This window comes from Acinetobacter sp. 2JN-4 (genome assembly GCF_003687745.1).
In the GTDB taxonomy this organism is placed as follows: domain Bacteria; phylum Pseudomonadota; class Gammaproteobacteria; order Pseudomonadales; family Moraxellaceae; genus Acinetobacter; species Acinetobacter halotolerans.
Window position 1 is genome coordinate 288358 of record NZ_RDNY01000002.1, and the last position, 115343, is coordinate 403700.

Here is a 115343-nt window from a genome sequence, read left to right on the forward strand (position 1 = left end):
CGTCTAACATCCAAAGCTTAGCGATTGAGCAATACTTTGCTAATATGTAGCCAATTTAAACTCTATGATGACGCAAGGAGCGAAAGCATGCTAATCATCCCTGCAATTGACCTGAAAGATGGTAAATGTGTTCGTTTAAAACAAGGCCGTATGGAAGACGATACTGTTTTCTCTGATGATCCTGTCGCAACTGCACAACACTGGGTTGATGAAGGCGCACGCCGTTTACATTTAGTTGATTTAAATGGTGCTTTCGCTGGTACGCCAATTCATAAACCAGTGGTTGAAGCAATTGCCCGTGCTCAACCTGAACTACCAATTCAAATCGGCGGCGGGATTCGCTCACTTGAAACGATCGAACACTATTTAGAAGCGGGTGTCTCGTTTGTGATTATTGGAACTAAAGCGGTTCAAGATCCTGCGTTCGTGGACGAAGCATGTAAACGTTTTGCAGGTCATATCATCGTTGGTATTGATGCCATCAATGGTATGGTTGCAACAGACGGCTGGGCCAACGTCACTGATGTTAAAGCCACTGATCTTGCGAAGCGTTTTGCCGATGCAGGCGTTTCAAGCATTGTCTACACAGACATCGCTCGTGATGGCATGATGCAAGGCGTTAACGTTGAACAAACCGTCAATTTGGCGCAATATTCAGGCTTGCCTGTGATTGCATCAGGCGGCGTGACCAATCTTGACGATGTGCGCAACTTAAAAGGCCAAACGGGCATTTTAGGCGCGATCACAGGTCGTGCAATTTATGAAGGCACGTTAAGCCTTCGTGATGCGCAGTTATTGTTGGATGAAGATCGTTTGTAATTGATCAAGAGCTCTAGTGATTTAAATAATGGCTAGAGTTTTTTAAGCTTAAATGTTATGCTAGCGACACTTTCGTACACACCCCTCTTTTTTATAATGACACTTACGCCACCTTAGTTTTTTACCTCTTATTTGTAATGAACTCATCACTGTCTAGTGATGTGGTGTAGTCGTGTGTTTTTATATATCACATCACTAGCCTTTTTATATTCTTAAAGAAATAGGCTATTTCTATGTTTTCCAATGTAAGAGAACAATGGTTCTCCAATATCCGCGGCGATGTGCTGGCGGGTCTTGTTGTTGCTTTAGCACTCGTTCCCGAAGCAATTGCATTTTCGATTATTGCAGGTGTAGATCCTAAAATTGGGCTATATGCGTCGTTCTGTATCGCGGTTGTGATTTCTTTTGTCGGCGGTCGCCCAGGTATGATTTCCGCTGCAACAGGTGCCATGGCACTGCTCATGGTCGTGCTGGTGAAAGAGCATGGACTGCAATACCTACTTGCTGCGACGATCCTGACAGGGGTCCTGCAAATTGTGGCTGGGTATTTAAAGCTAGCGCAATTTATGCGCTTTGTGTCTAAATCTGTCGTTATCGGCTTTGTGAATGCCTTAGCAATTTTGATTTTTATGGCACAGTTACCTGAACTCACCAATGTCACATGGCATGTCTATGCTATGACTGCGGCAGGTTTAGCGATTATTTATTTATTCCCATACATCCCTAAAATTGGAACATTAATTCCATCGCCTTTGGTGACCATTGTGGTTTTAACCATTGTCGCAACTCTGATAGGACTGGACATTCGTACTGTCGGTGATATGGGTCAACTGCCTGATACACTGCCTGTGTTCTTGCTACCAGACATTCCACTGAACTTAGAAACACTTCGTATTATTTTCCCTTATGCAGCAGCGATGGCCGCAGTGGGCTTACTTGAGTCGATGATGACAGCCACGATTGTCGATGATTTAACTGATACTTCGAGTGACAAAAACCGCGAATGTAAAGGCCAAGGGGTAGCCAATATCGCCTCAGGTTTTATGGGCGGTATGGCAGGTTGCGCTATGATTGGTCAATCCATTATTAATGTTAAATCTGGCGGTCGTACTCGTTTATCTACATTCTGCGCAGGTATATTCTTGTTGATTATGGTGGTGTTCATTAGTGATTGGTTGAAAATCATTCCTATGGCTGCACTGGTCGCTGTGATGATCATGGTATCGATTGGTACATTTAACTGGGATTCACTCAGAAATATTCGCCAATACCCACTCTCAAGTAATATCGTCATGATCGCGACAGTTGCGATTGTTGTCGCAACCCATAACTTAGCTTATGGTGTACTGATCGGTGTGCTGTTATCTGCGCTATTTTTTGCCAATAAAATCGAACGTTATATGGCAGTTCAATCTGTTTTCGATGAAGCTAAAAGTACCCGTACCTATGTGGTTACAGGTCAGATTTTCTTTAGTTCTGCCGATAAATTTACGGCATCCTTTGATTTTAAAGAAGCTATTTCAAAAGTTGTGATCGATCTTAGTCAAGCTCATTTTTGGGATGTTTCAGCCGTAGCAGCCGTTGATAAAGTTGTGATTAAATTTAAACGTGAAGGAACGGATGTTGAACTGATCGGGATGAATGAAGCAAGTCAAACGATGGTTGATAAATTTGGTGTACATGACAAACCAAATGCGCTAGATCGTTTGGACAATCACTAGACCGCTTTCATCATTCTGTATTCCCTCTTTGTATTTCTCCCACAGGGAGAATGAGGAACGATTGAAGTTCCGCAAGAGGGATTGATGAAAGAAGTCCATTAAAAGGAAATTATAACAATGTCAAAAATTATTGCGTGTATTGATGGTTCAATCGGCACAAATACGGTATGTGATTATGCTGCTTGGTTTAGCCAAAAACTGAATGCGCCACTTGAACTTTTACATGTGATCGATACGCCGAGAGCGCAACTACCACAGGATTTAAGCGGTGCGATTGGCTTGGGAAGTCGAGAAAGCTTATTAAATGAGTTAGTAGAGCTAGATGAACGTCGAGGAAAAATTGAGATTGAACATGGCAAAATTTTGCTTCGTGAGGCAAAAAAATATGTGCTAGACAACTTCAGTCTCGATGTACATAGCTTCCAACGTCGTGGCCGTTTGTTAGAAACCATTGTCGCTTTGGAAGAAGATATTCGAGTGCTGATCATGGGAAAATATGGTACTCAAACTGCATATCATTCCGATAAAATAGGCACACAAATCGAGAATGTAGTACGTGCCATTCACCAACCTGTTTTAATTGCCTCATCACCTTTCACTCAGCCTCAATCTTTCTTAGTGGCGTTTGATGGCAGTGCAACGGCGAAGAAGTGTGTAGAGAAGATTGCGAATAGCCCTTTACTTAAAGGACTCGCTGCACATCTGGTCTATGTAGGTCAACCCAATCAAGAAATACACACTCAACTTGCTTGGGCAAAAGAACAATTAGAGTCACAAGGCTTTAATATGACATTAAGCACTTTGGAAGGTGATGTTGATGAAAGTATTCTGAATTACGCCGACCAAAAGAATATTGATTTAATGGTGATCGGTGCTTATGGGCACTCCAAAATCCGTCAATTCTTTATTGGTAGCACCACCACGAAACTATTAGTTCGCTCCACAAAACCTGTGCTATTGCTAAGATAAGCTCGGGGAAAACATTTCATTTAGCAAGGTATTTAGCTCTGCTAAGTGAAATGTAGCTTTAGGAACTGTTGTGACAAAATTTAACGCCTATACGCCTCAACTCGCCCTGATTTTTATTACTATGATTTGGGGTGGTACTTTTTTAGCGGTGCAATATGCCCTGAATTTTAGTAGCCCGATGTTTTTTGTCGGTTGTCGTTTTGCGGTGGCGGCATTGGTGATCTTGCTTATTTCAATGAAATCCATGGCTGGTTTGACGCTCAAGGAAACCCTTGCAGGTACAGCAATTGGTCTCATGATTGCCATTGGTTATGGTACACAAACCATTGGCCTGCAAACGATCCTGAGTAGTGAGTCGGCCTTTCTCACTGCGCTTTATGTTCCACTCGTTCCCATATTGATGTGGGTCATTTTCCAGAAACGGCCGTCTTTGATGACATGGATTGGCTCAGCCTTGGCGTTTACGGGGTTAGTCTTTTTAACTGGGAACGATTTTTCGAGTATCAATTTAAATTATGGGCAAATGCTCACCTTGATCTGTGCTTTTGTGATCGCTTTAGAAATTATTTTGATTGGATATTTTGCAGGGAAAGTGAATCTGAGACGTGTCACGGTGGTTCAGTTGGTGGTTGCTTCTGGATTGTCATTTGCCAGTATGCCCCTTGTTGGCGAACATAGTATTCCAACTTTTTCTTGGCCCTTAGTGATGATCGCAGTGGGCTTAGGGCTTGCCAGTGCATTGATTCAATTTGTGATGAATTGGGCACAACGTATGGTTGATCCAAGCCGTGCTGCCATCATTTATGCTGGCGAACCTGTTTGGGCAGGATTATTTGGGCGTATCGCAGGTGAACGGTTGCCGCTACTGGCGTTATTTGGTGGTTTACTGGTGGTCTTTGGGGTTTTGGTGAGTGAGTTGAAGTTTAAAATACTCAATCATCCCAAAGAAAAATAAAACTTCCGTATTAATCTTTGTTTGGTGGTTGCTTCTTCTTCAACAACATATGCGGTTGATAGTACTCTACCGTTGGTATTGGATCGTAAAATGGATGTAGTAATGCCTTCCATTCTTGATATGCCGTAGATTTCCTAAACCCTTCGGTATGATGTTCAATACTGTCCCAAAAGATCATTAGAATATAACGCTGATCATCTTGAAAATGCTTGATCAATTGCACGGCATTCAGCCCAGCCATTGGATAAATAATCGCTTTGGCTTGTTGAAATGCTGCTTCAAAAGCCTGACTTTGATTTGGCTTAATATTTAAATGCACATGCTCTATGATCATAATTAAACCTGTTTAAATTCTTCAAACACAATTTGAAGGTAATTTTTATAAAATCAAATATATGGTTATTGATATCTAAGGATACAAAGTGATATTCAAATTTTATTGAAAAAAGCGGATAAGATTATTATCCGCTTTCTGTTCAACTTACTGATACATTGGTTTATTGTCATTCAATGCAATCAAACCACGAATCGCGCGATAAACGATCCATATCCATGCAACAAAAATAACTGATACACAGAAAACTGTGCCAGACAGCGCAACACCAGCAAATGCATTTGGATTATCGCCTGTCAAAAACAGGAAGAAAAATGGGATAAAGGCAATAATATTCCACGCTAAATACCACCAAAAGGTGCGAATTTGCCAAGTAAAGTGGCTTTCAAAAATTGAACCTTGTACATCGCTACGTTTCACATAGTTAATAATCAAGGCAATGATCGCCAATAAACCACCGCTAAAAATCGCAATAATATAAAGCACATAAAGAATCAAGGTCAAAGTACGATTCGGGTCTTGATCAACAGAGTAATTCATTTTTATTTAGCTCCAAAACCTCCCTCAATGAAAAATATTGAGTGGAGAAATTAACCAACATATCAATAATATATGAAAAGCTATGGTACAGAAATAAATCTTACGAAACGGTTGTTTTTGTGTTTTATGTCTCAGTTTTTGCTGAGCAAGCCAACCAGCGCACCACCCACCCAAAGAATCAACGATATGCAGAGTCTGTTCGGGTATCCGACGATTGCCCAATTGTGCTGCTTCTTTGTCTTGTGAATACAACCAATAACTCAGTGCATTCATCAAACTCACAAAGAGCAAGGTAAACGGTGGTAATAGCTTGCTAAAACTCGCAATCACCATAAAGACAATATAAACCCCAATCCCGACTTTCATCGGCGACCATCCAGTCGTTGTGGTCGGTCGAACAGGCGCGGCTTTATGCTCAATCACTTGTGATGCTTTTAAATAAACGACCTGTTGCGCTCGATAGCGACCACGCTCATCTAAAATCACCAAATAATCTAAAGCACAGCCCACAATCGGTCTTGGGCCAGTGCGAGCAAAGTCTTTAATATGTAGAAAAACTCGCTCTTTCTTCGCATCATTGGGTTGAATAAAGCCATAGCCTTTGTCATCAAACCATTCCACTAAACGTCCTTGATCTCGCATGACTTTTTCCTAAGCTGTGATTCGTTGTAATCGGTCTAGTAACATCATTCGCATTTCAACTGGATCTTTCTGAGAAATATCTTCACCTGTACGACCATGCGCTGCATTTTTCTGCGCCACTTGCAAACGCATACTCCAGAAACGGCAGGCCGCCATCGCTAAATAAATATCTAAACACGCCAGCTCATCGTCGCTAAGCGGGCGAATCGCCTGATAAGCCGCCAAAAATGCATCTGCTTTACGCTGATCAAGATACGCTTGTGGATAGGCAGTACAGAAATCATTGATACTAATCGCAATATCAAATAGCCACTCATCTTGATTGAGTTCATAAAAATCAAGAATACCGTTTAACTGATCGCCTTCAAATAGTGTGTTGTCTCTAAATAAGTCTGAATGAATAAAGCCTACTGGACGATCAGGATGTTGTTGTGTGATGTCGGCAAACTGCTGAAAGACCAGCGCCAATAAACTTTGATCATCAATATTCATCTGTGGCTTGAGTTGTTCAGCGACATCTGACCAATACTGATGATTACGGTTAAAATCACGTTCTAGAGGAAAGCCTTGTAAAGCCAAATGCAATTTTGCTTGTGCTTGAGCAATCGCTTCAATCTGCTCAATGGTCGTATCTTCTGGATGTTCGCCCATGATCCGTGGCGCAATTTGTGCAGGTTTATCGGCAATACTATGAATCGCCTGACCGTGGTGTTTCAAGGGTACTGCCACAGGCACGCCTGCTTGTCCCAAACAATCCAGTACAGGCACCAGTTCACCTGCTCCGATCGCATCTAATTCTTCAAAAACCGTTAAAACATACTGCTTCTGATTTTGATCCACCAAAAAATAATTGGTGTTTTGAATACCGCCTTGGATTGGAATCAGGTCAATCACTGCTAAACCATAAGGCTCAGCAAAGGCTTGAACTTGTTCTAAACTCAACGGGGTATAAACCGACATGGAAAACCTGCAAAAAATAGCTGTGAAGTTTGCTAGAATACCTGTTCCCTTCATGAAGGTGTAGCACCTAAATCGGTCTCCTTTCTTTATTGGCGATTTTTTGGAAAATTTTATGCTCGCAAAACGTATTATCCCTTGCTTAGATGTTGATAATGGTCGAGTCGTCAAAGGCGTTCAATTCCTTGATATTCGTGATGCAGGTGATCCTGTCGAGGTTGCTCGTCGTTATAACGAACAAGGCGCCGATGAAATTACCTTTTTAGATATCACTGCTACCCATCATGGACGTGACACCACTTACCGCACTGTAGAACGGATGGCTGAAAGTGTATTTGTGCCATTAACCGTCGGTGGCGGTGTGCGCAAAGTAGAAGATATTCGTTTACTGCTCAATGCAGGCGCGGATAAGGTCAGCATCAACTCAGCAGCTGTATTTAATCCTGAATTTGTACAAGAAGCTTCACAACGTTTCGGTGCGCAATGTATCGTAGTTGCGATTGATGCGAAAAAAACGGGCGAAAATAAGTGGGAAATTTTTACTCACGGCGGACGTAAACCAACAGGTATCGATGCGATTGAATGGGCGGTGAAAATGGCTGATTTTGGCGCAGGCGAATTATTGATTACCAGTATGGATGCCGATGGCACCAAAGCAGGTTATGACATTGCACTGATGCGTGCGATCAATGACCGCGTCAGTGTTCCGACCATTGCGTCAGGTGGTGTAGGCAACTTACAACATTTAGCCGACGGTATTTTAAAAGGTGGCGCGGATGCGGTCCTTGCAGCTTCAATTTTCCACTTTGGTCAACATAGCATTCCTGAAGCGAAACAATATCTTGCTGAGCAAGGCATTGAAATGCGCCTCTAAACCATTTCCCTATTAACGCCAAACCTCTCAACTTTCATATTTGAGAGGTTTTTTATGTGGTCATATTTAAGGCAAAAAAATACCTTGCTGAGCAAGGTATAGAAACTGCGTATAAACAACGCCAGAGGGTAAGAGAACATACAGCCATTTTGAGTAAATTCTAAGCATTTAAAGTGCCTGAGCCAAAATAGCGATAAAAGCAGCAGAAATATTGACATTAAAACCCTATTTTATTGACAATTCACGACAGCACCCCATTTGATTTGCTCACGACCGATCAAAATACCGACCTCATCGAGGGATTCAATTCTGCACGTTGCATCCTCTAAACAATCAATTTAAGCCACAGATTGCTTTTCCGCTTCTTCAACAACAGCAGATGCAAGCAATTTTGGCTTTTGTTCCACCCACTTGGCAGGAAAAACAGATTCTATCGCTTGGGTAAGCAGCTTAGAGAATGTTGCGGGTAAAGGTATGCCCAATGGATTCGCTTCTTTTAAGTCCGCAGAAGAGACCACACGGGTTCCCATCACATAATCAAACCAAGGACGCGTCACACACCAGTTGGCATCTTGGTTTGAGTTCATATGATGATCATAATGCCAAGGGATGCTAGCTTTCGCCCAATCAGGTTCTAAATGCGCACGGCGATGCACATAATAATAATTCCCAGCACTGTAGAGTGCCGCCAAAGACATGCCTTTTGAGAATGGATAGAACGCCACGCTTGCCACCCCCGCCACCACCGCCAGTGACATCACTTCATTACGTGTGCGCCAATGTTCGAATCCTTGCACATAACATTCATCGGCAAATTCCTGCTTACGCACTTCACGATGATGGGCCCAATGTGATTCCATACTTCTCGGTACAGGACTATATCGTGGCTGCCCTGAGCGATGCACGCCATGCAAAATATATTTATGTGCAAACCATTCAAATGCATTGGCAACTGCCAAACCTGCAATAAAACCTTTTAGCATTATTTTTTCCCAATCTGTCCTTACTTATATTCAGCATATAAATTTTGGTAGGCGAAGTATTGACGATACGCTATAGTTGTATTGACAAAACACGACAAACGAAGGAGTCGACAGGATGTCTCAACTCAAGAACTATACTGGCTCTGTTTTTGGTGGTTTGGGGCATTTACTCAAAGCCTATTGCGAGGCAGAAAATATCGTTGTTCCTGAGCAATTACAACAAATTCAAAACTTAGAACGCTTCGATTATGTGATTTGGCGTGACTTGCTTGAAGATCTCAATCGCTTAGACCCCAAAACTGGACTTGGGTTAGAAATTGCAGCCTATGTGCAACCTAAACATCTCGGTATAATCGCTTACCTCGCGCTTTCATGTGAAAATTTGGGCGAAGCTTTAGCACGCTATCATGACTTTCATCGCTTAATTTATGATGGCAGCCCTTTGGTGGTCGAGTTTAATGACCCTTATGTTTCCATTCGTTGGGAAGCACCTGAACCGCATCCAACCCAACTCACCGATGAAATTGCGATTGCATTGATGGTGCAATTCCTCAAGTTGTTTATGTCAGGTGAAAGTATCCATTTACACGAAGTGCATTTCGTCAATCCGCCTCCAAAAAATATCAGCATTTATGAGCAATATTTTCGCTGCAAGGTTCGTTTTGAACAGCCTAAAACGCAACTGCTATTGCCAGTAGCTGAAGCGTTTAAACCATTAAAAAGCAGTGACCACACCCTACAACAACTGCTGTTACAGCAGGCGCAAGCTTTATTAGACAAGTTACCGAATTCAACTCAACTGGATCAACGTCTACAACATGCCATTTTGACGGGTTTGCAAAAGAACCAATATCAGATCGATTTTATTGCTGAAAAATTAGGGCTTTCTGTTCGACAGTTACAACGACATTTGCAACAACAAGGCACCACTTTTCAGGAGCGTGTACAACAAATTCGTTTTATGTTGGCGACTGAATATTTAAAAGACCCTCATCTCAGTTTACAAGAAATCGCCTTGCTGCTTTGTTATTCAGAGCAAAGTGCTTTCCAACGTGCTTTTAAACTTTGGACAGGACAGACACCGCAACAGTGGCGGAACAACAACACAATTTACAATTCGTAATAAAAATATTGATGAACTCACTGTTTCACAACTGATCCTTTTTGTTACACCCTTTATACAAGAACCTATATACCCATGTGAATTAGTTCACATTTTTTTCACAGGGGTTAAACATATCCATAATAAAGTTTTGGATGCTTGGTTTTTCTTTTTTAAAAAATATGTGGTGATAACAATGAACAAATATTTAGCAGAATTTCTTGGAACCTTTTGGCTCGTTTTTGGTGGTTGTGGTAGTGCTGTATTAGCAGCAGCCTATCCAGAACTTGGTATCGGCTTTATGGGCGTGGCATTGGCATTCGGTCTCACCGTTTTAACGGGTGCTTACGCGTTTGGTCATATTTCAGGTGGTCACTTTAACCCTGCCGTCAGTGTGGGTTTATGGGTAGGTGGACGCTTTGAAGCAAAAGAACTTGCTCCTTATATTATTTCTCAAGTAATTGGCGCAACGATCGCGGCATTGGTCCTTTACATTATCGTACAAGGTCAAGCAGGCTTTGCTGGTACAGGTGGTTTTGCCAGCAATGGTTTTGGTGATCTGTCTCCAAATAAATTTTCTCTAGGTTCTGCGTTCATCATTGAAGTAGTACTGACTGCATTCTTCATCATTATTATTATGGGAGCAACGGATCGTCGTGCGCCTGCTGGATTCGCACCGATTGCGATTGGTTTGGCTTTAACATTAATTCACTTAATCAGTATTCCAGTGACCAATACTTCAGTTAACCCTGCACGTAGTACTGGTGTGGCATTCTTTGCTGAAACAGCAGCACTCAGCCAATTATGGTTGTTCTGGGTCGCTCCAATTATTGGTGCCGTGATTGGTGCGGTGATTTATAAAATTGTAGGACGTGAGAAAGACTAATAATAAATTCTCATAAAAAAACAGCCTTCACGTAGGCTGTTTTTTTATGCTTCAATTTGCATTTAAAGAAACGGATTTTCAATTTCTTGTTCGGCTTGACGCTCGATTTGCGCAGGTAAGTTTTCTTTCTCGAGTGCCGCCACCACATCATTGATAAAGTTTTGCAGCGCTTTCGCAGTTTTTAGACCCGCTTGATCTTTAGTAATTTGCAAATTGCCATATAAGCTCACGCAATCGACCTGATTTTCTAAAGTCAGATCATAAATCGCTGAAGACTCATCACCATGTTCAAAAGGTTTAAACATCTCATTCTCACGTTGTTATTATATCGATATAGCCTGCGCCAAGCTCAATTGCTTTGCAAGATGCTCTACATTATCTCAACAATTGTAAAAAATACTGAACCAGCATATCCACCAATTGTCTGATCACTGCCTGCTTAGCTTCTTCATCAATGTGTGGCAACGAGCTTTCAGCGGCTTGGGTTCGGCCTGAACTGAATTGATTTTGCTGTGCTTGAATGCTTTCTGTAGTTGCTTCTTCTGCACACTGGCTGTGACCATCCCAATGTGAATAATGAATTTCTTTATTGGCCTTGACCTGCTGCGCGGATACAGGCAACTGATAAATATTACGCTTCTGCTGCTCGGTTAATTGTGGAAATAAATTAATTCCAAGCTTTTCTTCCAGATAGCAAACACTGACTACTTTGACCTGTAGTGACGCATTATTTGGCGCGTAATAGGCACCAATAATACCCTGCTTGGGTAAATAAACAGCTTTATACACCGCCGTAGGTACAATGACCCCATTGCCAATGGTTTTTAGTCGTTGACCTTCAAAAATCGGTCCCGTTAATACATAGGCATCTTTATGCTGCTTGGTGACAATAGAACGAACCGCTTCTTCGACCTTACGCCAGACTTCCTGATTATTCTTCGGTGCTTGAGGCACCATATTAGCCAATGAAAAACTGTCATATTGCGCCGCTTTATTATTCATATCGCCATTCGGCGCCATATGCCCACGGTCATAGCCTGAACCACGATAGTCGGATAACAAGGCGCGATGTCGCTCTGCTACACGGGTTTCTTCATGAAAATTATCTTCACGCTTAATTTTGATACTTAAACGCTGCGGGGTTAAATATTCAGCTGTCCAAAGTGGTGTTTTTGAGATGCCAGAATACATCACATTAAAATCATTAAAGCACAGGGCGTAACTGTCTTTTTGCAGACTTTCTTTATTTAATAAGGGTGGAACATCCCGATAAAATTGATTTAAACAGCCGCTATTGGTGCTCTGTAATGGAATCAATTTAGAAATTTTTTCATTGCCAAACGCAATCGCAAAGCTGCTCGTTGCGAGCAAAGCTAATAGAATCTTTCCAACATTTTGGCTCAAGAAGGTAAATTTCGTTTTACTCTTCCTCGCTGTTCTTCTGGCCATAACCGCTTCAAAATCAATATTAACGCGCAGCTTAACAAGTCAAACATGAACTGTATATTCACAAGTGGGAAAGAACGACACTTTATGTCGCCAAACTGCTCACTTGATCATCAAACAATAAAAATGGCACACGATGGTGCCATTTTTATATGCATTTTTTCTAAATTTCGATCTGACTGCCTAGCTCAACCACACGATTGGTTGGGATCTGATAGAAGTCACTCACCGGACTGGTATTCCGCTGCATCGAGATAAAGAGTTTTTCACGCCACGGGCGCATGCCTTGCTGCCCTACAGTTGAAATAATACGGTCTCTTGAAATGAAGAAACTAATCTGCATGAGATCATATTCGATTTCCAATTGCTCATAGGCTTGGCGAAGTGCCTTCGGAACATTTGGCTCGTCTTTAAAACCATAATAGATTTTTATACGATAGAAATGATCCGCTAAGGTTTCAACTGCAATCCGCTCATCCTGCGACACATAAGGTATATCTTGCACCACGACTGTGACCAAAATATTCCGCTCATGGAGCACTTTATTGTGCTTGATGTTATGTAACATCGCATGTGGCACTACATTTGGTGTTCCTGTGAGGAATACCGCGTCGCCTGAAACCCAGTGCACTTCATTGCCGATACTTTTAACGAATAAATCTAAAGGCAAAGTATCATGTTCTAATCGCGCAAAAGTAATTTCTCGACCACGTTTCCATGTCATCAAAATAGTCACCGCAATCGCCCCAATGAGGAGTGGAACCCAACCCCCAGAAAACATTTTGAGTGAGGTTGCGCTAACCAATACGATATCAATGATAAGAAATGGGATAATCAGCAATAAAACTTTTGGTAAGCTCCATTTCCATGCTGAATAAATAAATACTGCCACCAAAATTGTATCGCACAGCATGGTCAATGTCACAGCTAAACCGTATGCACTGGCTAAATTTGAGCTATTCTGGAAAATTAGAATGAGAATAATAATCGCTGCAAGCAATAACCAATTTAAAAAAGGTACATAAATCTGCCCTTCTTCTGACTCTGAAGTATGCTTAATGGTTAAACGAGGCAAATATCCTAATTGAATCGCTTGGCGGGCCAAAGAGAAAACGCCTGAAATCACGGCTTGAGAAGCAATTACGGCTGCCATCGTCGCCAGCACAATCATGGGATACAGAGCCCAACTCGGCACCAGTAAATAAAATGGATTTTCTATTGCAGCAGGATTTCTTAATAATAATGCACCTTGCCCAGCATAATTGAGTAGCAACGAAGGTAAAACAATACTAAACCATGCTAATCGAATTGGGAAAGGTCCAAAATGGCCCATATCCGCATAGAGTGCTTCACCACCAGTTACTGTCAGCACCACTGCGCCCATGATGAAAAAAGACATCACAGGATGGGTATAAATAAATTGAATCGCCCAATGTGGACTAAACATTCCCAACACCACAGGTGTTTGAATAATACTGGAGATTCCCAAAATACCCAATGACAAGAACCAGATCAGGGTAATGGGTCCAAAGAATTTACCGACAAAAGCGGTTCCTTTTTTCTGCATGAGAAATAAGGTAATCACAATCGCGATCGCGATCGGCACAATGAATGGATCTAAAACATCTGTGGCAATCGAAAGCCCCTCTACTGCTGACAATACCGAAATCGCAGGGGTAATAATGCCATCGCCAAAGAAAAGTGATGCACCAATAAAACCAATCGCAATTAAGTATATTTTTTTATCTTCTGGAATTTTTGCTTTTCTCAGGTTCAAGGCCAATAAAGCCATGATCCCGCCCTCACCGTTATTATCAGCTCGCATCACGACTGCGATGTATTTAATACTAATAATCAGGGTTAGACACCAGAAAATGATGGATAAAATACCTAAAACATTTTCAGGTTGGATACCCAGACCATGTGCTGCATGAAATGACTCTTTGAGCGCATATAATGGGCTTGTTCCAATGTCTCCAAAGACCACCCCTAAGGCTGCCAGCGTCATGGCTGGCAATGCGGTTTTTTTTGCAGCACTTTGCATATATTTCAATCAAATCGGATTTGAGATTGCGCCATATTACCACTAGCCAATAACTTTTTCTGCAAATCTATGATTTTGTCGCTTGGCAGTTGGTTTTTTTTTGGTTACTATCCCACACCTTGGTGAGGTGTCCGAGTGGCTTAAGGAGCACGCCTGGAAAGTGTGTATACGTTTGCGCGTATCGAGGGTTCGAATCCCTCTCTCACCGCCAAGATTCATTTGTTCATTTTTTCGCTTGTCTTTTTACCCAAATTCGGTAAAATTCACGCCACGTTGCCGGCATAGCTCAGTTGGTAGAGCAACTGACTTGTAATCAGTAGGTCCACAGTTCGAATCCGTGTGCCGGCACCATCAAATTCAAAAAAGGCTTAAACTCAATGAGTTTAAGCCTTTTTTTTATATGTTAGTTTTTAACAGCACTGATTTGAATATAACGTACTAAACCATCTTGATAGAGTTTTCGACATAGCTTGGCCGTCATGCCGATTTTGAATTGAGCAAGATCAAACGACTTTTTTTCTATCGCACTGGTTTCAATATATGCAGCAAATCCAGCTAAAACAGGCGCTGAAAAATCCTGAATAACAATATCACCCAAACCATGCTGTGCTAAGGTCTGTACGAGTTGTTGCTCATTCATCAAATGCCGCCACTGCACATCGGCACTTTTAAGCAGATAACGATATTGTTGTTTTTGTAGGTAACTGCAATTGTGCCAAGCATCTGACCACATCAAATAATGAAACGCGATTCGACCTTTTGAATTTAAAACTGAAGTGACCGAATTGAGAAATGAATTCAAATTACTGTGATAGGCTGCATCGATACAAATCACCGCATCAAATGAATTTAAAAAATTCAATTGTTTTAAATTCAAAAAAGATTGGCGATAGCTTTCAACCTGCGGTAAGTTTTTTTGAATTCGTTCTATACATGCGAGTTGTAACTCAACCGCACTGAGTTGTTCCACATCATATTCATTAAGCCAATGCAACAAACTCGCCCCTTGCCCACAACCTAGATCTAAAACACGATCTGATTTTTTGAGTTGGACTGAGATTGCCACTTGATCAGCTAAAGTCTGGCAAGCAAGCCTATAATGCTGCTGCGAACCTTGCTGTGGTGCTTGCCAATAACCCAAATTACTCCAAGCAAGCGGCGAGTCATCACCAAGGCGTTTTGCATCAATCGCATACTTATGCCCTAGGATTTTCTCGATCAGTGCTTGCTTGAGGTGGACCATATTAATAACCGAGTTCAGGCGCGACCGTCACTTTAGGTTTAAGCCCAACAAAAGGAGCTGGGGCACCGATAATTTCAGCAATCTTCATCGCGGAAGTGACTGCTGATTCTAAGATTGGCAAACCATCACATGACCATGAACCACAATAAAAGATTTTACGGTCGATATCTAAATGACGTTGTTGAATCTGCTTATTCAGTGCGACGGTTTCCGAATCAACCACAGCACGCGTGAGTTTCACCTTAGAAATAATTTTCTTTGGATCAATATCAATCACAGGACACCATGTTTGGAACACTGCATTTTTACCAACTAAACTTGGCTCAATTGCATTGATCCAAACCGTGAATTGCTGACGGACAAACTTACGATCCATCATATAACTCAATACCGCCCAATCTTTACGGCGCTCTGGCATAACGATTGGATCGGTATGAATGACGAGATCACCTTGCTCAAATCTGAACTTTTGTAGCAAGGCAATGTCATCGGCAAATTGAGGTTGCTTCAGGAAATTTTCGATCACAGGGGTTGGCGTTGCAATCACCACACGATCAAAAAGCTGTCTTTCACCTTGCTCATTTTCAACCAAGATTTGTTCGCCTTGTTGTTCTACTTTTTGCACAGGAGAACCACTGTGAATTTCAATCCCTTCAATTAAGCGGCTGACCAAAGCAGGTGTACCGCCCTTCATCCGTAACAAAGCTTCACCTTCAGTGAGTTGGCGAATAAATTCTAATAACGGTTTCGCAGGCCACTCACCAATGGTTTTGGGGTGACAAGTGCAGATGGTATATAGAACAGGCATCACCGTACCATGCCAAAATACTTCCTCAATATGATATTGATTCATAAATTCAGCTAAGGTGATGTCTTGATTGTCTGATTTAAAAAATTGATGCACCGCAGTTTTGAGTTGCAACATGCCTTTAACAAGTCGCCAACCATATTGTTGGATGCCTTTACGGTTATTAATGATCGGGAAATTACCAATGCGGCTACGCGACGTGGTCAACCATGTTTCAGTTCTGTCTTCAAATAACCAACTGCACGCCATAAAAGTACGTACTGGGAATGTTTCAATGCCCAAGTAGCTCGCCAAGCTCAGCGTATTTTTCCAAAGCTTTGGGTTCATCACACGTAAAGGTGCGTCAATGATCCCACCATCAAAATCGATACTATGACTATCCATGCCTCGACCAGCAAGTGCTTCGAATATTGTCACTTTATGTCCTGCATCATGTAGGATTCTGGCTGCAGCAAGCCCTGCCATTCCACTGCCTATAATTGCAATATCCAAAATTATGTCCCATCAGTTGATGATTTTTATTGATTATGACTGATCCTTAACCTAAATACGGTATTAAAAAATACCAGATTCAGCATTAAAGTCAGAGTTTTGTCGAAATGTGGTTAATATCTGTTGTTACACTTTATCACAATTAAAATTTCAACAATAAGCATATGAAATTATTAAATTTATTATACAAAAACAGCAATAATTATACAGATCCGTCTTTATTTATCCATTTTTTGTACTTGAAGGGCTTTGCAAAGGACAAAAATCGCGCTATTCTGATTAAACAATAACGAGAACTAAGTCACATAACAAGCTGAATAATTATAAGTGACAAAATATTAAAAAAATCAATAGAGCACCATTTACACCGAAAGCCCAAAACTCTAATGGAGTTTCGGGCTTTCTTATATAGACCACTGATTAATAAATGAATTAACTCGCTATTCCTCCAAATTTACCACGATTAAAATCATTAATCGCTTCCCTAATTTCAGCTTTGCTATTCATCACAAATGGGCCATAACCTTCAATGGGTTCATTCAGTGGCTGACCTGTCAAAATCAGAAATTTGCTGTTTTGTTGAGCCTTAATATTAAAATCAATCTCATCTCGACTTAAAACCACCAGACTTGGTGCTCCAATCGTTTGAGTTTCATTGAATACCACCTCTCCTGACAGCAACACAAACAATGCGCTATGCCCTTCCGTCACATAAAAGGTATGTGCTTGACCTTCAACTAAAGTTCCGTCCCATACATTAACAGGGCTAAATGTGCTTGCTGCACCTGCCGTATCCTGATATTGACCAGCAATGACGCGTAATTCACTTCCGACATCATCAAGCGCAATACTTTGAATTTGGCTGGCTTCAATGGCTTGGTATTTTGCTGGCGTCATTTTTGACTGCGCTGGCAAATTTACCCAAAGTTGTACCATTTCAAACAAACCACCCTGCTGAGCAAACTCAGGAGAATGAAACTCTTGATGCAAGATCCCTGCACCAGCTGTCATCCATTGCACATCACCCGCTTGAATCGTTCCACCACCACCCGCAGAATCTTTATGTGTCACCTCACCTTGGTAAGCGATGGTAACTGTCTCAAATCCACGATGTGGATGTGACCCCACACCATGTTGTGCTGTGGTTGGATCAAACCGATACGGAGCAGCATAATCCAAGAGTAAAAATGGACTAATACTTTGCCCTAAACGGTCATAGGAAAATAAGTTATAGACGGGAAAACCATCGCCGACCCAGTGCATCTGCTTATTTTGATACACACCGAGAATTTTTTTCATTTGGTTTCTCCTGTAAGGTAGAAGTTCTGTTATTAATATAGATTGTACGCTTCAGCGAGGACTGCTTATAGACATAGATTGACAACACATTATTCTATATATGGGACAATAAGATTAATAAAAATCGCATGAGCGCCTAGAATCATCAATCATCCTATTTTTGATATTCTTAATCTCATTTATTAGACTTCATTCAATTTATAAATTTAGCTAGCATCATTTAGAACAATACGAAAAAGAGATCATCTACGCTCTTATTCATTTTACAAAAACATGAGGAATACCACTAATGAGTCAAGACTATATTCGCCTAGACAAAGACAATGCAGCTGTACTACTTGTCGATCATCAAACAGGTTTACTGTCTCTAGTTCGTGATATTGATCCGGATAAATTTAAGAATAATGTATTGGCACTGGCAAATGCCGCAAAATATTTTAATTTACCTACCATTTTAACCACAAGCTTTGAAAATGGTCCAAATGGTCCGTTGGTCCCAGAACTAAAAGAAATATTCCCAGATGCACCTTACATCGCTCGTCCGGGTCAAATTAATGCATGGGACAATGAAGACTTTGTAAAAGCCGTCAAAGCGACAGGCAAAAAGCAATTGATTATTGCAGGTGTAGTCACCGAAGTATGTGTCGCTTTCCCTACGCTTTCAGCACTTGCAGAAGAATTTGAAGTGTTTGTGATTACTGATGCATCTGGGACGTTTAATGCCTTAACACGCGATGCTGCTTGGGATCGTATGTCTAACGCGGGCGCACAAATGATGACTTGGTTTGGCATGGCGTGTGAATTACATCGTGACTGGCGTAATGATATCGAAGGTCTAGGTGCGTTGTTCTCAAACCATATTCCTGACTATCGCAACCTGATCAATAGTTACAATCAAAACACCTCACAGAAATAAAGCTGCCACTGTACTAAAGATTAGAATAGTCAATGCTATTCTAATCTTTAGCCTTTATAGGATTTCATTTGCCGTGATGAACTCATTTGATGACTTTTACTATTTCTATCTCGTGGTGAAACATGGGGGCTTTAGTGCGGCCAGTGAAGCGGAAAATATCAGCAAATCGAAACTGAGTCGACGTATTATTGATCTAGAAAATAAGTTCAATGTCAGTCTGATTCAAAGAACAACACGGCACTTCAAAGTCACCGAACTCGGCCAAGAATTTTATGAAGAGTGTTGTAAGGTGATTGCTCAAGTTGAATGTGCTGAAAATGTATTGCTCAAACAAAAAAGTGAACCTCAAGGTTTGGTCAAAATTAGCTGTCCGCCTTTAATGATGCATTTCCAAGTACGCAAATTACTGAATCAGTTTTTAAAAAGCCATCCGAAAGTTGAAATCTCCTTAGAACTCACCAGCCGCCGTGTCGATGTATTACATGATGATATTGATATCGCGATCCGAACCAACTTTGAACCCACTGAAGATTCGAGCTTGATCGTTCGTGATGTGATCCGAACTGAGCATTGTTTGGTTGCAGCCCCCGAATTATTACAAGGTAAACACATCCAACATTATTCAGAATTACAAGATTACCCAAGTGTCGCTTTGGGTATCCAAAAGCATCAATATATTTGGCATTTGTGCAGCGTGAATCGTGATGAAACAGTTGATGTACCTTACTCACCCCGAGTAAAAAGTAATGATCTGGCTGGCGTGTATTATGCGGTAAGTGATGGCATCGGCATCGCAGACCTACCCTATTTAACCGTGCAAGCCGATATTGAGAAGGGCAAACTAATTCATATTCTCCCTGAATGGAAATCCAATCGAGGAACGGTTCAATTGGTATATGCGTCACGAAAAGGACAACGCTTGGTGGTTGAAAAGCTTATCGACACGTTAATCGATGGCCTACGTCAACTTGGGGAAACCAATAGCGGTTACTGCCTATAATTGCTAGATCAGCTTTAAAAAATAAAAAACGATCATGAATGGGCATGACCGTTTTTCATTAAAATCAATACAACAGCGCTGTGTGTAGCAGTGCTTACTCTGACAAATCCATACAGAGGTATTTCATTTCGAGATATTCCTCTATACCGAATTTAGAGCCTTCACGTCCTAAACCTGACTGTTTCATCCCACCAAACGGCGCAACTTCATTGGAAATCGCTCCCGTATTGATGCCGACCATACCGTATTCAAGTGCTTCACCTACTCGCCATTGACGAGCACTGCTTTGGGTAAATAAGTAAGCCGCTAAACCAAATTCAGTATCATTGGCCATCGCCACCGCTTCATCTTCGATTTTAAAACGAAATAACGGTGCCAGCGGGCCGAAAGTTTCTTCTTTCGATACTTTCATCTCTTGGGTGACATTGGTCAGAACCGTTGGCTCAAAGAAGGTACCACCGAGTGCTGAACGTTGACCACCGATCCGCACAGTTGCACCTTTAGCAGTCGCATCAACAATATGAGACTGGACTTTGGCAATCGCATCTTCATCAATTAAAGGACCTTGCGTTGAACCTTCTTTGCGTCCATCCCCGACTTGCAGTTGAGACACCGCTTCAACCAAGCGCTCTGCCAAGGCATCATAAATACCATCTTGCACATAAATACGATTGGCACAAACACACGTTTGTCCGCTATTGCGATATTTGCTCGCCATAATGCCCTGAACCGCTTGATCCAGATTGGCATCATCAAACACCAGCACAGGTGCATTACCACCCAATTCGAGCGAGAGTTTTTTAATGGTTGGGGCACATTGTTGCATCAAGATGCGACCCACTTGGGTTGAACCTGTAAAGCTCAATTTACGTACAATATCACTTTCACAGAGCGTTTGACCCACTTCGATCGCATCACCACTGATATGGAGCAGTACATCCGCAGGCAAACCCGCTTGCAAAGCCAATACCTCGAGTGCATACGCGGTCAATGGTGTCTGTTCTGCGGGTTTCACCAACATCGAACAACCCGCGGCAATTGCTGGCGCAGCCTTACGCGTGATCATGGCCGCAGGGAAATTCCACGGCGTAATCGCTGCAGTGACACCAATCGCTTGTTTAATCACCAGCAAACGTTGATTGGGTAAGGTCGGCGTTAAAATCTCACCATCAATACGACGCGCTTGCTCTGCAAACCAACGAATGAACGAGGCTGCGTACGCAATTTCACCCCGTGCTTCAGCCAATGGCTTGCCCTGCTCAGCGGTTAAAATCTGTGCCAAATTTTCTTTATGCTCAAGCATGAGGTTGTACCATGCCAACAGCACATCAGCACGAACTAAAGCAGTTTGCTTTTTCCATGCCGCTTGTGCCTTGGCTGAACGATCAATTGCCGCTTCAACCTCTGCACGGTCATAGCTTTTCACCCATGCCAGTGTTTCACCTGTCGCAGCATCATTGACTTCGATATCATTGTTTGACGCCGGAGCGTCAAATGAAATATCGGGGTGTTGTAATAAATACTGCAAATTATCTTGAATCATGCAAATTGCTCCATTGCTTTTGCAGTAGCGACATTGAGTGTTGCAAAACCTTGTTTCAGAATATTGACACCATGACGGAATTGCTCAACAGGAATCGTTAATGGATAGAGGAAACGAATGACGTTCGCATATTTTCCACAAGTGAGAATCAATAAACCATGCTCCATCGCATAAGTTTGTATCGCTTTTGCTTGTTCTGCCGTTTCAAGCTCGACCGCAACCATCGAACCCAACGCGCGAATATCGGTCACAATATCTCCTGCTGCGCGCTGAATATCTTTAAGTACAACCACCAATTCAGCACCCAACTCATTGGCGCGTTCGCATAGCTTTTCTTCTTCAATGGCATCAATCACAGCATGCGCAGCTGCAACCGCGATTGGACTACCCGCATAAGTGCCGCCTAAACCACCGGGATTGGGTGCATCCATCACCTCAGCACGCCCCACCACACCAGAAATCGGAAAACCACCACCTAAGCTTTTTGCCATCGTGATTAGGTCAGCTTTGGTTTCATAATGATGCATGGCAAACAGTTGACCTGTGCGTGCGAAACCCGTTTGAACTTCATCTGCAACCAATAAAATACCGTGTTTATCACACAAGGTACGTAAGCGTTTTAAAAATTCAGCTGGCACCACATTGAAACCACCTTCGCCTTGTACAGGTTCAAGCACAATCGCAGCCACATCATGCGCTGCAATATCTTCACTAAAAATGTTTTCAATGCTTTCAAGGGCGGTGTCAATCGAAATACCTTTTTCTGGTACTGGATAACGTGCATGAAACACGCCTGCTGGCATCACCCCAAAGTCACGTTTGTAGGGTGCAGTTTTACCTGTCATCGCCATGGTCATAAAAGAACGTCCATGAAAACCATTACCAAAGGTGATAATGCCATGACGACCAGTGTATGAACGCGCAATCTTCACGGCATTTTCAACCGCTTCTGCGCCTGTAGTGAAAAATGCCGTTTTCGCTGCCCCTGCGATTGGCGCACGTGCATTAATACGTTCAGCCAAAGCCACATAACTTTCATAAGGGGTCACTTGATAAGCCGTATGGGTAAATTTAGTCAGTTGCTCGGTTACTGCCGCGATCACTTTCGGATGACGGTGTCCTGTATTGAGTACCGCAATCCCACCCGCGAAATCGATGTACTGTTTACCTTCTTTATCCCAAATCGTTGCATTTTCAGCTTTTTCCGCATACCACTGACACATCACACCGACGCCACGTGGGGTTGCTTGCTGTTTACGGGTATTCAGTGCAGAATGTTGAGCGTCCATTTTATTCCCTCATATATCATCGTCAGTTACAGCTTTAGTCTTGCATCCTAGGAGTCGATTTTTAGGATGAGATACAATGACTGTCTATAGCTGTAATTTCGCTCGTCTGATGACAACTGACGAGAGCCATTTTCAAACTGTAGGAGAGAGCCAATTGCGTAGTTTACTTGGAGATCATTTGCTGCAAAGACTCCAACAAGACACTGAGGGCAAACTACATCAACGTCTTTTTCGTTGTCTGCGTACGGCAATTATTGAGGGCGTTGTCCAACCGATGACGCGTTTGCCTGCTTCACGTGATTTAGCAAGTGAAATTCACGTCTCTCGAAATACCGTGCTCAGTGCTTATGAACAATTACAAGCAGAAGGCTACCTAGAGGCACGAACTGGACATGGCACGTGGGTCGCAGAGCAGCTCCCTGAAAGTTTCTTGAATACCAAAAACAAAAAGAACAATCCCGAACGCCTTCACATTGAAAGCTCTTATGCTTTATCACAGCGTGGCTCAAACTTATTGGGTTATGCTGCTGCCTCTCCACATCAGTGGGGTGCGTTTGTGCCGGGTGCACCCGATGTGACTGAGTTTCCCCATCATATTTTTAGTCGGATTCAAGCCCGTTTAAGTCGTGAACCCGATGTCAATCGACTGATTTATAGTAATGCAGGTGGCTGTATCGAACTCCGCAGTGCCTTGGCTGATTATTTACGCGTGGCGCGTTCCGTGCAATGTGACGCCGATCAGATCATTATCACTGAGGGCATCCACCAAGCCATCGATTTGGTCTCACGTGCACTCAGCGACATTGGAGACTGTGTGTGGATTGAAGATCCCGCCTATTGGGGCATGCGCAATACGCTCCGAATCAATGGCGTCAACATTCAACCGATGCCTGTGGATGCTGAAGGAATTATTCCTGAAAATAACCCAACCCAGCCTCCAAAACTGATCTTTGTCACCCCGTCTCACCAATATCCGCTAGGTTCCCACCTCAGTTTAGATCGACGCAGACAACTCATTCAAATTGCACGTCAACACAACAGCTGGATCGTGGAAGATGATTATGACAGTGAATTTCGTTTTTCAGGTCAACCTTATCCATCGCTTCAAGGTTTAGAAAATCATGCCCCTGTGTTGTATATGGGCACTTTTAGTAAAACCATTTATCCATCTTTGCGTATTGGTTACCTCGTGGTTCCCAAAGCGCTTTTTTCACCTCTGCGAATTGTGGCTGCCGAGTTATATCGTGGCGGGCATTTGCTGGAACAAAAAGCCTTAGCTGAGTTTATTCGTGAAGGACATTATGAAGCCCATATTCGCCGTATGCGCCTGCTCTATGGCAAACGACGAGACTATCTGGTCAGTCTCATTACGCGTTATCTCGGCGCTGAGTTTATCCATGAATATGATGAAGCAGCAGGCTTACATCTGGTGTTAAAATTACCGGCTCATTGTGATGATGTCGCCATCGCTGCGACTGCGCTTGAACGAGGGGTCAAAGTCCGCCCACTCTCACAATACTACATGCAATCACATGCTCACGCCCAACGAGGTCTGTTGATGGGCTTTGCCTGTGTCAATGAAAAAGACATGGTGATGGCTTTTGGTGTATTGCTGCAATGTTTACGTGAAGCAAAAGTGCCAACCCTTTCATAATTATTTCCAAAGCTAAATAAAAAGAACCTCTAAAAAGAGGTTCTAAGAACATCGACTGAACAAAAAAAATTAAATAGATTGTTTCTCTTGCAGCATCTCACTTTGGCGGCTTTTACCCCAATTAAATTTTTGCACCAGCACACCGACAGCCACAATAAATAGCGCCAATAAAGAAGTATAGGTCACTTCTTTAAAATAGGTTCCCTCAATCAACATGGTAATAATAGAACCGATAATGGCGAAAATCACCAAATAGGTCAGCCAAGGGAATAACCACATTTTAAAATCAAGTTTTACTCCTTCTGCTTCTAATTTTTTACGCATACGAAGTTGTGAGAATGCAATAGCTAAATACACATATAGCGCTGCTGTACCTGTTGCAAGCATGAAAATATCATAGACATTCATACTCTCAGTTGCGGTCAGGAACGTCGCAAACAATGCAAATAAACAAGACACCATCACCCCCATTCCAGGACTGCCTTTTTTATTTAACTGCCCCAAACTCTTCGGTGCATCACCCCGTTTAGATAAAGAGAACAGCATCCGTGAACAGGTATATAAAGCTGAGTTAAAACAACTACAAACCGAGGTGAGCACCACAAAACTGACAATATGACGTGCTTCAGGTATACCCAATGCGCTCAACGTCACACTATAGGTTCCCCACGTTGGATCTTTTAAAAGTGGATTATTATGTGGAATGAGACAAACAGTGATCAGCATAGAACCGACATAAAACAGCATAATCCGCCATACAATTGAATTGGAAGCTTTACGGATCTCTTTGGATGGATTCTTCGACTCTGCTGCGGCAACGGTTACGATTTCAGCACCAATATAAGCGAACATCACCCCCAGTAAAGCAGTGATCACAGATGAAAAACCATTTGGCATAAAGCCTTGTGCGGTCAGGTTGGTAATACCAGAGGTCGCTGAATCTCCCCATGGCCACAAATGCATTACAGCTAAGCTACCAATTACTAAGAAGATAATAATCGCAATAACTTTAATTAACGCAAACCAGAATTCAAATTCACCATAGTTTTTTACGTTCTGCAAATTGATCCAAACCAAGGAACCAATCACCAGCAGCATATAGCCCCAAATGGGAATAAAGGGAAACCAGTTATTTAAGATTTTACCTGCGACATAGGCTTCCCAACCCATGAGTAATGCCCATGAACACCAGTACAACCAACCAATCGTAAAACCAGCCCAACGACCAATGGCACGATCAGCATAGGTTGAAAAAGAGCCACTATCAGGGTTTTGAACTGCCATTTCCCCCAACATACGCATAATAAATAAAACCAGTAACCCGCCCAAACCATATGCCAGTACCGCTGCTGGACCTGCTGAGTAAATCACATTACCCGAACCGATAAATAAAGAGCCGCCAATCACACCCGCGATAGAGATCATGGTCAGATGACGTGATTGCAATCCATGTTTTAAATTTTGGGAGAGATTGGCTTCAGAACCGTGTTGATGTGCTGCCATATCATTTTCCTTAACCTATTGGGGATATTAGCAATTCGAGACGTATCTATCTCAATGCCCCATATATCCCTAAAAATTGTGCCGTACAAACCATCTCTTTCCACAAGAAAGAAAAATGATTTAAGCGGCGCTTCCGTATGCATACTTGCTATGGCTTTAATTTGTCGTTTTGACTCTGAAGAAACGAGAGCCATTTTTATAATAAAAGAGAGAGCCAATTGTAAAAATTATGCACAATATTGGCGAATGCCATCATTGTTCAAAAATACCGCGCAACATAGATATCTTTATATTTCTTATTTTCTGTCGCCTAGAAATCCCATGCCATCCTGTTATCTTGATCGTGAATAACCCATAAAAAAGCCCCTTCTCAACTATTGAAAAGGGGCTTTTTTTTAATCTTAATGCAACCAGTTAGAACGGTAAATCATCATCTAAATCAGCAGGTGCTGTCGCAGCAGGTTGTGGTACAGATTTTGGTGTATTAAAACCATTACCCGCTTGTGGATTGCCCGCATAATTGCCTTGACCCTGACCACCTTGGTTATTGTTGTTATAACCTGTATTTTGGTAACCACCGCCTTGATTATTATTGTTATTAAAACGTGGTTGGTTGAAATCGCCACCGCTCTGTTCACTACTTTGCTGACGTGAATCCAACATTTGCATTTGATCGCCACGAATTTCTGTGGTGTAACGCTCTTGACCATTTTGGTCTGTCCATTGGCGTGTACGCAATGAACCTTCGATGTACACTTTTGAGCCTTTGCGCAAATATTGCTGCGCGATTTCACCTAAACGGTTATGCAATACAATACGATGCCACTCAGTCTGTTCTTTACGTTCGCCCGTACTTTTATCTGTCCACGATTCACTGGTTGCAATCGAAAACTGTGTGAGCGAGCCACCATTTGGAAAAGTTTTTGTTTCAGGATCTTTACCCAAAGTACCGACTAAAATTACTTTATTCACACCACGCATTTGCTGTCATCATCCTATGTATTTCTGTGTTTTACTTTATAAGAGTTATGCTTAAATGGCTAGCTCTTTCCCCAACAGCTGCGTTAAATCCTGTCGCGCAGCATCATCTAAACACTGTTTATCGACTTTAATATAAGCAACTTGCTGATCAGGCATCACCACAACTTCTTCAATACCACGAATTGCCAATAGTTTTGAAGTCCACTCATCCATTTGTTTAATTTCAGGTAATGTAAACACCACTGAAGACAAATAACGCGGCTGGGCGAGACTAAAACTAATCAACAACCATAGTATAGCAATGACCGTCAACACACTCCAACCCAGTGCAGTATTCTGTAACATGATCAATTGACCACCCAAAATACCACCACAAAATGCACCTAAAAATTGGGCACTGGCATTCACCCCCATCGCAGTTGCTTTGGATTGCAGCGGTGCCGATTTAGACAACCACGATGGCAATAGTGCTTCCATAACATTAAACGCAATAAAGAAAATACCCAAACCTGCCAATAGCAGATATTTTGATTCATAACCAAAAATCAAAATAAAGAGTCCAAGAATAATCCCTGCGATTGCAGACAAGAAAATACCGCGCATTTTGCGATATTTTTCAGCAATGATAATGCTTGGAAAAGCAAAAAATAGACTAATCAGCAATAACGGTAAATACACCCAACCATGTTTTGCCAAAGGAATTTGAGCATATTCGATTAACTGCGACGGCACATACAAAAACATCGAGGTGAGAAGTAAATGTAAAGAAAAAACAGAAACATGCAGTCGATTTAAATCGGTCATCTGAATGACTTGTTTAAGCTGTGGCAAGTAGCCTTGTTGAAAGTTGCGATGATGGCGTGTGACTTTGGGAACCAACGACAACATCACGATCGCAATCAAGCCCATCAATGTCGTGACCCAAAACAGCCCTGAGATTCCCACGAGATGAGTCAACCAAGGACCTAGGCTAAAGGCAACCACAAACGACAGACCGATACTCATGCCCATAATCGCCATGGCTTTAGTACGTTGCTCTTCACGCGTCACATCTGCCAGCAAAGCCATGACCACCGCAGAAACCGCGCCAGCGCCCGCAATTGCTCGACCAATAATCACCCCATAAATGGTTTCTGACATGGCCGCAATCGCACCACCGAGTGCAAATAACAATAAGCCAAGGATGACCAAGGGCTTACGATTAAACCGATCCGCCAGCAAACTAAATGGAATTTGTAACAGTGCTTGGGTCAGTCCATACACGCCGACCGCCAAACCGATCAATGCTGGTGTTGCATATTGGTATGATTGTCCTGCAACCGCAAACACAGGAATAATCATGAACAAGCCCAACATGCGTAAGGCAAAAATGCTACTTAAGGCAAAGGTTGAACGGCGTTCTAAAGCATTCATCATTTCAAGACACTAAAACTGGCTCAGCAGATTATAAGCCATCCGCTCACAAAGCGTTAAAAAAACACGACCTAAAAATTAAAAAGGGACGTTTCCGCCCCTTAGTTTTATTCTAAGTCTTTAAACTGAATTCAAGCTTAAGGCAGTTGTTGCTGTCGTCTGTTGTATTGGATGGAAGCGATCACCGCCCAAACAATAAACGCCACACCAATCAAACCTGTGACCACTTCAGGTACATGCACACCCGTACCACTGGTAATCATGATAAAGGCCAAAGCACCAATCGCATAGTGCGCGCCATGTTCTAGGAAAATATAAGCCTCTAAAGTACCCTTCTCGACCAAATAAATCGTCATCGAACGTACGAAGATCGCACCAATCGCCAGACCGAGCATGATGATCACTACATCACTGGTAATCGCAAACGCACCAATGACGCCATCGAAACTGAAAGATGCATCGAGCACTTCTAAATACAAGAAACCACCAATCCCTGCTTTTACCACACCCTTCGACGCACCATCAGCACCTGAGGTTACTGCATTTCCACTCTCATCTACTTCGGGTTCACCACCCAGTAAATGACTTAAGACTTTCACGCCAATGTAAACCACAATGCCCCAAATACCCGCCATGGTCACAACCAGACGCTTCGCTTCATCGACATGCGACGCCATAATCAACATCGCCACCAATGCAATAAACACAGACATCGCAGGGACACTGGCCAAATGCGCAAGTTTAGATTCGATCCAACGGAACCAATGGGTTTCTTTTTCATCATCAAAGAAGAAGTTTAAAAACACCATTAACAGGAATGTGCCACCAAAGGCAGCAATCTCAGGATGATGTTCCATGAGGCGTGCGGAGTATGCCTTTGGATCATTCAGTGCCAATTTCACCACTTCCATCATACCCATGTCTGCGGTCACAGCCACAATCATAACGGGGAAGATTAAACGCATGCCAAATACAGCGATTAAGATACCGACAGTTAAGAATAGCATCTTCCAAAAATGATCCCAGTTGCGTAACACTGAGGCATTCACAACGGCATTATCAAATGAGAGTGAAACTTCCATAATGGCCAAGATGGCCGTAATGGTTAAGGCTTTGAGCATGGTTGACACACCCGCCTCAGGGCCATGCGTATAGCCCCAATAAGCAGACAGTGCCAAGCACACGATCGTAAAGAATATTGAAAAACGGAAATGCTTCATGAGCAGCCTTTTATTCGAAATTGTTGGGTCATAAAAATGTGTCTATTGTAGGCGAGTTTTTGCCGAAAGATAGTGCAGATTGTTGGACTTATTTTGAGATCAAACGCGATCAAAACCGACTTCTGTTATAGTTTTAACACGATTCATTTTCATCATTTTTTAACAGGTTCAATTCATGATTTTTTCCCAGACACTTTGGCAACGCAACCACCATTTATATCAACAAATTTTAGCCTTGCCCTTTAACCAAGAACTTGCTGCGGGCACCTTGGATCGTACGGTTTTTTGTCATTATGTGATTCAAGATGCACATTATTTATTGGCTTATGGTCGGGCACTTGCAGTTGCGGCAGCAAAAGCCTTTGATGCAGATGATGTGATTCAGTTTTCTGAGGCTGCCAAAATTGCGATCATTGTGGAGCGCAGTTTGCACAATGATTTTATGCAGGAATTTGACGTCTCTAAAACCGAGTTTGAAAACACGCCGTTGACACTCGCTTGTCATCATTACACCTCTTTCCTGACAGCGACGGCTTGGTCAGAAAGCTATCCCGTGATTTTGGCAGCTCTACTGCCTTGTTTCTGGATTTATGCAGAAGTGGGGAAAGACATCGTGAGCCAATCGGTTGCGAATAATCCGTACCAAGCATGGATAGATACTTATGCAGGTGAAGAATTTAATACAGCGGTACGCAATGTGATAGCGACCGTGGATAAAGTAGCGGCGCGCTGTGATGAAGATACTTTAGCAAAAATGCACGCGGCTTATACCATGGGTGCAAAACTGGAATGGTTGTTTTGGGACAGTGCCTATCAAAAACGTCAATGGTTCGGTTTAGACAACATTTAACCGATTAAAATCATTTATATCGTCGTAAAAAAGCCCCAATTAAGGGGCTTAGTCGTATATCGTATCGTCCGATATACTGTATGAGGCTCATCTCAAACTGATTGCATTAAAACACAAACGAGATCGAGTGAATACCTTTATCCATTAAAAAAAGTTAACCGCAATTAAAGCAATCAATGCCGGCACAGCTTGAATATAAATAATCTTTTTACTGGCGGTCAGCCCACCATAAATACCAGCCACCAACACACAGCCTAAAAAGAAATTCGCTAAAGGCAATGCGTAGCTTTCGGGTGCACACAACGACCACAATAAACCTGCGGCAAGAAAACCATTATAAAGACCCTGATTTTGTGCCAAGACCTTGGTCAGTTTTGCCTTTTCTAAACTATTACCAAATGCTTTTAAACCCGCGGGTTTATCCCACAAAAACATTTCAAGCACTAAAATATAAACATGCAATAATGCAATCAATCCTACGAGCAGTTGTCCGATCATACTTTTTTCCTTTTTATTGTGTCTGAACTTAAACAGACCAACCGCGCGGCTGATCTGCTATTTTTCCAATTATGGTTTTAATAATACTTTACCCTGACGAGCGCCCTGAGTCGCCTTCAGTGCAGCCGTTTTAATGTCATCAAAACTAAAAACACCCTCAACAGGTAAAGTCAGTTTCTTTTGTGTCGCAAGCGTTAACAGCTCAACAAACAACGCTTTTTTACGTTCTGCTGGCATTTCTTTATTGACCACACTTGCCCAAAAACCTTTCACCGTCGCTTGTTTGAATATCAAATCACCCGATGAAATCTGCATGGTTTCGCCCGTCATACTGCCAAATGAAACCAATAAACTATTTTCACTTAGCAAATTCAGCATCTCACCACTGGCCGTTCCACCGATTGAATCGACCCCAGCAATCAGAGCTTGATCCGCATGAATGGCTTTGACTTGTTGCTTCCAATCTTCCTGATCAGTTGCAACCACATGTTGGATACCTAAAGCCTGCATCTCAGCAATTGCATCAGTACGGCGTACTAGGTTAATGACTTGTAAACCGCGTGCCTGTGCAATCATGGCAACTGTTTTACCGACTGCGCCATTGGCAGTATTTTGAATCAACCATTGTCCTGCTTGAACATTCACGAAATCTAATAACATCAAGGCACTAATCGGCATCCCGATCAATTGTGCTGCTGTTTCATCATCAATCGCATCGTTTAAAGCAATGATACTGTGTGCAGGGGCAATAAAATATTCAGCCCAACTCCCATGGACACCAGCGACTGCTACTCGTTGACCTAGTTTACTTTGATCAACGCCTTCACCGACTGCATCGACAATACCCACCGCTTCGCTCCCGCCAATGGCAGGTAAGGTCGGCTTGTAGCCATAACTACCACGCACGGTCCAAACATCATGATTATGCATCGGAGACATGATGGTCTTGATACGTACTTCACCCGCTTTGGGTTCAGGTTGAGGCATATCACCTAACGCTAAAACGTCTACGGGTTCGCCAAATTGATGATGGATAATACTTTGCATAATTTATTCCTGTATCGGTTGTAACAGCTGTTGCGTGGTTTCTAAGGCCAAATGTAATGGTGCTTTGTCCTGTGCCAATTTGGTCATCAATGCAGCACCTAACCATAGTTGGTACATCACTTGAGCTGTTTTAAATGGGTCAAGATGTGTCGGAATCGAACCCTGCTGTTGCCCTTCTTGCAGCAATAAAGCCACCTGTTGCGTCAGCCGATGCACACCTAAGTTCAAAATCTGTCGCATGTCTTCTGATAGATCAGAAACCTCTGCCGCGAGTTTCACAATTAAACAATTCTCTGCCCAACTGCCATAAATAGGATCGTCAATCCACGCCTGCCACAAAGCCATCAACCGTGCATAAGCACTTGATTCGCTCTGCTGCCAAAGTTGTTCCATTCGTACTTTATAGTCAGCCATATATTGTTCTAACAAAGCACAACCAAAGGCTTCCTTTGAAGCAAAATAATGGTAGAACGAACCTTTCGGCACATCACAGGCTTTTAAAATTTCTTGTAAGCCAACGCCGACAAAACCTTTACGCAATACCAATTCAAAACTGGTATCTAAAATGTGTTGTCGAGTTGCTTCACTCTTCATTGATCGTTTCATGTCCATACTATAAATTAATATTAGACCAGTCGTCTAGTAAAGTTATGTATTTTTCTTCGCCTACACCTTAGCTGTAGATATCTGTGGCAATGAATGATAAAAATACAACTCGGTTAGCGTGAGACAGTGGTTATAAATGTGGTCTAACCGTCACAATTTGTCGTTTTAAATATTTTTATACCACTTGAACAATTTTAAGGCGCTATCATATAAGACCTGTTCAACAGTAAGATGCTGCTCAGAAATTATTTTAAATTTAGATGTACTGAATCTTCCAGCATTGCATTTAAATAGAATAATTGATGATGCATGACATCAATGTTCAACGTCGTTTGATTTTCTATTTGCATATTATTGAGATGTTTTAATGAGCCAAAGTCATATCCGTATTCGAGGTGCACGTACCCATAATTTAAAGAATGTGTCACTCGATATTCCACGTGACAAGTTTGTGGTGATCACAGGGCTTTCAGGTTCAGGGAAATCATCGCTCGCATTTGATACATTATATGCTGAAGGCCAACGTCGCTATGTTGAATCGCTTTCAGCCTATGCACGCCAATTCCTTTCGCAAATGGAAAAACCTGAGGTTGATTCCATTGAAGGTTTATCGCCTGCAATTGCGATTGAGCAAAAATCCACGAGCCACAACCCTCGCTCAACTGTCGGCACGATTACTGAAATCTATGACTATTTGCGTTTGCTCTACGCGCGTGTCGGCACACCGTATTGTCCTGAACATGACCTCCCGATGGTGGCACAAACCGTTTCAGAAATGGTCGATGCGGTCAAAGCGCTGGAAGAAGGCACCGCACTGATGTTGCTTGCGCCTGTGGTACGTGAACGTAAAGGTGAATACACTCAACTGTTTGAACAATTACAAGGTCAAGGCTTTGTACGTGCACGTGTCGACGGCGAAATTATTGATATAGATAGCCCACCTGAACTGGATAAAAAGAAAAAACATACCATTGAAGTGGTGGTGGACCGTTTTAAAGTCCGTGATGACTTAGGCAATCGTATCGCAGAGTCTTTTGAAACAGCGCTGCGTTTAGGCAGTGACATTGCCGTTTTATCGTGGATGAATGGAGAACACCCTGAACGTGTTTTTTCAGCCAAACATTCATGCCCTAAATGCGATCGTGCCGTAGCTGAACTTGAACCACGTTTATTCTCGTTCAACAATCCATTTGGTGCCTGCCCTGTCTGTGATGGCCTAGGCACACGCAGCCATTTCAGCGCAGATAAACTGATTCCAAATCCTGAACTCGCGATTAGCCAAGGGGCGATCCGCGGTTGGGATAGACAGCGTCCGTATTACTACACCATGTTGCAAAAAGTCGCAGATCATTTTGGCATTGGCTTAGATGAGCCGTGGAATACGCTGGATAAAGACACACAAAAGAAATTCTTACAAGGCACAGGCAAAGAGAAAATCGACCTCAGTTATATCGATGAGCGTGGACGTAAACACAACCGTGTTCAAGCCTTTGAAGGTGTATTGCCGCATTTAGAACGTCGTTATCGTGAAACCGAATCAAATTACGTGCGTGATGATCTGGCGCAATATTTATCTAATGCTGCCTGTGATGCTTGTGATGGTTCGCGTCTCAATGAAATCTCTCGTCACGTCCGTGTCAAAGATAAAACCATTGCCCAAATCACCCAAATGTCGATTGGTGATGCCGAGAATTACTATCAAGACCTCAGTCTTGAAGGTGCTAAAGGTGAAATCGCCGATAAGATCTTTAAAGAGATTCGTGAGCGTTTACATTTCTTGGTCAGCGTTGGATTGAATTATTTGAGTTTGGCACGTTCAGCAGAAACCCTCTCGGGTGGTGAAGCACAACGTATTCGTCTCGCTTCGCAAATTGGTGCAGGCTTGATGGGCGTCATGTATGTACTGGATGAACCATCAATTGGTCTACATCAGCGCGATAATGATCGCTTGTTGCAGACTTTGGTTCGCTTACGTGACTTGGGCAATACCGTGCTAGTAGTTGAACATGATGAAGATGCCATTCGTGCTGCCGACCATATTATTGATATTGGACCAGGTGCTGGAATCCATGGCGGTGTCATTATCGGTGAAGGTAGCTATGACGAGATTGCCAACAATAAAGACTCGCTTACAGGTCAATATCTTTCAGGCAAACTGAAAATCGCAATACCTACGCAACGCACCCTATCACCACGCCCCGACGAATTTATCAAACTCTCTGGGGCAAGTGGTCATAACTTACAAAATGTCGATCTCACCATTCCATTGGGCATCATGACCTGCGTGACTGGCGTTTCGGGTTCAGGTAAATCGACCTTAATTAACCGTACCTTATTGCCTTTGGCTGCAACTCAGCTGAATGGCGCAACCACACTGACTGCCGAAAAATTCGATTCGATTGATGGTTTGCAGCATCTTGATAAAGTAGTGGATATTGATCAAAGCCCGATTGGCCGTACTCCGCGTTCGAATCCTGCAACATATACAGGTTTATTCACTCCAATTCGTGAATTATTTGCACAAACGCCTGAAGCCAAAGCACGTGGTTATAGTGCAGGTCGTTTCTCGTTTAACGTCAAAGGTGGACGATGTGAGGCCTGTGAGGGCGATGGCATGATCAAGGTGGCGATGCATTTCTTACCCGATATGTATGTGCCGTGTGATGCTTGTCATGGCAAACGTTATAACCGTGAAACTTTAGAAGTCGGTTATAAAGGCAAGAACATTTCTGATGTTTTGGAAATGACGGTGGAAGATGCAGCAGAGTTCTTTAGTGCGATTCCTGTGATTCACCGTCGCTTAGATACCTTAATGCAAGTCGGTCTGGGTTATATTCGTTTAGGTCAAGCCGCAACCACGCTTTCAGGTGGTGAAGCACAACGGGTTAAACTGGCGCGTGAGTTGGCAAAACGAGATACAGGTAAAACCTTATATATCTTGGATGAACCAACCACAGGGCTGCATTTCCATGATATCGCCAAGCTACTCGACATCTTGTATGAGCTACGCAACAAGGGAAATACCATTGTGGTGATTGAGCATAATTTGGATGTGATCAAAACTGCTGACTGGGTGATTGATTTAGGGCCTGAAGGTGGTTCAGGTGGCGGTCAAATCATCGCTGAAGGAACACCTGAGCAAGTGGCTGAGGTTGAAATGTCACATACAGGTAAGTTCTTAAAACAGATGTTGAAATAGGATATTTTTTCCTATCATCAATAAATGTTAAATTTTATCAGCAGGATTAAGTAAACAATTTTAATCCTGCTTTCGATCAATAAATCTTAATATTCTTGAATAAAATTCAGGGAACATTAAATGCATGAATTAGATATTAATAAATTGCAATTTAAATTTGATTTAGAGTTTGGTCTAAAGACAGCCGAAGATATTCAACAATGGGCTATACTTGCTCTAGAGGTCGCCCCCTCAAATGAATTGGCATTAGATATTTGTTTTTTATCTACACCTGACGAGATACTGAATTATTTTAAAAACATCGACCGAAGCAATACACTCATGAGCCACAATAGGCAAATCATTTATAGAAAAATAGATAACTACCTTACAAGTCTTTTTAATATAGCTCCGTCAACAGAGTTTATTTCTCATACTTTCCAAAGACTCCTTAGCATTGCCAAATACATTGAAGATGATAAATTATACGACTTCGTAAATCATTATGGTGACGAGCATCATCTTGCTTTGCACGGATGCTCTCGATACGAATTAAATGAAATATTTCCATTATTCTTAGTAGAGCTAAAAAGTTGGATGAAAAATTATCATTAATATTATGATATTACCCCTCTACTACATTCTTACCTCTGGCTTTCGCTTTTAACAACGATTGATCCGCTTTTTCCAAAAGCTCTAGCCAACTCTCTGCACCGATAGCCACCCCGATACTGACAGAAACCTGAATCGCCTTCCCCAGACTTGTAACAGCGATATTCTGCGTAGCAATCCCTAAGCGAATACTTTCCGCAATCGCTTTTGCTGCCTCCATTTGAATACTCTCGATCACCACCAAGAACTCATCACCGCCATAACGCACGATAAGATCAGAAGCACGTACATTCTGCTTGAGTTGATTAGCAACCATTCCGATCACCTCATCGCCAACCAGATGCCCGTATTGATCATTTACATACTTAAAATGATCAATATCGATTGCAAACACACATGTCTGAGATAGCGCATTCGGCTTAGAGGTTAAATCATTAATATATTCTTCTAATGCCAACCGATTTGATACACCCGTAAGTGTGTCGGTATTTGCAATTTGCTTGAGTTGCGACTCCATCAAATCACGCTGTTTAAGCATGACTTTTAATTTATTAATCGCTTCAAACAAGGTATAAAACTCATGTTTTGATTTCTGACGAGAAGGTGGCTCATGCATCGTATCCGATAAACCCAAAATCATCTCACGTGCTTTAATCAAAGGGCTAAACACCTTTCTCTTGGTATAGATCATCGTAAATAAAGCAATTAATAATGATAAGCTTGAAATAGACAGTGTAAAAAAATACTGTTGTTTAGCATTTTTATTCTGTTGCGTTGCGATATGGACACTGTAATCTAAAATATACTTTTGTAGATCCATGACCGTGGTGTATTTATCAACAATTTGCTCTGTCAGTTGCGTCCCTGTTAAAAAATACGTTTGATTATTTTGACTTTCATCCAATAATCTACGGATGATAGGTAATCCTTGCTCTAAGAACTCCGTTCTTACACGTTGGTGTAATCGAATGTAATCTGAAGTTTTCATATATTGCGGTTGAATCACATCAACCAAGGACCAAAGATATCTAGCCTGATGCTCTGTTTGCAAAGTCCTTGCACGGTTTATATCAGAAATTTTTTCAGAAAAAGTAATAGGCGCCATAACATTAGATGCAACTCGTCCTGCCTGATCACGCATATCTGTTAAAATCAAAATAGAAATAAAATAATTCGACATCTTACTGTCTTTACTTTTCGACTGCGCCATCAACTCATTGAGAAGCTCACGGCTGTTATCCCAAACACTAAACATGGTTAAAATGGCATGATCAAGTTGCTGCGATGTGCGTTGAGACTGTGGTATTTCCGCATATGCATCGACGATTTTACGCGCCTGCTCTAATTTTAATTTCAAATCAGTTTGGAGCTGTGCTGCTACTGATTTGAAACCCGCTTGATTTAGAGTCGATACTGTTTCATTAATCTGCTTATCAACGACCGATCTAAACTCAGCCAATTCCTGTTTATTTTTTTCTATTTCTTCTAATGTACTCGACATAACCTTATTTGCAGGTCCGCGCTCTCTAGAAATCTTATTTGCAGTTTGGACTAATGCACGTAAGCTGGTGATTTCAGTCAAAACCTGATTTGTTTTATTATATTCTTGAAAACTATTAAGAATTAAAGGAATAGAAATATATAGGATTGATAAGATAATGATCGCCATACAGACAAAAAGTCGAAGGCTGATTTGTTCTGAACGTAATTTAACACGTCTTAAGTTACGTCCCATAAACCCACCTTGTCTTTCTCAAAAAGCCATCCAGATTGATTTTTAAACAATCAATAATTTTACCTGTGTTCTCGCAACCACAGCAACTTTTCAATTCTCTCAATATCATTGATCAAATCACCTAGCAGCAAAACTATTGGATAAACAGATTCTAAAGATGAAAATTATCAATTTTACAAATTAAGATCATCCGCACATAATTTAATCAAGCCAAGCAATATCTGAATCTGTACTTTTAACCCTCTAGGATGTTTTCTCCCCCAAGTATAAACATCCTATTTCCAAGCCCAACTTTTTCGTTAAAGTTGGGCTTTTTTTTAAGAAAAAGATTTTATTGCGTCTCTAACAATTTCAATTGTTGTAATGCTTGATAAACAGTCGCTTTACGCGCATCGCCCTGCTTAGGATTATTTATTTGCATATTTAAAGAAAATGCAATCACCTGCCCATTCGGTTGCTCAATCCAGCCTGTCCACCAACCTACTTGCGGCGTTACATCCATACCCCAACCACTTTTGGCATAAATTTTGGTTCCTTTAACTTCATCAACCAAAACCATCTGTTTCACTTGTTCCTGCACAGATTGATCAAATGCAAGCTGCTTATGAGCCAAAGCATAAGCAAATTTGACTTCTTCAACAGGGGTAATCTCGAGTGGACCAACCAGCCAAAAATCATCGACTTGCGTTCCGATCTCAGCATTGCCGAAGCCCACTCGCTTCACTTCGTTCGCCATCAGCTCTAAACCAATACGTCGAGCCAATTCTTGATAAACAGGCACTGCCGATACCTGCATTGCCTCGGCTAAGGTTAAATCTTTTTCCCAGCTCGCAAAAGCACGCTTTTTGCCATCCCATTTATACACTTCGTTTGGCGGACTTTTGTGATGCTGTATCCCAATCAATGCATTTAACATTTTGAAGGTTGAAGCAGGAATAAATGCTGTATTGGCACGGCTCAGATCATTGCCATATGCTTGAAGTGTTTGCCCATCATATGTAACAAATACGCCAACAGTTTGAGCATGTTGGAATAAAGAAGCGATCTCGGTTTGGTCGTGTTTTTTTGACACGGCGCTTTGAGTTGGGGCGTGCAAATTTTGGCAACCTAGCAACGTCAGTCCAATCATTACAGATGCGCAAAGGCTAAGATGTTTTAGTATTTTTGGCATAAGAAAAGCAGAAGTCGAGTATAGATTTGATTACTATAAACCTTTTGTATTATTCGCTCTGTATTGTTATCTCATCTATAATAGGAAATGAACAGACAAAAAAAAGCTCAACCTTGGGGAAAGCTGAGCTAGTAAACTACAAATACACAAAGAAAATGTTCCGAGATCGTAAAATGCAAATTACCTATCTCTTGCTTCACATTATGTGAACTATACCTCACAATGTAAAACTGATTAAACAAATTACATTTAAAAAATTAATCGGTAAATTAGATTTAATCTTTAAATCATTTCTTTCTCAGTTTTAAATTGATCATGATTTCATCAAAAATTATTCGCTTTTTTTTGTATATTTCATCGCAAAATTATTAAAAAAATATGTTTAAACCACACTTTTAATGGCAAAATTATGACACAAGCCAGCACAAGTTGAATGTAAAAAACGATTGAAACAATCGAATTAACCAATCAAACAAATCTCATACAGCACTTAAAAATGATCTTCCTCCTTAGCTCTAAACAATTATATCTATTTGTTAATTATAACTTTTATTGAGCGTTGACAACAAACTTTGCTTTTGTTTGTTTTTTAAACAAAATGTGGTCAGTGTTTCACCCTTCGTCGGAGGCTTGGATTTATGACATTGACATCATACTTTGTTACAATACAATGACCCCAACTTAACTCAATCACTGTTAAAGCTGGAAATTATTATGAAAAAACTCGGTTTAGCCACTGCTTTATTATTAGCCATGACCGGTGCTAACGCTTATCAAGTTGAAGTTCAAGGTCAATCTGAATTTCTAGATACTAAGCAAAATGACAAAGACTTTACTGGTGCTGGACAAGTAAGTTACTTCTTCAAAAATGTAGACACTTCTAAAGGTCCTTTAGCTGAAGCTGCGTTCTTAAACCATGCATCTAACGTTTCTGTTGCTTATAGCTTTGCGAAAGAAAGCGGTGATGAAATCGTAACTACAAAGAACGAATCTCTTGGTGCTAAAGGTGAAGCTTACATCCCTACACCTTACCTACCAGTTTATACAAGTGCTGCATATAGCCACTCTAAAACTAAAATCGATGGCAAAAAAGACAATGGCGATCGTTATGCATTAGAAGTGGGTGCAATGCTTTCACCTAATTTCTTAGTTGCTGTTGGTTATACTAGCATTGCTGACCAATTCGCTTTAGATGCAAACAGCGTACTTTCACGTGGTATTGCTAAATCAGTAGCTGAAGCACAAACAATCGGTCAAGACCAAGATGCGATTACTGCACGTACTAAATACGTAGGTAACATCGACGGTACTAACATGGCTGTAGGCTTTGAAGCTGGTCTTGTATATGGTGATGACACTGCTTTCGAATTAAAAACTGATCTTTACCTAACACCTAAGTTAAGCGTTGGTGCTTCTTACGCAGAATCTAGCTTTAACGAAGTTCGTGATTCAGCTTGGGGCGCGAACGTAAACTACTTCATCACGCCAGCGGTTGCTGTTGGCGCAAGCTACGTAAATGCAAATGCAGTAAATGCTGACTTAGATACGCAAACTGTTGGCGTAAACGCGAAGTTCCGTTTCTAAGATTGAATCTATGCTCTATATAGAGCAGACGATACATCATAAAAAACCAGCTCATTTGAACTGGTTTTTTATTTTTAAAGATCAAAGAAAAATAAAGTATCTCCCCTTTATCTTTATATTAAATTACATCTTTTTGTCTTCAATATTTAATGCACCAATAGCTAATACGGCTTGAGTACGGTTTTGTACCCCTAATTTACGAAAAATCGCAGTCACATGCGCTTTAATGGTGGCTTCTGAAACCTCTAACTCATAGGCAATTTGTTTATTCAACAGCCCCTCAGCGACCATCATAAGCACACGGAATTGTTGGGGGGTCAGTGATTGCAGACGTTCTGCCAAAGCTGTCTCATCGGCAGCTCTTGGGTCAAAACCTGCATGTTTCGGTAAGCTTGGCGGTAACCAGATTTCCCCTTCTAACACATGCTTAATTGCTTCACCAATATGACTTGGATGTGAAGACTTCGGAATATAGCCCATAGCACCATGTGCGATGGCACGCTGAATAATTGAAGCCTCTTCATGCGCTGATACCACTATGATCGGAATGGCAGGATATTGAGCCCGCACATAGACCAGAGCAGAGAAACCCGAAGCACCAGGTAGATTTAAATCGAGTAACACTAAATCTGGTTCTGCACCCTGTTCTAAACGCTTATAGAATTCGTTTACATCAGCCGTTTCTTGGATCTGCGCTTGTGGCAAACTGTAACGAACCGCTTGAATTAAAGCATGTCTAAAGAGAGGGTGATCATCTACAATTAAAATATTCATAAGCGCTATAAGCAATCTGCTGTTTTAGTACGTCACTGTACGGTGTTTATTAAAATTAACCTATCTAAGCCTATTTTTAAATAAACCATTGGTCAAGCACTCTGACATTTTTTATTCCCTTTTCCAGTAAAATAAATCAGATATTCGTATAAATCAGATCAAATCAAATTTAACATTCAAAATTTTGAGGAGAAACATAGAATTAAACCACTGTGAATTTCCAATGTTGTGCGATTGAGCGATATATCTTTAAATCAGATAAGCTTGCAGCATTTCCTTATTTTACTGTGGTGCAGCGATATAGATAAATAAAAGCCATTGGTAATGAACTTTTATTTAGGCAATCACTATGTCCAATCGTAATGCAGTTTCTACTCCCCTCAATATCGTTGCTGTTTCTGGGGGTTTAAATAGCCCATCAAAGACTGAGAGCCTCGTCCAAGCCATTCTGGATGAGCTTGCAGAAGCCATTCATATCAAAGTACATTTTGTAAAACTTAGCGAAATTGGGCCGTTATTAGGTGGTGCAATTTACCGAAATCAATTACCCCAACGGGTACAAGATGACTTGGCTGCGGTAGAGGCGGCTGATGCATTGATTGTTGGCACACCTGTTTATCGTGCTTCTTTCACAGGATTATTCAAACACTTCTTTGATTTCGTCGAACAAACAGCGTTGGTCGATGTTCCAGTTTTATTGGCTGCTTCAGGCGGCAGTGATCGTCATGCATTGGTGCTAGAGCATCAATTGCGTCCTTTGTTTAGCTTCTTTCAAGCGCAAACCTTACCGATTGGGGTCTATGCAACTGATCGTGATTTCACACCAGAATATACCGTCAAAAGTGAACAGTTGTCTGATCGCGTGACCTTAGCCGTGGCACGTGCGTTACCGATTCTCGAATGGGCGCCGGCCAAAGGACAACGCGCTGCCGTGATCAAAGCCAAAACCGAACAGGCCAATCAAAACTTAGGGATTAACAAACAGATTGAACAAGCAGAGGTTTTACCATCTGCGGCCGTTCCAGACTTAGATGCAGCCGAATCTCGCTTGCATCCCAAGTCTACAAAGAATTTAACCCACGTCGCATAAAACCAAAAATGTCTAGAGGGTAGAAAAATGAAAACAACATCAGCAATTAAATTCGCTTATTGGGTCCCCAATGTCAGTGGTGGACTTGTGGTCAGCAATATCGAGCAACGTACCGATTGGAGCTATGACTATAATATCCGTCTAGCACAAGCTGCCGAGAAAAGTGGTTTTGAATACGCGCTGACCCAAATCCGTTTCACCGCAGGCTATGGCGCAGAAAATCAACATGAATCAGTCAGCTTTAGTCATGCGCTATTAGCCAAGACCGAAAAACTTAAAGTGATTGCTGCCATCTTACCCGGCCCTTGGAAGCCTGTACTTGCCGCGAAACAACTAGCGACCATTGACTATCTCACCCAAGGTCGTGTTGCGATTAATGTCGTCAGTGGATGGTTTCGTGGCGAGTTCGATGCAATAGGCGAGCCGTGGCCTGAACATGATGAACGTTATGTCCGCTCTGAGGAATTTATTCGTACACTCAAAGGCATTTGGAGCACAGATGACTACAGCTTTGAAGGCAAATATTATCAATTCAAAAACTACACCCTAAAACCAAAACCTTTGCAGAAACCCTTTATTGAAGTGTTCCAAGGAGGGAGTTCACGCGCTGCGCGAGATATGGCCGCACGCGTCTCAGACTGGTATTTTACCAATGGCAATAGCATTGAAGAAATCAAAAAACAGGTCGACGACGTTCGTCACAAAGCCAAGCTTGCCCATCGGCAAGTGAAGATCGGAGTGAATGCATTTATCATTGCCCGCGATACAGAGCAAGAAGCACATGCTGTGCTGAATGAAATCATCGCTAAAGCAAATATAGAGGCAGTCAATGCTTTTGGAGATGCAACCCGTGAAGCAGGTGCGGCTGCACCAGAAGGCGAAGGCAATTGGGCAAAATCAACTTTCGATGATTTAGTGCAATATAACGATGGCTTTAAAACCAATTTAATCGGCACACCGCAACAAATCGCTGAACGCATTGTGGCGTTAAAACATGTGGGCGTAGATCTTGTGCTGTCAGGTTTTCTGCATTTTATTGAAGAAGTTGAATATTTTGGAGAGAAAGTACTGCCTCTGGTGCGACAGTTGGAACAAGAACAACGAACTCAATTAACTGCTAAATCAGCTTAAACTTAAATGGTATTTTGAATAATAAGAAAAATAAAAGGTTGTGGCGCAAAAAACTACCCCCAAGACTCGGCTTGGGGGCTTTTTCTATTTATCCTTCAACACTGCTGGCTGCTGGATAAACCGTTGCAATTAAAGCGTCAACCACCGCTGGTTCAGCAAGGGTAGAAGTATCGCCCAAGCTATCCAGTTCATTCGCTGCAATCTTTCTCAAGATACGACGCATGATTTTACCTGATCGTGTTTTTGGTAAAGCTGGTGCCCAATGCAAAGCATCTGGCGTTGCCACTGGACCAAGGACTTTACGCACCCAATTGACCAACTCTTTGCGTAACTCTTCAGACTCAGAGACATCCGCTTGTAAGGTCACAAAGGTACAAATGCCTTGTCCCTTAATGTCATGTGGCATACCAACCACAGCCGCTTCAGCAACTGCTTCATGGGCCACCAGTGCACTTTCAATTTCAGCAGTCCCTAGACGATGTCCAGAGACATTGAGTACGTCATCGACACGACCTGTGATCCAGTAATAGCCATCTGCATCGCGACGAGCGCCATCACCTGTGAAATAGCTATTTTTGAAGGTCGAGAAATACGCTTCAATAAAGCGTTCAGGATCACCCCAAATGGTGCGCATTTGACCCGGCCAAGAATCTTTAATGACAAGGTTACCTTCATTGGCACCTTCAAGTTCATTGCCTTCACCATCTACCAAAGCAGGCTGAACCCCAAACATTGGTCGAGTTGCTGAACCGGGTTTCAATGCAGTGGCACCTGGTAATGGTGAAATCAAAATACCGCCTGTTTCTGTTTGCCACCACGTATCCACAATCGGGCAACGGCCTTCACCGACCACTTCGTTATACCAATTCCATGCTTCTGGGTTAATTGGTTCACCCACTGAGCCTAATAAACGAAGGCTACTACGATCACTTTCACGAACATAAGCATCACCCTCTCGCATCATGGCGCGAATCGCGGTTGGTGCAGTATAAAGAATGGTGACATTATGCTTATCAATTACATGGCCGATACGTGCCCAAGTTGGATATTGTGGAATACCTTCAAACATTACGGTTGTCGTGCCATTACACAACGGTCCATAAAGTAAATAACTATGTCCTGTAATCCAACCCACATCGGCCGTACACCAGTACACATCATCTTCTTTAAGATCAAACACTTCTCTAAACGTGGTATTTACATACACCAAATAACCACCAGTGGTATGTAATACGCCCTTCGGCTTACCTGTAGAGCCAGAGGTATACAGAATAAATAGTGGATCTTCCGCTTTCATCGGTTCGGGTGGGCAGTGTTCATCCACTTCCATGATTTCGAGGTGATACCACAAATCACGTGCTTCATTGAACTGAATTGGATTGCCCGTGCGATGTACCACAATTACATGTTCAACGCTATCCGTACCCTGAATCTGTAATGCAGCATCCACATTTTCTTTTAACGGAATGATCTTGCCACCACGCATCCCAGCATCGGCAGTAATGACTAATTTCGCTTGGCTATCGTCAATTCGGCTGGCCAAAGAGTCCGGTGAGAAGCCACCAAATACCACACAATGTACAGCACCGATACGCGCACATGCCAACATGGCAATCGCCGCTTCAGGCACCATTGGCATATATAAAACGACACGGTCACCTTTAACTATCCCATGTTTCTTGAGAACATTGGCAAAACGACAAACTTCATCGTGCAATTCAGCGAATGAAATAATTTTATGACGCGATGGATGATCACCTTCCCAAATAATGGCAGGCTTTAATGGATTGTCTTTTAAATGACGATCCAGACAGTTAGCAGAGACATTCAGCTCCCCATCAGCAAACCATTCAATGTTGAAATGATCTGGGTCAAAATTGGTATTTTTGACTTGGGTAAATGGTTTAATCCAATCAATATTTTGTGCTTCTTCTGCCCAAAATGCATCGGGCTGTTCAATAGAATATTGATAGCGATTGAAATAGTCTGTTTCCGAGATTCTTGCCGTTTCTTTAAATTTTTCAGGCACTGGGTAGATTTCTTTCATAACTTATTACTTCCTTGGTCTTTTATCTCATACCCTAGATGTACACATCTATTTCTTGGGTATGCTTGTGCTTTCTTGCAGTATGGCGAGCATATACAAGAGTAAACAATGCGGCTTTGGTCGTAGGAGTATTGTTCTTATACACCCAATCTAGTTTGAAAATTTATTTAAAATAATTTAAATTTGAACGACTTGTCGATGGTTTTTATTCTCAAAATTGCTCGTTATTTTGATCATTGACCCACACTTAAGCACGCGAATCACCAGAAATAACGACCATGAGGATCGTCTATTCAGCAACATTTTTTCCAACAATAATCATAAACGATTACGATGGTTTCGTTATAAAATAAACCGATAAAGCTGTTAGTAAATTTTTCATCCATGTTGGTCATACATTCATCATGATGGCTTTCTCGATCAACCTCCAAACGAAATAGAGACGTCCCCTTGGCAAACGAACAAATCAACTTGACGAGTGTCGCTAAAGATACAGGTACCCTGATCCAACAAGCAGGCACAAAAACCTCAGAAACTGTATTGGCGCATACTGAGAAATACCATGAGGCATATAGTGCTATCGATAAAATGGTACTGGTTTTTTGGGAACGCTTACCTTATATCGGCTTAGCCATTTTTGTCTTTGTTTTGTTTTGGTTACTGACCAAATTTTTTAAATTCTTTATCAATAAAACCCTCAGTAATCGCTCTTACACACGGCAAAACTTAGTCCTTGTTTTGCATCGCGTAGGGAGTGTGTTTATCTTGTTTTTCGGTTTCTTGATCGCACTTGTGATCGCGATTCCAGGCTTTACCCCGAGTCAATTGATTGGCGCACTAGGGATTGGTTCTGTTGCCATTGGTTTTGCCTTTAAAGATATTTTCCAGAACTTATTATCGGGCATACTGATCTTATTAGGTGAACCGTTCCGCATCGGTGATGCCATTATTGTCAATGGAATGGAAGGCACGGTCGAAGATATTCAAATTCGAGCCACTTTTTTACGCTCTTATGATGGTCGTCGAATTGTGATTCCAAACGCGACGGTGTATACCAGTGCGATCACTGTAAATACAGCTTATCAGCAACGGCGCTGTGAGTTTATTGTGGGGATTGGCTATGATGATGATGAACAGAAAGCCAAGAAAATCGTGTTGGATATTCTGAACAATGAACGTAGCGTACTGAGTCAACCGAAATTTTCGGTCAATGTGACTGCACTAGCGGACTTCTCAGTCAACCTTACTGTTCGTTGGTGGATTGATACAACAGAAACCGATATTCTGTCCTCTTCAAGTATGATACAAGCACAGGTTAAACAAGCCTTTAGTGCCCAAGGAATTAATATTCCGTATCCAATCCAAGAGTTCAAGGTTCAGTCAAACCAAGTCGCTCAACTTCCAACAGACATAAAGCCTTCAGACAATCAAACGACCTAAAATATAAGAAATAGCGGTTTCTGTACGTAAAATACGGTTGCCCAAGCGCATCGCTTGGCAACCATTATTTTTGAGCAGCTCAATCTCATATGGGATAAAACCACCTTCAGGTCCAACAATCACAGTACATGCCCGTTGAATGGCATGCGGCATCGACTGGTCTGCATAAGGATGCGCCACATAGGCAGGTTTTTCGGCACAAATCAAACTTGGCAGCACATCCTCTACAAAAGGTTTGAAGCGTTTATAGATCTGAATTTCAGGCTCAACCGTATCTCCTGCCTGCTCTAAACCCAACGTGACATATTCATTCAGTTGTTGCAAAAATGGGCTTTGCCAATAGCTTTTATCCACTCGATAACTATGAATCAAACTGATCCGCTCTACGCCCAGCGTAACCGCGTCCATAATGATACGACGTAATACTTTCGGACGCGGTAACGCAAGAATCAAATGCACAGGAAGTTTCTCGGGTACGTCCTCCACCTGAATCGGTTTCAACACAATCCTTTGCTCTGAAATATTCAAAACTTCAGTGAGATAACGCTGACCATGACGAATACCGATTTTTAAAGTATCGCCTATGTTCAATTGAACATGCTGTTTTAAATGTTGTAATTGACGTGGATTTTCAATCAACCATTGCTCTGCGCAAGCTGTTTGAGAGGGTTCAAGTAAAACGATGTTCATGATGCATCTGGTGCTTTCAAATAGTGATCGAGCAGTTGAATATGCTGTTGCAACGAACCTTGATTGCGTTGCAACACCACTTGAGCCTGTTCGATGAGTTGCTGACGTTGCTTTGAATCATCCAAACAGCCGAGAAGCTGCGCTGTCACCTGTTCAGCATTTTCCCCGACCAAAATCCCTCGCGCTATAACGAATTCATCGACAATACTTTGGAAGTTAAAATAACGTGGACCTATGACCGTAGGCACATTCAACACCATCGGCTCTAAAATATTGTGCCCGCCACCGGGTTCATTAAGTGAACCACCAACAAAACACGCCTGACTCATGGCATACCACAACCACATTTCACCCATACTATCGGCTAGAAAAACTTGGGTATTCGCCTCGATACGCTGTCCTAAACTGCGACGCTGCGTATTTAAATTTAGATTTTGGCAAACTTTATAGACTTCATCAAAACGCTCAGGATGACGTGGCACAACGATACAGAGTAAATTTGGGTTTGAATTTAAATGTGGTTGAAGCTGCTTCAGTAAAGTTTCTTCTTCAGGCGCATGAGTACTGGCTAAAGTGATAATTTGCCGATCTGCCAATTGCCAATCTTGTTTTAGTTGTTCTGCTTGCTCAATAAAATCAGTTGGTGCGGTAATATCAAACTTAATATTTCCCACCACTTGACTCTTCGTTTGATCTAAACCTAAATCAACATAACGCGCTAAGGTGGCGGAATCTTGTGCCAACATCCACGTGAGTTGCTGCAACATCGGCTGGGTTAATCGTCTCACCTTGGCATAGCCTTTGGCTGATTTTTCTGATAGTCGAGCATTCAATAAAATACAAGCAATCTGGTGCTGCTGTGCTGCTGCAATTAAATTTGGCCAGATTTCAGTTTCGACTAACGCTAAAATTTTCGGTTTATACAGTACAAAAAACTGCTTGAGTAAAGGCTTTTGATCAACAGGCAAATAGACGGCTTGAAATAAATCCAGATAAGGTGCTTTTAGAAACAGGGATTTTGCACGGGCTTGACCTGTCTTGGTGGTATTGGTCACGAGAACAGGATGACCTAATTTTAGATAATGTTCGATTAACGGCTGCGCTGCATTGGTTTCACCCACCGAGACCACATGGAACCACATTGCATGCAGATTTTTAGGCGGTTGAAAGGGACCAAAACGCTCAATACATTCTTGTTGAAATAGCACATCACTTTCAGCACGTTGTTTTATTTTCCAACGGTATAAGGGCTTAAGACAAGCCAGTAGAAGGTTGTACCAAAATGGGGTTTGCTGTGCTGATTTTGCCTGCGCCATTCGAGACCATGATTCACTATTTGATTTCAGTTCATTATGCGGAATTTAAACAAAAAACTCATGCCATTTTTTAGGGCTCATTGATATTTAACAAGCCTCAATGACATGAGTCTTTTTTAAAGCATGTTATGCCTCAAGCTTTTCAAATGCAGGATAGTCGGTATAACCCTCTGCACCAGCAGCATATAACGTTTGAAAATTTACCTGATTTAAAGGTAAATCATGCTCTAAACGGTCTAATAGATCTGGATTGGCAATATACGCTAGACCAAATGAGACAGCATCTGCTTGTTCAGTGGCCAAAATACGTTTCGCAGACGCTGGCGTTAATTTTTCATTGGCAATCCAAACACCATTAAATTTCGGACGCAAAGCGGGCATTAAACTATCTTCCGCCTCATATTCACGGGTGAAAATAAAGCCAACTTGACGTTGATCCAGTTGTTCAACCACATAACCGAAAGTCGCTAACGGATTTTCATCCGTCATGTCATGAGAGTCACCACGCGGAGCAAGGTGTACGCCGACCCGACCAGCACCCCATACTTCGATAAAAGCATCCACGACTTGTAACAATAGACGCGCACGGTTTTCAACTGAGCCACCGTATTCATCATTACGTTGATTGGTTCCACTTTGTAAGAATTGGTCGATCAAATAGCCGTTCGCTGCATGTAGTTCAACCCCATCAAAGCCAGCGGCTTTGGCAAGTTCGGCGGCATTTTTATATTGTGCAACAATCTCTTGAATTTCCTCATGAGATAAAGCACGAGGCGTCACAAATGGACGTTTAGGACGAAGTAAACTCACTTCACCCGCAGGTTGAATCGCACTTGGCGCAACGGGGATATCGCCATCCAATAAATCTGGATGTGAAATACGCCCAACATGCCAGAGCTGAACCACAATTTTTGAACCCTGCGCATGCACAGCATCTACAATTTTATGCCACGCCTGAGCCTGCTCTTGTGACCATAGACCTGGTGTATTGGCATAACCCGCTGCTCTAGGACTAATCACTGTTGCTTCAGTAATGATTAAGCCCGCATTGGCACGTTGTTGGTAATACTCCACCATTAAATCGTTTGGAATACGCTCCGCACCACTACGTGCTCTCGTTAATGGTGCTAATACCAAACGGTTTTTAATCGTAAAGTCACCTACTCGTAATGCAGAATTTAGTTCAGCCATGATCGCCTCAACTTCACTTTTATCAACGTATTAAAGGTTGACCTTTAAATACGTTTTTAGAGTGTTTGTTTCAAATGTTCGATGTATTGCTGAATCAAAGCTTCATTACGCGTGAAATATGACCACTGTCCATATTTTTCAACTTGTATCAAACCAGCCTGCTGTAATACAGACAAATGATTCGACATCGTTGATTGCGCAACTTTTCCTAAACGCTCAATGTGCCCTGCACATACGCCGCGTTCAAAACTACCACCACATTGTTCAACGGGCAAAAATCGCTCAGGCTCTTTTAACCATTGCAAAATCTGTCGACGTAATGGATTGGCTAGGGCCTTGCTTATAACATCAATATCCATAGACTCACCACGTTTCTCAACAAGCGAAGCTTCGTTCAGCACCTAGAACCAGTATATCGAAATTTTCAAATATTAATATCTATTTTTCTCGATATTAATATCATATTTTTCCGATTAACTGGTTTGTGCTAAACGAACTTGCCGTTTAAATTAATTTTCCAAAGTCTCTTTGTTAGGAAAGAGATTTATAGACCCTGCTTTAAACTTGCTTCGATAAATTTATCTAAATCACCATCGAGAACCGCTTTGGTATTTGAATTTTCCACACCTGTACGCAAGTCTTTAATGCGTGAGTCATCTAAAACATATGAACGAATTTGACTGCCCCAACCAATATCTGACTTTGAATCCTCTAAGGCTTGCGCAGCTTCATTACGTTTACTCATCTCTAATTCATAGAGTTTGGCGCGTAACTGTTTCCAAGCATGGTCGCGGTTCGCATGTTGTGAACGTTGGTTCTGACAAGCCACCACAATCCCTGTTGGTGCATGCGTTAAACGCACCGCAGAATCAGTTTTGTTAATGTGCTGACCACCTGCACCCGAAGCACGATAAGTATCCGTGCGGACATCGGATGGATTGATATCAATTTCAATATTGTCATCGATCTCAGGAGAAATAAACACGGCAGAGAAAGATGTATGACGGTTATTGTTACTATCAAACGGTGATTTACGCACTAAACGATGAACACCCGTTTCTGTCCGTAACCAACCATAGGCAAATTCACCATCCACACGGATGGTTGCAGATTTAATCCCTGCCACATCACCGTCAGACACTTCCATCAATTCAGCTTTAAAACCGTGACGCTCGATCCAACGCATATACATACGCAACAACATCGATGCCCAGTCTTGCGCTTCGGTACCGCCAGAGCCTGACTGAATTTCGAGGAAGCATGGGTTTGGATCCATTGGATGACTAAACATACGACGGAATTCAAGATTGGCCAAAGCAGTTTCAGCACTATCTAATTCAGTTTGCACATCAAGCAATAAGCTTTCATCATCCGCCTCAACAGCGAGGTCAAGCATGGCTTTGGCATCATCAAGTTGTTCCGCCAAACGGTCAAACACACCAAGCGTATTTTCTAAATTGCCCTTTTCTTTAGCGATCGCTTGCGCGCGGCTTTGATCATTCCAAATCTCAGGGTCTTCTAACTCTCGTAAAACTTCTTCTAAACGCTCAGCCTTTAGATCGTAGTCAAAGATACCCCCGTAGTGTTTGGCTACGATCAGATAAATCTTTCAATTGGTTTAAATACGGATTAATTTCCACGCGTTTTGTCTCACAATATTTTTTCACTCAATCGATTATTTTAACATAAGTGTTTTGCACTACACAGTCTCTGTGAAGCGAACAGATTTGCTTATTGCTGATTTCAAAATAATCATTTTTTCTTATTGATTTTATGATTCTTAAACGACACATTTAGCGACAATAGTGTTTATGAATTACACGAAAAATACCAAAACACACAATCCACCCTAAGTTTTAATAAATCAAAACATTAATATTTATCAATTAAAATCAATATATTAAACAACATAAATTACACTTCACTTACATTTGTACCATTTGATTACCGACTTAGGATTGACGCATCGTTTTTTTAGCCTAGACTGGAAGTTGTAACAAAACATGTAATCGAAATTTCATTTGGTTCATTATCTCAAAGGGGCGTAACCATGAAAAAATTAGCAATTGCATCAGCACTTTTATCTGCACTTGCAGTAACAGGGACTGCTCATGCTTATCAAGCTGAAGTGGGTGGTTCATATACTTATACAGATTGGGATGATTTCGATGGTAATCATAGCTTTGGTGTTGACGGGACTTATTATTTTAACCCAGTGCAGACTCGTAATGCACCCCTTGCAGAAGCAGCATTTCTAAACCGCGCCAGCAACGTTAATGCAAAAATTAACTATGCAGATAATAGCGGCGTAAAAAATTCTCAGTATAGCGCTGGTGTAGAGTATTTCGTACCCAACAGTGATTTCTATGTGAGTGGCCGACTTGGTCGTAGCGAATTAGAAGTAGACAAAACACCGATTGATCAGAAAGTGACAACCTACGGCGCAGAAATTGGTTATTTACCAGCTCCAGGTTTATTAGTTGCACTTGGTGTCGTCGGCTACGATGAAAAAGATGGTAAAGACGGTGCAGATCCAACCTTACGTGCTAAATATGTGACTCAGGTGGGTGGCAATGACATTAACTTAGAAGCATATGGTGCATTTGGTGATCTTGACGAATATCGCGTCAAAGGTGACTACTACCTTGATAAAACCCTAAGTGTTGGAGCTGACTACTACAACAATGACTTAACTGATCGTGATGAGTGGGGTATTTCAGCGAAGAAATTCCTTAATCAACAAGTGAGTCTAGAAGGCCGCGTTGGCTTAGGCGATGACTACAATACTTACGGTATCCGTGGTGCATACCGCTTCTAATATCTATAGCTATATACTCTAAATCAATACCCAAATGCCTTGAAAATTTATTTTCAGGGCATTTTTAATTTATATCTCAATCCAAATAAGGCGACTCAACGACATAAACCAAATGTCATAATAAATATAATTCACAAAAAAAATTATAAAAATCATTAATAATAAGACACTTAGAATGAAAAATAAAACCACCTCTTTGACCATTTATTTAATTATTGACGTTCGTTCTTTTTTCATTAAACTACCGCTGTTACAAAATATTAATAAATCAATTATTTTAATGAAAGGGGGCTCCTTATGAAAAAACTCAGCTTAGCCACAGCAATTTTTACATCTGTTTTTGCATTGAATGCAAATGCCTATCAAACAGAATCAACCATTGCCTACGAACATATCGACATGGATGATGGCAAAGGTAATGGCGCGACGATTACAGGAAAATACTATTTCAGCCCAATACAAACCCGCAATGCACCTTTAGCAGAAGCAGCATTTTTGAATAAAGCATCCAATATTGGTGGGGGCTTTGCTTATAATAAACTTGAAGATGATGAAGATCTAATCGAGCTACAATTTAATAGTCTTGGTGTAACCGGTGAAGTCTTTATTCCTGATACACAATTCTATGTATCGGGTGCTTTATACCGTACCAACACCAAAGTCACAGTTCCATTATTCGGTTCAGGCTCAAAAGCACATAATGGTTATGCGGTTGAGGCGGGATTCTTGCCTATCAATGGTTTATTATTCGCAGCAGGAGTTGCTGATTTATCTAAGAGCCTGAATCCAGTACAACTTGCACAATATGGTTTTATTACCAATTTCATGAATTCTGCTACCGTTTCAGGCGAAGATGATGATACTGCAGTGACTTTGCGTGCCAAATATGTCACTCAAGTTGGTGGTTACTATACCAACTTTGAAGGACAAAGTTATTTTGGTGATGAAACAACTTACCGCTTGGCTGCTGATCTTTATTTAGACCCAACACTGAGTGTAGGAGTTTCATTTGCAGACTCAACTGCTGATGAATCAGATAGTATCATCAACATTCGCGCCCAAAAATTCTTTACACCACAAGTCGCTGTTGGTGTTAGCTATACCACTACTGATGGCGCAGATTCTTTTGGCATCAACGGTACATTCCGCTTCTAATTCTAAAAAATATATAAAAAAGTCGCTATTAAAAGCGGCTTTTTTATTGTGTTAAATGTACCACTTGCAATTGCAAGCTGGTATTTCCATTATAGATATTACGTTCTAGGGTATAAACCAAATCGACATAGCCCAACATCGGATTAAATTCAAAACGATCAACTGCATTAAAAGCAATTGCATCAACAGATTGCTGCCCAAGTGAAACTTTTAATTTCAAATGTTGGTCTTTCAACCAGCGATAGTCAATCACTTTAAAACGACCTTCAAACTGAGGCAGCGGAAACTTTTGCCCCCAAGGTCCAAGTTGTTCGATCCAATCCAATGTAGACAAATGTAAAGCTGAATCAGCCAACTGACCATCCGTCCACAAAGTCGCTTGAAATAGCTCTTTATCCATTTCAGCAATAGACTGGGTAAAGATCATTTTGAATTCATCAAAATGCTGTTTTCTAAGGGTCAAACCAGCTGCAGCAGCATGCCCACCAAAATGACTGATCAAATCTGGGCGTTGTTCTGCCACCAGTTCAATCATATCGCGAATATGAATCCCATCGATGGAACGTGCCGAACCTTTGATATGAATACCATCTTCATCTGGTGCAAACACTAAGCTTGGACGATAGAATTGTTCCTTCAACCGCCCTGCAACAATACCAATCACACCTTGATGCCATTGCTCATCAAACATCACCAACACAGCAGGTAAATGCTCGGCTTCAAGCTGAATATGCTGTAAAGCCGTTAATGCTTGCTGCTTCATTTCAGTTTCGACTTGGCGACGTTCGATATTGAGCTGATTGAGTTGCTCCGCAAGTGGATAGGCCGTTGCCATATCGGGTGCTAATAAACACTCAATACCGATGCGCATACTCTCCATACGCCCAGCGGCATTAATTCGCGGTCCAATGACAAAACCTAAATCTTGCGCGCGCAATGTTGCTGCATCACGTTTGGCAATATCCAGTAAAGCCAAAATTCCGGCACGACATTGCTGCTGCTGAATCCGCTTTAGACCCGTATCAATCAATATTCGATTGTTATAATCCAAAGTTGCCACATCCGCATAAGTGCCGAGTGCAACCAAATCTAAATATTGGGTGACTTTACAGCTACTTTTACCCTGCTGAGTGCGAGCACTTGCTAATTTTGCCAACACATAAAAGGCAACACCCACGCCGGCCAATGCTTTACTCGGAAAATCACAACCCAATTGATTTGGGTTAACCACCGCTTCTGCATTTGGCGTCGCTTTTGTGGTCAAGTGATGATCGGTAATAATCACTTGCATTCCCAACGCCTGTGCTGTTTCTACCCCTGCATGGCTGGAAATACCATTATCGACTGTAATCAACAAATCAGGCTGATAGCTTTGTTGTGCCAACTCAGCAATCTTTGGTGTGAGTCCATAACCATATTTAAAACGATCAGGAACAAGATATTCAACCTGAGCCCCCATTTCCCTTAATACCAACACCATCAGGGCCGTACTGGTTGCACCATCGGCATCATAATCGCCGATAATGACAATTTTTTTCTGTTGATCAATCGCTTGATCAATCAATTCCACCGCAACATCTAACCCTTTTAAGTTGGGAGAGAGTAAATGCTTCAGCTTTAGTTCAAGTTCTTGCTCGGATTGAACCCCTCGTCTCGCTAAAATTTCAGCCATAAACGACGGCACGCCCTGAAATTGTTCAGGGCGCGTGAGAAAGGGTCTTTGTTGAATTTTTATCTGTGTCATTTATAAAATTAATCGACCTTTAGCTCACAAATAATTGAGTTACATGAAGAGAATGAGGAGCTGAAACCAAATTAATATCAAACTTTAGTGAGGGTTCGATTCTTGAACTTGCATTATGAATTCGAAAAGAAATTTGCCATCCTTCATTTAGTGTGACTAGTAAAGTTGTTTGTGAATCTTCTTTATATACAACTTCTATTAACCGATTTGGGAGTTTAAGTTTTGGAACTTTAGCCTTAGGTTTAATACTTTTGAATGGTAGATTCAACGTACCATGTAAGTTATAGGATTGAATTTCAACCTTATTATTTCCCTTAATAACTTTATAAAAATCTTTATTACCTATTAAATACTCTACCAATCTTGCGGCAACAACCCCAGGATTTTCCTTGTCTAAGCGAATAAGCTCTTCCTTAAAAGCATCTAAAACTGGTATATATACAGAACTATGATAATCCCCTAATGTTTCCCATCTTTGTGTTGATTTACTATCTTTCTTGATTTGAGCTAGATTATCAAAGATTGGTTTGATTTTATTAAAATAAGCATTAGTACAAGACAAACCTAACCATTTCTGACCAAAATCAATATCATTAGATAAACGAGAGTGTTTTACTGCTCGATGATTATTCTTTGCAGAGATACCAATTTCCCAATTTTGTGAAGAACGCAATGCTAAAACATCACGAACATCACCTGCTTCCCCAGCCTTATCAGCAACAATTTCTAATTGTAATACATCATTTATATCAATTTGATTAGAAAGTCGTGGTTCTATATCAATCAAATAATTAATAGCAAAACTTGCAATCAATCTAAATTTATCTTGTTCAGCTTCAATAAAACTATTAAAACAATTCAATGCTGTGTTATATGGTTCATTCTCAATAATCTCTATTACTGAAACAAGAGATGTCAAACGCGCTTGAAACTCAAGTAATACCGCATATTCAAAAGCTTTCCCATTAATTGTTTGCTTTGCTACTTTCACCATTATGCAGACATCCTGTTTACAATCTCACTTAATTTTTCTTTTACAACAGCCCCATTCACTTCTTCAGAAGATTTCCTATTATTTGATGTTTTTATTGCATTTAAATCATTATAAATTTTTTCTGCTAAAATTTTTCCCATTCTTACAGGAACAGCATTTCCAATCATTTTATAGGCTGCACTAACTTTTGTGTAATCAAAGAAAAAATTATCAGGGAATGTTTGAATTCTTGCACATTCACGAATACTTAATCTGCGATACAGATGCTCTTGTCCCTTTATAAATTCACGAACATTTTGTTCCACAAACTTCATCTTTGGTGCTTGTGGATGCAATGGGGCATGCCGACCACCTGCTTGAATTGTAAAGGAAACTTCATCCCACGCTCTAACTCTATTTCTTGACATATAAATGGATGAAAATCCACCAGTCATATATTCATGATTTAGAAATCTGCAATCAGCTCCATTGGTGAGGTTTCCATCTTTTGCCGGTAAGACATTCTCACTTAAATCACCAATTGCTTGTGCTAATGTAATTTTGTCAACAGGTGTTATTGGCTTAGGAAACTCAAATTTCTTACTTAAATCCTCTCTATAACCTACAAAAAAAACCCGCTTTCTATCTTGAGGAACACCAAAATCTGCAACGTTCAAAAGTTCAAAAGAAAGTTTATACCCAATGTCTTGAAACATTTGTTTGATATGTTCCAAGGCTTCCTTATGTGCGGGTAATAACATCCCTGAAACATTCTCTGCTAGAAAGAATTTAGGTTTTTTATCAGCGAGAATTCTCATAAATTCATAAAAAAGCTGTCCTCTTTTATCCGTAATACCACGCTTTGACCCAGCTTCTGACCAACTTTGACAAGGTGGACCACCAATGATTCCATCACAATCAGGTACTTCATCTGATGAAATATCAACAATGCTTCTCTTATCTAAAATTGTATTCTTGTGGTTCAGTTCGTAGGTTGACCAAATTTCTTTATCATATTCATTCGCCCAAACTACATCAAAGCCAGCTTGTTCAAAACCTAAATCCAGACCACCAGCTCCTGCAAAAAACGATACGACTTTCATACACTGATACTTTATACTGAACAACTTGTGTAATGATCTAACCATTATCACCAAATTGCAATGTAAAACTGAAATCATTGCGACAGAAAACGTCGTTCAATACTAAAAACATATATCAATAGTTTATAAAAAACAATAAGACAATCCCATTATCACCACTATATCAGCCATAAACGACGGCACGCCCTGAAATTGTTCAGGGCGCGTGAGAAAGGGTCTTTGTTGAATGTGTATCTTGGTCATTTATGGCATCAAGCGTTGGATAATCCAAAGTCCATTTTGTTTTTCATAACTCAAACGATCATGTAACCGATTCGGTCGTCCTTGCCAGAACTCATAATAATCAGCCACTAATCGATAACCACCCCAAAATTCAGGTTTAGCGAGTTCACCCTGTTCACCGATCTGCTGCTGCAAGTCTTGGAAACGTTGCTGCAACTCGTCACGGCTGGCAATTCGTCCACTTTGCGGTGTACTGATATGGGCTGCAATCTGACTATCACGTGGGCGTTTGTGATAATACTCCGCTGACTCTTGTTCAGAAATCTTGATCACCTGTCCGCTAATCCGTACCTGACGCTCTAAACTCGACCAATAAAATAACAATTCAGCAAAAGGATTCTCAGCAAGGTCTACACCTTTTTGACTGTCATAGTTGGTATAAAAGTCATAGCCTGCTTCCGTGGCGCCACGTAACAATACGGTACGCACATGCGGTCGCCCTTGGGCATTTGCCGTTGCCAAAGACATGGTATACGGCTCATGTAAATGTGCAGCTAGAGCATGATTAAACCAATTTAAAAACTGAAGATGTGGATGATCACTAATCTGTGCTTCGTGTAACTCACCTTGTTCATAACTTAAACGTAATTCACTTAAGTCTTTAATCACATCACTCATGCCGACTCTCCGCTATGCAACTTGGGCTTGAGCGCGTACTGCATCAGCCAATTGATGCGCTAAAGTTTCAACTTCTTGTTGTTGATCGCCCTCAACCATCACCCGAATCACTGGCTCAGTTCCTGATTTACGAATCAAAAGTCGCCCACGCCCCTTCAATTGTTGCTCAGCTTTTTCAAACTCAGCAACTAAAGCAGGAATCGAGTATGGATCAATCATCTGCTGCAAACGCACGTTGACCAGTATTTGTGGGAATAAGTTAAAACCTTCGACTAACTCATGTAAAGCTTTACCTTGTTCGACCATCACTGTTAACACTTGCAATGCTGCGATAATTGCATCACCAGTGGTGCTCTTATCCAGTGTCAGAATATGACCTGATGGCTCACCGCCAATCACCCAGTCATTTTCTTCAAGCGCTTGTAAAACATAACGATCACCTACACTCGCACGCACAAAACCGACATTGGCTTTTTGCAATGCCAACTCAAGTGCCATGTTGCTCATTACTGTTCCAACCACCCCTGTAGGCTTATTTTTCGCCTGTGTCGCAAGGATATATAGAATATGATCACCGTCAATCAGTTGACCATTTTTATCCACCATCACCACACGGTCGGCATCACCATCAAAAGCAATACCTAGATCAGCGTTATGTTCAACAACTGCTTTTTGTAAATGTTCAGGATGAGTAGAACCACAATTTTCATTGATATTTAGACCATCTGGTTCGTTATACATCGAGATCACTTTAGCGCCCAACTCACGGAATACTGAAGGTCCTACGCTATAAGCAGCGCCATTGGCACAATCCACCACAATTTTTAAATTACGCAAATCAAAATGATATGGGAAGGTCGACTTACAAAATTCGATATAACGTCCATTGGCATCTTTTACCCGAACGCTTTTGCCTAAACTCGCATTGTCCTCAATTTGAAGAACATTTTCTAATTCTTGGTTAATTTGCTCTTGCAACGCATCGGGAAGCTTTTTACCCTCACTCGAGAAAAACTTAATGCCATTGTCATAATAAGGGTTGTGGGATGCTGAAATCACAATCCCAGCATGGGCATGTAGTGCACGGGTTAAATGAGCGATGGCTGGCGTCGGTAATGGGCCTAATAGATGTACATATACACCTGCTGCATTAAGACCTGCTTGTAGAGCCGCCTCTAAAATATAACCGGATAAGCGTGTATCTTTCCCCAAAACAACAATTGGCTTATTTTTTGGACTGGTGCGTTTTAATACTTTTCCAGCTGCAAAACCTAGTTTCAATGCAAATTCAGGAGTAATTGGCATTTCTCCAAATTTGCCACGAATTCCATCAGTACCAAAATAACTCATTATTTACTCACTTTCTTATCTTTTATATGGATTGTAACCATATCTTTTTCATGTTATTCACTTTACACCAAAACAAAAAAACCGTCAGTGAACTGACGGTTTTTCAATCTAAACAGTTACCAAAAATCAACCAATACGATAGTTGGGTGCTTCTTTGGTAATCGTCACGTCATGCACATGTGATTCTTGCATACCCGCAGAGGTGATCTTCACAAATTTAGCATTTTCAGCCATTGCTTCGATATCTGCTGAACCGGTATAGCCCATAGATGAACGTAAACCACCCATCATTTGATGCACAATCGCACTCATTGGTCCTTTATAAGGTACACGACCTTCAATACCTTCAGGAACGAGCTTCTCTACCCCTGCTTTGGCATCTTGGAAATAACGGTCAGATGAACCTGAAGCACCAGACATCGCTCCTAAAGAACCCATACCACGATAGGCTTTATAGTAACGTCCTTGGAAAAATTCAACCTCACCCGGCGCTTCTTCAGTACCCGCCATGAGTGAACCTACCATGATCGTGCTTGCACCCGCTGCAATCGCTTTAGCCATGTCGCCTGAGTAACGAATACCACCATCAGCAATCAAAGGAATCTGACCTTTCAAAGCACTCGCGACATTATCAATCGCAGACATTTGAGGAACGCCAATCCCTGCAACAATACGTGTGGTACAGATTGAACCTGGGCCAATACCGACTTTCACAGCATCTGCACCCGCATCGAGTAATGCCAATGCTGCATCACCAGTGGCAATATTGCCGCCAATCACTTGAACTTGTGGGAAGTTTTGTTTAACCCAACGCACACGTTCAATCACACCAGCGGAGTGACCATGTGCCGTATCTACGACAATCACATCCACACCAGCTTCAACCAACGCTTCTACACGTGCAGGTGTTTCCGCACCCGTACCAACTGCAGCGCCCACGCGTAAACGACCGAGTTCGTCTTTACAGCTATTTGGATAAAGCTCAGCTTTACGGAAGTCAGTAACCGTGATTAAACCTTTCAGTGCATTGTTTTCATCAACCACCAATACTTTTTCAATACGGTGTTTTTGAAGAAGTGCTTGAATATTTTCTTTCGATTCGCTTTCAAGAACGGTAACTAGACGGTCTTGACCTGTCATGATGTTGCTTACAGGTTGCTCAAGATTGGTTTCAAAACGTGTATCACGCCCTGTCACGATCCCAACCACTTTGCCATCTTTCACCACTGGCACGCCACTAATGTTATTGGCTTGAGTAATCGCAATCAATTCACGAACAGTGGTTTCAGGCGTAACGGTGATTGGATCTTTCACCATCCCCGCTTCAAATTTTTTCACACGGCGTACTTCAGCGGCTTGTGCTGCAATATCCATGTTTTTGTGCAAAATACCAATACCACCATTCTGCGCCATCGCAATCGCCATACGTGACTCAGTCACTGTATCCATTGCAGCCGAAACGAGAGGGATATTAAGTTGAATTCCGCGAGTTAAACGTGTCTTTAGAGAGACATCTTTTGGGAGAACAGTTGAGTAGGCAGGAAGTAATAAGACATCATCGAAGGTTAACGCTTCTTGAACGATGGTCAGCATAACAATCTCACTGGTAATTTCCGTGAGCTATTATAAACAAATTTCGCTGTATTTTTCATTTTCTATGATGAAATAATTTCTACCTGACCATTTCTTTTCTATTTCCTCCATGCTTCACACTGCCATTTTTACCACAACCACAGATTTTCGATGATTTTTTTAGACAACACTTCCCTCACTCAGTTTAAAAATAAATATTTTGGACATTTTAAAAAAGCTCTTTTTTAAATACAATAATTCTCATTATCAAATCCGACTTCTGCTTGTCTAGGTTGACTCACTTATGCGACTATCGCAACGACTCCCATATTCACCTACTCTCTTAACGCTTGCTGTTCTGACCGTCATGACCCCAAGTCATGCAGCAACTGCGACTCCCCAAAGTAGCGAATCAACCAATATCCTGCCCACAATCGAAATTCAGGCAGAACAAGAGCCTACATCAAGTTACGTGGCCACCAAAGCCAGCTCAGTGTTAAAGTCAAATGACCCTCTATTTAAAACAGCTCAGTCCGTTAGTGTGATTACCCAAGAACAATTAGAACAGAAACAATCCTCTACGCTAGCAGAAGCCATCAATGGGGTTGCAGGTGTGGTATCAGGACAACTTGGACGACGTGGCTGGGATGATTTTATTATTCGCGGGCAAAACTCATCCGATCAGGTGTTTATTGATGGATTACGCCAAGGGCAAAGCACTTTCGTTGCCACCGAAATTTCAGGCATGGATCAAGTCCAAGTTTTAAAAGGCCCTGCATCGGTCAATTTTGGTTTGGTACAACCAGGTGGCATGGTCAATATGGTGACCAAGCGGCCCCAAGCAGAAAGTTTTTATCGCGGCACATTGACCTATGGCTCAAATCAACTCAAACAAGGCACATTTGATCTCAACTACAGCCCGAATAATAGCGATAAAGGTGCTTTTCGCTTAAACGGACGTATTGCTGATCAAAATGATCCCACCGACTTTGTTTATTTCAAGAACGACTATATTTCACCGTCTTATAATTTTGATCTCGGTGAAAATACTGATTTATCGGTGATTGCCAGTTACCAACATCGTGAATATCTGCGCCAACAAGGTTTACCCATTTTAGGAACGTTGTTGGACAATCCAAATGGTTCATTAAACAGCAAATTATTTATCAGTGAACCGTCACATGGTGCTTACAATGCAGATGTGTATCGTGCAGGTTATAATTTCGCTCATAAGTTTGAGAACGAATGGCAGTTCAAGCAAAATTTTGCCGTACAAAAAACCGAAATGCGGGGTCCAGCAGTGTTTGCAGCAACAGGTAAAAATTTTTGGGCGAAAGATAAAGATGGAAAAATTGATTACACCACGATTCAGCGCCAAGGGCGCTACCAAGACGTGGATAATCTAAACTTTGCGATCGACAATCAGCTACAAAAAACCTTTAAACTTGCCAATATGGCGCATGAATTGACTGTTGGTGTCGATGCCATGCAAGAAAAAAGTGATTACATCAATAATCGCTGTACAGTCGGCAATTTGAATCTATATGAACCGAAATATGATACCACCGTAGTTTGCCCTGAAACGCCAACGAACCATGATATCAATCGTCTCAGATATACTGGCTTATACCTACGTGATCGAATCCAACTCAATGATCAATTGGTTTTAAATTTTGCTGGACGTCATGATTGGGCAGAAACCAGCAATACCAATTTGATCAAAAATACTGAAACAACACAATCTGACAATGCCTTTACCAGCAATGCCTCCCTCCTGTATAGCATTAACGATATCGTTGCACCTTATGTCAGTTACGCAACATCCTTCTTGCCCACAACAGGAACTGATTTTTATGACAATGCCTTTAAGCCAGAGAAAGGAAAACAAATCGAAGTCGGTTTAAAACTGCAAAGTCCAGATCAGCGGATTCAAGGTAGCATTGCTTGGTTTGACCTACGCCGCCAAAATGTTTCTGTCAGCGATCCAATCAACTCAGGCTTTAAGGTGCAACGTGGCGAACAAATGACACGTGGGGTCGAAACTGAAATCGCCGCTCAGCTCTTTGACCAGCTCAAAATCACAGCGGCTTATACTTATACACCTGACGCTGAAACCAGCAAGGATACCGTAGCCGATAATATCGGATTGCGAATCGATAATATTCCCAAACACAGCTACAGCCTTTCTTCCCGTTATCGTTTTGAACAGAATTCCAGTATAGGCTGGTATGTGGGTGCTGGTTTTCGAGGTGAAACGAAGAAAAGCGTCAATGGGTTAGCTGTCGACATCCCAAGCTACACATTATTTGATACAGAAGCAGGTTATGATGCCGAACACTGGGGTGCTCAGCTTGCCATTCGTAATTTATTTGATAAGGATTATTATGCAGGCGCACTCAATGAGAATCTAATTACCTTAGGCAATCCACGTCAAATTAACTTTACGGTCAAGTTTAACTATTAATCCTTTGATCACAAAAAACGCACGCTAAAGCAGCGTGCGCTATCTGGATCACAACCTTACAAGAAATAATGCTGAACCAAAGCTGATAGACCAATAATTAAGAAAATCGCAGCACCAATCTTATGAATCAAAGCAATCGGCAAACGTTCTGCTAATTTATTACCAATAAATACCGCCGGTGCATTGGCAATCATCATGCCTAAGGTTGTACCTAACGTCACCCAAAAAACACTGTCAAAACGAGCTGCCAATGCGACTGTTGCAATTTGGGTTTTATCACCGATTTCTGCCAAGAAAAATAAGATAAAGGTTGCACCAAACACACCAAATTTTTGCCATTTATTGATATTTTCTGTTTCATCACCCAATTCATCTGGAATCAACATCCAAATCGCCATCCCAATGAAACCCAAGGCAAGGATCCACAATAAGATTTCAGGACTCAGTACGGTGGTAATCCATTGCCCAAGGACAGCCGATAAACCATGATTAATCAATGTCGCCAATAATATGGCAATCAGAATCGGAATCGGTTTACGAAAACGTGCGGCAAGCAATAAAGCCAGAAGTTGAGTTTTATCGCCCATTTCGGCAAGGGCAACGATAGAAGTCGAGATGAGAAATTCATACATTGTTGAATGCTCTGGCTAGCAAAATATACCGATGACCTATCCCTCCTGCTAGCCAAAATCAAATAGATTGATTGCAGAGTGATAAATCAAAGGTCTTGCCAACAAAAGCACAGCTAAAAAGCTGTTTTTGGTTCTTTGCTATGATGACCATGTTCTGTTGAACAATTATGTTGATCATCACCTCTTTACTTTGCGTAAAGAGCGGCTACTCCCCAATGAAGTGGTTTTATTCTAACAAATCCATATCCTATTTAAAATCTCTAAATTTAGATTTTTTGATACCACCACATTACACATCTGAAAAGCCCCAATAGGAATGCAAAAACGACATTTCCGCCAATAATCCCCATACTTCCCCAACCGCTGGTGCTACCCACATTTTGCGCTTGATATTCCATTGTCATCGCCACGGTCGCAAGCAACACCTCCAAGCCCATTACGGCATAGATGATCCATTCCCATGGAAAGTGTAAGTAACTCACCCACAATCCCATCAGCAAAAAAACAATCAACACGAGCGGTAACATCACTTTATAAATCGCGAACATCTCTACCTCTAGTTTAAGCGTATTGAATTCTGATGATTCATTCTAAATAAAATAGCGCTCAAAGAAAGTCTGTTATTTTAAATTTCCCAAAAAAAGAAAACCCCGCATAAGCGAGGTTCTCTATATTCAAATTATTTACAGCAATAAACTGCGAATATCTTTTAATAACTTGGTGAGCTTATTGCTAAAACGCGCCGCATCTGCACCATTAATCACACGATGATCATAAGATAATGATAGTGGTAGCATTAGTCGCGGATCAAAGTCTTTGCCATTCCAGACAGGTTGCATAGTTGCAGGTGAAATACCCAAAATTGCAACTTGAGGCCAGTTGACCAATGGTGTAAACGCCGTACCGCCAATTGAACCTAAACTGGTAATCGTAAAGTTCGCACCTTGTAAATCTTTAGGTGACAACTTACGATCACGCGCTTTTTGGCTCAGCTCAGCCAATTCAGTGGCAATTTGCTTAATCGATTTCTGGTCAGGATTGCGCAATACAGGAACGGTTAATCCATCTGGCGTTGCAACCGCAATACCCATATGAATTTCATTACGTAATAGCACGGATTTTTGATCATCCGCCAAGTGTCCAGCAAAATAAGGCTCTTCTTTTAGCAAGTGTGCAACCGCTTTGGCAATAAATGCCAAGATGGTTAAACTAATCCCTTGCTTTTTAAAACCTTCTTTGAGTTCACCACGCCACGCTTCTAACTCAGTAATATCCGCTAAATCAAACTGCGTGACTTGAGGAATAAAGTTATTCAATGACAACTGCGGAACAGAAACTTGCTGCAAGCGCGTCATCGCTTTAACTTCACCGCCACCGAAGGCACTAAAGTCAGGTAAAGCTGGTAAACCAGAAGCCGCTGGTGCAGCTTGAGTTGTTGGACTTGCTGGCGCTGTAGTCAATCGAGTTTTTACATATGCAAAAACATCGTCTTTCATCACACGGCCATGCTCACCTGATGCTTTGACTTGTCCAAGTACCACACCTAATTCACGTGCTAACTTGCGCACCGCTGGGCCAGCATACACTTTGGCGTTGTCGGCCTCTTGTTGCTTGCTCAGCTTTTCTGGTTGCGCTGGCGCTGACTGCGTTTGAGCCGCCACTGGTTGTGGTTTAGTCGCTGGACTACGTACTTCTTCAGCTGGAAACGCTTTCGGTGCTTTGGCAGTGGCTGGAACAGCCTCGCCACTCACTTCAATACTTGCCAACGGCATCCCTTGGCGCACATCTTGATTCAATGACACATGAATGGCTTTCACGATGCCTGCTGATGAACTTGGTACTTCCACTGAGGCTTTATCTGACTCAACCACACATAGACTTTGCTGTGCGTCTACACGATCACCAACACTGACTAAAATCTCTGAAACCACCGCTTTTTCCACGCCTAAATCTGGAACTGTGATTTCAACTTCACCCGTTTCTGTACCAGTTGCTGCTGGTGCTTCAACTGGTGCAGCTTCTTGCGGTACTGGCGCAGTTTCAGTGATTGTTGTTTTGACTTGAATCAATACAACACCCTCTTTAACACTGTCGCCTTCTTTAATCTGAATCGACTCAACCACACCAGCGACCGAGCTTGGCACTTCTACTGTGGCTTTGTCTGACTCAACCACCACGATGCTTTGCTCAGTTTCAATCTGATCACCAACTTTGACCAAAATTTCTGCAACCAATGCTTTTTCGACACCAATGTCAGGAACTTTCACATCAACCACTTGCGTCGCAGTCGCTGTTTTAGCCGCCACTGGCGCTGGTTGGTCTTCAGTTTTCTCAGCTTTTACTTTCGCTTTCTGACTTTCAGCTTTAGGTGCTTCGGTCGTGGTCGCTTCTGGCGCTTGAGCTCGCTCTTCAAGTTCAATCAGAGCTACGCCTTCTGTTACTTCATCACCTTGTTTTACCAAAATGCTTTTGACAACCCCTGCGGCGGTGCTTGGTACTTCAACCGTTGCTTTGTCTGATTCTAGAACCAAAAGGCTATCCTCAACCGCAACGTGATCACCCACTTTTACCAAAATCTCTGCAACAAGAGCCTTATCTACGCCAATATCAGGTGCTTGGATTTGCATGATTATTTCCCCTCACCTGTTTGCGCTTCATTGTATTCAGCAACTGCCTGAACTTCTGGATGCGCTTGTGGAGCCCAAGCCACTGGACGATCAGTATCTAACTCAAAGTTAGAAATTGCATCTTTAACTAAACGTGCATCCACTTCACCTTCGTCAGCTAATTTTTTCAAAGTCGCAACAACGATATGCGCAGCATCAACACCAAAGAAACTACGTAAGTTCGCACGTGTATCTGAACGACCATAACCATCTGTACCCAATGCAACAAATGGACGACCATCAGGAAGATATGCACGGATTTGTTCGCTGTACGCACGCATATGGTCTGTAGCAGAAACAACGATACCTTCTGTACCGCGTAATTGTTTAGATACCCAAGATTCTTTCACTTCTTCAGCAAGCGGGTGTAAGCGGTTGTATTCTTCACATGCCATGCCATCACGTGACAACTCATTGAAGCTCGTTACACTCCAAACGTTTGAGTGGATTTGGTATTCATCACGTAAGATTTTCGCAGCTTTAATCATTTCACGAAGAATTACACCTGAACCAAGTAATTGGACAGTTGCTTTTTCATCATTTTCGAACAAGTACATACCACGTTTAATGCCTTCCTCAGCGCCTTCTGGCATTGCAGGATGCTCGTAGTTTTCGTTCATTACTGTGAGGTAATAGAACACGCGCTCTTGGTTCACATACATACGTTGTAAACCGTCGTGTACAATCACGGCCAATTCATAACCAAAGCATGGATCATAAGATACACAGTTTGGAATTGTGTTCGCCAAGATATGTGAATGACCATCTTGGTGCTGTAAACCTTCACCGTTCAATGTGGTACGGCCAGCAGTAGCACCGAGTAAGAAACCTTGTGCCTGTGCATCACCTGCCGCCCATGCAATGTCACCAATACGTTGGAAACCAAACATTGAGTAGTACATGTACATTGGAATCATCGGCAAGTTATTGGTTGAATAACTGGTACCTAACGCCGCCCATGCACTCATTGCACCAGCTTCGTTAATTCCTTCTTGAAGCATGTGACCGTCACTTGCTTCACGGTAATGCATTAACTGTTCTTGGTCTTCTGGGGTATATTTTTGACCGTGAGCAGCATAAATACCGAGCTGACGGAACATACCTTCTAAACCAAAAGTACGTGCTTCGTCTGGAACGATTGGTACTACGCGGTCTTTAATTGCTTTTTCTTTCAGTAAGGCAGCAATTAAACGAACCATCAACATCGTGGTCGATTGTTCTTTACCACCTGAACCATTTAATACAGCATCAAATACAGACAATTCAGGAATCGCTAAAGTTTCACTCTCACGACGACGTGCAGGTAGGTAACCACCTAATGCTTCACGACGCGCCTTCATATACTTCATTTCTGGAGAGTTTTCACTTGGGCGATAGAATGGGAGTTCTTCTAACTTATCATCTGTAAATGGCAGGTTAAAACGGTCACGTACATATTTCAAAGAGTCGACCTGCATTTTTTTGATTTGGTGAGTTTTGTTCACCGCTTCAATTTCCTCAGACAAACCGTAACCTTTGACAGTTTTCGCAAGAATAACTGTTGGTTGACCTTTGGCTTTCATTGCTTCTGCATAGGCAGCAAAAACTTTATACGGGTCATGACCACCACGGTTAAGATTATCGATGTCTTCATCGCTTAAATCTTTTACAAGTTCCGATGCTTCTGGGTACTTGCCAAAGAATTTCTCACGTGTATATGCACCACCTTTCACTTGATAGCGCTGGTACTCACCATCAACTGTTTCGTCCATTACCGCTTTTAAAGCGCCTGAATTATCTTGAGCCAGTAGAGGATCCCAATGACGGCCCCACACCACTTTAATGACACGCCAGCCCGCACCACGGAATAAAGATTCTAATTCTTGAATAATTTTACCGTTACCACGTACAGGACCATCGAGGCGCTGTAAGTTACAGTTCACGACCCAAATTAGGTTATCAAGCTTTTCACGACCAGCAAGTGAAATTGCACCCGTACTTTCTGGCTCATCCATCTCACCATCGCCAAGATATGCCCAGACTTTACGATCTTCTTCTTTGATTAAGCCACGATTCATCAAATATTTTTGAATGTGTGCCTGATAAATCGACATGATTGGACCAAGACCCATTGATACTGTTGGGAATTGCCAATAGTCCGGCATTAAATACGGATGTGGATAGCTTGGTAAACCATTACCGCCAACTTCACGGCGGAAATTACTTAACTGTTCTTCAGTTAAACGTCCTTCAAGGAATGAACGTGCATAAATACCAGGCGCACAGTGTCCTTGGTAATAAATCATATCTCCGCCAAAGTTATTGCTGTTTGCGCGGAAGAAATGGTTAAAACCTACGTCATATAATGTTGCACTTGATGCGAAGCTCGCCAAGTGTCCACCTAAATCATCACCTGTTTTATTCGCACGAAGTACCATTGCTAAGGCATTCCAACGAATCAATGCACGAATACGGCGTTCCATATCTTGGTCGCCGGGCATCGCAGGTTGTTCTTCAACTGAAATCGTATTGAGATAAGGTGTATTTAAGCGTTGAATCGGAACATGTTTCGCAATCGCCCGTTGATAAAGCTTTTCCAGTAAGAAAGCAGCGCGCTCCGTGCCCATGTGCTGTAATACTGAATCAAAAGCATCTTGCCATTCTTGGGTTTCCTGCGCGTCAGAGTCGCCATAAAACGCCATATAATTCACCTTTTCCCTTAAGTTATATTGTTGTTGCTATATTTATCATGTTTTGGCTTCATAAAGGTATTGCCCTAAATGAATACAAAAGCACTTAATATTTTTTTCCTAAATAGTCATTGACCCAAATCAAACATAAAACATAAAAAATCGCCAATAAAGGCGATTTTCTTTAAATATTTATATACAACTGTTAATAAATTACATTAAGGCAACATTGCAAGGTAAGTTGAAGGGTTTCTGCGTTGACCATCTTTCACAACTTCAAAATGTAAATGAGGTCCAGTACAACGACCTGTACATCCAACATTGGCAATATGCTCACCAGCGCCGACACGATCACCTGCACTCACCATTAAGCGTGATGCATGCGCATAACGTGTGACATAACCGCTGCCATGGTCAATTTCAACATATTGACCGTAACCCGTACCCCAACCCGCTTTAGTCACAACACCAGGACCAGTTGCATAGATAGGTGTACCTGATGGTGCTGCAATATCAACACCTGAATGATGACGGGTCGAACCCAATAAGGTGCGATTACCCCAAGTAGAACTTACTCGGCCTTCTTGTAGTGGATGACTCACCAACCAAGAATGACCTGTACCCGCTGAGAAAGATGATCCGCTGTCTTGGCGACCATATTTTTTCTCAATGCTTGCATTATTCAATTCGATGGTTTTTTCGCGTAATTTAACCGATACATTGGATACAGCAGGTAAATCAATATCATCAGGGTGGGTATAAGAACCTTGAGCTAAGGTATTTGATAACTGTTCTAAACGATCAGCAGCATTTGCTTGATTGATATTTTGATAGTCTGCAAAAGCAACTGAAGCAGCTGAAGCCGCCAATGAAAATGCCAGTAAAATACGACGCGTATGATGCATAAAAAACCTCTTGAAACCGTCCTTAAAAAGTCCCTTTATCATCTCTTCCTTGATAACAGCCAAAATAAACGCTTAAGATGGGCATATCTCCTCGAAGGAAGTTGACATGTCTGAACCTAGCAACGTTTTTCAACAGAAAGGACAACGTACAAAAACTGGAAACTTAACGTTTCTAACGACGCAAGTCACACAATGGACACAACTTACGAAAATTATTCAACCTTTACTGCCCCAACCAGAGCAATGGCAGGTTGTTTGTTATCAACATGGTGTTCTGATCATAACCGGTGAAAATCAAGCAATGATTAGTCAACTCAGTTATTTGCAAAGCCACTATGTTGCGCAGTTAGCTCAACTCCAAGGACTTCATGATTTACGAAAAATTCAAGTTCGTTTAAGACACAAAGTTATTGCACCTCAACAACCATCCCCCTCATCAAAAGTACTTACATCAGAGACCCAAGAGCTATTGCGTAGCGCCGCTGAATATGTGAGCGACCCTAAGCTTAGCCAAGCTTTACTACGTTTGGCAAGCAATAAAAAGTAAACCACTCAATTTAAGTGATGGAATCTGCTGTTATTTTCCGTGACGTGCATCTCATTTCAGCTTGTTACATTATAACATAGGCATGGAAAGACAATGACTTATGTCACACTTACATACGGAATTGGACAATTCTTCTCGTCATCAAATGTTACAATTTCATAGCTGCTTGGATCATTTTGAACATTGCGTAATAGCTGATTATTGAGTGCATGGCCTGATTTATAGCCATCAAACTTCGCAATGACCTGATGTCCAAGGAGATATAAATCCCCTACTGCATCCAAAATCTTATGTCGGACAAATTCATCCGCAAAGCGCAATCCTTCCTCATTGACCACACCTGTATCATCCACACCAATCGCATTGTCTAAGCTCGCACCCAAAGCAAGATTATTGGCTTTTAAGTAATCTAAATCTTTCATAAAGCCAAAGGTGCGTGCTTCACTCACTTCATAGACAAAGACTTCTGTGGAAAAATCAATAGTGGCTGACTGGTATTCTTTAGCAAATGCAGGATGATCAAAGTCAATGGTAAAGTTCAACTGAAAGCCTGAATGCGGCGTAAAAATCGCGCGTTTATCTTCTATTAATGCTTCAACAGGTTTTAAAATTCGAATAAATTTTTTCGGCGCATCCTGCTCAGCAAGTTCACCTTGTATGAGTAAATAAATAAATGGCCCTGCACTTCCATCCATAATCGGAACTTCAGAAGCGGATACCTCAACAATTAAATTATCAATCCCAAGACCGGCAATGGCACTCATGACATGTTCGATGGTGCCCACCTTAATGTCTTCACGGACCAGATTGGAACACATAAAGGCTTCTTGAATCAGCAAAGCATCGGCTGGAATGTCAACTGGCGGATTTAAATCGATACGGCGAAAGACAATACCTCCATCAATATGGTGTGGAACAAAATTAATCAGCACCTTTTGACCACTGTGCAGACCAATACCGCTCGCTTTCACCACACGTTTGAGAGTCCGTTGTTTCAACATGCCATGCCAACTTTATTTGCAAAAACCGCTATAAGTTAGCATATTTAGGGTCTTTTGGCACTTCATAAATGGATTGCCTTGTCAAAGAAAATCTCACCAGAGCAGAGATAAAACGTAAGCAATAGCGACATAATGACCCATTTATTCTAAAAAATAAAAAAAAGGGGTAATCAATACCCCTTTTTAACCACCTTTTTATTCGACTATTTACGTTGTTGATTTTTCAAATAGTCTTGAATACTCATCGGAGATGAAAGCGGAGATGAGCTTGGCGCTGCATTGGCTGAAGCCTCCGCATTTGCACGCTTATTGATTGCAGGAACATCATCCTCATCAACAGCTTGTGTAGCTTGAGAGGAGGAATGCGCAGCAGTCGTACGTTTTTTATGATCAACTTCGGCTGAATTACGTGTTAAACCCGTTGCTATAACAGTCACACGCAGCTCATCACGTGCATCTGGGTCAAATACCGTACCGTAGAAAATCTCACCATCATCCAAATCAACAATTTGATTGACGATATCGGTAATAATTTCTGTTTCACGAAGGGTAATATCATCACCACCCGTAATATTGATCAACACGCCTTTCGCATTGATAATATTTACATTATCAAGCAACGGGCTGCGAATCGCTTGCTCAGCAGCTTGACGTGCACGATCTTCACCACGGCCTAAACCAGCACCCATCATGGCATAACCACGTGTACTCATCGCTGTTTTTAAATCGGCAAAGTCAAGGTTAATATGACCACGATTGACCACGAGATCGAAGATACTGCGAACCGCATTTAACAATACGTCATCTGCCTTTTTATAGGCATCTTTCATTGAAATATCGCCATAAACACTAAGTAAGCGCTGGTTCGGAATGATAATCAAAGAATCAACATGCGCTTCTAAAGCATCAATGCCTTTTTCCGCAGATTTTTGACGACGACGTCCTTCAAAGTTGAATGGGGTCGTGACAACACCAACGGTCAAGATCCCCATTTCTTTGGCAACTTCAGCAACCACTGGCGCTGCGCCAGTACCTGTACCGCCACCCATGCCCGCAGTGACAAAGACCATGTCAGTGCCTTCAAGGTGTTGGCGAATCACTTCACGACTTTCTTCTGCGGCAATCTGACCCACTTCTGGGTTTGCGCCAGCGCCTAGGCCACGCGTGCTTTGCTCACCCAATTGAATCTTGAATGGTGCATTCATAGAGTCAAGTGCTTGCTTATCTGTATTGGCACAGACAAATTTCACACCTTGAATATCAGACTGCGCCATGTGCTGAACAGCATTACCACCACCACCACCAACACCAAACACTGTGAAACGGGCTTGACCGTTGCCATCGTCTAGTTCATCTTCTATAAATTCAAATGAGGCCATGACCTTTAGATTTCCTAATATATTAATGGCAGTTACTTCAGCCCGTTACTGCCCTGATTTTTAAAACTACTGATGTTTAGGATGCTGTGCAATAATCACCAACTTGTCAAGTAGAGTGACCTAGTATTACAACTTCCTAACAAATTTTCCTAAAAACAACTACAACTTAAAATATAGCCTTTAATTTGCTATTCAATGCATTCCAACCATTGGCAACCCGATCTACAAAACTACGGTCCGCGGCTTCCTCTGGTTCTTCAACCACATCTTGCAAATCACTTTGGCTAAACATCAACAAACCTGAAGCCGTGGCATACATCGAACGACGCAAGGCGGGCAAATGCTGATCATCGGCATACACCTGTAACGGTGGATTGCCCAAATGTGCAGAGACACCAAGCATCCGTCGTGCCAAATTCACCATACCTTCGATTTGACAAGCATCGCCCGTTAACACCACGCCATGATACAAACCATGAATCGCACCACTATGCTGTAATTCATCACGAATCAGCGCAAAGATTTCCTCATAACGTGCAATGATGATTTCTGCAAGTTCAATACGACTAATGGTTTGCGTGCCATCAATCCCCTGTACTTGGATCATATGATCAGGTTTCACCACACTCAGGTCCACGCAACCATGCAGTATCTTGATCCGCTCAGCTTCATCAGTGGTGGTCTGTAGAACAGCGGCAATATCACGGGTTACATTTTCACCGCCACGCTGCAAAGTACGTGCTAGCGCTAGACGTCCATCTAGATATACCGCAATATTGGTAATACCCGCGCCAATATCCACCAAACATACGCCATATTCTTTTTCATCTTTGAGCAGACTTGCTTCCGCGGTTGCTAAGCAAGACACCACCATTTTTTCCACCCCGATATTCGCGCCTTTCATCGCACGATCAAGGTTTTGCATGGTACTAATCGGCATCATCATCAATTGATAATGCCCTGTCATACTGTGCGCAGACATATTGACGGGATTCTGCACCCATTCCGCCGAATCACCTAACTCAAAACCAAGTGGCACTGCACTTGCCAAGTAATAATCTGGGGAAACATGACTGGCTTTCGCCAACTCTAACGCTCTGACTACTTCATTTGTTGTAATAATATGATCATGGTTGGCCACAGGTGTACGACCAGAGGCATAAAAACTCTGTAATTCTGTACTCGGAATAGACACCCAAGCGCTATGAATACGGCACTCCGCCATATCCTCAGCTTCGGATACTGCGTTTTTAATCGCCGCAATGACCTTGTCTAGACTGACAATCTTGCCCTTAACCATACCTCGATTACGAGCGGATGCCATGCCAATGACTTGGATCTTGTCCGGCGCATGGATTTTACCAATTAAAACTGTGACCTTATGAGTCCCAATATCAATCGTAACAACTGAGGGAACAGTTTCACTCATTACTTGAATACCATATTTTGTTGTGTAGTACGGGCAAACTGCCTGTTGTTTTCAAGCCACGTATTATGGCTTTGCCTGAATTGCACCTGCAAGGCTTGTGTCATCAATCGTTACAACAAACTGACCGTTGACGATCTTAGGCGGTGTTGCATTTCTCCATTGAATGGCAAGGCCATTCCGATAACGCAAGTCAATCGCCGAGATTTTGGGCCATACAGGTTTAAGATCCGTTTGTGCCAAATGGCTTAAGCGTTGTAGTTTATTCATGGTCTGATCTTGATCTACAATAATACGTAAACCCGAATCAAACTGCATAAACCACGTCATACGCTCAGTTAAATACAACTCTTTTAAACGCAAATCAGCAGGCAGAAAAAGCTGATTAATTTCATTATAACGACGCATCATCATTTTGGATTGGCTGGTCGGACCATGTAAAAGCGGTAAATTCGGATGTGCTTTTGGCACAGCCTCGCTAAATACTTCACCATTGTCACTGAGCAAACGCCCTGTTCCCCAACGCGCAATTGCATGACGCGGCATCACCCGCACACGAATTGCATTTGGCCAAGCTCGTGACACGACCACACGGTCAACCCATGAAACGTTTAATGCTTGATCTCGAATGAGTTCTAAATCTGAAGTGAAATAATTATCTTGAATAATCGGCGTTAATTTCTGAACCAATAACTGGTTTTCTTGTTCTGAATTTGCACCAACCACCTGCAATTCCGCCACTGTGGCATCAGTCATGACTTTATACAAGCCATAAATACCCAGCGCCAGCACTGCAAATGCAATCACCAGCAACACCCAGCCGCCCGCATTCACCATCTTTTGTTGAGGTGAAGGCGGTTTCTCGTGGATAGAGCTAATCGCTGGCCGTGATTTACGGCGCATGGATGCAGGGAGTTGAGCCATAAATTAAGCCGACTTTGTTAACGTTTGCTCTAAAATCGCAACGCAGAGCTGATCGAAACTATAACCCACGGCTTGTGCTGCTTTCGGCACGAGAGAATGACTGGTCATACCCGGAACGGTATTCACTTCCAACAACCAGAAGTTGCCTTGCTCATCTTGCATGGCATCAATACGCCCCCAATCTTCCGCACCAACGGCTTGGAACGCACGCAAGCAAAGCGCTTGTAAAGTTTGCTCTTCTGCCTCGCTTAACCCGCAAGGAATCCCATATTCAACATCATTACGTTGATATTTGGTTTCATAATCATAAAACGCCACATCTGCTGGCGGTTGTAAACGAATTACAGGTAAAGGCTGACCATCCAAAAATGAAATGGTAAATTCACGACCTGTAATCCATTTTTCAGCCATCACCACAGCATCATGCTGCGTTGCTTTTTCAATGGCAGCAGCAAAGTCTTCGGCTTTCTCAACCTTACTCATGCCGACACTTGAGCCTTCATGCACAGGTTTAATAATCACAGGCAAGCCCAATTCCGCAATCACAGCATCCAAGTCAGTCGCTTTGCTAATAATACGGTATGGTGCTGTTGGCAAGTCACTACCTTGCCAAATTTGCTTGGTTTTGACCTTGTCCATACCAATCGCAGAACCTTGTACCCCAGTGCCTGTATAAGGAAGATTTAACCATTCCAACACCCCTTGGATCTGGCCATCTTCGCCACCGCGACCATGCAACACGATAAAAGCACGATCATAAGCAACCAATTCAGTCACACTACGATCTTGTGGATCAAATGCTTCTGCTTGCACGCCTGAACGCAACAATGCATTTAAAACGGCTTGACCACTATCCAATGACACAGCACGTTCAGCCGACTTCCCACCAAACAACACAGCAACTTTGCCGAATTTTGCAGCATTTGACACGTTTATATCCTTAAAACTTTAATACAAAATACAATTATTTGGCATACAAGCGATGCTGAGCCAATTCTACCGAAATTGCCCCCACGTTACCTGCGCCTTGTGTTAATAACAAGTCATTCGCTTGTAACACTTTTTGTAAAACACTTGGTAAATTGCCTTCGACTGGATCAACCAAGATCGGTTCAACCTGACCGCGTAGACGAATACTACGCGCTAGAGCTCGGCTATCAGCACCGACCACGGGCTTTTCACCTGCGGCATACACTTCCAACAACAGTAATTGATCAACCTGAGATAACACATCCACAAAATCATCAAAACAATCACGGGTACGACTATAACGGTGCGGCTGGAACATCATCACTAAACGACGATCTGGATGGCTGGCACGCGCCGCTTTAATGGTCGCTTCGACTTCTTTAGGATGATGACCATAGTCATCCACCAATTTCACCAAGCCATCTCCAACTTCAAATTCACCTTGAACTTGGAAGCGACGACCCACACCACTAAATCCGGCTAGAGCACGACAAATCGCCTCATCCGAAACGCCCTCATCGGTTGCCACCCCAATCGCTGCCAATGCATTCAGCACATTATGCAAGCCTGGTTGGTTGACGGTGACACGTAACGGTTCACGATCTTTACGCAGCACAGTGAAGTGTGAACGCATACCATCTTGCTCTACATCAATGGCACGAACGTCATTATCGTCATCAAAGCCATAAGTAATCACAGGACGACCAACTCGCGGAAGAATCTCGCGAATATTGGCATCATCTCCACAGACCACAGCTAAGCCATAGAACGGTAAATTATGTAAAAACTGGATGAAGGTATCTTTTAACTTGTCAAAGCTACCTTCATAGGTATCCATGTGATCTGCATCGATATTGGTGACGATGGCTGCCATTGGCTGCAAATACAAGAACGATGCATCCGACTCATCGGCTTCAGCCACGATAAAGCGACTTTCACCAAGTGCAGCATTTACACCCGTACTATTCAACAATCCACCGATCACATAGGTCGGATCGAGGTTTTCTTCAGCCAACATGGTGGTAAGCAAGCTGGTGGTGGTGGTTTTACCATGCGTACCTGCCACAGCAATCCCGTGACGATAGCGCATCAACTCACCCAACATTTCCGCACGACGCACGATCGGCGTACGCTGCTCGATCGCGGCTTTGATCTCTGGATTTTCAGGATCGATTGCAGTTGAAACAACCAATACATTGGCATTTTTAATATTTTCAGCACTATGACCAATATACACTTTGATGCCATTGGCTTCGAGTTGCGCTGTGGTCTTTGAGGCTTTAATGTCTGAACCTGAAATTTTATAGCCTTGGTTACCCAACACTTCAGCAATACCGCACATCCCTGCACCACCAATCCCCACAAAATGGATGTGTTTAATACGGCGCATCTCTGGCACTTTAATCAGCTTTTTAGCTTGGTTTGGATTTGTTGGAGACATAAATAAAACTCGAATTACAATTTTTTAATCAGATCAACCACATGCTGAGTTGCATTCGGTTGTGCTTGTTGACGTGCTTTAATGGCCATTTCAGATAAAAGCTGGCGATTGAGTAAACTCGCCAACAGCTCATCTAATGCTGCTGGTGTCATCTCTGTTTGCTGGCAAATCTTGGCAGCCCCCACATTTGCAAGGAATTTAGCATTGGCAGTTTGGTGATCATCCACCGCGATCGGCAAAGGCACAAAAACCGCAGCCAGACCAGCAGTGGCGACTTCAGTAACTGTCAATGCACCCGCACGACAGATAATCAGATCTGCTTCACTATAGGCTTTGGCCATATCTTGAATAAAGGGCTGAACTTCAACATGTAAACTCGCAGGCGCAGCTTGATAACGATTTCGCGTTGCGTCTTGCTGATTTTGACCACATTGATGAAAAACATTTAACGGCACATTGAGCTTGAGCAAGGCTTCAGGCAAACGCTCATTTAACGCTTGCGCACCCAATGAACCACCGACAATCAAAATATTGATCGGCTGTTGCTCTTGTTCACGGCTTTGATAACGCCATGACGGGTTCAAAATCGCGCTGATTTCAGCCCGCACAGGATTGCCTGTAGTGACTACTTTATCACTGCTTGGGAAAGTATTTGGAAAAGCCTGACAAACTGTTTTGGCAATCCGTGACAGTTGGGTATTGGTAAAGCCAGCAACTGCATTTTGTTCATGGATGAGAATCGGAATACCGAGCAAGCGCGCGGCCAAACCACCCGGTCCTGCAACATAACCACCAAAACCAGCGACAACATCAATCTTGAGCTGCTTCATGTAGCGCATTGCGCTTAAAGTTGCTTTTAAAATTTTAAAAGGTGCACTGAGTTTACGCAACAAACCATTGCCACGCACACCTTGGATATCAATTTGATAAATCGGAATATTTTGATCTTTGAGTAAGCGATTTTCCATACCAGTTGGCGTCGCCAACCATGAGACTTGGCAGCCTTCTTGTTGAAGTTGTTTGGCAACAGCAAGCGCAGGAAAAACATGCCCACCTGTACCAGCAGCCATCATCAAGACATGTTTGGGTTTGTTCTGTGGTGAATTGGTCACGGTGTAATTCTTCAACTCAAAAAAGAAGGTTATCGTCTATTGTTTTCGGCAGTTATTTTAATCCTAAAGTTTCATTCACGAAAAGCGAATTTCACTTGTTTACAACAGAAAGCTATACTTTTTGCAATTGTTTGCTAAAAACATGATGATGTCTACATCTAATTGCCCATTTACTGCTAAATTAACATAAAAAATAAATGGGCAATTCGGTCAAAAATTGATAATAAATTAGTTTGTACGACCCGCTTCTAACACCGCAAATAAATCATCGGCAATGGCAGTGCCAAATTGGTCATCAATCTCACGAATACAGGTTGGACTGGTGACATTAATCTCGGTGACATAATTGCCAATCACGTCTAATCCGACGAAAACTAGCCCTTTTTCACGCAAGAATGGCCCAACTTTTGCCGCAATCATTTTGTCATTTTCACTCAGCGGACGAGCTTGTCCTAAACCACCCGCAGCCAAGTTGCCACGCACTTCACCATTTTGTGGAATACGCGCCAAGCAATACGGCACTGGCTCACCATTAACCATCAAAATGCGTTTATCCCCTTCCACGATTTCAGGAATATAACGCTGCGCCATGATTGGACATGTGCCCAGTTCAGTGAGCATTTCTAAAGTTGAACCAATATTCACACCATCTTGATACAAGCGGAAAATCCCTGTACCACCCATGCCATCCAATGGTTTTACGATGACATCACCATGTTCTTTGATGAATTCACGAATTAAACTTTGTTGTGAAGTCACCAAGGTCGGCACTTGTAGCTCAGGGAATTGGGTAGCAAATAGCTTTTCATTACAGTCGCGTAAGGATTGTGGTTTATTGATAATCCACGCCCCTTCTCGCTCTGCCTGTTCCAAGATATAAGTGCTATAGACAAAATTCATATCAAACGGCGGGTCTTTACGCATCAACACCACGTCATAAGCAGCAATCGATTCTTTTTGCTTTTCGCCTAACTCATAATAATGATCATAATCTTCAAACACTTTTAACGGCGAAATCAAACCAAACGCTTTGCCTTGATCAATATACAAATCTTGTTGTAATGCATAACCCAACTCATGTCCACGACGGCTGGCCGCCCATAACATTGCCATGGTGGAATCTTTTTTTAGATTCACAGTTTCAATTGGGTCCATCACTACAAGTACACGCATAATCTGACGCTCGTATTTTTAATCTTGGCAAAAGTATAGCGAACTTTAATGACGATGTTTAAACAAGTTATGTAATTCTTAATTATAAAAAAATCTATTTTATTCAGTCGTCTACAATGATCTGTATATCAGGTCTGAATTGATCATTGATTAAAAATGAGAAAATTACTGGTAGATGATTTCAATACCAGTAATTTCCAAATCATCAACACTTTATACAACTTATGCCAAAAGTTTTTGAATATCTTTCGCAATTTTTTCTGGTTTTGTCGTTGGAGAATAACGTTTGATTACTTCACCTTTTTGATTGATCAAGAACTTGGTGAAATTCCATTTAATGCTTGCGCTGCCTAACAGACCTTTCGCTTCCGAAGTTAAGTATTGATACAAAGGATGTGCAGTTGGTCCATTCACGTCAACTTTGGCAAACATCGGAAATGACACACCGTAGTTGCGTTGACAGAAGCTGCCAATTTCTTCATTGCTTGATGGATCTTGATTGGCAAACTGGTTACATGGAAAGCCTAAAATCACCAAACCTTGTTGTTGATAATCCTGATATAGCTTTTCAAGGCCTTCAAATTGTGGGGTTAAGCCGCATTGACTTGCGGTATTGACCACCAATAAAACTTTGTCTTGATAATCTGCAAGGTTCTTTTGCTCGCCTTCTAACAGTTCAGCCTGAAAATCATAAATCGAGGTCATAACAGTTCTCTCTTCAATAAAAATGTGCAATATCCAACGTCGCTGTTTCGGTGATTCAGCTACATGGCAAATAATATTGCACACAATTATCTTGTGTGCAAGTTAATTATGCGCAATATACTTTCCCGTATTTCCAAACTATACTGTTCTCTAGCAATAATGATGGTGTTGAGGAGTAAAGCATGACTGAAATTTCTTACTTGGATAATCAAGTGTGTTTTGCTATGTATTCCGCGACCAATGCAATGATTCGTCAATATCGCCCTTTACTTCAGGAATATGATCTGACCTACCCGCAATTTATTGTGTTGTTGGCTTTGTATGAAAAAGACAATGTGACTTTGTCTGAAATTGGACAAAAGACCTTTTTTGATTCAGGAACGCTCACACCGATTATTAAAAAACTCGAAGAAAAGCAATTTTTAAAGCGTGTTGCGGTGAAAGAAGATGAGCGTATGAAAAAGGTGATCTTGCTGGAAAAAGCACTCGCTGCAAAAGATGAAATCACTTTAATTCCATTTAAGCTCGCCTGCTCTTTGGGTGTCGATCCCAATGATTTGGTGGCGATTCATAACTTATGTCATCGTTTTTTAAAGGGTTTGGAACATTCTAAACTCGAAAGTTTGAGTGAGTAAATGCAGCAAGCTATTGTTGGATTTCATTTAGATGACGAAGGACATTACGTAGCTGATCTCGCTTGTGGTCATACGCAGCATGTGCGCCATGACCCACCGTGGCAAAATCGCCCTTGGGTGTTGACTGAACAAGGGCGGAATGAAAAGTTAGGTATGATGTTGGAATGTAACAAGTGTGAGGAAGAAACCTTTATGAAATAGCTTGGTATTTCTTAAATAGCATTTGGAAGTTGATCGCTTTTTAAAACAATTGAACTTTCAACACTATGATTCATATTTTCAATAAATTGCAAAGTTTGTCTAAATTCTTTCGCTTCGGGAACTGGATGAAACAGTGCTTTGTGACCCAATTGTTTAACAATTCCTTCAATTTCAGCTAATTCCGCATTAAAAAACTCTTTTCGATGATTAACCTTGTTTATACGTCGATCGTTAAAATGTTTATGAAGACTTGATTCCAATTCAGGGGCATTTCCACTATAAATCATGGCATGTACATCAAATCTGAAAGGAAGTGCTGCATCACTTAATTCATTAATACGTTCAAAAGGATCAATTCTTCGGGTCAAACCAATTTTATAAATATGCTCCCCAAATACTCCAATATTTGAAATTATGTATACATACCCGACTTTTGTTTGCTGCGCCATAGATAAAGCTCTTTCTTTCTTTTGATGAGCTTGTTCCAATTGCTCATTTAGCAAATCAATTTGTGCCCGTAAGCGAACTTGCTCTTCACCTACTGACTTTTCAATCTCATTTCGTATCTTTGCTAATTTTTCTTCGTATTCCTTCTCTTGTTCTTCAGCATCTTCTATACTTTCACGTAGTTTCTCCTCTTCACGCTCAACACGTCGCAGTTCTGCTCTTTCTTCTTTTTCCTGTTGTAGCTTTTCTAAATACTCGAATTTCAAATGTAATTCATCTAATTTCAGTTGTAAGTATGCTTGGCTTATATAAATAAGATTTATTTCATTTTTTTTGTTAATACTATTGAATACATCTGCAACTTTCCTAGAAGCCGTATGTATATTTGACCAAGAAACTCTAGAAATAATTGCATCACACTCCCCATTAAAGGCACGTAATGTCAGATGAATATTGTTTTTTGTAAGTTTTTCACCGCTCTTTTTCTTTCCATTTGCGCCAACAATACTCCAGCTCTCTTCAGAAATAACTGCTTTTCCACTTTTGACCATTTCTTTTTGATGTTCTTTATTTTGAATAAGGGCTTGCTTATACTCATCACTTAATTCAAAAGAAAATGCAGGCTCATACACGCCCTGATCAATTAGTTCTAGATCATTGGAATAAAGTTTTAGACGATTTTCCACTTCATCCAAATAACCCTTCTTAATTAGATAATCAGATCTCATTTCTTCTATTTGAGTACTTAAGTTTTTAATAACTTGCTCAACGTCGCCAACACGATTCAATTTTCCATTAACTAAATCTAATTGTTGGCTTTGCTCAGACAATTTCTTTTGTTGATTTAAGATATCTTTTTTATATTGCTTTACTTTTTCATAGCTTTTCCAAACTATTAATCCTAATACACATGAGATTAAGAACCAAAAAAATGACATATACCCCCCTACCCAAAACAAGTAACTAACAAGAAAAATGCAATAAAAATAATGATAATCCAACCAATCATTCCTATTGAGTGTGGTTCCTTTTTAGCTTGGAAAATAGTCTCTTGCGCCTTAGGTGGCCATGGTTTCCATTCACTTTGGGGAGTACGTGTCTGTACTACTGGATTCGTTGTAGGACTGCTTTTTTCACCTGCATGAATTCTTTGTAACTGTTGTGATCGGCAAAAATCACAGATTTTTGCCCCGAAAGGAACTTCACACCTACAGTTTTCACAATAACTGATTTGCTTGTTACTTATGTGCGAAGATTTTTGGGTTGCTGTACCATGTATTTTCTTTAATTTTTCTGCACGGCATTCATCACAAATATCAACACCGAAAGGAATCTCAGCATCACATTCTTTACAAAAGCTTTTATCTTTAATATTACCTTTTAGGTAGATTTTAGAGTTTTCATCTATAGAAGACTTTTTATCTTGAATTTGCAATTCAGGGGATATTGTTTGAGATGGATTTATACAGACAATAGAATCCATTAGTTGAATGTATTTAACTTTCTTTGACAAACAGGAATCATAGAGTTCTTCTCTAACAGTTTCACTACTTATTTGTTTAGCCCTAGTATTTCTAAAATGTAACGGAACACTTGCTATTTGGAATCCATCTTCATCTAAAAGTTTAACCTCTTCATAAAATTCTTGTCTATTATAAAACTCATCATTAGGTTGCGGACATATACTAGCCTTTATACTTATAACTGTTTTATCTTGGTCAGATTTAATTTTTGCCTTTAATTCAGGAATCCAGTCTGAAATTTTCTGATTATTAAAAAACTCTTCAAAATTTGCTTTATCTTTAGATTTTGAAATTTGTACAGTCTTATTTAATAAATTAATGGATTCTATTTCACCTTTTTGAGATTGGTCATCTAAAGTAAAAGTTTCCGTAGCGAATACTGGTTGATTAAGTTTAATTGGGTTAAAAGTTAAATAGACACTATCAATTTCAAAGCCATCACTATCTAAAATTTTGACCTCTTCCTCAATACTATACGGTAATTTACCAAAATCATCTTTAGAACCAATAATTGATGCTCGTATAGATAATACACATTCATCACCGATATAAAAAAAATCACCCTTTAAATCAACAACTTTTATCATAGAACTCAACCTAAATCTAATATGAATTTATTTTTTATTATATTATATTACGAAATTATTGGGTTAAATTTAATCAAAAATACGTCAAAATATGTCGCATTAAAATTTATTAATCTATTTTTTAAGTATTCTTTAAATTGTCCTAATAACTAAACTCCACCCTTGACCTCAAGCTAAGATGAGCTTTTATAGTTGCCTTTTAATCTTAGATACATGGAAAGAGTAATGAGCGATTCGAATAAAACATTTCTCATATATGGTGTTAGTAAAGGACTAGGAAAAGCCATTGTTCAAACTGTACCAAGGTCAACAGATACGATCTATGGCGTATCCCGAACTCAACCGCAAGAAATTCAAAAATTAAACTGGATCTGTACTGATCTTTCCAAACCTGAACAAGCTGCAAGTGACGTAAAAACAGCAATTGGACAGCAAAAAGTTGATGTGCTGATTTACAACGTAGGTATTTGGGAACAACAGGCATTTAGCGAAAACTATAATTTTGAAAATGTTTCTGCCGCTGAAATCAACCAAATCATTCATACCAATATCACTACTTGTATCCAATCCATTCAATCTTTAATTGAAAATCTAAAACGCTCTGACAATGCCAAAATTATTCTGATCGGTTCAACTTGGGGCGTTGATAACCATAACGGCAAAGAACTTGTTTTCTCCGCCACCAAATTTGCATTAAGAGGTATTGCACAATCCCTCAGAGAAATCTTACGTGAACACTTAATTGGGGTTAGTGTGCTTAATCTAGGCTACCTTGCCAGTGAATATGAAATCGCCAAACCTGTTGAAGAAATTTTAGAACAAACGGAATATTCACTAATCCCATTAGCAGATGTTATTCATGCAATTAATTTTATTATTTCAACCAGCAAAGCAAGCTGTGTTAAAGAAATCTTGATGCCTGCAATGTTGGATCAGAATGTTTAGGTTTTTTCGCTTAGGTTGTGATTATATAAATGATCTTTCATAACAAATCGCCATTAGGTTTTAACTGAACAAAAATGTAGTCAGAAACCAAGGGCGATGTTGGAGTGCCAACGTCGTATAAAGATTCTTGATAAACACACATAAGTTAAAAAGCCCAATATATTATTGAGCTTTTTAGTTATAAATAAATTATATGTCCATTTTTCTAAATAAAAAGAAAGGTAAATTTCGGATAATCATCATAATGATCGCCCATTTACCTGGCGTATAGACGGTTAATTTACCTTTATCAATTCCTTGCACAATATCACGAGCGACTTGTTCAGGTGAGGCAAGCTTGCCTTTACCAGATATCCCAGCCGTCATAGGGGTTGCTGTCGGGCCCGGCTTAATTAAAGTTGCTGTGACAGCAGAGCCCGTTAAAGCTAGGCGATGTTGTAATCCTTGTAGATATTTATCAATCAGCGCTTTCGATGCACCATACACATAATTCGATTTACGACCACGATCACCAGCGACTGAACCAATTACTGCCAATTTTCCATGATTATGTTCAATCATATGTTTAGCAATAATTTCAGTAAATAAAACAGGTGAAATTGCATTTACTTCGATTGCCTGTTGGCATTGAAGTAAATCATTTTGACATTGATCTTGATCTGGTAAATTACCATGAGCAATTAGGGCAATATCGATTTTCCCATGTTGATTGATGGTATTAATGCAATCCTGAATGGCTGTCGCATTTAAAAAATCAACGGTCTGAAATTGGATGTTAGCTTGCGGGGTACGGACTTTAAGATCATTAGCAACACGTTGTAGCTTGTCTTGGTCTCGCCCTAACAAAATAATTTCATAAGGCTGCTGCTTAAGCCAGAGTCTGGCACAATGTTCGGCAATAGCGGAGCTTCCACCCACAATTAAGATTTTTGGTTGATTTGACATTTAAGCCCCTAATAGACGACGAGACATTTCCGAGCTGATGCCTGGATCTCGATATTTTAAAAATTCAGTAAAGCGAGGATAGCCCGCTTCAAATAGTGATCTTGGCATACGCGCATCTTTGGCTAAATAAAGGCGGCCTTGTGCGTGCTGTACAATATGATCCAATTCATTTAATAACTTTAATGTTTTTTCCCCACGATTAGGGAAATCTAACGCCAAAGTAACGCCAGACTTTGGGAAACTCAGTAATCCCCCAGATTCACGATCACCAAAGGTTTTTAATACAGCTAAAAATGAGCCCTCACCCGATTTTTTAATGGTGTTTAACATCTCTTGAGTGACTTCTTTGCCAATCTCTTTCGGGACCACACTTTGATATTGATAAAACCCTTTGGGTCCATACATTTTGTTCCATTCATGCATGGCATCTAACGGATAAAAGAATGGCTCGTAATATACGGTTTGAGGCTGTTTTTTTAGCGAATTTCCATGGAAATAGGCAAAATTAAAGACTGGTAAACTGAGTTTATTGACTAATGAAATAGGCGGAGTGATTGGAAATATTTTATCGTTAATTTTAGGTTCTATTTGAGTTGATTCACTCGCTAGGTTCCCCCGCGTGAAAAGTCCTTTGGCATTCGCACCATTCATACAATCAATCCAAGAAACTGTATATTCCCAGTCTGGTTCCGATGAATCAGAGAGTGCAAAAAACTCATCTAGATTGTGGTAAGGAATGGTTTCTGAGTCAATCCATGAACTTTGAACTGAACGTAACTGAATTTTTGCTTCTAAAATGATTCCTGTTAGACCAATCCCACCTAAGGTTGCATAGAACCAATCTGCTCTTTCAGTCTTTGAACACTCAATAACTTCACCATCAGTACGCATTAATTTAATGTATAGAACGTGATCACCAAAAGAGCCAAAAGCATGGTGGTTTTTGCCATGTACATCATTCGCAATGGCCCCGCCGACGGTAATCATTTGTGTTCCTGGTGTTACAGGTAACATCCAACCTTGCGGAATCAGTGTTCTATGAATATCTTGTAAAGTAGTACCCGCTTCGCAGTGTAAAATGCCAGTATTTAAATCAAAAGCAATCAAATGATTCAGAGCTGTCGTCAGCCATAAAATACCATTACCATTTAATGCGACATCACCATAACTACGTCCCATACCATGAGCGATACCCGGGAACGTGCCATGTTTTATTTGTTTGGATGCTTGTGAAGGTGTTATTAAAGGAATAATCTGATGTTCAGCGTCAGAAAGTCTACCCCAAGCCTGTATTGTTTTCATTTATGCCTCAACTTTACGAAACACAAAATGTTTATCTAAGTAATATTTGCAAATATAGCCAATCATTAGACCGATTATTCCACCCACGTAACGCATTTCTTTGGTTCCAAAAGCTGCGTGAAAGCCAAACTCAAAGCCCCAGAAAATAATCGTCGTAAAAATACCCATGATGGTATAAAGCATAAAAACCTTTCCATCATGTTTTGTATTCTGTGTTTTATATTTAAAAATATATTTTTTATCCAGCACATACTTAACAACTAAGCCAACACCTGTACCAATAAAAATTGAAATAAAAATATAAAAATTTCCAACATAAATGTAACTAGAAATATCTTGTGCTACAATATTGCAAAACGTTGCAATTATAGCAAATGCTGTATAGAGCAATGCGAGCTTAATCGAATCCATCATTTATATTTAATAGCGCTGAAAAACAAATGTATGATATAGCAGAAGATCGGTCTTTTCTAGCAGAAATCCCTGGACTGATTAAACTAATACGACCTAAACAATGGCTCAAAAACAGCTTTGTTTTTGCACCCTTAATTTTTGCAGGTGAGTTTTTACATTTAGGGTCGATTTATTCCGTATTATTTGCGGCATTTTTATTTTGTTTAGCTGCTTCAGCGGTCTATATTGTTAATGATTTAAAGGATATAGAAAAAGATCGGGCGCATCCTGAAAAGTCCCAAAAAAGGCCTTTAGCCTCAGGTCAGGTAAGTCCACAAAGTGCAATTATTTTATTAACTTTGATTTATATTGCTTTAGGATTCTCTTGGCTCATTGCTCCTCAAGTAATCTACGTAATCATCGTATATTTACTGCTGAACTGGGCTTATACCTTTAAACTGAAGCATGAACCAGTTATTGAAATCTTCATTGTAGCTTTTGGTTTTGTATTACGTGTATATGCAGGTGCTGTAGCCCTTGCAGTGCCTGTCTCTGATTGGATGTTTATTACCACATTAAGTATTTCACTTTATCTAGCGTCGATTAAACGTCGTCAGGAACTAGTGCAAAGTGGTTCACAAGGACGTGGTGTACTTGCACACTATTCAGTAAGTTTGATTGACCGCTTTGCGGGCATGTCTGCCATTACTGCAATCATTTTTTATAGTTTATATACGATGGCAGTACAGCCTCAACTCATCATTACAATCCCTTTTGTAATGTTTGGATTATTCCGCTACTGGTTTATCGTTGAAACCTTAAAAGGTGGGGAATCTCCGACTGACGTAATCGTTCAGGATTGGCAAATTTTATTAACTGTTGTTTTATGGATAACATGTTGTATTTGGACATTATGGCCAGCTTAACTTTATCTTGGATTATCTTGTGAATTATTATATTTACCTTATTACCCCATTTTTGGCTTGGCTAGTAGCTGGCTGTCTAAAATTTCTTATTAATTCAATTAAAGCAAAAAAACTGGCTTTTGGATTAATTGGTTATGGTGGATTGCCAAGTAATCATAGTGCCATTGTAAGTAGTATGGCTGCACTTATTGCGCTTAAAGAAGGGATTGATACACCTGCTTTTGGGGTTGCACTCACGCTCGCATTTATTGTGCTGTTAGATGCGAATAGTTTAAGGCGTGCGATTGGTAAACATGCGGTAGCTATTAATCATTTAGCTAAAGATACTCCCGAATATCAGCATTTAAGAGAACGCATGGGCCACACAAAGATTGAGATCTTAGCTGGTGTACTGGTTGGTTGTTTTGTTGCATTTTTAGCTAGTACGTTATAAATCAAATATTAAATTGTGACTATATAACTCACAACTGTTAATTTAGCCACCAATTTACCCTCTCCCAGCATAAGTTATTTCATAATTAATTTATAGCAGAATATTTATGAACATGTTAATTAAAAGCAACAAAGAATATATTAAATACATTTTATATTCTTTGTTAACCCTTATTGTAATTGTATTTATTCACAGCAATATATATTCTTTTGACTTCACAATAAGATTACATGACTATTTATACTCACAATGGGTATTTAGCTATGACTATGGTTTTGTCAGAAGAGCTTTACCGGGTGAAATCTTAAGTTTTTTAGGAATAGATCCGACTTATAGACATGTTCGTTTGGTATCCATTATATTATTAATTATATTATTCTATCTTTTTGCTAGAATTACATATATTTTCTTCAATAAATTAAAATTTAACGATAAATACATTATACTTTTTTCATTATGTGTTTTTAGTTTATCCTTCATAACCTCCCAATGGATAAGAGAATTATCTCGCTTTGATCATATTGGTCAAATAATTTTATTAATTTCAGTTCTACTTATATTAAAAAATATAAAAAAATCTATTGTCCTAACATTTATATTATTAACATTGCCAATAATGGCATTAACACATGAAGCAATGCTAATATTTTTTGTTCCAACTTTAGCTTTTATTTATTATCAGAAATATAGAAATATAAGCCACATTTTTCTGATTGGGGCAGAATCTTTTATCCTATTGGTAACTGTAGTTATCTATGGAAAAATGTCTACTTTTCAGGTTAATTCAATTATTGAAAATTTCATGTATTATGAACATTTTCAACCTTATGCGGTGAGTACATCATTACTGACCTTAAAAGAAAATTTTGTAACAAACTATCAAACCTTTTTTGAAACCAAAGCATATTTAAAAATATTTTTTACATTTCTATTTTGCTCTCCTATTCTTTTATTTATTAAAAAAAGCACAGACAAAAAAAACTTTCTTCTAATATTATTTTTTTCAGCATCACCCTTAGCTCTAACATTAATAGCATTTGATTATATTAGATGGATTGCACTATTCCTCTTTAACCTTTCTGTAATATTTATGTCATTAGCAATAATGAACAATATTAGTAGAGATTTAATTGCATCAAATTTTATAAATTTCAAGAAACTCATATATTCCTACTCTATAGTTTCATTATTACTAGGTCCTCTAGGGATAGGCAGTACTTTTATAAATTTCTATGAAATAAACCACCCATGGGAAAAAAGAGAAAAATGGGGTCAAGAATTACTTATTAAGTTAAATGATCCAATTCCTTTAGCTGATATTAGGCTAAGTATTGATGATGTTAACTCAATTACACAACTTTATTTTTTAAACAAAGAAGAAATTAAACAAGAGAAGCTAAACAAAATGGTTATAAATTACTATGTTGAAGCTTCAAATTCTGGAAATGGTGATGCCCAAAATACTCTTGGTTTTTTCTATTTCCATGGAATATATACATCTATAAACTATTGCTCTGCATTAAAAATGTTTAAAATGGCTGCCCAAGATCAAAACAAGCATGCCTTATATAACTTATCTCTTTTATATAGAAACGGGATTTGTATAAAAAAAAATATTAAAAAGGCGAACAGTTTATTAATACAGGCTTCTTCCCATGAAAATGATTTGGCTAAATTTATGTTAGCTATTAATTTTTTACATGGAAATAATGGGTTTGTTAAAAACCAAAAAGAGGCTTTAAAAATATTAACTGAACTAAAGAGTAAAGGAAATTTACCAGCAAAAATTTCATTAGAGACACTTAAGTTGGAGTAACATTAAATTTTGAGTCTAATAGATGAAATCGTATTAAGGTACTTTTACAGTTTTAGCTATTTTAAGAATAGCTAAAACTAACATAATATAGCTTTTACGTTTTTTAATTTTCAGATCAATGCCTTAAAGTAAGCCGTTCTAGAATCCAACGCATTGGAACGGCTTGTACTTCCTCACGATCTACGTCTATTTTTAAACCATTCGTTAAAATAAGAAAAGGAAGCCTTCGCTTCCTTTTCTTTTATATTTAAAACTTAGATGCCATATTTTTCACGATAAGCTTGCATATTTGCTAAAGCTTCTTTTTCGCCTTTCGCATCTAAATAATCCATCAAATCTTTCATGGTAATTAAAGCGTGTACAGGGATTTCGAGTTCTTTTTGCACTTCCTGAATCGCAGAAAGTTCACCCTGACCACATTCCTGACGATCTAACGCCACCAACACACCTGCAATGGTCGCACCTGCATTTTTCAAGATCGTGACCACTTCACGAATCGCAGTACCCGCAGTGATCACATCATCAATGATCCAAACCTTTTGACCAGCAACCGATGCACCGACCAACATACCACCTTCACCATGATCTTTGGCTTCTTTACGGTTAAAACCCCACGGTATGCTCTTACCATGTACTTGAGATAACGCCACTGCTGTCGCTGCAACAAAAGGGATCCCTTTATACGCAGGGCCAAAAATCACCCCAACATTGTCACACTGAACCAATTTATCGGCATAGCCTTGCGCTAAAAGTGACAGTGCTTCACCATCATTGAGTAAACCAGCATTAAAGAAATAAGGACTGACACGACCTGATTTTAAGGTAAACTCACCAAATTTAAGCACACCACGTGATAATGCGAGTTCGATAAAAGCTTGCGGATGAAATGACACAGGCGTTGTCATATAAGGTGCTCCAAATTCTTCAATTGAGGTTAAACAGACGTATGATACCAAAGGATAGCTATCCAAGTGATGTAAAAATTCTTCGAGTCGTTTCAATTAATGTGAATGGGCTACGCGCATCCGTAACCAAAGGACTATTAGAATGGTTAGAGCAGTCCGATGCTGACGTGGTATGTATGCAAGAAAGCCGCATTACGCATGAACAATGGACCGACAAATTTAAACCTGAAGGCTGGTATACCCACCTGTTCCCTGCTGAACGCGCAGGCTATGCAGGCACGGCGATTTATAGTCGTCTGCCGTTTGTTTCAGTGAAAAATGGCTTGGGGTTTGAACTGGCAGACTCGCAAGGTCGTTTTATCGCGGCTGAATTTGATTTAGGGCTGTCACATCCTGTTCATATTGCCTCGTTATACTTGCCATCAGGATCAAGTGGTGACGAAGCGCAAGCACGTAAAGATTTATTTCTACAAGAATATGCCCAAATACTAAAACAATGGCGAGATGAAAATAAATCGATCATCGTGTGTGGTGATTACAATATCGTGCATAAACGCATTGATATTAAGAACTGGTCAGGCAACCAGAAATCATCAGGCGTCTTGCCCCATGAACGTGCATGGCTCGATCATATCTATGATGAGTTGGGATATGTCGATACTTTCCGTGAAGTACGACCTGAAGCAGAATTGTACTCATGGTGGTCAAATCGTGGTCAAGCCCGTGCCAAAAATGTCGGTTGGCGTATCGACTACCACGCCTGCTCTCCAGACTGGAAAGCACGTGCTGCAAATGCTTGGGTCTATAAAGAACAATGGTTTAGTGACCATGCACCTGTGATTATTGACTATAAAATACACGATTAAGTGAACAGTTGTTCACTTTGGTCGCCTCTTTAACTTACATGCTATGTCGTTTTTTGTGTATTTTTATTTAGCTGCTGTATCGGCATTATAGCTGCACGGCACAGGGAAGCGGTCAGGATGACCACAAAAGGATAGGACGCCGTAGGAAGACAAAATAAACTTAGTTTAAGTTTATTTGCAAGGATGAGACATTGGACGTTGAAATGAGACCCGCATGATCAGGATGATTAAATGCGGGTTTTCTCTTTTTGTACTTTGCGTTAGGCTGTCATTGATATTTTTTATTTCCCGATGGTTTTCAGCATGTTTAAAATTTACGGTATTAAAAATTGTAATTCGATGAAAAAAGCCTTTGATGCACTACAAGCAAAAGGAATCGATTACCAGTTTCACGATTATAAAAAACAAGGCATTGATGCTGCGACTTTAGAAGTTTGGTTGAAAGACATCGGCGCAGAGAAAGTGCTAAATAAAAAAGGCACTACATGGCGCAAATTGACGGCAGACGAACAAGCCCACGCCACCAGCAATCAAGAAAATCTAATTGAGACTTTAATCGCTCAACCAAGTTTAATTAAACGCCCAGTCCTACAAACGCCACAAGGTTTTGTGGTCGGTTTTGATGAGGAGACTTATCAGAACTTATCTGCTTAAAGCAGATATCACAAAAAACCGAGTCATTTGACTCGGTTTTTTGGATTTATCAAGATAACTTAGTTAGAACGTACCCAAGTTTGGTTACGACCCAGTGCCGCAACACCGATATAACCGCGTAATTTTAGCTTTTTACCACCGTCAGTGAGTTCAGCTTTAAGTTTATAGGTTTTACCATTTTTTGGATCAACGATAGAACCACCATCATAATTTACACCACCTGAATTCTTCAGGTTGCGAACAATGACCACACCATTCAGTGATTTATTATGAAATGGACCTTCACATTTCGTACAAACACTTTCTTGGCCAGGGACTAAATACTTCTGAATCGATGCAGATAATGAACCGTCCTTTTGTTCAGTAAACTTGACGATAGCTTTTGGTTGCTTGGTTTCATCATCAATGGTTTGCCACACGCTACCGTGTAATGCATCCGCCGCATTGGCAAAAGCTGTCAAACTAAACAATCCTAGTGCTAAAGCAATTTTCTTCATTTTTGTAATATCCTTAATGGGTCTTTTAAGACTAAGAGTATTGAGAACTTCCATTAATATTGCAATTCTTGATTGTGACTATTAGGTACAATCTGAACAGCTACAAAACACTGTTCTGATCACAACAAAATGTGGACTAAAATCAAGCGTTCTCTTAGTTGTATACTGCTCTAACAATATGGAAAAATTATGAAATTTGGTACTGTTTGGAAATATTATTTTACTGAATCCCTACTCAAAGCGACCATCCGTACACCGAGTCAGTTCAATGTAGCACCGAATGCTTTGCGTCCTGTATTGGATCAATTGTGTCGCTTATTTCCACACAATCCAAATGCTCGAATTCGACCTTTGCGTTTGGCAGGTATTCGTGGTGAAGAAATTAAAACTCAAGCCGCAGCAACTCAGCTCATTTTTCATATTCATGGTGGTGCTTTTTTCTTAGGAAGCCTAAATACACACCGTGCTTTAATGACCGATATTGCGGCATGTACACAAATGCAAGTGATTCATATCGATTATCCTTTGGCGCCTGAACACCCGTTCCCAGATGCGATCGATGCAATCTTCGATGTGTATCAAACACTGCTTGTTCAAGGGATTAAACCCAAAGATATTATTGTTTCTGGTGATTCTTGTGGTGCGAATCTCGCATTGGCACTGTGCTTACGTCTCAAACAGCAACCTGAGTTGATGCCAAGTGGCTTGATTCTAATGTCACCTTATTTAGATTTGACTCTCACCAGCGAATCACTGCGCTTCAATCAAAAGCATGATGCTTTACTTTCAATTGAAGCGCTACAAGCAGGCATCAATCATTATTTAACCGAAGATATCCAAGCGGCCGATCCTCGGGTATCGCCACTATTTGATGATTTAACAGGTCTACCGCCTACATTGGTTCAAGTTGGATCAAAAGAAATCCTGTTGGATGACTCAAAACGCTTCCGTGAGAAAGCGGAACAAGCAGATGTCAAAGTGATATTTAAACTCTATACCGGCATGTGGCACAACTTCCAAATGTTCAATGCATGGTTCCCAGAAGCCAAGCAAGCATTAGCAGATATTGCTAAATTTGCACATCGACTCGATCGTGATTAAACACCTTCAAATTGTGTGAAAAATGGTCAGCTATCGCTGGCCATTGTCATTCTTGATTCATTTTTGTCATCATAAAATATGATTGATTGGATATTTAGATAATAGTCTATTTCTCAAAGAATTTTTCCCGTCCTGATTTGCACTCAAAAACCTAAAACCAGACTTTTTTCTCATTCTAAAGATGCTATTGTTATTTTAATTATCGTTTCTTGATCTTTCTGATGACGAATTTACATTCATAAAGTCTCTTAGGAATCTCATTGCATATAAGGATGCATGCCAATGATAAAGATTCAGTTTAAGCGTTTAGTCAATCGAGAAAAATGGAATTTCTCGCAATTTTGGGAACATGAACCACTGATTAACTGGAACATGTTAAAGAAATCGATTCTGCTGCTCATACTTGCTGCTTTTATGACCCTTTTCGGGATTGTTTGGGATGTGCTGGTCTTGCTCAATCCCATCACATGGCAGTGGGTAAATTTACCGTTGGTTTATTCCAAGTTATGGACCAACGTGATTATGCTGATGGTCTTTTTAAGCCTAATCGTGCCTTGCTATCGCTACAAAGACCAAGCTTGGGCACATGAAATCATTCCTATTTTAAGTGTACAGCTTTTTACCGTGCTGCTCTGTCATACCAGTTATTTGATCGGAAGTTTTAGCCCTGCAACCATGGTGGTATATGTCAGCGTCGTCGCAGTTGGATTGGTTTTATTTAATCGTAAGATGATTTATTGCGCGCTGGTGCCTGCCACCATGGCTTTATTATTTTGCAATTTTCTCAGTATGTTTGGCATGCTTCAGTACGCACCGCTATTTAATCCAGAAGTTCTCAATCAATCCGAGATGCATCCCTTTTGGGTAGGGAGCATGCTGTTTTTTCTATTACCAATTTTGATTGCCTGTTTATTTCTATTTGAAATTTTGCTGACCCAATGGCGTTCACGAGAGTTGGCGATTCAACATCTAAGCCGTCTCGATCCTCTCACCGATGTGTTAAATCGTCGTAGCATTAGTGCTTATCTAGAAAAATTACATCAACAACCCAACTCGTTATATTCAATTGTATTGCTTGATCTGGATCATTTTAAAAATATTAATGATCATTTTGGACACAGCATGGGAGATCAGGTTCTGATTCAAGTCGCGAACTGCTTAACCAAACATTTACGTGATCAAGATATGATTGGTCGTTTTGGTGGGGAGGAGTTCATTTTATTATTGCCGCATACCACCACCACTCAAGCGCAAAATATCGCGGAACGTTGTCGTGTGGCGATTGCGAACCTACGTTTTGTGGCAGAAGATCAACAAGCGTTTTCAGTCAGTGCCAGCTTTGGGATCAGTAGTTCACTCAGTGCCGATGAACCGCATCTGATTATTAGTCAGGCGGATCAAGCACTCTATGCGGTGAAAGCGGCTGGACGGAATCAAGTCCAGATTTTTGAGGATTTGATTCCTGATTAACGCAGCAGATGAGTAATCTTCTGCGCGATTGATTGATATTTAAGCCTGTAAATACTCTTCACGATTTTGACGGTACGGCTCATCAAGAGGCACAAACATTTGTTCTTGTTTGGCTTCGGCGATCCACTGCTGAACCGATGCCAAAGACAAGATTTTTTGCATGTAAGCTTGGCTTGAAGCAGAGACAGGGAATTGGAAACACACAAAACGCATGACTACAGGTGCATAAAATGCGTCGGCAACACTAAACTCACCACATAAGAAGCTATCTTCACTTGGGCGTTCTGACCAAATTTGTTCAATACGAGCCACATCAGCACGAAGTTGATCATGTTCAGCCCAAAGTTTTTGACCGATATGGCCTAAATCAGCCTCAATATTCATTGGACAAAGATTACGTAAACTTTGAAAACTGCTGTGCATTTCTGCGCTAATGCAACGCGCTCGAGCACGTAATTTTTTATCCTGTGGCAACAAGTTTTTTTCAGGAGATTGCTCTGCGACATATTCACAAATCGCCAAACTGTCCCAAACCGTCACATCAGCATCCACCAGCACAGGTACTTTACCCGTCGGATTCAGTTTCAAAATTTCTGTCTTAAATGGACTATCTAGTTCAAAATCATCAAACTGAATGAGATGCTCTTGAAACGAAATCCCTGCCTGTTTTAATAATATCCAAGGACGCATCGACCAAGTAGAGTAATTTTTATTGCCAATAAATAAAGTATACATGCTTATGATTTTCCTTCAAATAAAGCCAGTTGCTGTAATAAATCTGCCTTTTTAAATGCCCCAGTTAATCGTAACGAACGAATTTCTTGTTGTTGCTGATCTAAAAATAAGTAGGTCGGCGGTCCTAAAATATCCCATTGCTTTAATAAAGTTTGATGAGAAGCATCATACTGACTTAGATCTAGCTTAATTAAATAATACGGTGCTAAGGCTTGTTGTACTTCTGCATCTTTTAAAATACGGTGCTCAATTGGCTGACATGCCACACACCAATCTGCATACACATCAATAATAATGCCGCGACCTTTCGGCGTATTGGCTAACACCTGTTGAAATTGCTCAGCGGTCTTTGCCACATGCCATTCAGCCAACTTTTCCGCCTGAACAGAACCCAGATTCTGAATATGTTGATATTGAGTATAAGCAAGAAATGGTATGGTGAGTATTAACAAGAGAATATATAGCCATTGCAACTTACCTTTTTGAGCGAATAATCGGTAAAGTGCATAAATAATAAAAGCCAAACCTAAAACGAGGCTAAGCAATTGCATCGCCAGCTCTGGCAATAACGGTCGCAGAAAATAAAGGCTTAATGCCAACATTAAAAAGGCAAAAATCACCTTAATCTGATGCATCCACTCCCCTGCTTTCGGTAAAGCTTTAGCACCTAAAACACTCGCGAGCAATAAAGGCAATCCCATCCCAAAGCCAAGCGTGAACAACAGTAAAGCACCCTGCCATTGATTTTGGTTTTGTGAAATAAACAACAAAATCCCAGCCAATGGCGCAGTCATGCAGGGTCCAACCAATAACGCTGAGATCATGCCCATGACACTGGCACCGATTAAAGTACCGCCCTGTTGCATCGACTGCATACGATCCAATTGATTGACCCATTTCTGTGGCAGTTTTAGCTCAAACAAACCAAACAAGTTTAAGGCAAATACAATAAATAACAGGCTAAATGCAATCAAAGTCGCAGGTTGTTGCAACCAACGTTGAAAATTAAGTCCAGCCGATGATGCAATCAAACCTAATACAGCATAAACCATGGCCATACTGATCACAAAAGTAAAGGCGATCGCCCACGCTTTGACTCCTTTGTTGTCACGGACAATCAACGAGGTCAGAATCGGCAACATCGGTAATGAACACGGCGTAAAGGCCAGTAATATCCCTAAACCGAGAAATAACAATACACTATAGGCCAGTGAATGTTGTGCCAAGGTCGTAGACCACTTTTGGTCTTGTGCCATACCTGCTGAATTAGTCGCAGTAGGGGAATCTAAAGCAGATGATTGATCATCTGAAGCGGTATCAAACGCTGTAGTTTGGGTATTTAAGGCATTGGCAGAACGGGCAACATCTAAAAAACGTTTTTGTGAATTTGAGCCTGTATTTTGCACACTAACCAGACCATCGGCATCGGTCTGAAATTCTATATTTTGGGGTGGGTAACAAATCCGATCTTTGGCGCAGCCTTGCCACGTTACTCGATAATGTTGAGATGCTTGGGTTGGGATTTCAAATTCAGCTTGCTGATAATAAACTTGGCTATGTCCATAGTTCTCATCATATTGATCAACCGCTTTAGGCAAATTTAATTGTACGGGTTGATTGCCTTGTTGTACTTCGAATTTGTGTTGATACAAATAATAGTTTGGTTGAATATTCCAATGGAGTCGCGCCTGATTACGCTCAGTTGATTCAACCGAAAAGGCAAATGCATCTTCAGGGTTTAACAGCTGCGCTGATATATTCTCTTGGGCATAGGTCATCGACCCACACAACAACAATAAACTACCAAGGAAGTAACACATCAGTTCGGAACTATAGCCACCCTGAGTACATTTTTTCATGATGATTTCTCTTCGATCAGCCCAATGCTCCCGATGAGATATACAGGAATTCACGGGAGATCATGAGAAGATAATTTTGCTTAAAATAAAACCGATACGCCTAAACCACCGTTGTAGCTTCTGGCATCACCATTTAAATCAACCCCAACATTGGCATCGAGCTGCATACGATTATTCACCGCATACACCAAACCAGTGCCTAAGCCATATTCGTAATCTTGGCTTTCTGCTTTACGGTAAATAAATTCTGAGTATCCAGATAATTTACCTGCAATTTTATAATCAATGGTTGGAATCGCAGTCACTGCCCAATTACTGTTTTGGGCCTCATAACGCATAGTAATCGAAGTACCGATCAGATCACTAAACTCATAAGCTACAGCTGAAGTTAAACTATAGATATCATCATGGGCAGTAAATTCATCGTTCCCAGTAGCAAGAATCGCTTCTGCTAATAACGCCATGGTGAGACGATCATCGTGTAGATTAATGGCTTTTTTCAAACCAATGCTGACATCACCTAGGCCATTGGTTTCTTTGGTCATGCTCGCACGTTTATGCTGCTGCCAAACAGGACCTTGCCAACCAAGTTGTAATTCCAAGCCTTTAGCCAAACCTGTACGCAATAACATGTCGCCATTGAGGGTTAAGGTTTTCTCTTTTTCACCATCTACGGTTTGTTTTTGATAGCTGACTGTCGGCAAACCTTGTTCCCATGCGAGCTGCCCAACAGGCGTAATTCCTGTACCCATGCCAGCGCCAGGACGATCAAAAGAGAAATCTGCAGCAAAAGTCGTGCTCGCCATCATCGATACAGCAATAAAACTCAATGTTTGAAGTTTATTCATCATTATCCCCTTTCTATTCTTTGACTACGCTTAGGCGGTCAGTTCTTTTGACATTTTTGCACCATTGTTACGCAGTAACTCAAGCGTCTCACGCTCTTCAGCTAATGACTCAGACCAATCGATTTCATCAAAGTCACAATCAAAGAACAGTTGGCTGATTGACGATAAAATCGTTAAACCTTCTTCATCACGTGTATTTGGATCAACTTTTTCATCCAATAAGCGTTTTACCACTGGCGCACAAGCTGAACTTGCTGCATCCCAAAGTGGGCCATAAAACTCTTCTGCATCCCACAAATGCAAATTCGCTTTCGCCTGAATGAGTGCATCTAAAATATCTAAATAGACTTTAAGTTGTTGTTGTTTTTCAGTTTCAGCAATGGGTTGATTCGCTTCATAGGCCTCACAAATCTTTTCCCACCATGCAAATAAGCCATCACAAATGACTGAAACAGGTGGACCTTGCTCAGGATCAATAAAATTTGGGTCAAGTCCTTCAGCAAGTAGAGTTTGCACTTGGGCTAAATCGAGTTGTTGTATGGCTTGCACCAAGGCCTGTTGCTGTTTGCTTAACATGACCAATTCTCACAATATAATATTTAATGTTTCTATTATGCCGAATATCCCGACAGCTTTTTATAAAATGAACTAAAAATCATGTATAAATTTGATACAGGCATAAAAAAGCCTCAAATTAGACCAATAAAGCATTATTTGTTTGATGAAAATGGAAAATGGCAAGATGAAAATATCCATATTGGATGTACAGAAAATATTCAGAGATTTGCTAAATCATAGAATTAGTCGAGAGGATGCTGAAGTTTGGGCAACAGCCAGGATGAATGCGTTAGACAACAACGAATTATTTTTTGATCCTGCTACACAGGAAGAACTTTTATGGAACGCAGTAATCTATTTAAGTGGTATTGGATTAAAAATAGTCCCTGAGGAATATATGGAAGACGACGATGGTATTAAAGAAATGTTTGATACTTATTGGGATTAATAAGTGATGAACTATAGCAAACCGTGAAAAAATATATTTACTATTACAACCATGATCGAATCAAGGTTAAATAAAAGGACTGAGTCCTGTCATTTACAGAACTCAGTCCTTAAAAGCAGCTTAATCAAACTGTCCAACTTACTTGATCGAGGTCAGAAAAAATAAGGCTTTTTTTATGCAGATATGATTATGCTTCTTTTACATCTAAATCATCATCTACATCAATATATTCAGGCAAGCCACCACGATGGTGGTCTTTTTTCTCATACAAATGCTCCAGACTGCGTTTCAACTTATCAATCGCACCATGAATAGAAAAATCAATATTTGCAGCTTTATGTGTTACTGCGACAGGCTTCAAACCTGCTGGGCGAGCTTCGATCATACAGCGTTTATCATGATCTCCCGTTTTTTCCCCATTTTCATCACTGAGATGAACTGAAAAATGTGTAATACGCTCACTATAGCGTTGAAATTCTTGCATTAGTTCTGCACGGACATAACCAATTAAACGTTCACTACCTTGAATGTTTTTATCTGTACGGATTTCAATATTCATAAATATCTTCCTCTCTTTTCGATGAGACGTTTTGACTAAACTTGTTATTTAGACGCATTTTGATCATGCCGTCATTCAGTGCATCTGTATATTCTGATTGTGTAAATACCTGTAGTCTCCTTGCTTTGCATCTGTTGCTTTTCAGTATGTGAGAAGATCTTCTATATTTCCAATATCCGTCCATAATTAAAAATATGCAAGCTGATTTTTGACATTTTTTATTTGCGTTGGTGCGCCCGTTACGGCTGCTTACTGCAGGCTTCCCCTCTCGCAGCAAAAATTTTTAAATAATATCAAGCCAATTGGGTGAAAATACATATCCTCAAATCATGCGCGACGTCCTATGTTGAAATCAAGTCTGCGCGCGATAAAAACGACTGAGTTGGATCCGCATTTTCCAGTGTTCCAGCCTATACAATTCTTTTGAGCATTTGGTCAAATTTGGCTTTATTTTTGCTTAATTCCTTGTATGCTTTACACGCCTTTTTAGGGGGATCTTTTTAATGCAATTTAAGCAACTTGCGGCGACATGTGTATTGGTATCAACAGCAGCTTTCACTCAGGCAAAGCCTATGTGGCAGGACTTTAGCCTCACTGGTTTATATGGTGAAAACTATGAAGTTGTTGATGAAAAGCAAACAACTTTAACTGTTGAATATGCGGCAAAAGTAAAATATGCCGATGTATTCTTTTTTATGGATCGTATGCGTGGTAGTGACGACCATAAAAGCACCTATTTCGAGCTGTCTCCACGTTTAAGCTTGGGTGAAATTTCAGGTCAAAAACTAGCTTTTGGCCCAGTTAAAGATGTACTGATCTCAACAACTTGGGAAAGTAATAATGATGACTTTTCTAGTTTCGACAATTTTTTATACGGCGTCGGCTTTGATCTAAATCTCCCATATTTCCAATATGCGAACATCAACTTCTACCGTGCCAACAATGAAAACACCGCTGATGACTATCAAATGACTTTGGTCTATGCGTTGCCATTTAAAGTTTCTACAGAAGAATTCTTGGTCGATGGTTTCCTCGACTGGTCAACAGCTGAAAAAGATCATGCCAGCGAACTTAACTGGACCACACAATATAAATGGAATGTCGGTAAGCACATTTCACCAGACACTCGTTTGTATCTTGGTGTTGAACACTCGGTTTGGAACAACAAATTTGGTATCAAAGGCAGCGACGAAAACAACGTCAGCGCTTTAGTCAAATACCATTTCTAAGCCTTAGATCCGTTTAAAAAACAGCAAGGCATTCCTTGCTGTTTTTGCTACGATCATTCATATTAGAATTGGTTGATTTTTCTCTTATTTTGAAAATCACACTTTTCCCATATGATTTGATGACCGATCCCATGTCAGTAAATATCTCACTTGCACCCTATACTCTGGCTTCACAATATCAAATCCGTTTTGCAACGCTCGAAGACTTAAAACAAATACTGACCATTTACAATGCTGAAATTTCAACTGGAACAGCCAATTGGAATGATCAAACTGTTTCCCTCACTCAATATCAACAACGCTTTCAGGATTTGCAGCAACAGCAATTTCCCATGATTGTGGTCGAAGATCTACAACATAAAAAAGTGGTCGGTTATGCTTACTATGCTGCATTTCGGAGCATTACTGGATATCGTCAAACCATTGAACATTCTGTCTTTATTGACCCAAGCTACGCACGTCAGGGTCTAGGCAAAGCCTTAATACTGCAACTGATTCATCTCGCTACACAACAACAGATGCATATTATGGTTGCAGCGATCGATAGCGGAAATACAGGCTCGATCGTGCTACACCAACAACTCGGTTTTGTGCAAACAGGTTACATGCCGCAAGTCGGACAAAAGTTTGGGCAATGGCGAGATTTAGTCCTGATGCAACTACAGTTAAATACTCAATAAAAATTTAACAATACAGCACTGCTGTCCTGTGATCTTACTGGTTAGAATGGAAATTATCTGAGTTTATAAAGATAAATAAGATGAAAGCATTACCCTTATATTTCGTTATCACTAGTGTTTTCGCCGCAACCACAAGTTTCGCTGAATCATCGTTTGAACAAGAGTTACAACAAGGCTGTGCCAAAGTAAAACAATATGCACAAGCGGGCAAAAAGTTCTACGATCAGAAGCAATATGCAAAAGCGGTGAAACAATTTGAAGATCAAGCCGCATGGGCACATTTCTGCCAACTAAATGCAGAAGAAAGTGGCATTCGAGTCACTGACCGAGACGTTGAGATCGCCAATAATAATGTCGGACTGAGCTATGCTAAGCTCGGCAAACCACAATGGGCAAGAGTCTGGTTTTTACGGAATAAAGACACCAAAACCAGTCAATATAATTTAAAACAACTGCCTAAACCGCAAATCTCTAAAGACTTACAAGGGAGCTATGTACGAGCCAATGGCTTTGGTCAATGGGATTACATCACCGTCAAAAAACAACAGAATCGCTATCTGATTGACTTTGAAGGCTACTATTTTGGACTGCGCGGGCTAATTTATGGTCCAAATCTGGGTTCATTTGAAACCAGCATGCCGATCACCGCAAAACAGGCAAACTATCGTTATGAAGACTGTCAGATCAACCTTCAATTTTTAAATGATTCGCAAAATGGACAAAAAATCGAGGTGAAGCAAAATAATGGTGCTTCAACCTGTGGCTTTGGACACAATGTTTATGCAGGTGGCACGTTTTATAAGGTTGAAGGTTAACAAACAATCAAAAGTCAGCCTCAAATATGATACTCGGAAATGTCATCTACAACCTGCGTGGTATTTGCAAGAGACTGTCTTTGCAATATCATTTGACGTATTGAAAGAAGCGAACAGGTTTTGTAGATGACAATGCCTTTGCCCTTCCGAAGCTTCAAACGCTTCTCAGGGCGAAACCAAAGTAGGGCGAACCGCAGGTTTATCCTAACATTAGATATAAAACAATAAGATTCCACAATGATCACTGTTTAATCAGGCCGTAGGTGGAAAATCTCTTTCGAGTGTTTTAAATCGCCACCAACTCCCGAATCCCTTTTTCAGGCATATCCTCACCAAGCCCTTGTGCAACTACCTGCCCCCGTGCCATCACCGTATAATTATCAGCAAGTTCTTCAGCAAAATCATAAAACTGCTCAACCAACACAATCGCCATTTCACCTTGATCGGCTAATTTACGAATCACTCGACCAATATCTTTAATAATCGAAGGTTGAATCCCTTCAGTTGGCTCATCCAAAATCAAAACCCGAGGTTCAGAGGCCAAAGCTCTAGCAATAGCGAGCTGCTGTTGCTGACCGCCTGACAGATCCCCGCCACGGCGATGTTTCATTTCATCCAGCACAGGGAAAATCTCATAGAGATGACTTGGCACTTTACGCGTCTTTGCACCAGAAAACTTCGCCATACCAATCAAGATATTTTCCTCAACAGTGAGCGTCGAAAAAATATCACGGCCCTGTGGCACATAGGCCAACCCTGCACGTACTCGCTGTTCAGGTGACATCTTGGCAATATCTTTTCCATCTAACAGCATCTGCCCTGATTTGATTGGCAAAATTCCCATCAAACATTTGAGTAAGGTGGTTTTGCCCACGCCATTCCGCCCCAACACCACGCTACACTCACCTACAGGTGCAGACAACGACACATCACGCAGAATATGACTACCACCATAGAACTGGTTAATTTGTTTCACTTCTAGCATACGTGTCCCCCTATCGTCCCAAATATTTTTCAATTACATCTTCATTGGCTTGTACTTCTGCCAATGTCCCCTCAGCCAAGATCGCCCCTTGCGCCAACACCGTGACTTTTTCACTAATCGTGTCAATGAAACTCATGTCATGTTCAACAACAATCAAGGTGTGATTCTTTTTGAGTTCTAAACAAAGTTCGGCTGTTCGTTCAGTTTCGGCATCAGTCATTCCCGCCACAGGTTCATCCAATAAGATCAGTTTCGGACGTTGCATCAACAACATGCCAATTTCTAACCATTGCTTTTGTCCATGTGACAATAAACCTGCTGGCTTATGGATCAACTCTTTGAGACGGATTTGCTCTAGTGTTTCATCTAAAGCCAGTTGTGCTTCGGGATCTAAACGACTGAACAAGCTTTTCTTGACACGTTTATCACGTGGTGCAGCCAACAGTAAATTTTCCAGCACGGTGAAGTTTTCAAATACCGTCGGTTTTTGGAACTTGCGTCCAATACCCGCTTCTGCAATCTGCTCGGTACTCATTTTAGCTAAATCATAGTTTTGCCCAAAAAATGCCGTCCCTGTAGTCGGTCGAGTTTTACCTGTAATCACATCCATTAAGGTGGTTTTTCCTGCGCCATTTGGTCCAATGATGCAGCGTAATTCACCTTCAGCAATGTAGATTGATAGATCATTCAAGGCGCGGAAAGAATCGAACCAAACACTGACATTCTCTAAGTACAATGCGATACCGTGACTAAAATCCGCATCCTGTGTTTTGGTTCGTCCGTAGCCCTCACCAAGCTGACCGCCATGTTGCGCTGAATTGGTACTGACATCATTCATTTAGTTGCGCTCCTTTTTAAAACGGTCAAATAAACCAATCACCCCTTTGGGTAAGAACAAAGTCACCACGATAAACAATGCGCCTAAAATCAAGAGCCATGCTTCTGGTGCAGCAACAGTAAAATAAGTTTTTACCGCATTAATCAGACCTGCGCCCAAGATTGGACCAATCAACGTACCGCGCCCGCCTGCCGCGACCCACACCGCCATTTCAATCGAATTGACAGGGTTCATTTCACTTGGGTTAATGATGCCAACTTGCGGCACATACAGTGCGCCTGCTATGCCTGCAATCACCGCGGATAATACCCACGCTGAAAGCTTGTACCACAACGTGCGATAACCTAAATATTGCAAACGGTTTTCACTGTCACGAATCGCACCTAGGACTCGACCATAAGGGCGGTTCATCAATTGACGTAACCCGATAAAACACAACATCAAGACCAATGCTGTGGTAAAGCACAGCGTGGCACGCATCGGTGCAGAGGTAATATCAAAACCCAATAGGGTTTTAAACCCTGTAAAACCGTTATTGCCACCGAAACCTGTTTCATTACGGAAGAACAGCAACGCTGCGGCAAACACCATCGCCTGAGTGATAATCGAGAAATATACCCCTTTGATTTTGGAACGAAAGGCAAAGAAACCAAAAATAAAGGCCACGATTCCTGGAACTAACACCACCAAAGCGATTGCCCACACAAAATAATCGGTTCCTGCCCAATACCACGGCAATTCAGTCCAACTGAGAAAGCGCATAAAATCAGGCAATCCATCCCCTGCAGATTGGCGCATCAGATACATACCAAAGGCATATCCGCCCAAGGCAAAGTACAAACCGTGCCCTAAGCTGAGAATCCCAGCGTAACCCCATACTAAATCCAGTGCCAAAGCCACCAAAGCCAAGCACATGATCTTGCCAATCAGGGTAATCCAGTAGGCAGATAGGTAAAATGCCGAGTCAGGAGGTAACAGATGCAACCAAGGGAGTATCAATAAAATCCCAAAACAGAAGCCAATGGTGACTGCGCTATAGGGTTTATCTGCAAATAAAGAAGTGATTTTCATTGGCTTACTCCACAAAACGGCCTTTGATGGCAAACAAACCTTGTGGACGTTTTTGGATAAACAAAATCACAAGTACCAGTAGAATAATTTTTGCCAATACAGCACCCATGCCGATTTCCAACATCGTGCCGCTAATGCCTAGACCGAGTGCTGCCAATACTGCGCCCCACACTTGTCCAACGCCACCAACCACCACTACAAGGAAGGCATCAATAATGTAGTTTTGTCCAAGATCAGGCCCAACATTGCCGACTTGTGCCAACGCACAGCCTGCCAGCCCCGCTAGACCCGAACCTAAACCAAATGCCATCATGTCAATCCGCGCTGAGCGAATGCCGACTGCACGTGCCATCTGACGGTTTTGCGTGACCGCACGAACGAACAGACCAAAACGTGTTTTATTCAGTAAGAAAATCAACAGAAATAACACTGCAACGGTAAACACAATAATCGCGATACGGTTATACGGCAGCATCAAGCTTGGCGTCAGTGCAATACCGCCACTGAGCCATGACACATTGGAGACTTCGACATTTTGCGCACCAAAAAACATGCGAACCAATTGCATCAGAATCAAACTGACACCAAAAGTTGCAAGCAGCGTTTCAAGTTGGCGACCATATAAGGGGCGAATCACCGTGCGTTCAATCAACATGCCGATCAAAGCACTCACCAAAAAGGCAGCGGGAATCGCGACCAGTAAATACCAATCGACCAATCCAGCAAAATGGGTTTTAAAGAAACTTTGCACCACATAAGTGGTATAAGCGCCGATCATGATCAATTCGCCATGTGCCATATTAATCACGCCAAGCAATCCATAGGTAATCGCAAGACCAAGTGCAGCAAGCAATAAAATACTGGCGGTACTTAAACCTGAAAACACATGTCCAGACCACTCACTGGCCTGAATTCTGGTTTTAATTTTGCTCTTGGCATTAACCAAAGCAGCATGTAGTTCTTGATTGTTGATCGGTTCCGCTAGACTTTGTTCCATCAATGCCAATACATCAGGACGATTCGACTCAGCCAACACATTGACCGCAGCAATTTTTCCAAATACATCGGTATCATTGAATTCTAATCGTGCTTTGAGCTGCGCCAGTCGGGCTTTGACTTTATTATTTTGTTCAGTTAAATACAGTCGTTTAACCATCGCCAAATCGATTTCAGCTAAGTTATTTTCTAAAATATCCACCGCAGCCAAACGTTGTGATGCATCTTCAGAATCAAGCTTGACTTTGGCTTGCCCAAAATTGAGCGCCTTGCGTAAAGTATTGACCAAAGTAACTTGGGACAAATCGGCAGGCCAATCTTCCAATACCTTTTTGGCAGGGTAACTCAATAAGACCTCATCATTTTGTAAGATGTAAGTCTGTCCTGCACTATCGGTATACAACTCATTTTGGTCAATATACGCAACTAACTGATCCAACTGTTCAATACTGGCTGGCCATTGATTCAGCATGGCACGGCGCGTGGCGAAATCTGCCTTCACAAAACTTTGAATCGCATCTTGAGTAGTTGTAGGCGTTACGATAGGAGATGTGGACGCCGAAGTACTTTGCTCTGCCCAAGCAAGACCACAAAAAAACTGTGCCATAACGCAGAGCAGTGCTAACACATAGTGTTTCGCCATATGACTCCCCTTTATTGAATCTATATTTGAATGGTTAAATCAAAAAAATGAAAAGAACCTGCTGCATCAACAACAGGTTCTAAAAAGCTTTATTTCGGGATGTATGGACTCCAAGGCTCAGCTGGAATGGTTTCAGGCGTTTTATGAACCACATCAAACTGACCATCGGCACGGATTTGACCAATCATCACCGGCTTGTGTAAATGATGATTGCTGGCATCCATTTTTAAGGTATAACCCGATGGCGCAGCGAAGGTTTGACCTGCCATTGCCTCACGTACTTTATCTACATCTGTCGTGCCTGCTTTCTCAACAGCTTGTTTCCACATATTGATGCCGACGTAGGTCGCTTCCATTGGGTCATTGGTAACCACTTTATCGGCATTTGGCAATTTGTATTCCACCGCGAATTGTTTGAATTTATTCACGAATTCAGTATTTTTCGGATTTTTAATCGACATGAAATAGTTCCATGCCGCCAAATGCCCAACCAATGGTTTAGTATCGATCCCACGCAATTCTTCCTCACCGACAGAGAATGCCATCACTGGAAGCTCTGAGGCTTTAATCCCTTGGTTGCCTAACTCACGATAGAAAGGCACGTTTGAGTCGCCATTGATGGTGGAGATCACCGCGGTTTTCTTACCGGCCGAGAATTTTTTAATGTTGGAAACAATGGTTTGATAATTACTATGGCCAAATGGAGTGTACTCTTCCATGATGTCGGCATCAGCAATGCCTTTCGACTTCAAGAACGCACGTAAAATCTTATTGGTGGTGCGTGGATAGACATAATCCGTACCGAGTAAGACAAAGCGTTCAGCTTTACCGCCCTCATCACTCATTAAATATTCAACTGCAGGAATCGCCTGTTGGTTCGGTGCTGCTCCCGTATAGAAAATATTTTTAGACTGCTCCTGACCTTCATATTGCACTGGGTAGAACATTAAACCATTCAATTCTTCCACCACAGGGAGAACAGATTTACGTGATACCGAGGTCCAGCTTCCAAAAATCACCGCGACCTTGTCTTGGGTAATCAGCTGACGGGCACGCTCAGCAAACAACGGCCAATCCGATGCAGGATCGACCACCACAGGTTCTAATTTTTTACCGAGTACACCGCCATTGGCATTGATTTCATTAATGGTCATCAATGCCGTATCTTTCAGCGAAGTTTCAGAAATCGCCATCGTGCCTGAAAGGGAGTGTAAAATTCCGACTTTAATGGTTTCACCATCGGCTGGCGCAGCTTTGGTTTCTGTTTTTGTTTGTTCAGATGTTTCAGCAGGCTTAGAACAACCCACTAGCCCCATACCCATCATGGCAGCCATAAGCATAGAAATCGGCATTAATTTTTGTTGCATCTTTTTTCTCCACATTTTGTGTGTTGTGATGTTGACTAAGTGGAGTTATTCAATTTTTATGCCAACAAGTTAATTTATTGTTTTATATAAATATTAATTAAAAGCACAAGAGTGAAATCCAATCTTGTATACAACATTGCATACAAAAAATACATAGCGAACTAAAATGATGCATTTTTGTTCTCAATAAAAAAGCCAAGCATGATGCTTGGCTTCTACGAATCTCTACTTACTCAGTTTTAGCTCAAATCTTAAACCACAATATCCGCTAAATTACCCTTTTGCTCTAACCAATGCTTACGATCCGCTGAACGTTTCTTGGCAAGCAATTTATCCAACAAACTTGCGGTGAAATGAGCATCATCCAAATCTAACTGTACTAAACGACGCGTATTGGGATCCATCGTGGTTTCACGAAGCTGGCTTGCGTTCATCTCACCCAGTCCTTTAAATCGGGTAATTTGTGGGTTTTTATTGCCCTTCACTTTCTTTAAGATCGCTTCAAGTTCCTCATCATCAAGGGCGTAATGCACATCTTTGCCCACATCAATACGATATAGAGGTGGCATCGCAACAAACAAATGACCTTCTTCCACCAAGGTTGGAAAATGTTTGACAAATAGAGCGCACAATAAGGTCGCAATATGCAAACCATCCGAGTCGGCATCGGCAAGAATACAGACTTTGCCATAGCGGAGTTCCGATAGATCATCACTGCCCGGATCAACCCCTATTGCAATGGCAATATCATGCACTTCTTGCGAGGCTAATACCTCATCCGAAGACACTTCCCACGTATTTAAGATCTTTCCACGAATCGGCATAATCGCTTGAAAGTTTTTATCCCGAGCTTGTTTGGCACTTCCACCTGCAGAATCCCCTTCGACAATAAACAGTTCACTGTCTTCACGAGTCAACCCGACACAATCTGCTAGTTTTCCAGGTAATGCAGGACCCGCAACAATCTTCTTACGCTCAACTTTTTTCGCAGCTTTTAAACGACGCCCAGCTTTCGCAATCGCCATCTCGGCCAATTGCGTGGCAATCTCAGCATGTTGGTTGAGCCATAAAGCAAAAGCATCTTTCACAATATTCAACACAATATTGGATGCTTCACGACTAGATAAACGTTCTTTGGTCTGTCCTGAAAACTGAGGTTCTTGGAATTTCAACGATAAAATAAAGTTGACACCATCCCAGACATCTTCAGCAGAGAGTTTCACGTTGCGCGGCAATAAATTACGTAGCTCACAAAACTCACGTAACGCCTCGGTGACACCTGAACGCAAACCATTGACATGTGTTCCGCCTTGCGCAGTTGGAATCAGGTTGACATAGCTTTCTTGAATTTGCTCGCCACCCTCTACATTCCAGCAAATTGCAAGCTCGCATGCAGCGCGGTCTGCTTTTCCACTACTGACAAAGGCTGGATCAGGTAAAATCTCACGATCCTCCAACTCATCCATCAAATAGTCGACTAAACCATTTTCAAACTGCCATTCGATCCGTTCGTTATTAATCTTATCGTCGTAAATGATTTTCAAGCCTGCTGCTAGAACAGCTTTGGCTTTTAAATTATGTTTTAAGGCTTTTAATGCAAACTTCGGACTATCAAAATATTTTGCTTCAGGCCAAAAACGCACGGTTGTTCCTGTGGCACGCTTTGCTACCTTGCCCTCTAAGACTGATAACGGTGCAACAGGTTCACCCTGCTCAAACGCCATTTGATATAAATTTCCGTGGCGTTGTACTGCAACCTCAACTCGCGTTGACAATGCATTGACCACCGAAATCCCGACCCCATGCAAACCACCTGAAAATTGATAATTGTCAGTACTAAACTTACCGCCTGCATGCAGTTTGGTTAAAATAATTTCGATACCACTTTGACCATATTCAGGATGAATATCGACTGGCATACCTCGTCCATTGTCCTCAACTGACAACGACCCATCTTCATATACCGTGACGTAGACTTGATTGGCATGTCCTGCAAGCGCTTCATCGACAGCATTATCAATCACCTCTTGAGCCAAATGGTTAGGCCGTGTGGTGTCGGTATACATGCCTGGACGACGACGCACAGGATCTAAACCAGAAAGAACTTCAAGAGATTGTGCTGTATATTGTGTCACTTGGTCTGACTTCCTTATTGAATCGCTGCCGATAGAAATTCGAGTACTAACGCTAATCTTTCTTCAAAATCATCCATTGCATGACTGCCACCAGTGTCAGTGAAAATCAAAGAGGACGGTTGTGCTGCACTATAATAACGTTGTGCCTGATGATAATCCAAGACTTCATCGCCTTGTTGCAATAGCACTAAAATTTTATCGGCATTTTTTAGCTCTACTTCAGCAATCGACTGTAATTGTTGCAAGTGTTCAGCATTGAGTGTCCATGACTCAGTGATCTTGAGTGGGATTTGATCAATCCCGAATAGCGTTTGAAATAGCTGCCATGGTTGCATAGCTGGATTGATCAATACAGCAGGACACGCATACTTGGCGACAAAATACGTCGCATAAAACCCACCTAAACTGCTACCGACCAAAACCACTTGCTCTTTGGGTTGAGATTCAATCAGTTGAGAAATCTGCTGAATGACTTGCTCAGGAGACTGGTTCAAATCAGGCAAATGCACTTGAATAGAATCATACTTTGCACAGTATTGTCTCAATTGTTGCCCCTTTTTTGACATCGGGCCACTACGAAAACCATGTAAATAGATAATTTGCATATGCACCAAATTAGACACCAGCTTGACAGATAGTGAAATAAATCACATTATTAATCATAATTGATAAACAAATAACAATATAATTTACATATAACCCTGAAATTGTCCGACACAAAAACCGATACTATGCACCGTTCATCAGTATTCTAAAAAAATTACGGATGAAACAGCAAAATATATAAGCGTTTGTTGTAGTTTATCTAAACAGTGTTAGGTTCATAAATTCAACCCTTCGGTATATATCAAGGATGAGGAAATCAATATGCCAAGTTTAACACCTCTGCATGAAACCTACTGTAAGTGGGATAGTACCCCTCCCAGTCAGGCAGATGCTTTGGAAGGTTTGGCACAGCTCGTCAGTACCAGCTTAAGTGGCGTACACGAATTGATGCAATTGGTACAAACTGAAGTGCTACGGACAGCGCTCGGTTTAAGTGCACAAAAAGCCAAAAAATTACAAACGCATCCGCAATTACAGAAATTCTATCAATTTTCTTATGTTGCCATCCAGAAATATGGTAGCAACATCCTTGCACCAAATTTACGCAGAGTCATTGAAAAGTTTCCAGCGCTACACAATAAACCACTTAGCCCAACTTTACATTTTGCGGTGGGTGCACTGAATGGAATCTTTGGTGATTTTTTCTTGAAGCAACATAACCCGATGGCTTTGCCGATGGTGCTTTATGATCACTATGGATCATTGCAGCAAGGTGAGCTGACTGGTCGCGTGGTAATTTTAGCGCACGGTTTATGTATGAACCATTTGACGTGGTCGAATAATCGTTATGGTGGTATTGGTGAGCGTTTACTGGCTCAACGCGATAACAACACGATGTTGTATCTCAACTATAATACTGGGCGACGCATTTCCGCTAATGGTCGTAGTTTTGCCAATGTGCTTGAAGACTTAGTGCAGCGTAATCCACGTATTACCAGTATTGACTTGATTGGACATAGTATGGGGGGATTGGTTTCTCGTAGTGCATTGTTCTATGGCAAACAAGACCTCTGCCAATGGGTACATATCGTTGAGAACTTGGTGTGTATCGGTTCGCCACATCACGGCGCGGCATTGGAACGTTTTGGTTTTATTTTACAAGAC

Annotated in this window: 104 protein-coding genes, 2 tRNA genes, 1 pseudogene and 1 riboswitch (1 of these 108 running past the window's edge); of the genes and pseudogenes, 38 read left to right on the forward strand and 69 right to left on the reverse strand. The window is 41.2% G+C overall.

What is annotated here, in order from left to right; genetic code table 11:
• Window positions 1-87 precede the first annotated feature (87 nt).
• From hisA to EAH57_RS04295, 4 genes are all read left to right on the forward strand, one after another.
• Window positions 88-819: a 1-(5-phosphoribosyl)-5-[(5-phosphoribosylamino)methylideneamino]imidazole-4-carboxamide isomerase gene (hisA, locus tag EAH57_RS04280; RefSeq protein WP_004673294.1), complete on the forward strand. Its 732-nt coding sequence runs from the start codon at window positions 88-90 to the stop codon at window positions 817-819.
• Between the two features lie 233 nt (window positions 820-1052).
• The gene (locus EAH57_RS04285; protein WP_121928974.1) at window positions 1053-2540 is read left to right on the forward strand and encodes a SulP family inorganic anion transporter; all 1488 of its coding nucleotides are present in this window, start codon (window positions 1053-1055) and stop codon (window positions 2538-2540) included.
• Between the two features lie 117 nt (window positions 2541-2657).
• Entirely contained in the window at window positions 2658-3509 is an 852-nt protein-coding gene (locus EAH57_RS04290; RefSeq protein ID WP_121928975.1) for a universal stress protein, read from the forward strand.
• 121 nt (window positions 3510-3630) lie between these two features.
• Window positions 3631-4464 (forward strand): DMT family transporter, encoded by an 834-nt coding sequence (locus EAH57_RS04295; RefSeq protein ID WP_265936487.1) that lies wholly within the window; start codon window positions 3631-3633, stop codon window positions 4462-4464.
• Window positions 4465-4474: 10 nt separating this feature from the next.
• Here the strand turns inward: EAH57_RS04295 and EAH57_RS04300 are convergent, their stop codons facing one another.
• The 4 genes from EAH57_RS04300 to EAH57_RS04315 form a co-directional block, all read right to left on the reverse strand.
• Window positions 4475-4798 (reverse strand): antibiotic biosynthesis monooxygenase family protein, encoded by a 324-nt coding sequence (locus tag EAH57_RS04300; RefSeq protein WP_121928977.1) that lies wholly within the window; start codon window positions 4796-4798, stop codon window positions 4475-4477.
• A 147-nt stretch (window positions 4799-4945) separates the two neighbouring features.
• Window positions 4946-5338, reverse strand: a complete 393-nt coding sequence (locus tag EAH57_RS04305; RefSeq protein ID WP_121928978.1) for a DUF4870 family protein — start codon at window positions 5336-5338, stop codon at window positions 4946-4948.
• Between the two features lie 24 nt (window positions 5339-5362).
• A complete protein-coding gene (locus tag EAH57_RS04310; RefSeq protein ID WP_121928979.1) occupies window positions 5363-5980 on the reverse strand; it encodes a DUF1294 domain-containing protein in 618 nt (205 codons plus the stop codon).
• 9 nt (window positions 5981-5989) lie between these two features.
• Complete coding sequence (locus EAH57_RS04315; protein WP_121928980.1) at window positions 5990-6940, reverse strand: homoserine kinase; 951 nt, start codon at window positions 6938-6940, stop codon at window positions 5990-5992.
• A 112-nt stretch (window positions 6941-7052) separates the two neighbouring features.
• Here EAH57_RS04315 and hisF point away from each other — a divergent pair, with 112 nt between their 5' ends.
• The gene (hisF, locus tag EAH57_RS04320; protein WP_005193936.1) at window positions 7053-7811 is read left to right on the forward strand and encodes an imidazole glycerol phosphate synthase subunit HisF; all 759 of its coding nucleotides are present in this window, start codon (window positions 7053-7055) and stop codon (window positions 7809-7811) included.
• Window positions 7812-8149: 338 nt separating this feature from the next.
• Here hisF and EAH57_RS04325 read toward each other — a convergent pair whose 3' ends face one another.
• Window positions 8150-8794, reverse strand: a complete 645-nt coding sequence (locus EAH57_RS04325; RefSeq protein ID WP_121928981.1) for a sterol desaturase family protein — start codon at window positions 8792-8794, stop codon at window positions 8150-8152.
• Between the two features lie 115 nt (window positions 8795-8909).
• On the opposite strand from EAH57_RS04325, the gene EAH57_RS04330 reads away from it, so the two are divergent.
• Both EAH57_RS04330 and aqpZ read left to right on the forward strand, forming a co-directional pair.
• Window positions 8910-9917: an AraC family transcriptional regulator gene (locus EAH57_RS04330; protein ID WP_121928982.1), complete on the forward strand. Its 1008-nt coding sequence runs from the start codon at window positions 8910-8912 to the stop codon at window positions 9915-9917.
• Between the two features lie 175 nt (window positions 9918-10092).
• The gene (gene aqpZ / locus EAH57_RS04335; protein ID WP_121928983.1) at window positions 10093-10782 is read left to right on the forward strand and encodes an aquaporin Z; all 690 of its coding nucleotides are present in this window, start codon (window positions 10093-10095) and stop codon (window positions 10780-10782) included.
• A 62-nt stretch (window positions 10783-10844) separates the two neighbouring features.
• Here the strand turns inward: aqpZ and EAH57_RS04340 are convergent, their stop codons facing one another.
• The 3 genes from EAH57_RS04340 to EAH57_RS04350 form a co-directional block, all read right to left on the reverse strand.
• Entirely contained in the window at window positions 10845-11087 is a 243-nt protein-coding gene (locus EAH57_RS04340; RefSeq protein ID WP_121928984.1) for a hypothetical protein, read from the reverse strand.
• A gap of 70 nt (window positions 11088-11157) precedes the next feature.
• The gene (locus tag EAH57_RS04345; RefSeq protein WP_121928985.1) at window positions 11158-12231 is read right to left on the reverse strand and encodes a DNA/RNA non-specific endonuclease; all 1074 of its coding nucleotides are present in this window, start codon (window positions 12229-12231) and stop codon (window positions 11158-11160) included.
• A gap of 160 nt (window positions 12232-12391) precedes the next feature.
• Window positions 12392-14272 (reverse strand): potassium transporter Kup, encoded by a 1881-nt coding sequence (locus tag EAH57_RS04350; protein ID WP_121928986.1) that lies wholly within the window; start codon window positions 14270-14272, stop codon window positions 12392-12394.
• A gap of 121 nt (window positions 14273-14393) precedes the next feature.
• Between EAH57_RS04350 and EAH57_RS04355 the strand changes: the two genes are divergently transcribed.
• Together EAH57_RS04355 and EAH57_RS04360 are read left to right on the forward strand one after the other, a co-directional pair.
• Window positions 14394-14483: transfer RNA gene (locus tag EAH57_RS04355), tRNA-Ser, on the forward strand.
• A 64-nt stretch (window positions 14484-14547) separates the two neighbouring features.
• Window positions 14548-14623, forward strand: a tRNA-Thr gene (locus EAH57_RS04360).
• Window positions 14624-14675: 52 nt separating this feature from the next.
• Here EAH57_RS04360 and EAH57_RS04365 read toward each other — a convergent pair.
• The 3 genes from EAH57_RS04365 to EAH57_RS04375 form a co-directional block, all read right to left on the reverse strand.
• Window positions 14676-15515, reverse strand: coding sequence for an SAM-dependent methyltransferase (locus tag EAH57_RS04365; protein ID WP_121928987.1), 840 nt, complete (start codon window positions 15513-15515; stop codon window positions 14676-14678).
• A gap of 1 nt (window position 15516) precedes the next feature.
• Complete coding sequence (locus EAH57_RS04370) at window positions 15517-16815, reverse strand: FAD-dependent oxidoreductase (RefSeq protein ID WP_034595740.1); 1299 nt, start codon at window positions 16813-16815, stop codon at window positions 15517-15519.
• Window positions 16816-17247: 432 nt separating this feature from the next.
• Entirely contained in the window at window positions 17248-18114 is an 867-nt protein-coding gene (locus tag EAH57_RS04375) for a pirin family protein (RefSeq protein WP_121928988.1), read from the reverse strand.
• Between the two features lie 289 nt (window positions 18115-18403).
• Here EAH57_RS04375 and ycaC point away from each other — a divergent pair, with 289 nt between their 5' ends.
• Window positions 18404-19030, forward strand: coding sequence for an isochorismate family cysteine hydrolase YcaC (gene ycaC / locus EAH57_RS04380; protein WP_121928989.1), 627 nt, complete (start codon window positions 18404-18406; stop codon window positions 19028-19030).
• A 76-nt stretch (window positions 19031-19106) separates the two neighbouring features.
• Window positions 19107-20030, forward strand: coding sequence for a LysR substrate-binding domain-containing protein (locus tag EAH57_RS04385; protein WP_171407385.1), 924 nt, complete (start codon window positions 19107-19109; stop codon window positions 20028-20030).
• 94 nt (window positions 20031-20124) lie between these two features.
• Here EAH57_RS04385 and EAH57_RS04390 read toward each other — a convergent pair whose 3' ends face one another.
• Entirely contained in the window at window positions 20125-21573 is a 1449-nt protein-coding gene (locus EAH57_RS04390) for an NAD-dependent succinate-semialdehyde dehydrogenase (protein ID WP_121928991.1), read from the reverse strand.
• Entirely contained in the window at window positions 21570-22862 is a 1293-nt protein-coding gene (gabT, locus tag EAH57_RS04395) for a 4-aminobutyrate--2-oxoglutarate transaminase (RefSeq protein WP_121928992.1), read from the reverse strand. The genes EAH57_RS04390 and gabT overlap by 4 nt, the downstream gene beginning before the upstream one ends.
• Window positions 22863-23016: 154 nt before the next feature.
• On the opposite strand from gabT, the gene EAH57_RS04400 reads away from it, so the two are divergent.
• Window positions 23017-24516 carry a PLP-dependent aminotransferase family protein gene (locus tag EAH57_RS04400; RefSeq protein ID WP_213071140.1) on the forward strand — a complete coding sequence of 500 codons (1500 nt, stop codon included), beginning with the start codon at window positions 23017-23019 and terminating at the stop codon, window positions 24514-24516.
• Window positions 24517-24585: 69 nt separating this feature from the next.
• On the opposite strand, the gene EAH57_RS04405 is transcribed toward EAH57_RS04400, so the two are convergent.
• The 4 genes from EAH57_RS04405 to EAH57_RS04425 all read right to left on the reverse strand — a co-directional run bounded on the left by EAH57_RS04405 (window position 24586) and on the right by EAH57_RS04425 (window position 29633).
• On the reverse strand, window positions 24586-26019 hold the full coding sequence (locus EAH57_RS04405) for an amino acid permease (RefSeq protein ID WP_121928993.1): 1434 nt from the start codon (window positions 26017-26019) through the stop codon (window positions 24586-24588).
• Between the two features lie 414 nt (window positions 26020-26433).
• Window positions 26434-27000 carry a single-stranded DNA-binding protein gene (gene ssb / locus EAH57_RS04415; RefSeq protein ID WP_121928995.1) on the reverse strand — a complete coding sequence of 189 codons (567 nt, stop codon included), beginning with the start codon at window positions 26998-27000 and terminating at the stop codon, window positions 26434-26436.
• A 51-nt stretch (window positions 27001-27051) separates the two neighbouring features.
• The gene (locus tag EAH57_RS04420; RefSeq protein ID WP_121928996.1) at window positions 27052-28416 is read right to left on the reverse strand and encodes an MFS transporter; all 1365 of its coding nucleotides are present in this window, start codon (window positions 28414-28416) and stop codon (window positions 27052-27054) included.
• A gap of 134 nt (window positions 28417-28550) precedes the next feature.
• Window positions 28551-29633, reverse strand: a complete 1083-nt coding sequence (locus EAH57_RS04425) for a DUF475 domain-containing protein (RefSeq protein ID WP_121928997.1) — start codon at window positions 29631-29633, stop codon at window positions 28551-28553.
• 175 nt (window positions 29634-29808) lie between these two features.
• Here EAH57_RS04425 and tenA point away from each other — a divergent pair, with 175 nt between their 5' ends.
• Window positions 29809-30483, forward strand: coding sequence for a thiaminase II (tenA, locus tag EAH57_RS04430; protein WP_121928998.1), 675 nt, complete (start codon window positions 29809-29811; stop codon window positions 30481-30483).
• Between the two features lie 144 nt (window positions 30484-30627).
• On the opposite strand, the gene EAH57_RS04435 is transcribed toward tenA, so the two are convergent.
• The 3 genes from EAH57_RS04435 to EAH57_RS04445 all read right to left on the reverse strand — a co-directional run bounded on the left by EAH57_RS04435 (window position 30628) and on the right by EAH57_RS04445 (window position 32634).
• Window positions 30628-30981 carry a DUF1304 domain-containing protein gene (locus EAH57_RS04435; RefSeq protein ID WP_121928999.1) on the reverse strand — a complete coding sequence of 118 codons (354 nt, stop codon included), beginning with the start codon at window positions 30979-30981 and terminating at the stop codon, window positions 30628-30630.
• Between the two features lie 69 nt (window positions 30982-31050).
• Window positions 31051-32028: a zinc-binding dehydrogenase gene (locus EAH57_RS04440; protein WP_121929000.1), complete on the reverse strand. Its 978-nt coding sequence runs from the start codon at window positions 32026-32028 to the stop codon at window positions 31051-31053.
• A 3-nt stretch (window positions 32029-32031) separates the two neighbouring features.
• Entirely contained in the window at window positions 32032-32634 is a 603-nt protein-coding gene (locus EAH57_RS04445; RefSeq protein WP_121929001.1) for a TetR/AcrR family transcriptional regulator, read from the reverse strand.
• A 367-nt stretch (window positions 32635-33001) separates the two neighbouring features.
• Between EAH57_RS04445 and uvrA the strand changes: the two genes are divergently transcribed.
• Window positions 33002-35833, forward strand: coding sequence for an excinuclease ABC subunit UvrA (gene uvrA / locus EAH57_RS04450; RefSeq protein ID WP_121929002.1), 2832 nt, complete (start codon window positions 33002-33004; stop codon window positions 35831-35833).
• Window positions 35834-35953: 120 nt separating this feature from the next.
• Window positions 35954-36427 (forward strand): hypothetical protein, encoded by a 474-nt coding sequence (locus EAH57_RS04455; protein WP_121929003.1) that lies wholly within the window; start codon window positions 35954-35956, stop codon window positions 36425-36427.
• Window positions 36428-36437: 10 nt separating this feature from the next.
• Here the strand turns inward: EAH57_RS04455 and EAH57_RS04460 are convergent, their stop codons facing one another.
• Window positions 36438-38159 carry a GGDEF domain-containing protein gene (locus EAH57_RS04460; RefSeq protein WP_121929004.1) on the reverse strand — a complete coding sequence of 574 codons (1722 nt, stop codon included), beginning with the start codon at window positions 38157-38159 and terminating at the stop codon, window positions 36438-36440.
• Between the two features lie 331 nt (window positions 38160-38490).
• Window positions 38491-39330: a class D beta-lactamase gene (blaOXA, locus tag EAH57_RS04465; protein WP_121929005.1), complete on the reverse strand. Its 840-nt coding sequence runs from the start codon at window positions 39328-39330 to the stop codon at window positions 38491-38493.
• Between the two features lie 711 nt (window positions 39331-40041).
• Here blaOXA and omp33-36 point away from each other — a divergent pair.
• Complete coding sequence (gene omp33-36, locus EAH57_RS04470; RefSeq protein WP_265936488.1) at window positions 40042-40914, forward strand: porin Omp33-36; 873 nt, start codon at window positions 40042-40044, stop codon at window positions 40912-40914.
• A gap of 123 nt (window positions 40915-41037) precedes the next feature.
• Here the strand turns inward: omp33-36 and EAH57_RS04475 are convergent, their stop codons facing one another.
• A complete protein-coding gene (locus EAH57_RS04475) occupies window positions 41038-41688 on the reverse strand; it encodes a response regulator transcription factor (protein WP_005194029.1) in 651 nt (216 codons plus the stop codon).
• A 349-nt stretch (window positions 41689-42037) separates the two neighbouring features.
• Between EAH57_RS04475 and msuE the strand changes: the two genes are divergently transcribed.
• Together msuE and sfnG are read left to right on the forward strand one after the other, a co-directional pair.
• On the forward strand, window positions 42038-42778 hold the full coding sequence (msuE, locus tag EAH57_RS04480) for an FMN reductase (protein WP_121929007.1): 741 nt from the start codon (window positions 42038-42040) through the stop codon (window positions 42776-42778).
• Window positions 42779-42805: 27 nt separating this feature from the next.
• Window positions 42806-43909, forward strand: coding sequence for a dimethylsulfone monooxygenase SfnG (gene sfnG, locus EAH57_RS04485; protein WP_121929008.1), 1104 nt, complete (start codon window positions 42806-42808; stop codon window positions 43907-43909).
• Between the two features lie 88 nt (window positions 43910-43997).
• On the opposite strand, the gene acs is transcribed toward sfnG, so the two are convergent.
• On the reverse strand, window positions 43998-45956 hold the full coding sequence (gene acs / locus EAH57_RS04490; RefSeq protein ID WP_121929009.1) for an acetate--CoA ligase: 1959 nt from the start codon (window positions 45954-45956) through the stop codon (window positions 43998-44000).
• 450 nt (window positions 45957-46406) lie between these two features.
• On the opposite strand from acs, the gene EAH57_RS04495 reads away from it, so the two are divergent.
• Window positions 46407-47396 (forward strand): mechanosensitive ion channel family protein, encoded by a 990-nt coding sequence (locus tag EAH57_RS04495; RefSeq protein WP_121929010.1) that lies wholly within the window; start codon window positions 46407-46409, stop codon window positions 47394-47396.
• Here the strand turns inward: EAH57_RS04495 and EAH57_RS04500 are convergent.
• The 5 genes from EAH57_RS04500 to prfB form a co-directional block, all read right to left on the reverse strand.
• A complete protein-coding gene (locus EAH57_RS04500) occupies window positions 47376-48086 on the reverse strand; it encodes a 16S rRNA (uracil(1498)-N(3))-methyltransferase (protein ID WP_121929011.1) in 711 nt (236 codons plus the stop codon). The genes EAH57_RS04495 and EAH57_RS04500 overlap by 21 nt on opposite strands.
• Window positions 48083-49402, reverse strand: a complete 1320-nt coding sequence (locus tag EAH57_RS04505; protein WP_121929012.1) for a 3-deoxy-D-manno-octulosonic acid transferase — start codon at window positions 49400-49402, stop codon at window positions 48083-48085. Before EAH57_RS04505 ends, EAH57_RS04500 begins: the two co-directional genes overlap by 4 nt.
• Window positions 49403-49528: 126 nt before the next feature.
• Window positions 49529-50593, reverse strand: a complete 1065-nt coding sequence (locus EAH57_RS04510) for an alkene reductase (protein WP_121929013.1) — start codon at window positions 50591-50593, stop codon at window positions 49529-49531.
• Window positions 50594-50649: 56 nt separating this feature from the next.
• Window positions 50650-50952: an ArsR/SmtB family transcription factor gene (locus EAH57_RS04515; RefSeq protein WP_034595781.1), complete on the reverse strand. Its 303-nt coding sequence runs from the start codon at window positions 50950-50952 to the stop codon at window positions 50650-50652.
• A gap of 185 nt (window positions 50953-51137) precedes the next feature.
• Window positions 51138-52233 (reverse strand): peptide chain release factor 2 gene (gene prfB / locus EAH57_RS04520; protein ID WP_121929014.1). Its coding sequence is split into 2 segments (ribosomal slippage): window positions 51138-52160 and window positions 52162-52233, totalling 1095 coding nucleotides; the frame shifts between segments, so codons are not numbered across the junction.
• Window positions 52234-52643: 410 nt separating this feature from the next.
• Here prfB and EAH57_RS04525 point away from each other — a divergent pair.
• On the forward strand, window positions 52644-53411 hold the full coding sequence (locus EAH57_RS04525; RefSeq protein ID WP_121929015.1) for a putative porin: 768 nt from the start codon (window positions 52644-52646) through the stop codon (window positions 53409-53411).
• Window positions 53412-53708: 297 nt separating this feature from the next.
• Entirely contained in the window at window positions 53709-54566 is an 858-nt protein-coding gene (locus tag EAH57_RS04530) for a putative porin (RefSeq protein ID WP_121929016.1), read from the forward strand.
• A gap of 43 nt (window positions 54567-54609) precedes the next feature.
• On the opposite strand, the gene recJ is transcribed toward EAH57_RS04530, so the two are convergent.
• The 7 genes and pseudogenes from recJ to guaB form a co-directional block, all read right to left on the reverse strand.
• Window positions 54610-56310 carry a single-stranded-DNA-specific exonuclease RecJ gene (recJ, locus tag EAH57_RS04535; protein ID WP_121929017.1) on the reverse strand — a complete coding sequence of 567 codons (1701 nt, stop codon included), beginning with the start codon at window positions 56308-56310 and terminating at the stop codon, window positions 54610-54612.
• 19 nt (window positions 56311-56329) lie between these two features.
• Window positions 56330-57304 carry a HaeIII family restriction endonuclease gene (locus tag EAH57_RS04540; protein ID WP_121929018.1) on the reverse strand — a complete coding sequence of 325 codons (975 nt, stop codon included), beginning with the start codon at window positions 57302-57304 and terminating at the stop codon, window positions 56330-56332.
• Window positions 57304-58386 (reverse strand): DNA cytosine methyltransferase, encoded by a 1083-nt coding sequence (locus EAH57_RS04545; protein ID WP_121929019.1) that lies wholly within the window; start codon window positions 58384-58386, stop codon window positions 57304-57306. The genes EAH57_RS04540 and EAH57_RS04545 overlap by 1 nt, the downstream gene beginning before the upstream one ends.
• A gap of 141 nt (window positions 58387-58527) precedes the next feature.
• Window positions 58528-58629 (reverse strand): annotated as a pseudogene (locus tag EAH57_RS16270) (hypothetical protein); the annotation flags it as partial.
• Window positions 58630-59286 (reverse strand): pyridoxamine 5'-phosphate oxidase, encoded by a 657-nt coding sequence (gene pdxH / locus EAH57_RS04550; protein WP_121929020.1) that lies wholly within the window; start codon window positions 59284-59286, stop codon window positions 58630-58632.
• A gap of 12 nt (window positions 59287-59298) precedes the next feature.
• The gene (gene glmM / locus EAH57_RS04555; RefSeq protein WP_121929021.1) at window positions 59299-60636 is read right to left on the reverse strand and encodes a phosphoglucosamine mutase; all 1338 of its coding nucleotides are present in this window, start codon (window positions 60634-60636) and stop codon (window positions 59299-59301) included.
• Between the two features lie 126 nt (window positions 60637-60762).
• On the reverse strand, window positions 60763-62229 hold the full coding sequence (gene guaB, locus EAH57_RS04560) for an IMP dehydrogenase (protein WP_121929022.1): 1467 nt from the start codon (window positions 62227-62229) through the stop codon (window positions 60763-60765).
• 283 nt (window positions 62230-62512) lie between these two features.
• On the opposite strand from guaB, the gene EAH57_RS04565 reads away from it, so the two are divergent.
• Window positions 62513-64672, forward strand: coding sequence for a TonB-dependent siderophore receptor (locus EAH57_RS04565; protein WP_121929023.1), 2160 nt, complete (start codon window positions 62513-62515; stop codon window positions 64670-64672).
• Between the two features lie 56 nt (window positions 64673-64728).
• Here the strand turns inward: EAH57_RS04565 and EAH57_RS04570 are convergent, their stop codons facing one another.
• From EAH57_RS04570 to EAH57_RS04595, 5 genes are all read right to left on the reverse strand, one after another.
• A complete protein-coding gene (locus EAH57_RS04570) occupies window positions 64729-65304 on the reverse strand; it encodes a TMEM165/GDT1 family protein (protein ID WP_121929024.1) in 576 nt (191 codons plus the stop codon).
• An 85-nt stretch (window positions 65305-65389) separates the two neighbouring features.
• A riboswitch (yybP-ykoY riboswitch) is annotated at window positions 65390-65530 on the reverse strand.
• 40 nt (window positions 65531-65570) lie between these two features.
• The gene (locus EAH57_RS04580; protein WP_121929025.1) at window positions 65571-65852 is read right to left on the reverse strand and encodes a hypothetical protein; all 282 of its coding nucleotides are present in this window, start codon (window positions 65850-65852) and stop codon (window positions 65571-65573) included.
• A gap of 135 nt (window positions 65853-65987) precedes the next feature.
• The gene (locus EAH57_RS04585) at window positions 65988-67931 is read right to left on the reverse strand and encodes a 2-oxo acid dehydrogenase subunit E2 (RefSeq protein ID WP_121929026.1); all 1944 of its coding nucleotides are present in this window, start codon (window positions 67929-67931) and stop codon (window positions 65988-65990) included.
• A gap of 2 nt (window positions 67932-67933) precedes the next feature.
• The gene (aceE, locus tag EAH57_RS04590; protein WP_121929027.1) at window positions 67934-70651 is read right to left on the reverse strand and encodes a pyruvate dehydrogenase (acetyl-transferring), homodimeric type; all 2718 of its coding nucleotides are present in this window, start codon (window positions 70649-70651) and stop codon (window positions 67934-67936) included.
• 206 nt (window positions 70652-70857) lie between these two features.
• A complete protein-coding gene (locus EAH57_RS04595; protein WP_004673436.1) occupies window positions 70858-71544 on the reverse strand; it encodes a M23 family metallopeptidase in 687 nt (228 codons plus the stop codon).
• Window positions 71545-71650: 106 nt separating this feature from the next.
• Between EAH57_RS04595 and EAH57_RS04600 the strand changes: the two genes are divergently transcribed.
• Window positions 71651-72091 (forward strand): hypothetical protein, encoded by a 441-nt coding sequence (locus EAH57_RS04600; RefSeq protein WP_005194054.1) that lies wholly within the window; start codon window positions 71651-71653, stop codon window positions 72089-72091.
• 98 nt (window positions 72092-72189) lie between these two features.
• Here EAH57_RS04600 and lpxC read toward each other — a convergent pair whose 3' ends face one another.
• The 9 genes from lpxC to EAH57_RS04645 form a co-directional block, all read right to left on the reverse strand.
• Window positions 72190-73092, reverse strand: coding sequence for a UDP-3-O-acyl-N-acetylglucosamine deacetylase (lpxC, locus tag EAH57_RS04605; RefSeq protein WP_004673438.1), 903 nt, complete (start codon window positions 73090-73092; stop codon window positions 72190-72192).
• A gap of 203 nt (window positions 73093-73295) precedes the next feature.
• Entirely contained in the window at window positions 73296-74471 is a 1176-nt protein-coding gene (gene ftsZ, locus EAH57_RS04610) for a cell division protein FtsZ (protein WP_121929028.1), read from the reverse strand.
• Window positions 74472-74637: 166 nt separating this feature from the next.
• Window positions 74638-75900 (reverse strand): cell division protein FtsA, encoded by a 1263-nt coding sequence (ftsA, locus tag EAH57_RS04615; RefSeq protein ID WP_004673441.1) that lies wholly within the window; start codon window positions 75898-75900, stop codon window positions 74638-74640.
• Window positions 75901-75963: 63 nt separating this feature from the next.
• Entirely contained in the window at window positions 75964-76821 is an 858-nt protein-coding gene (locus EAH57_RS04620; RefSeq protein WP_121929029.1) for a cell division protein FtsQ/DivIB, read from the reverse strand.
• Window positions 76822-76824: 3 nt separating this feature from the next.
• The gene (locus tag EAH57_RS04625; protein WP_121929030.1) at window positions 76825-77751 is read right to left on the reverse strand and encodes a D-alanine--D-alanine ligase; all 927 of its coding nucleotides are present in this window, start codon (window positions 77749-77751) and stop codon (window positions 76825-76827) included.
• Window positions 77752-77785: 34 nt separating this feature from the next.
• Window positions 77786-79231, reverse strand: a complete 1446-nt coding sequence (murC, locus tag EAH57_RS04630; protein WP_121929031.1) for a UDP-N-acetylmuramate--L-alanine ligase — start codon at window positions 79229-79231, stop codon at window positions 77786-77788.
• A 14-nt stretch (window positions 79232-79245) separates the two neighbouring features.
• On the reverse strand, window positions 79246-80343 hold the full coding sequence (gene murG, locus EAH57_RS04635) for an undecaprenyldiphospho-muramoylpentapeptide beta-N-acetylglucosaminyltransferase (RefSeq protein ID WP_121929032.1): 1098 nt from the start codon (window positions 80341-80343) through the stop codon (window positions 79246-79248).
• A gap of 228 nt (window positions 80344-80571) precedes the next feature.
• Window positions 80572-81516, reverse strand: coding sequence for a glutathione synthase (gene gshB / locus EAH57_RS04640; protein ID WP_004673453.1), 945 nt, complete (start codon window positions 81514-81516; stop codon window positions 80572-80574).
• A gap of 222 nt (window positions 81517-81738) precedes the next feature.
• Window positions 81739-82221 (reverse strand): glutathione peroxidase, encoded by a 483-nt coding sequence (locus EAH57_RS04645; protein WP_121929033.1) that lies wholly within the window; start codon window positions 82219-82221, stop codon window positions 81739-81741.
• Between the two features lie 182 nt (window positions 82222-82403).
• Between EAH57_RS04645 and EAH57_RS04650 the strand changes: the two genes are divergently transcribed.
• Window positions 82404-82856, forward strand: a complete 453-nt coding sequence (locus EAH57_RS04650) for a MarR family winged helix-turn-helix transcriptional regulator (protein WP_017396478.1) — start codon at window positions 82404-82406, stop codon at window positions 82854-82856.
• Window positions 82857-83057 (forward strand): DUF3565 domain-containing protein, encoded by a 201-nt coding sequence (locus EAH57_RS04655; RefSeq protein ID WP_121929034.1) that lies wholly within the window; start codon window positions 82857-82859, stop codon window positions 83055-83057.
• Window positions 83058-83068: 11 nt separating this feature from the next.
• Here the strand turns inward: EAH57_RS04655 and EAH57_RS04660 are convergent, their stop codons facing one another.
• Window positions 83069-84442: a DUF4041 domain-containing protein gene (locus EAH57_RS04660; protein WP_121929035.1), complete on the reverse strand. Its 1374-nt coding sequence runs from the start codon at window positions 84440-84442 to the stop codon at window positions 83069-83071.
• Window positions 84443-84450: 8 nt separating this feature from the next.
• Complete coding sequence (locus EAH57_RS04665) at window positions 84451-85614, reverse strand: zinc ribbon domain-containing protein (protein ID WP_121929036.1); 1164 nt, start codon at window positions 85612-85614, stop codon at window positions 84451-84453.
• Between the two features lie 225 nt (window positions 85615-85839).
• On the opposite strand from EAH57_RS04665, the gene EAH57_RS04670 reads away from it, so the two are divergent.
• Complete coding sequence (locus tag EAH57_RS04670; RefSeq protein WP_121929037.1) at window positions 85840-86559, forward strand: SDR family oxidoreductase; 720 nt, start codon at window positions 85840-85842, stop codon at window positions 86557-86559.
• Between the two features lie 189 nt (window positions 86560-86748).
• On the opposite strand, the gene EAH57_RS04675 is transcribed toward EAH57_RS04670, so the two are convergent.
• From EAH57_RS04675 to EAH57_RS04685, 3 genes are read right to left on the reverse strand one after another with little or no spacing between them, the layout of a single operon-like run.
• The gene (locus EAH57_RS04675; protein WP_121929038.1) at window positions 86749-87504 is read right to left on the reverse strand and encodes an SDR family NAD(P)-dependent oxidoreductase; all 756 of its coding nucleotides are present in this window, start codon (window positions 87502-87504) and stop codon (window positions 86749-86751) included.
• Window positions 87505-88806 (reverse strand): FAD-binding oxidoreductase, encoded by a 1302-nt coding sequence (locus EAH57_RS04680; RefSeq protein ID WP_121929039.1) that lies wholly within the window; start codon window positions 88804-88806, stop codon window positions 87505-87507.
• A complete protein-coding gene (locus EAH57_RS04685) occupies window positions 88807-89220 on the reverse strand; it encodes a GtrA family protein (RefSeq protein ID WP_121929040.1) in 414 nt (137 codons plus the stop codon).
• 26 nt (window positions 89221-89246) lie between these two features.
• Here EAH57_RS04685 and EAH57_RS04690 point away from each other — a divergent pair, with 26 nt between their 5' ends.
• From EAH57_RS04690 to EAH57_RS04700, 3 genes are all read left to right on the forward strand, one after another.
• Window positions 89247-90125, forward strand: coding sequence for a decaprenyl-phosphate phosphoribosyltransferase (locus EAH57_RS04690; protein WP_121929041.1), 879 nt, complete (start codon window positions 89247-89249; stop codon window positions 90123-90125).
• A 19-nt stretch (window positions 90126-90144) separates the two neighbouring features.
• On the forward strand, window positions 90145-90558 hold the full coding sequence (locus EAH57_RS04695) for a divergent PAP2 family protein (RefSeq protein ID WP_121929042.1): 414 nt from the start codon (window positions 90145-90147) through the stop codon (window positions 90556-90558).
• Window positions 90559-90664: 106 nt separating this feature from the next.
• Window positions 90665-92374: a tetratricopeptide repeat protein gene (locus EAH57_RS04700; RefSeq protein WP_121929043.1), complete on the forward strand. Its 1710-nt coding sequence runs from the start codon at window positions 90665-90667 to the stop codon at window positions 92372-92374.
• A gap of 254 nt (window positions 92375-92628) precedes the next feature.
• On the opposite strand, the gene pyrE is transcribed toward EAH57_RS04700, so the two are convergent.
• Entirely contained in the window at window positions 92629-93279 is a 651-nt protein-coding gene (pyrE, locus tag EAH57_RS04705) for an orotate phosphoribosyltransferase (RefSeq protein WP_004673479.1), read from the reverse strand.
• Window positions 93280-93320: 41 nt separating this feature from the next.
• Here pyrE and EAH57_RS04710 point away from each other — a divergent pair, with 41 nt between their 5' ends.
• Together EAH57_RS04710 and EAH57_RS04715 are read left to right on the forward strand one after the other, a co-directional pair.
• Window positions 93321-94145 carry an exodeoxyribonuclease III gene (locus EAH57_RS04710; protein ID WP_004673480.1) on the forward strand — a complete coding sequence of 275 codons (825 nt, stop codon included), beginning with the start codon at window positions 93321-93323 and terminating at the stop codon, window positions 94143-94145.
• Between the two features lie 303 nt (window positions 94146-94448).
• On the forward strand, window positions 94449-94799 hold the full coding sequence (locus EAH57_RS04715; protein WP_121929044.1) for an arsenate reductase: 351 nt from the start codon (window positions 94449-94451) through the stop codon (window positions 94797-94799).
• A 59-nt stretch (window positions 94800-94858) separates the two neighbouring features.
• On the opposite strand, the gene EAH57_RS04720 is transcribed toward EAH57_RS04715, so the two are convergent.
• Window positions 94859-95296 carry a DUF2147 domain-containing protein gene (locus tag EAH57_RS04720; protein ID WP_004673483.1) on the reverse strand — a complete coding sequence of 146 codons (438 nt, stop codon included), beginning with the start codon at window positions 95294-95296 and terminating at the stop codon, window positions 94859-94861.
• 189 nt (window positions 95297-95485) lie between these two features.
• On the opposite strand from EAH57_RS04720, the gene EAH57_RS04725 reads away from it, so the two are divergent.
• On the forward strand, window positions 95486-96397 hold the full coding sequence (locus tag EAH57_RS04725) for an alpha/beta hydrolase (RefSeq protein ID WP_121929045.1): 912 nt from the start codon (window positions 95486-95488) through the stop codon (window positions 96395-96397).
• 282 nt (window positions 96398-96679) lie between these two features.
• Entirely contained in the window at window positions 96680-97867 is a 1188-nt protein-coding gene (locus EAH57_RS04730; RefSeq protein ID WP_121929046.1) for a GGDEF domain-containing protein, read from the forward strand.
• A 39-nt stretch (window positions 97868-97906) separates the two neighbouring features.
• Here the strand turns inward: EAH57_RS04730 and EAH57_RS04735 are convergent, their stop codons facing one another.
• The 4 genes from EAH57_RS04735 to EAH57_RS04750 form a co-directional block, all read right to left on the reverse strand.
• Window positions 97907-98602 (reverse strand): glutathione S-transferase family protein, encoded by a 696-nt coding sequence (locus tag EAH57_RS04735; RefSeq protein WP_121929047.1) that lies wholly within the window; start codon window positions 98600-98602, stop codon window positions 97907-97909.
• Window positions 98603-98604: 2 nt separating this feature from the next.
• On the reverse strand, window positions 98605-100461 hold the full coding sequence (dsbD, locus tag EAH57_RS04740) for a protein-disulfide reductase DsbD (protein ID WP_121929048.1): 1857 nt from the start codon (window positions 100459-100461) through the stop codon (window positions 98605-98607).
• A gap of 80 nt (window positions 100462-100541) precedes the next feature.
• Window positions 100542-101309, reverse strand: a complete 768-nt coding sequence (locus EAH57_RS04745) for a transporter (protein ID WP_171407374.1) — start codon at window positions 101307-101309, stop codon at window positions 100542-100544.
• A 30-nt stretch (window positions 101310-101339) separates the two neighbouring features.
• A complete protein-coding gene (locus EAH57_RS04750; protein WP_121929050.1) occupies window positions 101340-101885 on the reverse strand; it encodes an ankyrin repeat domain-containing protein in 546 nt (181 codons plus the stop codon).
• Window positions 101886-102051: 166 nt separating this feature from the next.
• Here EAH57_RS04750 and EAH57_RS04755 point away from each other — a divergent pair, with 166 nt between their 5' ends.
• Window positions 102052-102315 carry a hypothetical protein gene (locus tag EAH57_RS04755; protein ID WP_121929134.1) on the forward strand — a complete coding sequence of 88 codons (264 nt, stop codon included), beginning with the start codon at window positions 102052-102054 and terminating at the stop codon, window positions 102313-102315.
• A gap of 187 nt (window positions 102316-102502) precedes the next feature.
• On the opposite strand, the gene EAH57_RS04760 is transcribed toward EAH57_RS04755, so the two are convergent.
• Complete coding sequence (locus EAH57_RS04760) at window positions 102503-102874, reverse strand: HPF/RaiA family ribosome-associated protein (protein WP_004673497.1); 372 nt, start codon at window positions 102872-102874, stop codon at window positions 102503-102505.
• A 503-nt stretch (window positions 102875-103377) separates the two neighbouring features.
• On the opposite strand from EAH57_RS04760, the gene EAH57_RS04765 reads away from it, so the two are divergent.
• The 3 genes from EAH57_RS04765 to EAH57_RS04775 all read left to right on the forward strand — a co-directional run bounded on the left by EAH57_RS04765 (window position 103378) and on the right by EAH57_RS04775 (window position 105598).
• The gene (locus EAH57_RS04765; protein WP_121929051.1) at window positions 103378-104103 is read left to right on the forward strand and encodes an outer membrane protein OmpK; all 726 of its coding nucleotides are present in this window, start codon (window positions 103378-103380) and stop codon (window positions 104101-104103) included.
• Window positions 104104-104234: 131 nt separating this feature from the next.
• Window positions 104235-104783 (forward strand): GNAT family N-acetyltransferase, encoded by a 549-nt coding sequence (locus EAH57_RS04770; protein ID WP_121929052.1) that lies wholly within the window; start codon window positions 104235-104237, stop codon window positions 104781-104783.
• Window positions 104784-104863: 80 nt separating this feature from the next.
• Complete coding sequence (locus EAH57_RS04775) at window positions 104864-105598, forward strand: hypothetical protein (protein ID WP_121929053.1); 735 nt, start codon at window positions 104864-104866, stop codon at window positions 105596-105598.
• A 286-nt stretch (window positions 105599-105884) separates the two neighbouring features.
• On the opposite strand, the gene urtE is transcribed toward EAH57_RS04775, so the two are convergent.
• The 7 genes from urtE to EAH57_RS04810 all read right to left on the reverse strand — a co-directional run bounded on the left by urtE (window position 105885) and on the right by EAH57_RS04810 (window position 114238).
• Window positions 105885-106583 carry an urea ABC transporter ATP-binding subunit UrtE gene (gene urtE, locus EAH57_RS04780; protein ID WP_121929054.1) on the reverse strand — a complete coding sequence of 233 codons (699 nt, stop codon included), beginning with the start codon at window positions 106581-106583 and terminating at the stop codon, window positions 105885-105887.
• 10 nt (window positions 106584-106593) lie between these two features.
• The gene (gene urtD / locus EAH57_RS04785; protein ID WP_121929055.1) at window positions 106594-107421 is read right to left on the reverse strand and encodes an urea ABC transporter ATP-binding protein UrtD; all 828 of its coding nucleotides are present in this window, start codon (window positions 107419-107421) and stop codon (window positions 106594-106596) included.
• Entirely contained in the window at window positions 107422-108492 is a 1071-nt protein-coding gene (gene urtC / locus EAH57_RS04790; RefSeq protein ID WP_121929056.1) for an urea ABC transporter permease subunit UrtC, read from the reverse strand.
• Window positions 108493-108496: 4 nt separating this feature from the next.
• Window positions 108497-110131, reverse strand: coding sequence for an urea ABC transporter permease subunit UrtB (gene urtB / locus EAH57_RS04795; protein WP_121929057.1), 1635 nt, complete (start codon window positions 110129-110131; stop codon window positions 108497-108499).
• An 89-nt stretch (window positions 110132-110220) separates the two neighbouring features.
• A complete protein-coding gene (gene urtA, locus EAH57_RS04800; protein ID WP_004673509.1) occupies window positions 110221-111498 on the reverse strand; it encodes an urea ABC transporter substrate-binding protein in 1278 nt (425 codons plus the stop codon).
• Between the two features lie 251 nt (window positions 111499-111749).
• Window positions 111750-113633 (reverse strand): DNA topoisomerase IV subunit B, encoded by a 1884-nt coding sequence (gene parE / locus EAH57_RS04805; protein ID WP_121929058.1) that lies wholly within the window; start codon window positions 113631-113633, stop codon window positions 111750-111752.
• Window positions 113634-113647: 14 nt separating this feature from the next.
• Window positions 113648-114238, reverse strand: a complete 591-nt coding sequence (locus tag EAH57_RS04810; RefSeq protein WP_121929059.1) for a YqiA/YcfP family alpha/beta fold hydrolase — start codon at window positions 114236-114238, stop codon at window positions 113648-113650.
• 262 nt (window positions 114239-114500) lie between these two features.
• On the opposite strand from EAH57_RS04810, the gene EAH57_RS04815 reads away from it, so the two are divergent.
• Window positions 114501-115343, forward strand: partial view of a hypothetical protein gene (locus tag EAH57_RS04815; protein WP_121929060.1) — the 5' portion only. The gene runs 504 nt beyond the window's last position; the window shows 843 of its 1347 coding nt (coding positions 1-843); it begins with the start codon at window positions 114501-114503; its stop codon lies off the right edge, out of view.

Coding starts and splice junctions, on each gene's coding strand:
- ssb (WP_121928995.1), bottom strand. CDS start 27,000: ATGCGTGGTGTGAATAAAGTAATTTTAGTCGGTACTTTGGGTAAAGAT.
- EAH57_RS04310 (WP_121928979.1), bottom strand. CDS start 5,980: ATGCGAGATCAAGGACGTTTAGTGGAATGGTTTGATGACAAAGGCTAT.
- EAH57_RS04580 (WP_121929025.1), bottom strand. CDS start 65,852: ATGTTCGCGATTTATAAAGTGATGTTACCGCTCGTGTTGATTGTTTTT.
- EAH57_RS04510 (WP_121929013.1), bottom strand. CDS start 50,593: ATGGCTGAACTAAATTCTGCATTACGAGTAGGTGACTTTACGATTAAA.
- EAH57_RS04435 (WP_121928999.1), bottom strand. CDS start 30,981: ATGATCGGACAACTGCTCGTAGGATTGATTGCATTATTGCATGTTTAT.
- EAH57_RS04500 (WP_121929011.1), bottom strand. CDS start 48,086: ATGAACATCGTTTTACTTGAACCCTCTCAAACAGCTTGCGCAGAGCAA.
- EAH57_RS04715 (WP_121929044.1), top strand. CDS start 94,449: ATGTTTAAAATTTACGGTATTAAAAATTGTAATTCGATGAAAAAAGCC.
- ycaC (WP_121928989.1), top strand. CDS start 18,404: ATGAGTCAAGACTATATTCGCCTAGACAAAGACAATGCAGCTGTACTA.
- EAH57_RS04460 (WP_121929004.1), bottom strand. CDS start 38,159: ATGGGACGTAACTTAAGACGTGTTAAATTACGTTCAGAACAAATCAGC.
- sfnG (WP_121929008.1), top strand. CDS start 42,806: ATGAAAACAACATCAGCAATTAAATTCGCTTATTGGGTCCCCAATGTC.
- hisA (WP_004673294.1), top strand. CDS start 88: ATGCTAATCATCCCTGCAATTGACCTGAAAGATGGTAAATGTGTTCGT.
- EAH57_RS04685 (WP_121929040.1), bottom strand. CDS start 89,220: ATGATGGATTCGATTAAGCTCGCATTGCTCTATACAGCATTTGCTATA.
- EAH57_RS04425 (WP_121928997.1), bottom strand. CDS start 29,633: ATGAAGCATTTCCGTTTTTCAATATTCTTTACGATCGTGTGCTTGGCA.
- pyrE (WP_004673479.1), bottom strand. CDS start 93,279: ATGACAACGCCTGTGTCATTTCATCCGCAAGCTTTTATCGAACTCGCA.
- lpxC (WP_004673438.1), bottom strand. CDS start 73,092: ATGTTGAAACAACGGACTCTCAAACGTGTGGTGAAAGCGAGCGGTATT.
- murC (WP_121929031.1), bottom strand. CDS start 79,231: ATGTCTCCAACAAATCCAAACCAAGCTAAAAAGCTGATTAAAGTGCCA.
- tenA (WP_121928998.1), top strand. CDS start 29,809: ATGATTTTTTCCCAGACACTTTGGCAACGCAACCACCATTTATATCAA.
- EAH57_RS04585 (WP_121929026.1), bottom strand. CDS start 67,931: ATGCAAATCCAAGCACCTGATATTGGCGTAGATAAGGCTCTTGTTGCA.
- EAH57_RS04325 (WP_121928981.1), bottom strand. CDS start 8,794: ATGCTAAAAGGTTTTATTGCAGGTTTGGCAGTTGCCAATGCATTTGAA.
- EAH57_RS04540 (WP_121929018.1), bottom strand. CDS start 57,304: ATGGTGAAAGTAGCAAAGCAAACAATTAATGGGAAAGCTTTTGAATAT.
- EAH57_RS04390 (WP_121928991.1), bottom strand. CDS start 21,573: ATGATTCAAGATAATTTGCAGTATTTATTACAACACCCCGATATTTCA.
- EAH57_RS04290 (WP_121928975.1), top strand. CDS start 2,658: ATGTCAAAAATTATTGCGTGTATTGATGGTTCAATCGGCACAAATACG.
- EAH57_RS04440 (WP_121929000.1), bottom strand. CDS start 32,028: ATGCAAAGTATTATCCATCATCAATTTGGCGAACCCGTAGACGTTTTA.
- aqpZ (WP_121928983.1), top strand. CDS start 10,093: ATGAACAAATATTTAGCAGAATTTCTTGGAACCTTTTGGCTCGTTTTT.
- aceE (WP_121929027.1), bottom strand. CDS start 70,651: ATGGCGTTTTATGGCGACTCTGACGCGCAGGAAACCCAAGAATGGCAA.
- EAH57_RS04285 (WP_121928974.1), top strand. CDS start 1,053: ATGTTTTCCAATGTAAGAGAACAATGGTTCTCCAATATCCGCGGCGAT.
- EAH57_RS04745 (WP_171407374.1), bottom strand. CDS start 101,309: ATGAATAAACTTCAAACATTGAGTTTTATTGCTGTATCGATGATGGCG.
- ftsA (WP_004673441.1), bottom strand. CDS start 75,900: ATGAGTGAAACTGTTCCCTCAGTTGTTACGATTGATATTGGGACTCAT.
- blaOXA (WP_121929005.1), bottom strand. CDS start 39,330: ATGCCAAAAATACTAAAACATCTTAGCCTTTGCGCATCTGTAATGATT.
- EAH57_RS04620 (WP_121929029.1), bottom strand. CDS start 76,821: ATGGCTCAACTCCCTGCATCCATGCGCCGTAAATCACGGCCAGCGATT.
- EAH57_RS04570 (WP_121929024.1), bottom strand. CDS start 65,304: ATGTATGAATTTCTCATCTCGACTTCTATCGTTGCCCTTGCCGAAATG.
- EAH57_RS04515 (WP_034595781.1), bottom strand. CDS start 50,952: ATGGATATTGATGTTATAAGCAAGGCCCTAGCCAATCCATTACGTCGA.
- EAH57_RS04405 (WP_121928993.1), bottom strand. CDS start 26,019: ATGGCAGCACATCAACACGGTTCTGAAGCCAATCTCTCCCAAAATTTA.
- EAH57_RS04565 (WP_121929023.1), top strand. CDS start 62,513: ATGCGACTATCGCAACGACTCCCATATTCACCTACTCTCTTAACGCTT.
- gshB (WP_004673453.1), bottom strand. CDS start 81,516: ATGCGTGTACTTGTAGTGATGGACCCAATTGAAACTGTGAATCTAAAA.
- uvrA (WP_121929002.1), top strand. CDS start 33,002: ATGAGCCAAAGTCATATCCGTATTCGAGGTGCACGTACCCATAATTTA.
- EAH57_RS04700 (WP_121929043.1), top strand. CDS start 90,665: ATGAACATGTTAATTAAAAGCAACAAAGAATATATTAAATACATTTTA.
- EAH57_RS04725 (WP_121929045.1), top strand. CDS start 95,486: ATGAAATTTGGTACTGTTTGGAAATATTATTTTACTGAATCCCTACTC.
- EAH57_RS04775 (WP_121929053.1), top strand. CDS start 104,864: ATGAAAGCATTACCCTTATATTTCGTTATCACTAGTGTTTTCGCCGCA.
- EAH57_RS04595 (WP_004673436.1), bottom strand. CDS start 71,544: ATGCATCATACGCGTCGTATTTTACTGGCATTTTCATTGGCGGCTTCA.
- EAH57_RS04350 (WP_121928986.1), bottom strand. CDS start 14,272: ATGCAAAGTGCTGCAAAAAAAACCGCATTGCCAGCCATGACGCTGGCA.
- guaB (WP_121929022.1), bottom strand. CDS start 62,229: ATGCTGACCATCGTTCAAGAAGCGTTAACCTTCGATGATGTCTTATTA.
- EAH57_RS04300 (WP_121928977.1), bottom strand. CDS start 4,798: ATGATCATAGAGCATGTGCATTTAAATATTAAGCCAAATCAAAGTCAG.
- EAH57_RS04445 (WP_121929001.1), bottom strand. CDS start 32,634: ATGAAACGATCAATGAAGAGTGAAGCAACTCGACAACACATTTTAGAT.
- EAH57_RS04730 (WP_121929046.1), top strand. CDS start 96,680: ATGATAAAGATTCAGTTTAAGCGTTTAGTCAATCGAGAAAAATGGAAT.
- EAH57_RS04665 (WP_121929036.1), bottom strand. CDS start 85,614: ATGATAAAAGTTGTTGATTTAAAGGGTGATTTTTTTTATATCGGTGAT.
- EAH57_RS04505 (WP_121929012.1), bottom strand. CDS start 49,402: ATGGCGCAGGCAAAATCAGCACAGCAAACCCCATTTTGGTACAACCTT.
- EAH57_RS04650 (WP_017396478.1), top strand. CDS start 82,404: ATGACTGAAATTTCTTACTTGGATAATCAAGTGTGTTTTGCTATGTAT.
- EAH57_RS04670 (WP_121929037.1), top strand. CDS start 85,840: ATGAGCGATTCGAATAAAACATTTCTCATATATGGTGTTAGTAAAGGA.
- EAH57_RS04755 (WP_121929134.1), top strand. CDS start 102,052: ATGAAAATATCCATATTGGATGTACAGAAAATATTCAGAGATTTGCTA.
- EAH57_RS04375 (WP_121928988.1), bottom strand. CDS start 18,114: ATGAAAAAAATTCTCGGTGTGTATCAAAATAAGCAGATGCACTGGGTC.
- EAH57_RS04345 (WP_121928985.1), bottom strand. CDS start 12,231: ATGGCCAGAAGAACAGCGAGGAAGAGTAAAACGAAATTTACCTTCTTG.
- EAH57_RS04305 (WP_121928978.1), bottom strand. CDS start 5,338: ATGAATTACTCTGTTGATCAAGACCCGAATCGTACTTTGACCTTGATT.
- EAH57_RS04330 (WP_121928982.1), top strand. CDS start 8,910: ATGTCTCAACTCAAGAACTATACTGGCTCTGTTTTTGGTGGTTTGGGG.
- EAH57_RS04720 (WP_004673483.1), bottom strand. CDS start 95,296: ATGAAGAAAATTGCTTTAGCACTAGGATTGTTTAGTTTGACAGCTTTT.
- glmM (WP_121929021.1), bottom strand. CDS start 60,636: ATGAGTTATTTTGGTACTGATGGAATTCGTGGCAAATTTGGAGAAATG.
- EAH57_RS04315 (WP_121928980.1), bottom strand. CDS start 6,940: ATGTCGGTTTATACCCCGTTGAGTTTAGAACAAGTTCAAGCCTTTGCT.
- recJ (WP_121929017.1), bottom strand. CDS start 56,310: ATGACACAGATAAAAATTCAACAAAGACCCTTTCTCACGCGCCCTGAA.
- EAH57_RS04675 (WP_121929038.1), bottom strand. CDS start 87,504: ATGTCAAATCAACCAAAAATCTTAATTGTGGGTGGAAGCTCCGCTATT.
- EAH57_RS04655 (WP_121929034.1), top strand. CDS start 82,857: ATGCAGCAAGCTATTGTTGGATTTCATTTAGATGACGAAGGACATTAC.
- EAH57_RS04750 (WP_121929050.1), bottom strand. CDS start 101,885: ATGTTAAGCAAACAGCAACAGGCCTTGGTGCAAGCCATACAACAACTC.
- EAH57_RS04340 (WP_121928984.1), bottom strand. CDS start 11,087: ATGTTTAAACCTTTTGAACATGGTGATGAGTCTTCAGCGATTTATGAT.
- EAH57_RS04525 (WP_121929015.1), top strand. CDS start 52,644: ATGAAAAAATTAGCAATTGCATCAGCACTTTTATCTGCACTTGCAGTA.
- dsbD (WP_121929048.1), bottom strand. CDS start 100,461: ATGAAAAAATGTACTCAGGGTGGCTATAGTTCCGAACTGATGTGTTAC.
- EAH57_RS04710 (WP_004673480.1), top strand. CDS start 93,321: ATGATACCAAAGGATAGCTATCCAAGTGATGTAAAAATTCTTCGAGTC.
- EAH57_RS04295 (WP_265936487.1), top strand. CDS start 3,631: ATGATTTGGGGTGGTACTTTTTTAGCGGTGCAATATGCCCTGAATTTT.
- ftsZ (WP_121929028.1), bottom strand. CDS start 74,471: ATGGCCTCATTTGAATTTATAGAAGATGAACTAGACGATGGCAACGGT.
- urtE (WP_121929054.1), bottom strand. CDS start 106,583: ATGCTAGAAGTGAAACAAATTAACCAGTTCTATGGTGGTAGTCATATT.
- EAH57_RS04765 (WP_121929051.1), top strand. CDS start 103,378: ATGCAATTTAAGCAACTTGCGGCGACATGTGTATTGGTATCAACAGCA.
- EAH57_RS04530 (WP_121929016.1), top strand. CDS start 53,709: ATGAAAAAACTCAGCTTAGCCACAGCAATTTTTACATCTGTTTTTGCA.
- urtA (WP_004673509.1), bottom strand. CDS start 111,498: ATGCAACAAAAATTAATGCCGATTTCTATGCTTATGGCTGCCATGATG.
- EAH57_RS04660 (WP_121929035.1), bottom strand. CDS start 84,442: ATGTCATTTTTTTGGTTCTTAATCTCATGTGTATTAGGATTAATAGTT.
- acs (WP_121929009.1), bottom strand. CDS start 45,956: ATGAAAGAAATCTACCCAGTGCCTGAAAAATTTAAAGAAACGGCAAGA.
- EAH57_RS04810 (WP_121929059.1), bottom strand. CDS start 114,238: ATGCAAATTATCTATTTACATGGTTTTCGTAGTGGCCCGATGTCAAAA.
- EAH57_RS04735 (WP_121929047.1), bottom strand. CDS start 98,602: ATGTATACTTTATTTATTGGCAATAAAAATTACTCTACTTGGTCGATG.
- EAH57_RS04420 (WP_121928996.1), bottom strand. CDS start 28,416: ATGATGAATGCTTTAGAACGCCGTTCAACCTTTGCCTTAAGTAGCATT.
- urtC (WP_121929056.1), bottom strand. CDS start 108,492: ATGAAAATCACTTCTTTATTTGCAGATAAACCCTATAGCGCAGTCACC.
- hisF (WP_005193936.1), top strand. CDS start 7,053: ATGCTCGCAAAACGTATTATCCCTTGCTTAGATGTTGATAATGGTCGA.
- EAH57_RS04680 (WP_121929039.1), bottom strand. CDS start 88,806: ATGAAAACAATACAGGCTTGGGGTAGACTTTCTGACGCTGAACATCAG.
- EAH57_RS04365 (WP_121928987.1), bottom strand. CDS start 15,515: ATGGTCCACCTCAAGCAAGCACTGATCGAGAAAATCCTAGGGCATAAG.
- EAH57_RS04385 (WP_171407385.1), top strand. CDS start 19,107: ATGAACTCATTTGATGACTTTTACTATTTCTATCTCGTGGTGAAACAT.
- EAH57_RS04690 (WP_121929041.1), top strand. CDS start 89,247: ATGTATGATATAGCAGAAGATCGGTCTTTTCTAGCAGAAATCCCTGGA.
- EAH57_RS04455 (WP_121929003.1), top strand. CDS start 35,954: ATGCATGAATTAGATATTAATAAATTGCAATTTAAATTTGATTTAGAG.
- urtB (WP_121929057.1), bottom strand. CDS start 110,131: ATGGCGAAACACTATGTGTTAGCACTGCTCTGCGTTATGGCACAGTTT.
- EAH57_RS04545 (WP_121929019.1), bottom strand. CDS start 58,386: ATGAAAGTCGTATCGTTTTTTGCAGGAGCTGGTGGTCTGGATTTAGGT.
- msuE (WP_121929007.1), top strand. CDS start 42,038: ATGTCCAATCGTAATGCAGTTTCTACTCCCCTCAATATCGTTGCTGTT.
- pdxH (WP_121929020.1), bottom strand. CDS start 59,286: ATGAGTGATGTGATTAAAGACTTAAGTGAATTACGTTTAAGTTATGAA.
- EAH57_RS04600 (WP_005194054.1), top strand. CDS start 71,651: ATGTCTGAACCTAGCAACGTTTTTCAACAGAAAGGACAACGTACAAAA.
- EAH57_RS04760 (WP_004673497.1), bottom strand. CDS start 102,874: ATGAATATTGAAATCCGTACAGATAAAAACATTCAAGGTAGTGAACGT.
- EAH57_RS04770 (WP_121929052.1), top strand. CDS start 104,235: ATGTCAGTAAATATCTCACTTGCACCCTATACTCTGGCTTCACAATAT.
- EAH57_RS04645 (WP_121929033.1), bottom strand. CDS start 82,221: ATGACCTCGATTTATGATTTTCAGGCTGAACTGTTAGAAGGCGAGCAA.
- gabT (WP_121928992.1), bottom strand. CDS start 22,862: ATGGACGCTCAACATTCTGCACTGAATACCCGTAAACAGCAAGCAACC.
- urtD (WP_121929055.1), bottom strand. CDS start 107,421: ATGAATGATGTCAGTACCAATTCAGCGCAACATGGCGGTCAGCTTGGT.
- EAH57_RS04475 (WP_005194029.1), bottom strand. CDS start 41,688: ATGAATATTTTAATTGTAGATGATCACCCTCTCTTTAGACATGCTTTA.